The sequence below is a fragment of the Rhodococcus sp. 06-156-4 genome, from assembly GCF_002259345.1.
Lineage (GTDB): Bacteria > Actinomycetota > Actinomycetes > Mycobacteriales > Mycobacteriaceae > Rhodococcoides > Rhodococcoides fascians_E.
This window is the reverse complement of sequence record NZ_NPGB01000015.1, coordinates 171,876-287,218: the sequence shown is the minus strand read 5'-3', so window position 1 is coordinate 287,218 and position 115,343 is coordinate 171,876. Positions and strand designations below refer to the sequence as shown.

General features: G+C 62.6%; 104 protein-coding genes and 1 pseudogene (2 of these 105 cut by a window edge). 59 read left to right on the top strand and 46 right to left on the bottom strand.

Going from position 1 to position 115,343, the window contains the following annotated elements; all coding sequences use genetic code 11:
- Positions 1–443: the 5' portion of a helix-turn-helix domain-containing protein gene (locus tag CH290_RS10720; protein ID WP_230620875.1), read on the bottom strand. Its footprint begins 166 nt before the window's first position; the window shows 443 of its 609 coding nt (coding positions 1–443); its start codon is at positions 441–443; its stop codon lies beyond the left edge, outside the window.
- A gap of 164 nt (positions 444–607) precedes the next feature.
- On the opposite strand from CH290_RS10720, the gene CH290_RS10715 reads away from it, so the two are divergent.
- The 8 genes from CH290_RS10715 to CH290_RS10675 all read left to right on the top strand — a co-directional run bounded on the left by CH290_RS10715 (position 608) and on the right by CH290_RS10675 (position 6,763).
- Complete coding sequence (locus CH290_RS10715) at positions 608–805, top strand: excisionase family DNA-binding protein (protein WP_019664588.1); 198 nt, start codon at positions 608–610, stop codon at positions 803–805.
- Positions 806–1,999: 1,194 nt separating this feature from the next.
- Positions 2,000–2,788 (top strand): ParA family protein, encoded by a 789-nt coding sequence (locus CH290_RS10710; protein WP_033188374.1) that lies wholly within the window; start codon positions 2,000–2,002, stop codon positions 2,786–2,788.
- A 346-nt stretch (positions 2,789–3,134) separates the two neighbouring features.
- The gene (locus tag CH290_RS10700) at positions 3,135–3,995 is read left to right on the top strand and encodes a DUF2637 domain-containing protein (RefSeq protein WP_033188375.1); all 861 of its coding nucleotides are present in this window, start codon (positions 3,135–3,137) and stop codon (positions 3,993–3,995) included.
- A 437-nt stretch (positions 3,996–4,432) separates the two neighbouring features.
- Positions 4,433–4,999 (top strand): hypothetical protein, encoded by a 567-nt coding sequence (locus tag CH290_RS10695; RefSeq protein WP_033188376.1) that lies wholly within the window; start codon positions 4,433–4,435, stop codon positions 4,997–4,999.
- A 184-nt stretch (positions 5,000–5,183) separates the two neighbouring features.
- Positions 5,184–5,489, top strand: coding sequence for a hypothetical protein (locus tag CH290_RS10690; protein ID WP_033188377.1), 306 nt, complete (start codon positions 5,184–5,186; stop codon positions 5,487–5,489).
- Positions 5,490–5,577: 88 nt separating this feature from the next.
- On the top strand, positions 5,578–6,117 hold the full coding sequence (locus CH290_RS10685) for a DnaB-like helicase N-terminal domain-containing protein (protein ID WP_033188378.1): 540 nt from the start codon (positions 5,578–5,580) through the stop codon (positions 6,115–6,117).
- Entirely contained in the window at positions 6,114–6,386 is a 273-nt protein-coding gene (locus CH290_RS10680; protein WP_033188379.1) for a hypothetical protein, read from the top strand. The genes CH290_RS10685 and CH290_RS10680 overlap by 4 nt, the downstream gene beginning before the upstream one ends.
- 41 nt (positions 6,387–6,427) lie before the next feature.
- Entirely contained in the window at positions 6,428–6,763 is a 336-nt protein-coding gene (locus tag CH290_RS10675) for a hypothetical protein (RefSeq protein ID WP_033188380.1), read from the top strand.
- 161 nt (positions 6,764–6,924) lie between these two features.
- On the opposite strand, the gene CH290_RS10670 is transcribed toward CH290_RS10675, so the two are convergent.
- Entirely contained in the window at positions 6,925–7,128 is a 204-nt protein-coding gene (locus tag CH290_RS10670; protein WP_033188381.1) for a hypothetical protein, read from the bottom strand.
- Positions 7,129–7,396: 268 nt separating this feature from the next.
- Positions 7,397–7,783, bottom strand: coding sequence for a hypothetical protein (locus tag CH290_RS10665; protein ID WP_230620876.1), 387 nt, complete (start codon positions 7,781–7,783; stop codon positions 7,397–7,399).
- Positions 7,784–8,091: 308 nt separating this feature from the next.
- Here CH290_RS10665 and mobF point away from each other — a divergent pair, with 308 nt between their 5' ends.
- Positions 8,092–12,132 carry a MobF family relaxase gene (gene mobF, locus CH290_RS10660; protein WP_033188383.1) on the top strand — a complete coding sequence of 1,347 codons (4,041 nt, stop codon included), beginning with the start codon at positions 8,092–8,094 and terminating at the stop codon, positions 12,130–12,132.
- Between the two features lie 169 nt (positions 12,133–12,301).
- Positions 12,302–13,387: a hypothetical protein gene (locus CH290_RS10655; RefSeq protein ID WP_094620669.1), complete on the top strand. Its 1,086-nt coding sequence runs from the start codon at positions 12,302–12,304 to the stop codon at positions 13,385–13,387.
- Positions 13,388–13,634: 247 nt separating this feature from the next.
- Here the strand turns inward: CH290_RS10655 and CH290_RS10650 are convergent, their stop codons facing one another.
- From CH290_RS10650 to CH290_RS10570, 16 genes are all read right to left on the bottom strand, one after another.
- Positions 13,635–14,807 (bottom strand): hypothetical protein, encoded by a 1,173-nt coding sequence (locus CH290_RS10650; RefSeq protein WP_141216136.1) that lies wholly within the window; start codon positions 14,805–14,807, stop codon positions 13,635–13,637.
- Positions 14,808–16,330: 1,523 nt separating this feature from the next.
- On the bottom strand, positions 16,331–16,984 hold the full coding sequence (locus CH290_RS10635) for a hypothetical protein (protein WP_033188388.1): 654 nt from the start codon (positions 16,982–16,984) through the stop codon (positions 16,331–16,333).
- Complete coding sequence (locus tag CH290_RS10630; RefSeq protein ID WP_033188389.1) at positions 16,981–18,825, bottom strand: type IV secretory system conjugative DNA transfer family protein; 1,845 nt, start codon at positions 18,823–18,825, stop codon at positions 16,981–16,983. Before CH290_RS10630 ends, CH290_RS10635 begins: the two co-directional genes overlap by 4 nt.
- Positions 18,822–19,001: a hypothetical protein gene (locus tag CH290_RS29965; RefSeq protein ID WP_141216137.1), complete on the bottom strand. Its 180-nt coding sequence runs from the start codon at positions 18,999–19,001 to the stop codon at positions 18,822–18,824. Before CH290_RS29965 ends, CH290_RS10630 begins: the two co-directional genes overlap by 4 nt.
- Positions 18,998–20,494, bottom strand: a complete 1,497-nt coding sequence (locus tag CH290_RS10625) for a putative type IV secretion/conjugal transfer ATPase (RefSeq protein WP_033188390.1) — start codon at positions 20,492–20,494, stop codon at positions 18,998–19,000. The genes CH290_RS29965 and CH290_RS10625 overlap by 4 nt, the downstream gene beginning before the upstream one ends.
- A gap of 12 nt (positions 20,495–20,506) precedes the next feature.
- On the bottom strand, positions 20,507–22,090 hold the full coding sequence (locus CH290_RS10620) for an SCO6880 family protein (protein WP_033188391.1): 1,584 nt from the start codon (positions 22,088–22,090) through the stop codon (positions 20,507–20,509).
- 8 nt (positions 22,091–22,098) lie between these two features.
- Positions 22,099–24,282, bottom strand: coding sequence for a hypothetical protein (locus CH290_RS10615; protein ID WP_033188392.1), 2,184 nt, complete (start codon positions 24,280–24,282; stop codon positions 22,099–22,101).
- Between the two features lie 8 nt (positions 24,283–24,290).
- The gene (locus tag CH290_RS10610; RefSeq protein ID WP_033188393.1) at positions 24,291–25,040 is read right to left on the bottom strand and encodes a DUF8175 domain-containg protein; all 750 of its coding nucleotides are present in this window, start codon (positions 25,038–25,040) and stop codon (positions 24,291–24,293) included.
- A gap of 74 nt (positions 25,041–25,114) precedes the next feature.
- Positions 25,115–25,543 (bottom strand): hypothetical protein, encoded by a 429-nt coding sequence (locus CH290_RS10605; RefSeq protein WP_052083047.1) that lies wholly within the window; start codon positions 25,541–25,543, stop codon positions 25,115–25,117.
- A gap of 66 nt (positions 25,544–25,609) precedes the next feature.
- Entirely contained in the window at positions 25,610–26,212 is a 603-nt protein-coding gene (locus CH290_RS10600) for a hypothetical protein (RefSeq protein WP_230620877.1), read from the bottom strand.
- Complete coding sequence (locus CH290_RS10595) at positions 26,209–27,951, bottom strand: peptidoglycan DD-metalloendopeptidase family protein (RefSeq protein WP_230620878.1); 1,743 nt, start codon at positions 27,949–27,951, stop codon at positions 26,209–26,211. Before CH290_RS10595 ends, CH290_RS10600 begins: the two co-directional genes overlap by 4 nt.
- An 86-nt stretch (positions 27,952–28,037) precedes the next feature.
- Positions 28,038–30,107, bottom strand: coding sequence for a cutinase family protein (locus tag CH290_RS10590; RefSeq protein WP_033188395.1), 2,070 nt, complete (start codon positions 30,105–30,107; stop codon positions 28,038–28,040).
- Positions 30,108–30,153: 46 nt separating this feature from the next.
- A complete protein-coding gene (locus CH290_RS10585; RefSeq protein ID WP_033188396.1) occupies positions 30,154–31,476 on the bottom strand; it encodes a MinD/ParA family ATP-binding protein in 1,323 nt (440 codons plus the stop codon).
- Positions 31,473–32,138: a hypothetical protein gene (locus tag CH290_RS10580; protein ID WP_033188397.1), complete on the bottom strand. Its 666-nt coding sequence runs from the start codon at positions 32,136–32,138 to the stop codon at positions 31,473–31,475. Before CH290_RS10580 ends, CH290_RS10585 begins: the two co-directional genes overlap by 4 nt.
- A gap of 22 nt (positions 32,139–32,160) precedes the next feature.
- Complete coding sequence (locus tag CH290_RS10575; protein WP_230620879.1) at positions 32,161–32,778, bottom strand: DUF8176 domain-containing protein; 618 nt, start codon at positions 32,776–32,778, stop codon at positions 32,161–32,163.
- Between the two features lie 47 nt (positions 32,779–32,825).
- The gene (locus CH290_RS10570; protein WP_230620880.1) at positions 32,826–34,097 is read right to left on the bottom strand and encodes a hypothetical protein; all 1,272 of its coding nucleotides are present in this window, start codon (positions 34,095–34,097) and stop codon (positions 32,826–32,828) included.
- Positions 34,098–34,758: 661 nt separating this feature from the next.
- Between CH290_RS10570 and CH290_RS10565 the strand changes: the two genes are divergently transcribed.
- Positions 34,759–35,418, top strand: a complete 660-nt coding sequence (locus CH290_RS10565) for a helix-turn-helix domain-containing protein (protein ID WP_052083048.1) — start codon at positions 34,759–34,761, stop codon at positions 35,416–35,418.
- A gap of 409 nt (positions 35,419–35,827) precedes the next feature.
- On the opposite strand, the gene CH290_RS10560 is transcribed toward CH290_RS10565, so the two are convergent.
- The 3 genes from CH290_RS10560 to CH290_RS10550 all read right to left on the bottom strand — a co-directional run bounded on the left by CH290_RS10560 (position 35,828) and on the right by CH290_RS10550 (position 38,897).
- The gene (locus CH290_RS10560; RefSeq protein WP_052083049.1) at positions 35,828–37,237 is read right to left on the bottom strand and encodes a cytochrome P450; all 1,410 of its coding nucleotides are present in this window, start codon (positions 37,235–37,237) and stop codon (positions 35,828–35,830) included.
- Positions 37,234–38,340 (bottom strand): DUF6545 domain-containing protein, encoded by a 1,107-nt coding sequence (locus CH290_RS10555; RefSeq protein WP_212555949.1) that lies wholly within the window; start codon positions 38,338–38,340, stop codon positions 37,234–37,236. The genes CH290_RS10560 and CH290_RS10555 overlap by 4 nt, the downstream gene beginning before the upstream one ends.
- 68 nt (positions 38,341–38,408) lie before the next feature.
- Entirely contained in the window at positions 38,409–38,897 is a 489-nt protein-coding gene (locus CH290_RS10550) for a hypothetical protein (RefSeq protein ID WP_230620882.1), read from the bottom strand.
- Between the two features lie 413 nt (positions 38,898–39,310).
- On the opposite strand from CH290_RS10550, the pseudogene CH290_RS30535 reads away from it, so the two are divergent.
- Positions 39,311–40,427 (top strand): annotated as a pseudogene (locus CH290_RS30535) (site-specific integrase).
- Between the two features lie 655 nt (positions 40,428–41,082).
- The gene (locus tag CH290_RS10535; RefSeq protein ID WP_052083050.1) at positions 41,083–41,949 is read left to right on the top strand and encodes a pentapeptide repeat-containing protein; all 867 of its coding nucleotides are present in this window, start codon (positions 41,083–41,085) and stop codon (positions 41,947–41,949) included.
- 204 nt (positions 41,950–42,153) lie between these two features.
- On the opposite strand, the gene CH290_RS10530 is transcribed toward CH290_RS10535, so the two are convergent.
- The 3 genes from CH290_RS10530 to CH290_RS10520 all read right to left on the bottom strand — a co-directional run bounded on the left by CH290_RS10530 (position 42,154) and on the right by CH290_RS10520 (position 44,002).
- Complete coding sequence (locus CH290_RS10530; RefSeq protein WP_033188405.1) at positions 42,154–42,399, bottom strand: hypothetical protein; 246 nt, start codon at positions 42,397–42,399, stop codon at positions 42,154–42,156.
- A gap of 4 nt (positions 42,400–42,403) precedes the next feature.
- Positions 42,404–42,769, bottom strand: a complete 366-nt coding sequence (locus CH290_RS10525; protein ID WP_033188406.1) for a DUF2255 family protein — start codon at positions 42,767–42,769, stop codon at positions 42,404–42,406.
- Positions 42,770–42,964: 195 nt separating this feature from the next.
- On the bottom strand, positions 42,965–44,002 hold the full coding sequence (locus CH290_RS10520) for an alcohol dehydrogenase catalytic domain-containing protein (protein ID WP_170947634.1): 1,038 nt from the start codon (positions 44,000–44,002) through the stop codon (positions 42,965–42,967).
- Between the two features lie 263 nt (positions 44,003–44,265).
- On the opposite strand from CH290_RS10520, the gene CH290_RS10515 reads away from it, so the two are divergent.
- Positions 44,266–45,282 carry an aldo/keto reductase gene (locus CH290_RS10515; RefSeq protein WP_033188408.1) on the top strand — a complete coding sequence of 339 codons (1,017 nt, stop codon included), beginning with the start codon at positions 44,266–44,268 and terminating at the stop codon, positions 45,280–45,282.
- 46 nt (positions 45,283–45,328) lie between these two features.
- The gene (locus CH290_RS10510; protein ID WP_033188409.1) at positions 45,329–46,915 is read left to right on the top strand and encodes a Na+/H+ antiporter; all 1,587 of its coding nucleotides are present in this window, start codon (positions 45,329–45,331) and stop codon (positions 46,913–46,915) included.
- Between the two features lie 2 nt (positions 46,916–46,917).
- On the opposite strand, the gene CH290_RS10505 is transcribed toward CH290_RS10510, so the two are convergent.
- From CH290_RS10505 to CH290_RS10495, 3 genes are all read right to left on the bottom strand, one after another.
- The gene (locus tag CH290_RS10505) at positions 46,918–47,892 is read right to left on the bottom strand and encodes a quinone oxidoreductase family protein (protein WP_033188410.1); all 975 of its coding nucleotides are present in this window, start codon (positions 47,890–47,892) and stop codon (positions 46,918–46,920) included.
- Positions 47,893–47,972: 80 nt separating this feature from the next.
- Entirely contained in the window at positions 47,973–48,731 is a 759-nt protein-coding gene (locus tag CH290_RS10500; RefSeq protein ID WP_033188411.1) for a carboxymuconolactone decarboxylase family protein, read from the bottom strand.
- A gap of 233 nt (positions 48,732–48,964) precedes the next feature.
- Positions 48,965–49,864, bottom strand: a complete 900-nt coding sequence (locus tag CH290_RS10495; RefSeq protein ID WP_033188412.1) for a helix-turn-helix transcriptional regulator — start codon at positions 49,862–49,864, stop codon at positions 48,965–48,967.
- 129 nt (positions 49,865–49,993) lie between these two features.
- On the opposite strand from CH290_RS10495, the gene CH290_RS10490 reads away from it, so the two are divergent.
- The 4 genes from CH290_RS10490 (at position 49,994) to CH290_RS10475 (ending at position 53,489) form a co-directional block, all read left to right on the top strand.
- On the top strand, positions 49,994–51,418 hold the full coding sequence (locus CH290_RS10490) for an MFS transporter (RefSeq protein ID WP_033188413.1): 1,425 nt from the start codon (positions 49,994–49,996) through the stop codon (positions 51,416–51,418).
- A gap of 17 nt (positions 51,419–51,435) precedes the next feature.
- Positions 51,436–52,122 (top strand): flavodoxin, encoded by a 687-nt coding sequence (locus tag CH290_RS10485; RefSeq protein ID WP_212555948.1) that lies wholly within the window; start codon positions 51,436–51,438, stop codon positions 52,120–52,122.
- A gap of 67 nt (positions 52,123–52,189) precedes the next feature.
- Positions 52,190–53,074, top strand: a complete 885-nt coding sequence (locus tag CH290_RS10480; RefSeq protein ID WP_033188414.1) for an aldo/keto reductase — start codon at positions 52,190–52,192, stop codon at positions 53,072–53,074.
- Positions 53,075–53,084: 10 nt separating this feature from the next.
- Positions 53,085–53,489, top strand: coding sequence for a (R)-mandelonitrile lyase (locus CH290_RS10475; protein WP_033188415.1), 405 nt, complete (start codon positions 53,085–53,087; stop codon positions 53,487–53,489).
- Positions 53,490–53,634: 145 nt separating this feature from the next.
- On the opposite strand, the gene CH290_RS10470 is transcribed toward CH290_RS10475, so the two are convergent.
- The 4 genes from CH290_RS10470 to CH290_RS10455 form a co-directional block, all read right to left on the bottom strand.
- Entirely contained in the window at positions 53,635–54,297 is a 663-nt protein-coding gene (locus CH290_RS10470; protein ID WP_033188416.1) for an enoyl-CoA hydratase/isomerase family protein, read from the bottom strand.
- Positions 54,298–54,458: 161 nt separating this feature from the next.
- On the bottom strand, positions 54,459–55,484 hold the full coding sequence (locus CH290_RS10465) for a PDR/VanB family oxidoreductase (protein WP_033188486.1): 1,026 nt from the start codon (positions 55,482–55,484) through the stop codon (positions 54,459–54,461).
- A gap of 65 nt (positions 55,485–55,549) precedes the next feature.
- Complete coding sequence (locus CH290_RS10460; protein ID WP_033188417.1) at positions 55,550–56,437, bottom strand: metal-dependent hydrolase; 888 nt, start codon at positions 56,435–56,437, stop codon at positions 55,550–55,552.
- Entirely contained in the window at positions 56,434–57,333 is a 900-nt protein-coding gene (locus CH290_RS10455; protein WP_052083078.1) for an alpha/beta fold hydrolase, read from the bottom strand. The genes CH290_RS10460 and CH290_RS10455 overlap by 4 nt, the downstream gene beginning before the upstream one ends.
- 387 nt (positions 57,334–57,720) lie before the next feature.
- Here CH290_RS10455 and CH290_RS10450 point away from each other — a divergent pair, with 387 nt between their 5' ends.
- A complete protein-coding gene (locus tag CH290_RS10450) occupies positions 57,721–58,506 on the top strand; it encodes a crotonase/enoyl-CoA hydratase family protein (RefSeq protein ID WP_033188418.1) in 786 nt (261 codons plus the stop codon).
- A 165-nt stretch (positions 58,507–58,671) separates the two neighbouring features.
- Here the strand turns inward: CH290_RS10450 and CH290_RS10445 are convergent, their stop codons facing one another.
- The gene (locus CH290_RS10445; protein WP_230620884.1) at positions 58,672–59,274 is read right to left on the bottom strand and encodes a TetR/AcrR family transcriptional regulator; all 603 of its coding nucleotides are present in this window, start codon (positions 59,272–59,274) and stop codon (positions 58,672–58,674) included.
- Between the two features lie 192 nt (positions 59,275–59,466).
- Here CH290_RS10445 and CH290_RS10440 point away from each other — a divergent pair, with 192 nt between their 5' ends.
- The 4 genes from CH290_RS10440 (at position 59,467) to CH290_RS10425 (ending at position 64,307) form a co-directional block, all read left to right on the top strand.
- A complete protein-coding gene (locus tag CH290_RS10440; protein ID WP_052083053.1) occupies positions 59,467–60,216 on the top strand; it encodes an EAL domain-containing protein in 750 nt (249 codons plus the stop codon).
- 107 nt (positions 60,217–60,323) lie between these two features.
- Positions 60,324–62,417: a phytoene desaturase family protein gene (locus tag CH290_RS10435; protein ID WP_141216139.1), complete on the top strand. Its 2,094-nt coding sequence runs from the start codon at positions 60,324–60,326 to the stop codon at positions 62,415–62,417.
- Between the two features lie 474 nt (positions 62,418–62,891).
- Positions 62,892–63,722, top strand: a complete 831-nt coding sequence (locus CH290_RS30220; protein WP_155295515.1) for a GNAT family N-acetyltransferase — start codon at positions 62,892–62,894, stop codon at positions 63,720–63,722.
- 45 nt (positions 63,723–63,767) lie between these two features.
- Positions 63,768–64,307, top strand: a complete 540-nt coding sequence (locus CH290_RS10425) for a hotdog fold domain-containing protein (RefSeq protein ID WP_080748640.1) — start codon at positions 63,768–63,770, stop codon at positions 64,305–64,307.
- Between the two features lie 333 nt (positions 64,308–64,640).
- On the opposite strand, the gene CH290_RS10420 is transcribed toward CH290_RS10425, so the two are convergent.
- Positions 64,641–66,080: an MFS transporter gene (locus CH290_RS10420; RefSeq protein ID WP_033188421.1), complete on the bottom strand. Its 1,440-nt coding sequence runs from the start codon at positions 66,078–66,080 to the stop codon at positions 64,641–64,643.
- The gene (locus CH290_RS10415) at positions 66,077–66,514 is read right to left on the bottom strand and encodes a MarR family winged helix-turn-helix transcriptional regulator (RefSeq protein ID WP_033188422.1); all 438 of its coding nucleotides are present in this window, start codon (positions 66,512–66,514) and stop codon (positions 66,077–66,079) included. Before CH290_RS10415 ends, CH290_RS10420 begins: the two co-directional genes overlap by 4 nt.
- Positions 66,515–66,835: 321 nt before the next feature.
- Here CH290_RS10415 and CH290_RS10410 point away from each other — a divergent pair, with 321 nt between their 5' ends.
- Positions 66,836–68,077, top strand: a complete 1,242-nt coding sequence (locus CH290_RS10410) for an MFS transporter (protein ID WP_170947635.1) — start codon at positions 66,836–66,838, stop codon at positions 68,075–68,077.
- A gap of 19 nt (positions 68,078–68,096) precedes the next feature.
- Positions 68,097–69,260: a serine hydrolase domain-containing protein gene (locus CH290_RS10405; protein WP_033188423.1), complete on the top strand. Its 1,164-nt coding sequence runs from the start codon at positions 68,097–68,099 to the stop codon at positions 69,258–69,260.
- Between the two features lie 259 nt (positions 69,261–69,519).
- Here the strand turns inward: CH290_RS10405 and CH290_RS10400 are convergent, their stop codons facing one another.
- Positions 69,520–69,774: a hypothetical protein gene (locus CH290_RS10400; RefSeq protein ID WP_141216140.1), complete on the bottom strand. Its 255-nt coding sequence runs from the start codon at positions 69,772–69,774 to the stop codon at positions 69,520–69,522.
- A gap of 223 nt (positions 69,775–69,997) precedes the next feature.
- Positions 69,998–71,371, bottom strand: coding sequence for an MFS transporter (locus CH290_RS10395; protein WP_033188425.1), 1,374 nt, complete (start codon positions 71,369–71,371; stop codon positions 69,998–70,000).
- 333 nt (positions 71,372–71,704) lie between these two features.
- On the opposite strand from CH290_RS10395, the gene CH290_RS10390 reads away from it, so the two are divergent.
- Together CH290_RS10390 and CH290_RS10385 are read left to right on the top strand one after the other, a co-directional pair.
- Positions 71,705–72,661, top strand: a complete 957-nt coding sequence (locus CH290_RS10390; protein WP_170947636.1) for an NAD(P)-dependent oxidoreductase — start codon at positions 71,705–71,707, stop codon at positions 72,659–72,661.
- Complete coding sequence (locus CH290_RS10385; protein WP_052083055.1) at positions 72,658–73,569, top strand: isocitrate lyase/PEP mutase family protein; 912 nt, start codon at positions 72,658–72,660, stop codon at positions 73,567–73,569. The genes CH290_RS10390 and CH290_RS10385 overlap by 4 nt, the downstream gene beginning before the upstream one ends.
- Positions 73,570–73,616: 47 nt before the next feature.
- On the opposite strand, the gene CH290_RS10380 is transcribed toward CH290_RS10385, so the two are convergent.
- Together CH290_RS10380 and CH290_RS10375 are read right to left on the bottom strand one after the other, a co-directional pair.
- A complete protein-coding gene (locus CH290_RS10380) occupies positions 73,617–74,645 on the bottom strand; it encodes an alpha/beta fold hydrolase (protein WP_033188426.1) in 1,029 nt (342 codons plus the stop codon).
- Between the two features lie 36 nt (positions 74,646–74,681).
- Complete coding sequence (locus CH290_RS10375) at positions 74,682–75,083, bottom strand: (R)-mandelonitrile lyase (protein WP_033188427.1); 402 nt, start codon at positions 75,081–75,083, stop codon at positions 74,682–74,684.
- A 264-nt stretch (positions 75,084–75,347) separates the two neighbouring features.
- Between CH290_RS10375 and CH290_RS10370 the strand changes: the two genes are divergently transcribed.
- The 8 genes from CH290_RS10370 to CH290_RS10335 all read left to right on the top strand — a co-directional run bounded on the left by CH290_RS10370 (position 75,348) and on the right by CH290_RS10335 (position 85,879).
- Positions 75,348–76,157, top strand: coding sequence for an SDR family NAD(P)-dependent oxidoreductase (locus tag CH290_RS10370; protein WP_033188428.1), 810 nt, complete (start codon positions 75,348–75,350; stop codon positions 76,155–76,157).
- Between the two features lie 179 nt (positions 76,158–76,336).
- Positions 76,337–77,227 carry an N-acyl homoserine lactonase family protein gene (locus CH290_RS10365; protein WP_052083057.1) on the top strand — a complete coding sequence of 297 codons (891 nt, stop codon included), beginning with the start codon at positions 76,337–76,339 and terminating at the stop codon, positions 77,225–77,227.
- A 241-nt stretch (positions 77,228–77,468) separates the two neighbouring features.
- Positions 77,469–78,539, top strand: coding sequence for an ABC transporter permease (locus tag CH290_RS10360; RefSeq protein ID WP_170947637.1), 1,071 nt, complete (start codon positions 77,469–77,471; stop codon positions 78,537–78,539).
- 80 nt (positions 78,540–78,619) lie between these two features.
- A complete protein-coding gene (locus CH290_RS10355; protein WP_033188430.1) occupies positions 78,620–79,900 on the top strand; it encodes a substrate-binding domain-containing protein in 1,281 nt (426 codons plus the stop codon).
- A gap of 58 nt (positions 79,901–79,958) precedes the next feature.
- Positions 79,959–82,460 (top strand): ATP-binding cassette domain-containing protein, encoded by a 2,502-nt coding sequence (locus CH290_RS10350; RefSeq protein ID WP_052083058.1) that lies wholly within the window; start codon positions 79,959–79,961, stop codon positions 82,458–82,460.
- Between the two features lie 197 nt (positions 82,461–82,657).
- On the top strand, positions 82,658–83,998 hold the full coding sequence (locus tag CH290_RS10345; RefSeq protein WP_080748655.1) for an MFS transporter: 1,341 nt from the start codon (positions 82,658–82,660) through the stop codon (positions 83,996–83,998).
- A 109-nt stretch (positions 83,999–84,107) separates the two neighbouring features.
- Positions 84,108–84,626: a cupin domain-containing protein gene (locus tag CH290_RS10340; protein WP_033188431.1), complete on the top strand. Its 519-nt coding sequence runs from the start codon at positions 84,108–84,110 to the stop codon at positions 84,624–84,626.
- Between the two features lie 275 nt (positions 84,627–84,901).
- Positions 84,902–85,879, top strand: coding sequence for an acrylyl-CoA reductase family protein (locus CH290_RS10335; RefSeq protein WP_052083082.1), 978 nt, complete (start codon positions 84,902–84,904; stop codon positions 85,877–85,879).
- A 75-nt stretch (positions 85,880–85,954) separates the two neighbouring features.
- Here CH290_RS10335 and CH290_RS10330 read toward each other — a convergent pair whose 3' ends face one another.
- Together CH290_RS10330 and CH290_RS10325 are read right to left on the bottom strand one after the other, a co-directional pair.
- On the bottom strand, positions 85,955–86,701 hold the full coding sequence (locus CH290_RS10330; protein WP_033188432.1) for an SDR family NAD(P)-dependent oxidoreductase: 747 nt from the start codon (positions 86,699–86,701) through the stop codon (positions 85,955–85,957).
- A gap of 4 nt (positions 86,702–86,705) precedes the next feature.
- The gene (locus CH290_RS10325; protein WP_052083059.1) at positions 86,706–87,584 is read right to left on the bottom strand and encodes an enoyl-CoA hydratase/isomerase family protein; all 879 of its coding nucleotides are present in this window, start codon (positions 87,582–87,584) and stop codon (positions 86,706–86,708) included.
- A gap of 312 nt (positions 87,585–87,896) precedes the next feature.
- On the opposite strand from CH290_RS10325, the gene CH290_RS10320 reads away from it, so the two are divergent.
- The 13 genes from CH290_RS10320 (at position 87,897) to CH290_RS10260 (ending at position 100,957) form a co-directional block, all read left to right on the top strand.
- Positions 87,897–88,691 carry an N-acyl homoserine lactonase family protein gene (locus tag CH290_RS10320; RefSeq protein WP_052083060.1) on the top strand — a complete coding sequence of 265 codons (795 nt, stop codon included), beginning with the start codon at positions 87,897–87,899 and terminating at the stop codon, positions 88,689–88,691.
- Positions 88,692–88,827: 136 nt separating this feature from the next.
- On the top strand, positions 88,828–89,346 hold the full coding sequence (locus CH290_RS10315; protein WP_052083061.1) for a MarR family winged helix-turn-helix transcriptional regulator: 519 nt from the start codon (positions 88,828–88,830) through the stop codon (positions 89,344–89,346).
- A 64-nt stretch (positions 89,347–89,410) separates the two neighbouring features.
- Positions 89,411–90,610, top strand: coding sequence for an acyl-CoA dehydrogenase family protein (locus CH290_RS10310; RefSeq protein ID WP_033188433.1), 1,200 nt, complete (start codon positions 89,411–89,413; stop codon positions 90,608–90,610).
- Positions 90,607–91,383 carry an enoyl-CoA hydratase/isomerase family protein gene (locus tag CH290_RS10305; RefSeq protein WP_033188434.1) on the top strand — a complete coding sequence of 259 codons (777 nt, stop codon included), beginning with the start codon at positions 90,607–90,609 and terminating at the stop codon, positions 91,381–91,383. Before CH290_RS10310 ends, CH290_RS10305 begins: the two co-directional genes overlap by 4 nt.
- 1 nt (position 91,384) lies before the next feature.
- Positions 91,385–92,587 (top strand): CaiB/BaiF CoA transferase family protein, encoded by a 1,203-nt coding sequence (locus tag CH290_RS10300; RefSeq protein WP_094620664.1) that lies wholly within the window; start codon positions 91,385–91,387, stop codon positions 92,585–92,587.
- Positions 92,587–93,711 carry a thiolase family protein gene (locus tag CH290_RS10295; RefSeq protein ID WP_033188435.1) on the top strand — a complete coding sequence of 375 codons (1,125 nt, stop codon included), beginning with the start codon at positions 92,587–92,589 and terminating at the stop codon, positions 93,709–93,711. The genes CH290_RS10300 and CH290_RS10295 overlap by 1 nt, the downstream gene beginning before the upstream one ends.
- Positions 93,708–94,169, top strand: a complete 462-nt coding sequence (locus CH290_RS10290) for a Zn-ribbon domain-containing OB-fold protein (RefSeq protein WP_052083062.1) — start codon at positions 93,708–93,710, stop codon at positions 94,167–94,169. The genes CH290_RS10295 and CH290_RS10290 overlap by 4 nt, the downstream gene beginning before the upstream one ends.
- Positions 94,166–96,148, top strand: coding sequence for an acetoacetate--CoA ligase (locus tag CH290_RS10285; RefSeq protein WP_033188436.1), 1,983 nt, complete (start codon positions 94,166–94,168; stop codon positions 96,146–96,148). Before CH290_RS10290 ends, CH290_RS10285 begins: the two co-directional genes overlap by 4 nt.
- On the top strand, positions 96,145–96,894 hold the full coding sequence (locus tag CH290_RS10280; protein WP_033188437.1) for an enoyl-CoA hydratase-related protein: 750 nt from the start codon (positions 96,145–96,147) through the stop codon (positions 96,892–96,894). Before CH290_RS10285 ends, CH290_RS10280 begins: the two co-directional genes overlap by 4 nt.
- A gap of 52 nt (positions 96,895–96,946) precedes the next feature.
- Positions 96,947–98,125, top strand: a complete 1,179-nt coding sequence (locus CH290_RS10275) for a thiolase family protein (protein WP_033188438.1) — start codon at positions 96,947–96,949, stop codon at positions 98,123–98,125.
- A 250-nt stretch (positions 98,126–98,375) separates the two neighbouring features.
- Positions 98,376–98,921: a MarR family winged helix-turn-helix transcriptional regulator gene (locus tag CH290_RS10270; protein ID WP_141216141.1), complete on the top strand. Its 546-nt coding sequence runs from the start codon at positions 98,376–98,378 to the stop codon at positions 98,919–98,921.
- 156 nt (positions 98,922–99,077) lie between these two features.
- The gene (locus tag CH290_RS10265; RefSeq protein WP_033188503.1) at positions 99,078–100,127 is read left to right on the top strand and encodes an NAD(P)-dependent alcohol dehydrogenase; all 1,050 of its coding nucleotides are present in this window, start codon (positions 99,078–99,080) and stop codon (positions 100,125–100,127) included.
- A 53-nt stretch (positions 100,128–100,180) separates the two neighbouring features.
- Entirely contained in the window at positions 100,181–100,957 is a 777-nt protein-coding gene (locus tag CH290_RS10260) for an SDR family NAD(P)-dependent oxidoreductase (protein WP_033188504.1), read from the top strand.
- Between the two features lie 126 nt (positions 100,958–101,083).
- On the opposite strand, the gene CH290_RS10255 is transcribed toward CH290_RS10260, so the two are convergent.
- Together CH290_RS10255 and CH290_RS10250 are read right to left on the bottom strand one after the other, a co-directional pair.
- Positions 101,084–102,169, bottom strand: a complete 1,086-nt coding sequence (locus CH290_RS10255; protein ID WP_033188440.1) for a zinc-binding dehydrogenase — start codon at positions 102,167–102,169, stop codon at positions 101,084–101,086.
- Between the two features lie 54 nt (positions 102,170–102,223).
- The gene (locus CH290_RS10250) at positions 102,224–103,528 is read right to left on the bottom strand and encodes an MFS transporter (protein ID WP_080748645.1); all 1,305 of its coding nucleotides are present in this window, start codon (positions 103,526–103,528) and stop codon (positions 102,224–102,226) included.
- A 411-nt stretch (positions 103,529–103,939) separates the two neighbouring features.
- Between CH290_RS10250 and CH290_RS10245 the strand changes: the two genes are divergently transcribed.
- From CH290_RS10245 to CH290_RS10225, 5 genes are read left to right on the top strand one after another with little or no spacing between them, the layout of a single operon-like run.
- Positions 103,940–104,887 carry an NAD-dependent epimerase/dehydratase family protein gene (locus CH290_RS10245; RefSeq protein WP_033188441.1) on the top strand — a complete coding sequence of 316 codons (948 nt, stop codon included), beginning with the start codon at positions 103,940–103,942 and terminating at the stop codon, positions 104,885–104,887.
- A gap of 1 nt (position 104,888) precedes the next feature.
- A complete protein-coding gene (locus tag CH290_RS10240) occupies positions 104,889–105,764 on the top strand; it encodes an N-acyl homoserine lactonase family protein (RefSeq protein ID WP_052083063.1) in 876 nt (291 codons plus the stop codon).
- Complete coding sequence (locus CH290_RS10235; RefSeq protein WP_033188442.1) at positions 105,761–106,087, top strand: carboxymuconolactone decarboxylase family protein; 327 nt, start codon at positions 105,761–105,763, stop codon at positions 106,085–106,087. Before CH290_RS10240 ends, CH290_RS10235 begins: the two co-directional genes overlap by 4 nt.
- 50 nt (positions 106,088–106,137) lie before the next feature.
- Entirely contained in the window at positions 106,138–107,334 is a 1,197-nt protein-coding gene (locus CH290_RS10230) for an acetyl-CoA C-acetyltransferase (protein WP_033188443.1), read from the top strand.
- A complete protein-coding gene (locus CH290_RS10225) occupies positions 107,331–108,122 on the top strand; it encodes an enoyl-CoA hydratase/isomerase family protein (protein ID WP_033188444.1) in 792 nt (263 codons plus the stop codon). The genes CH290_RS10230 and CH290_RS10225 overlap by 4 nt, the downstream gene beginning before the upstream one ends.
- Before the next feature lie 32 nt (positions 108,123–108,154).
- Here CH290_RS10225 and CH290_RS10220 read toward each other — a convergent pair whose 3' ends face one another.
- The gene (locus CH290_RS10220; RefSeq protein ID WP_212555947.1) at positions 108,155–109,525 is read right to left on the bottom strand and encodes an MFS transporter; all 1,371 of its coding nucleotides are present in this window, start codon (positions 109,523–109,525) and stop codon (positions 108,155–108,157) included.
- 167 nt (positions 109,526–109,692) lie between these two features.
- Here CH290_RS10220 and CH290_RS10215 point away from each other — a divergent pair, with 167 nt between their 5' ends.
- On the top strand, positions 109,693–110,454 hold the full coding sequence (locus CH290_RS10215) for an SDR family NAD(P)-dependent oxidoreductase (RefSeq protein WP_033188446.1): 762 nt from the start codon (positions 109,693–109,695) through the stop codon (positions 110,452–110,454).
- A 94-nt stretch (positions 110,455–110,548) separates the two neighbouring features.
- On the opposite strand, the gene CH290_RS30530 is transcribed toward CH290_RS10215, so the two are convergent.
- Together CH290_RS30530 and CH290_RS10205 are read right to left on the bottom strand one after the other, a co-directional pair.
- Complete coding sequence (locus tag CH290_RS30530; protein ID WP_141216142.1) at positions 110,549–111,025, bottom strand: cupin domain-containing protein; 477 nt, start codon at positions 111,023–111,025, stop codon at positions 110,549–110,551.
- Positions 111,026–111,061: 36 nt separating this feature from the next.
- Positions 111,062–112,423: an MFS transporter gene (locus CH290_RS10205; protein WP_033188448.1), complete on the bottom strand. Its 1,362-nt coding sequence runs from the start codon at positions 112,421–112,423 to the stop codon at positions 111,062–111,064.
- A 508-nt stretch (positions 112,424–112,931) separates the two neighbouring features.
- On the opposite strand from CH290_RS10205, the gene CH290_RS10195 reads away from it, so the two are divergent.
- The 4 genes from CH290_RS10195 to CH290_RS10180 all read left to right on the top strand — a co-directional run.
- Positions 112,932–113,225, top strand: a complete 294-nt coding sequence (locus CH290_RS10195) for a hypothetical protein (protein ID WP_052083065.1) — start codon at positions 112,932–112,934, stop codon at positions 113,223–113,225.
- 267 nt (positions 113,226–113,492) lie between these two features.
- Complete coding sequence (locus tag CH290_RS10190) at positions 113,493–114,371, top strand: SMP-30/gluconolactonase/LRE family protein (protein ID WP_052083066.1); 879 nt, start codon at positions 113,493–113,495, stop codon at positions 114,369–114,371.
- Between the two features lie 87 nt (positions 114,372–114,458).
- Positions 114,459–115,238 (top strand): enoyl-CoA hydratase/isomerase family protein, encoded by a 780-nt coding sequence (locus CH290_RS10185; protein WP_033188449.1) that lies wholly within the window; start codon positions 114,459–114,461, stop codon positions 115,236–115,238.
- A 10-nt stretch (positions 115,239–115,248) separates the two neighbouring features.
- Positions 115,249–115,343, top strand: partial view of a 2,3-bisphosphoglycerate-dependent phosphoglycerate mutase gene (locus CH290_RS10180; protein WP_033188508.1) — the start only. The gene runs 598 nt beyond the window's last position; the window shows 95 of its 693 coding nt (coding positions 1–95); it begins with the start codon at positions 115,249–115,251; the stop codon falls past the right edge of the window.

Sequence of the window (115,343 nt, the reverse complement as noted above, 5' to 3'; positions counted from 1 at the left end):
CGCATCGCCTGTAGCGCCTGTAACCACTCCCGTGCGATGCCCACCCGATCGTTCCTCGGATCGAACTGCTCGCGGACCCACACCTCCGTGGGTTGATCGGCCTCGGGTTCCGACCAGTCCTCAGAAGGCTTCATCAACCCGGCCTCGCCGCTGAACCATCGCAGGGCATCATGCGACTCCTGATCCAGACCTGGTAACACCTCGACTTTGCCTCGAGGAAGATCAGGGAAGACTAGCTGGGCCGGCGAGACGCCCAGGGCTGCAGCAAGAACGAGAAGCTCGGGGACATCGATGCTCTTCTTGCGGCCTGTCTCCAAGTCGGCAACCACTGAACGAGAGATGCCGAAACCGATATCGAAGGTCCGGTCGGCCAGCTTGGCTGCTGAGAGCGCGGAGTGGTCCTTGCCTCGAAGTCGTCGAACTTCGCCGGCGACGCGGGCCACGATTTGCTCTGCCCAGGACTGTGTCATAAGAACGCACTCTAGCTGACTTCTCGAAGATGTTGTGGCAACGCTACTGAATTGCTACCTTGTGGTGGAACCACATGGACTAGACGCATTGGCGTTCTAGATGTGGTGAAAATACACAATCGCGGAGAGGAAACTCGATGTCTCGACAGCTTTATTCGGTCCAGGAAGCGATGGCCCGCACGGGCCTCGGACGCTCCAACCTGTTCAACAAGCTCGCCGCCGGTGAAATCCGCAGCGTCAAGGTCGGTAAGCGGCGACTGATCCCCGACACGGCCATCGACGAGTACATCGTTGGACTCGAGGAAGCGGCACGCGCCAGCTCGGGCGTTGCCTGACATGCCGCTCACGCCAGACCCCTATGAACTAGAGACGCCCCCGGCGAATCTCGGTGTAACCAGCACCGAGGCCGAGGGCGTCGTCGAAACCTCTACCTTGCAGGAAGGAGTTTCAACCACGAATTCTAATCGGTCTTGATCCGCCTCACAAGGCGTTTTGCCGCACTCATCCGCTGATGCCGTCGAGAACCATGTAGACGCAGAGCGGGACGAGTGCAGGTTGTATTCACCCATATATCGGTGAATCCACCTGCGTACAAACTGCTTACACGCACGTCGCTATCACGCAAACCCTACGCGGGTCCCGCGTGCCGTCGACAGCTGTCGATAAGAGCTTGTCGCAGCGTCGTTTTCTGGCAGAGCCCGACGAACAACCAGCCTGCCGCCGGCCTGTGCACCCTTTGTAAATCCTCGGAGACCGGCCCCGGGGCACCGCCTGTTCGACTGATCATCGTCTGGGTGGCGATACCGATTAGCCGCGCGCCCACCACGGCGCGGGGCTATCGGGCGTGGAGCGGACAACGTGGGTGCGGAAATTGGCTCAGGGCCATGGGGGGTCCGAGAGGAACGAACGAAGTCCCTTGTCGTTCCTACGTCACCATCACGGGAGGTACCAGTTGAGCTCTCCACGAACCAGCCGCAACGCACGGTCCGACTCGTCATACCACCATCCACACAGGAGCCAGCAAGCAACCGTTGTTCCGTTCTTCGTATCGGTCACCGGTATCGATCTGCCGAGGACGCAACCAAGACAACACATTCGGCCTCATGTGCATTCGAATAACCCTGTCCGGTGTTCGTTCATGGGGAGCGACCTGCGCAGTGGGCGAGAACCGGAGCCTCCCTGCGATGAGCGTCGCGCACATCTTGTCCCCGCCGTACCTGAATTACCCGCAAGGAGTGCCACAGACGACTCGCTGGCGTCGGCCGTAAAAGGTCCAGTGGAGGTAGTACTCCCGTTTGCCGTCCTGGGTGAGATTCGCGCACGGGAAGTATTGGTAGCGAGCGCTTCCTATGCCCGTGCGGCGCGTACTTCATCTATTGCACGTGACGCGCGCATAGCGTCCGTTACCCGTAATTCATCCAGTGCGTGCATGGGCGGCTCTTCATCCCTTGGTTCCGCGGAGCGCATGACATCCCATTCTCGCATCACCCCCAATTCGCCCGACTCATCCATTGGAAGTGAGACCCACCATGCCCGCTGAGATCTTCGCGTTCTGCAATCAAAAAGGTGGAGTCGGCAAAACCACCACCGTCTTTCACCTCGCTTACGCCGCAGCCCAGGCTGGTCGGCGCGCGCTCGTCGTCGACATAGATCCCCAGGGCAACGTCAGTACAGTTCTCGCCAAGCTGCAGCTCGAGCGCGATGACATCGGCGTTGCCGATGTTCTCTCGGAGTCGTCGAAAGCGACGATCGCCGACGCCGTCGTCCCCACCGTCTGGCCCGGTGTCGACCTTGTGCCCACCGTCCCGGGGAACGAGTCTTTGGCCTATGTCCGTGATCAACTGGTCATCGCCGGCGCCGGCCGTGAACGGCGGCTGCGCGACGCACTCGATCTAGTCCGAGGCGTCTACGATGTTGTCCTCATCGATTGCCCGCCGAGCCTGGATCTGCTGACAATCAACGCGCTCGTTGCGGCACGCATAGCCGTCGTCGTGACTCAGTCTGCGTTGTTCTCTGCCAACGGATTGGCGCGATTGCGACGCACCATCGATGCAGTCAAACGTAGCTACAACCCGGACCTAGACATGTTCGGTGCAATCGTCAACCTCCACGAGATCGGGACGATCAGCGGTCGAGAACAACTTGTCGAGATCGCCTCCAGCATCAATGTACTCGGCGACACTGTTCCCAAGCGGGTAGTCATCAAAGACTCGATGGAGGCGCAGACAAGTCTTGTCGACTGGGGGACCACCCAGTCACGCAGCCTGTCGACGATCTACCGCGACACTCTCGCGCTGCTCGTGAACGGGCAGCTGTGATGGCCCGCCCCGAACGAATGAAGAGCGCACTCGCCGGTTCGAGCCCAGTTGACTTGCCGGAGGACACGCAACGGTCACCTGGCGCCGTCGCCTCGACTGAGGCCGTTGCGCAACAGTCAGCTGACACTGCGAAGCGGAAGCGCTCGTACTACTTGTACGAGTCCACTGTGGAGGATCTCCTCAATGCAGCCGAAGCGTTGTCTGCAACACCTGGTGCACCGCGTGGCCCGTCGGACCTCGTGAACGCGGCAGTCGAGGAGTACTTGGAGTTGTTGCGCAACAACTTCAACGATGGCCAGCCGTTCCCGCAACGAACAGGTCCACTCGCTCGAGGACCGAGAATCCGATGAGCCGGAGGCATCATGCCAATCCGCCGTCCACGCTCAGCAACTCCGACGGCGTTGCGATACATCCGGGCATTCTGCAGTGGGCGCTTGCGACGGCCGTTGCACTCACGGTCGGCATTGCGGGCGCATCGTTCTGGCTCAGTTTCGCTGTGTTGCGAGACCTTGCGGTCATGGCCGGAATTGGCGAATACGAGGCGTGGGTGATCCCAGTCGTATTGGACGGTGCAATCGTCTCGACGACAGTGACCGCAATTGCCTTGTCGAACCACACCGATGAAGGCACGGTCAGGGGCAGGCGTTTCGTTGTGTCGATCATGCGTGTCGCCGCAACAGCGTCCATTGCAGGCAACTCGTACCACGCGGTGTTGAGTTCGACATTGCTTCCAGCCGTGGTGTCGGCGGGTATTGCCACCATTGCGCCCATTGCACTCCTTGCAATGACCGAGGTGCTCGCTGTGATCCTTCGAGCACCGCGCGGGGTTGCAAAGCCAGAGGCCGCTCCGAGTGCACTGTCAGATGAATCCGATTGGACACGGCTCGAGGCCGGCCAGCACGGGGAGAGACTGGACGACGAGCCTCAGGCGGAACATGTCGTCGGTCAGTCAGCGGAGTCGCCTTCCGGGCACACGGACGCCTTGGCACCAGAGGTTGCGGAGACAGTACGGCTCAGGCACGCACACCGAGAATGGTCGTGGGCACGAATCGGCAAAGAGACGGATGGTTCCGTTGCGTCGACTGCGATGCGTCGATATCGAAAGTGGGAAGAGACAAACGCAGGGGGCGCAAACGCCTCTGGGTATGGGCAATTCGAGTTCGATGACGAGCCGAGCACGGAGCCTAATCGAATCTTGGTGGAATAGGAGTGCTGCCGCGGCATCGAGCCACCATGCTTTCGTCGCTCCCGCACAATCGCCCTGGGCTGTTGCTGGCTGTGAGGTGGTCGCCCGCGACGGTCCGTTGCGTATCGAACCGGTACTGCCTTGGGGCCACCTTCGGTGGCCTCCGAATTGAACTCCGCTGCGCTCCGCACTGAAGAAGAGCAATTTTCTTCGCACATCTGGCTCCGGTCGAGCATGCGGCACCCTAGCCCGTCTTACCCAGCCCTGACTCCGCTTCGCTCCGGCCCGATGGGCTCCTGAAACTTTTCAAAGCGCCTACGGCTGAAAACTTTCCGGATCAGGCCTAGGACGCCGGTCCAGTGCGCCGCCTTCTCTCCTTCGAGCCAGATGACGGCGAAAGAAATTGGCAGAGCGAAAGGGCCGGGGGAGCCGGTCCCGCAACAGAAAGTGAGCCCGACATGCCGCAGAACATCTCCCGCACAGGACGCAAGACCACCGCCGCGCACATCGCCCGGACCACCGGAATCGTCACTCACACCACAGTCCTGGTCGCGGGACCCCAGGAGGCTACCGTCACCGTCACCGCTGCGGCCACAGACGAAGCGCAGATGATCGTCGCTCTCGGTCACGTCATGATGACCTTTCGCAGTGCCGAAACTGTGTCCGCAGTGATTACCGGTTTTGCCACCGTTCGCGCCGCACTCGGCGGAGCCGACGGACAAACCCCAGACCCGGCCCAACCAGGAGCAGAGTTCGGTGCTGCTGCTGTCTCCGTGCTTTGGCTCGGCAGCCCCGAACATACGGCGGTGCCGCACCACCGCTACAGCCCTGAACAACGCCGAACCATCCACTGGGTAGACCTGCACATGGGACCCGTTACCTGGCGCATCACCGACCGCGTCGGATACGACACCCTCATGGCCGAACTTCGGCGCGTGCACCGCGCCGCGGTTGGAGTGTTTCTAGACGGTGGCCGCTACCGCCGCGACCCGGCGAAACTGCTCGATGTTTTCGACGAAGTCTGAGATCTGATACCACAAGTTCGGCCCCGTGCCCCGGGGCCGAACAGGTTTCATCCACAGGCTGATCCGACACGGCAGTTATCCACACGGCGCGGAAATGATCTTTGCCTCGGACGAGTTGCCGATTTGCCCGTGCGACGCTCGAATGCAAGAAGCTAGCTGGCTTGAGCGGAAGGAACAACCGACGATGATCACCTGGACCGTCACCACTCACCCCGAGGACAATCCCGAAATCCTCACCGCCACGGGAGCAGAACCCAATCTTGCGGTTGCCAAGCGCGCAGCCGCCGATGCAGTCCGATACGCACTCCTCGACGCCCGCGAGCACGCATCACCCGACAACGGCAGCCCGCCGTCCTACCTCGTCACACTCGACGGAACCTGCGCCCTCATCGTCGGACTCGGTCGCTACAGGCCAGAAAACTACAACGCCGTCCTCGACAGCCTCGAAAAATTCGACGGCACCGCACCACCGAACCTCCTCTACATCTGACCCCACCCCACCGCGAGCCGAAACCGCATTCGACATCTCGAATCCAGCACATCCGCACGTATCCGCGACGAAGAAATGAGGCGAACAGATGACCGCGTTGAGGGCAGTCGAACCCACCGGCGATGGCGAGGACGATACGGATCTCACCGACCGTCCGGAGACGGCACCGGAAGCGCTAGCGATCTGCGCTTTGATGTGGTTGCAGGACAGCGACGAATGCACGCGTATCGCAGGTGCACTGCAAGCTGACGATTTTCACGATCCCGCGTATCGGGAGCTGTACGGCGTCGTGCAAGAACTGGTCGTTGGCAGTCGTCCGCACGATCCTGCAAGCGTCCTCGCTGTCCTCACCCGGGCCGGTGCCAGTGGACACCGTGGTGCGCGGCTGCGGAGAGCGTTGACCGATGCCACCACAGCGAACGCATGCGGTGCATCGGCCACTGACTATGCAGGCATGGTGCTATCGGAAAGCTATCGGCGCAGCTTCTTCGGCGCGGGGATCAAAATTCAGCAGCTAGCGGAGGAAGCGCCGGAGGAGTACCTGTTCGACCAGCTCGTCGGCATCGGCAGAGCGCAACGTGCAGCGACGAACCGCCTGAATGCTTTCCGCAGCGGCGGCGCCGTATGAACGCGCGAGGGGAGCTAGAGGACGAGCGGCGCCGCGCTGCGATCACGCAGAGCCGATTCACCACCGCCGACGTTGACCAACTTGACCTGGAAGGCCTAGAGGATCTCGCTGCTGGCCGCGAGATCGACGACGCGATGGCCACCGGCGAAACGCTCGGCGACATCGCACGGTCTATCGGCCACACCGACTCAGTCGCAGCGGACCTTCTGAGCAAATTCCGGGCGTTTCGTGACGGGCTCGCCAACCGCGGCCAAATCGCCCTGTTCTGATCACACTTCTTCGCAGCGCGGACAATTGAAGGGCTCACACCGTGAATTTCATTCGCATCGACACCGATCGAGGTGCCCTGTACGGGCCGACGTTCGCCGAGACATTGACGTACTTCTTCGGGCAGAACCAGCACGTCGAATGGGACTGCCACGAGCTCACCGCTGGATACTCCGGTGGCCGGCGCGCCGTGTCGACCGCGATACGAATACAACATCGAGGACAGTGGATCGCCGCGGCCAGATCTTTCGGGTCACGCACAGTCGACAAGATCCCCGAAGATGCAGTTCGCAGCGGATCGGACTTCGCGACCGCAGCGTTCGAAGCACCTGCGTTGCCGCGCTGGGTGTACGAGCGGGCGTACGAAGTACTGATCTGAGACGCGCGCTGTAGGCTCGACAGTCTGTCAGCGATGCGTGTTCCACCTACACGCCAAGGACTTTGAACGTGGAAGCAGTATCGAAGCGTGTACGCATCCGGCAACATCCGCCCCGACCGCTGCTACAAGTTCACCCCGATCATCAAAATTGGAGTTAGGTGTCAGAAGGTGCTGCGCAACGCGCCGCCGATGGCAGCCGCAACGAACGCCAACGCGATCGTCACTACGAACACGACGACGCGAAACACACCCTCGGCGATGAGCCCGGTTGCGCGCAGAGGTGCGAAACGCCACCCAGACTCGGTCTCGCCCGCGCGCCACAGCGCTGCGATAACGATGACGGCAATGACAACGATTGAGATCATGATTTTTTCACCTCCTCCCGCACAGGTCGGATTCAACACGACACCACCGACACAAGATGAGCCCACGGCCACGGCCACGTGCGCGCTCGTGTCCGTTCTTGCACTGCAAGTGTGTTGCATCGAATCAAGAACGTTCGACGCGTGCGGGAGAAGTGACTGCCACACCTCGAGCGCTCGTTGCCAGGCCGTGCTGCGCCGGTCCGCTCTAACGCGCCGGTCCGCTCTATCGCGCCCGTCCGCTCTATCTCATCCAGGCAGCTTCATCCACTTAGACAACTGCTTTGGGATCGCGATTGCCGGTGCGATCTGCGTCCTCGTTGCCCGAGGCACCTGGGCCGTCTGCCGACTCGCCGGGCACATCGATCCTGCCGGTTGCCTTCGCGGCCATCGTCGATTTGATCAGCCGCGTCGCTTCCGGAACTGAAAGGTCAACCAAAGTTGCAATGCTGGAATATGTTTCACCTCGCTTCTTGAGTGCGGCGAGTGCTTCGGCGCGTCGGTGATACGCGGAGTCGAGTTTGGACTGAGCATCTCGTCGTAACCGCGCGATTCTTTGTGTCACATCGTCCGTAATCCGTCGCTCGTCGCGGGTGGCGTCGAAATAAGCAATCAGATCCTGCTCTTGATTCTTCAGTCGCAATTGCGCATCCGCCAACCGCTGCGCATTCGCCCGCCGAGCACGTTCCCGAGCGCTGACGGGTCCACCGTTTGAGGGAGTCATATCGGCCAGGCTACCGCCGAAACGCCGACCGGTGAAGGCATGCGACGCTACAAGTCAATCGTTGAATGCTTTGTCCAACTGCCATTTTCGTCCTCATCAGTCCATTTCAGTCCGTGCTCGTTCGAAATTCCGATATCGTCTACTCCAGATTCTTTTGAATCACCGCCGAAAATTCACAACAAACGTCACACACCTCTTGCACTACTAGTGACTGTGGGGCGCCGACCGCTTATGGTGGCGTCATGATGACCGTCCATCCACTGCACGCGGGTGACGGATATACCTACCTGACACGCGAAGTCGCGGTGGGTGACATCACCGCGAAGAAAGGTCAGAACCTCACCGACTACTACACCGCCGAAGGCACACCGCCCGGCTTGTGGGGAGGCCGCACGGCCGCCGATCTCGGCGTCGAAGGGGAGGTCCGCGAGGACCAGATGAGAGCATTGTTCGGGGAAGGCTTACATCCCGAAGCTGAAGCGCTGACGAGTGAACTCATCGCCCAAGGCGCCGCCGCGGACGAAGCCGTGGACAGTGTCAGGCTGGGTCGAAGATATGCTGTATACCGCAACGAAGTCACGTTGATGAAACGTATTCGCACCGAGATGGACAGGGATCACAAGAGTCTCGGACGAGTCTTGTCGGCGGACGAATGCCAGCAGCTCCGATACCGCCTCGGAGCCGACGAGTTCCACCGCGAGATAGGACGCTCACCGGCCACCGAAGCCGAACTGACCCGCTACATCGCCTCGCAGAAACGACGCGAACGCCAACCCGTCGCCGGCTACGACTGCGTGTTCACACCCGTCAAATCGGTGTCGGTGCTCTGGGGGCTCGGCGACGAAGAGGTCCGCGCCGGTATCGAACGCGCCCACTCCGCCGCGGTCACCGACGCAGTGGCGTGGGTGGAGGACAACGCCTCCTACACCCGGGTCGGCAGAGCCGGTGTCGGACAGATCGAATCGACCGGCCTGATGTACACCCGGTTCGATCACCGCGACAACCGCAACGGCGACCCGAACCTGCACACCCACGTCGCGATCTCCACCAAAGTCATAGGAGTCGACGGTAAATGGCGCAGCCTCGACGGGCGCGTGTTGCACAAGCTCGCTGTGTCCGCCTCCGAGCGGTACAACACCCTCATCGAGGAGTACGTGAGCCGCGAGGTCGGAGCGAGGTTCTTCGACCGCCCCGGTGTCGGCGCCAACAAAAGGCCGGTACGAGAAATCGACGGTGTCCCGCCTGAACTGCTACGTGAATTCTCCCGCCGGGACGCGATCGAACGACGGCTCGAACAACTCGTCGGCGACTACCGCAAGACACACGGCAAAGACCCCTCGAAGGCGATGCAGATGCGTCTTGCGGACCAAGCGACCCTGGACACCCGTGAGCAGAAACCACCCGCGAAATCTCTGGCTGCTCAACGCGAGGAGTGGCATGCCCGCGCCGTCGAGCGCATCGGTAAACGGCGACTGTCGAAGTCCCTCCGAGGCAGCGTCGGGCACATCACCAACGAGAGCGGCGCAGCCGATATCGATACCGGCCAGATCGCCGAAACAGTGGTTGCCCGCATCTCGCGGCAACGCGCATCGTGGAATCTGTGGCACGTCGAGGCCGAGGTGCAACGACAGCTCCGCGGGGTCGTCTTCGACAGCACCGCCACCCGCGAGCGCATCACCGAGCGCATCACCGAATCGGCGCTCGGCGCGCACTCGATCCGCCTCACCCGCCAAGTCGACGCCACACCGAAAGCGCTGCAACGCAGCGACGGCGCTTCGATCCTGACGGTGCACGGCAACCAGACCTACACCAGCCGCGGTGTCCTGGACGCCGAGCAGCGACTCGTCGGCGCCGCACACACACCGACCGCCGTCATGTCGACCACCGAGTCCTTGCACGCCGCGCTCGCCGCGCACGAGCACCGCAAAGGATGGGCGCTCGGCGCGGACCAGCGGGCACTGGTCGAGCATTTTCTGTTCTCCGGCACTCTTCTCGCCGCCGGTGTCGGACCGGCCGGCACCGGCAAGACCACGGCCATGCGCGTCGCCGTCGATGCGTGGTGCGGAACCGGGTACGAGGTGCGGGCATTGGCCCCCTCTGCGATCGCGGCCGACGTCCTGAGCACCGAACTCGGCGTCACCGGCGGCACCATCGACGACGTCCTCACCCGCCACGAGCACGGCCTCGATCACGGTATCCGGCCCGGGGTCATGCTTCTCGTCGACGAAGCCGGCATGGCATCGACGCACAACCTGGACAAGCTGACCCGCATCGCCGCCGAACACGGTGCAGTGGTCCGGCTTCTCGGTGACCCGCAACAGCTCGCCGCCGTCGAGGGCGGCGGCGCACTACGGCTGATTGCACGCGAGAGCGCCGCCCCCGAGCTGGTCGACGTGCACCGATTCCACGACAAAGAAGAAGCGGAGATTTCGCTTCGGCTCCGAGACGGTGATACTTCCGTTGCCGCCTGGTATGCCGCGAAAGACCGCGTGCAACACGGCATGGCCGACGACCTCGCCGAGAAAGTGTTTACCGCATGGTCCGCCCGCAGTGACGATTCGACCTCTCTGATGATCGCCAGCAGCAACAACACTGTCCGTGACCTCAACGATCGCGCCCGCACGGACCGCATCGCGCGCGGATTGTCCGCGCGCGGTGGCAACGAACTCGCCGACGGCCTGCGGGCCGGCAAAGGCGACAGCATTGTCACCCGCCTCAACGACAAGGACCTGCGTGTCACCGGTACCCGCGGTGAACGCGTCCGCAACGGCGATCTGTGGACTGTGAAAACCGCGCACCGCGACGGCTCCCTGACCGTCAAACACCTCGACCACCGCGGGCAAGTCCGCCTGCCCGCCGAGTACGTGCGTGCAAACTGCGAACTCGGCTACGCCAGCACCATTCACCGCTCGCAGGGCATGACCGTCGACGAGGTGCACGTGCTCGTCGACGACACCATGAACCGGCAAGCGCTCTACGTCGCGCTCAGCCGAGGCCGCAGCGACAACAACCTGTACGTGCCGATCGACCGCATCGTCGACCCACACCTGATCCACGTCCACCCCGACAAGAAGATCGCCGACGAAGTCGTCCGCACTGTCATCGGCCGCGACGGCTCCGATGTCTCAGCCACCGAACAGCAACGCGACGCGCTCGTTGCGCACCGCAAGCTCGACTACAACGTCGGCGGCTACGAGTACGCCGGCGAGCTCATCGACGCCGATCGCATCGCGGCGATCGTCCGCACACAGATGGGACCCGAACTCGCGGCCACGATGACCTCCGAAGCCGAATGGGACTCGTTCGTTCGCCAGTACCGCCGCACCGAACAGCTCGGCCTCGACGCGGGACCGACTCTCGCTGCCGCGCGCTCACAGCGGGAACTCCGTAGCGCGGACTCGGTATCGGCGGTGATGCATTGGCGTCTGGAGGAGTACATCGAAACCGGTGCCGACGAAATGACCGCCTGGGCGAAAACCATCGAACCGACGATGCGGACCCAGTTCGGGGCGCAGGCCGAGTCGATCCTCGACGACGCCGGTTGCTGGCCCGAACTCGCAGCGCACCTACGCAACGCCGAATGCGCAGGCAAAGACCCGCACGCCGCGATCGTCGAACTACGCCGCGGCGTCACCCACCCCGACCCGAGCGCAGCGGAGCTACTCGACGACGCCGAACGACGCTGGCCCCTCGGCCGCGAGGCCCGAAACCACAGCGCACCGACATGGGTTCTGCCGCCGATGCAGGACCGCGACGGCGTCGACCCGGAACTGGTCGACTGGACACGCCGCCGCTACAGCGAAATCGCCCAACGCACCAGCGAACTCGGACAACGCGCCGTCGACGAGCACCCCACCTGGACACGACACCTGGGCGATCTACCCGACTCCGTCGCCGACCGCCTCAAATGGCAGCTCACCGCCGCGCAGGTCGGTGCCTATCGCGAGCAATTCGGCATCGACTCGGGCCGCACCCTCATCGGTGATCGCCCCGACCACGGCGACGCCGCCCGCGCATGGGATCAGGTCAACGCCCGCATCAAAACACTGCCCGTCCGGCACCCGGTGGCTGCGCGCACCGGCAGTGACTCCGTGCCAGCAGGCACACCGATACCGCCGGATCCGGATCAGATCGTGGTCACCGACCGCGCTCGCCGCGAGGCAGTAGAACAGCGTGCCGCCGAACAGCAACGCGCCGCCGAGGAACGCAAAAACAAACGCCGCGAACAACTCCGCCAACAACAGGCCCGGCGATCGGGACCGACCCGCGGCCCACGCATCTGAACTCACCGGCCCACCAAGACCCCCTCCCACGCCAGAAGCACCATCACGCCAGAAGCACCCTCGTCACCAGAAGCGTCACCTTGCCAGCAGCCACACCGCGCCAGGAGGTCGACAAACCATGCGCGGGCCGATGCAGGGTCGCGCGTCATCCGTGAACTAGGAGCTGAGCATGGCCGGACATAGTGGCAACAACGATCCTTACCAACTGTCTCTACTGTGGTACCGCAACGACGGCCTCGGCGCCCTGGAAACCGATATGCCCTACCGCGCATCTCCGCTACCCGACGGCCGCGTCCTGACTGCGTGGACGAGCAGGACACAGTTGAGCGAAGAGCTCTACGACTACGTTGAGCACACAGTGCAACTCAGCAGAAACAGTCCCGACTTCCCGCAACCAGGTGAGCTCTGCCAACCGGCTTACCACGGGTACGTCGAATGGCCGAACCTCACACCCACTGATCAGCTGTGGCAGTTCGCTTCGAGCCCGGAGGAACTCGCCGCCGAACTTCGCCAAGAGCACGGAGCAATCATGCCGGCGACAATGCGACACGACCTCTACGCCGATTCCACCCTCGCCCACTACGGCGATCTCCATGTCGATCACGTCGCAGCAGTGATTCAGATGGACGCCGTCCGGCGAGACATCGCAGCCCTGCGGCTCGCCGACACACCGACCGCCACGATGGCGGCACGCAGTCACCTGGCGGTTCTGGAAGACCACCAACGAGTGCTGATAGCCGATCTGAATGCCCGGCGCGAAAACACTATTCGACGACTGTGCCCGACCAGTGAACTCATCGGAGCGCAGACAGCGGAATGGACCCAGGACGCCAGGGTCCACGAGCTGCGCACCTGGCCCGGCGGAGCGCACACTCAACGCGCGATCGCCGAACTCGATCAGGCAACCACCGCCATGAAGACCAGTCCCGCCATCGACGCTTGGGACACCTTCGACACGTTCTTCGATCTGCACCAGAACTTCTCGACCACGATGTCGCAAGCACGGATCCAAGAATGGGGTGACCCGTCGACGAGCAGACCGTCAGTGATGTCGAACACCCCTCTGCCCGCGATGACGCTCACCGAAGCCGACCTCCGTCAGCGAGCACACCAGCGATCGAATCCGGTCGATCGCGGAATCCGACGCGAACCGAAACAACCAGCGCCGCGTGCAACCGACACCGCGGAACACCAGCGTCACCAGAACCGGATAGAAATAGCACACCAGATAGAACATCGACGGCCATCGATGTGAGGGACTTCGGTACTTCGTAGACAAATGCACCAGCACCTAATCAGGGTGCTGGTGCATCGCCGTTGAGCGACCGCAGATCGCGGGTCACTACATGGGACGGAACTTTGAGGAGTTGTCTGGCGCCAAAGTAGCGCGCCTCTAGTCCGGACATCGACCAAATGTGCTTGCATCTAGAGGCCGAAACTGCCAGGAAGCATGGTGGAAGATGCTGTGCTTAACGAGCGCAGCCGATCTGCGCTGCTCGGCCCTAGGTGAAGTGTTCACCGCGGCTTAAAGCTTCGATACGTTTGGTCCAGCGCTGTACGCGAGCCGGCCACCCCTCGTCCTGGGCCAGCTTAATTGCGAACTCTGCCACAGCGAGTCGCGTGTCGTCGACCCATACCAGAACCCATTGGTCTCCCCGCCGTTGCCACAGGGTTGCGCCTTGTGGTTCGTCGTCGAATTCTTCTGACCAATAGAAATCTGCTACTTGGCGTGCGTCGAGGCTATTTCCTAAGATGACGTGACAGCACATCTTGTTATACGCGCTTACCGACGGCACGTCGTACCCGCGATCGACCCCTGCTTCGATATAGTGGAGTGCCCGTCTCGGCGACTCTGGAATCAGGCAGAAGCCTTGGTTATTGAGGCAATTGGCGTCCGGCTCGTCGAACTGACCACCCATAAACTCAAAAAGCGCTGCGGCATCGGTGTATCGCTGGTCCCGTAAGAATGCTTCGGCATGGACTTGAGCTTGGACTCTCAACTGGTGACGCTGAACTAGGCCTTCCATGTCTCCGCGCATCAGGTTTCGCTCTGTGTATTCGATCGCTATTTCATCGATCGAAATGGAGCGTTCCGTCATCAATTCGATCGGGCACGGGTTGACGGCGACCTCACGGAGCCACCGAAACTCGTACTCAATAGACTTAGGATACCAAGCAGCGAGGCGCGGCTCGGTCCACCGATCAACCAGCCACATGTACTGCTCCACCACGTTAACATCGGGTTCAGTTGACGAAGACAGGTCCTCTATCTGCTCCGTTGACGGTGGTGTCAAGCTCAATATGTCTGTGATCGGCGCCCAGTGAACCCATCTCAGTAAGGTTGGGATCACCTTCCCGACAAGTCGCCCAATCTCATGGTTTGGGGCCGGTCGTGAACCAGCTGTACCTGCAGTGAGGACCGTATCCAGATTCAAGACGCTCCGCCAGCGTTTGGTGTCTGGGACAGAGCCCATTCCCTCCCCAAATATCTGCTCGACCGCCAGGCTGACCGCGACGGGCGCAACGACGTTGAAGCCCAGGCCGTAGCGGACCAGGGATTCGCCATCAACTCCACGGTCTGAGAGCGCGTTGACGCATCCAAGTACATCAACGTCGGTGTCTTTCGCGGGGCTCAGCATCGGGCCATTTTGGAAGGCGTCAATCAGATCCATCATCAAGCACACAGTGCTTCGGCGATGGAAACCATCCAGGGTGCCGTCGGCTTCCTGGATGAGCCGTGGGTCAAACGTGGTGCTTACCTTGTCGACTGGTCTGGCCTCTCTAAAAGGGGTAGCTTGACGGTTACAATCGTAGGTAGGATCATACGTACTATGCAAGTTATAATCCTGAGCAATGTGAGCTACCGTCATGTCTGATCGAATTTTTCAAGCCAGCGATTTAGCAGGGAGTAAGCGAGTCGAGTTCCTCGATGCCGCTAGATCAGGAAGCGCCAGGCTACGAGATCGAGATGGAACGAGCCTGGTGATGCTGCCTGAGCAGCGCCTCGACTACCTTCAAGCGCTTGCAACATGGTCAGCTCATCACTTGAGGCTCCAAGAGCTGATTGGACGGGACTCGACACCGTCCCTTAGCGATTTGGGAGTGTTGGCCTGGTTGCGAGTATTTGACTCATCAGATCTTCGCGAGTTCGTCAGCGAAGTTCACGACGCATTGATTGCCTCCACTGCTGACCAAAGTGCGAGAGCTTTAGAAGAAACGGTCGAGGCGTGGAGAGTCACAGCGAGCGAACTTGAGGATCCGCTGAGGCGGAGTGTGCTCATGCGCCCAGTGTTGTACGCCGATCTTGTCGATGCGGAACGACCGGATGAGCCCTAGCGCGTACAGACCGTTTGAGCCGGCGCGACGTCCCAGCCACCGACCGTCCGTAGCGCCCGCCTACAGGGTCCTGGTTCATCGCCAGTACAAATCGCAATATGATCGGTTGGTGGAGCGCGTCGGAGCGCAATCCGCACAAGCTATGTGGGATTTCTTGTCTCAAACGCCCTATGAGCCCCCGCCGACTGCTGGTTCCTGCATCCTCCGCGGAACAGCAGGCCGCCCCAAGGGGCCAGGGTGGTCGCGGACAGTTCATTATGAACTTTCGTCGATGGCAAGGGTTAATTACCAGTTTCACAATGAATATGTGACTGGCAAGAGTGGCGACGCTCATCGCATTGTGGCAATCCTTACGATCAATCTGTCAAGCCATTAGCTGGCTGACATTGTGGTGGGACTCATCGGTCTAGTCGCAACCCAATCTTCTGGATGAAGCTGCCATTACTCGTCCGACCGAAACAGAACCAGCTTTGCGATCTTGTGGGTAGCCCGGAGGGCGAGCTAAACGCTGAACATGGGGCGCAAACCCTCCAGGGTCTGAATCTCAGTTAATTACGACCCAGGCAACGGGATTTGTGCGTTCGGGGGCGCCGCAGGGTGGGCGGCACAGGCGATACCCATCGGCAAAGACCTGCTGCTATCGACTAGACGACTTCATAACCACCATTCGCTGTGCCGGTGCATTTGCCGTCGAGCGGCCGCCGATCGAACGGACGCAGTCCGGGCGGGTGGACACGATGTCCGGTCGATCGGAGGCCAGCGGTGCAACACCCGCGGCTGGTGATGCCTGACGTGCACGTGATGTATCCGGGCGGGATGTACATCAGCGTGAGGCACACCTGGGGTGTCGAACCGCAGCTTTTCAGATCGGGGGAGCGGGAATCCATGCGCCGAGTCGGCCGTTGAAGGTCCACACGATGTCTTCGAACGTCACATTGCTGTCGGGATCGGCGGGATCGACCGGTTCGGCGAGACCGGAGTCGATCGCCATCTCCATGTCGTCGGCGGGGATGCTGCGGACCTCCTGCGCGGCACTGATGTCGGCCACCGGTTGCAGCGGGCGAGTCGGGGCCGCTGCAGGTTTCGGCGCGGGACGGGCGTCGACGTCGGCGGCAACGAACTCGTCGAGGCCGGCGAGGGTGGATGGCTGCACGGGTCGGTGTCCGCAGCGGCTGTGGGTGCACGTCTCGAAGTCGCTGATAGTGCGGATGCGGTGCACGACCGGCCAGAACCACTGTGTGTGCCAGGCGGCGAGATCGTCGCGGTATTCATCGCCCCGGTAGTAGGCGTCGGTCCAGGCCACCATCAACGCCGAGAGTTCTTCAACTACAGGGGAGTGTCGGTACCAGCACGGCGGTATTTTGGTGTCGAGTTCGTAGCGCTTCCGAATCCAGGCCGTCCAGTCGATCAACTCGTCCCACAGTTGCCGGGCCTGCTCGGTGTCGAGGTAGCGCCAGGTGAAACGGGACGGTTCGAGCTCCTCGGTTTCCTCCTCGGTTTCCTCGGCGTCGGTCACGAGACCTGCGTCCCGTCGCTGACCTTGTAGAGAACTACGGCATGGGATCGATCCGTGTGATGGACCGGTTCGCGTCCAGAGGCGATGTCGTCGAACACATCTTGCGAATGCAGGACCGCGGCTCGGGTGTCCTTGTCGTCCCACACCGACCGCAGAGACACCAAGATCGGCGGCGCGGTGCGGTAGATCAGGAGCCCGGTGTCGGGCTCCATGGTGCGGATCTCGGCGGGGGTCATGATTGGGACTTCCCGCAGCGTCGGCCCGCTCTGCTTGTTGCCGGAGGGCTGCCACTCGAATCGGTCACCAAGCATTCGCGAGATCGCTTGCAATTCCTCGCCTTTGAGACCGGGGAGGATGAGGCGGGCGGGGGAGTTGTCGGCGAACATCCTGCCTGCGACCGGGCCCCACCGCAGCTTGTTCTGTTCCTCGTTGTGGGCGTAGGCGTGGATGGTTATTCCGCGGCCGCCGGAGTCCGACATCAGATCCGGTAGGCCCGGGATTGGTGCGACGTTGTTGACTTCGTCGAGCTCGAACCGGATCGGCGGATCGTATCGGCCGCCCGGAAGAGACTGCGAGTATCGATCGGCGAGGTAGTGGACTTCGGTGGCCAGCGCGGCGACGAACGGTGCGGCCGAGTTGTCCTTGCCTTTGGAGACCAGATACAGCGTGTCGGCTCCGGATCGGATGAAGGCCTCGATGTCGAACGACTGGTGGATCGGGACGTCGATCGCTTCCATCAGCGCCGGCGAGGCGAGCGGTGCGAGCAGTCTGCTGGCGGCGCCGATCATGTCGTCGGCGGAGTCCGATCCGGAGTCGAGGATCTGGGCGAGTTCGCTCTCCCATTCCGGCATCGACCGGGCGAGGATCTCGCGTGGCTCACGGCCTTTGCGGGAGTTCACCCACACCCGCAGAGTTCCGAGGCTCGCGCCGCTGACCGCCGCGGCATGGAAGTAGCAGCGCAGCAGCACTACGGCCTTGTCTTCCCAGTAACCGCCGTTCTTCGTGTCTCCCATCGGCATCGCCCCGACCAGTGCTTGGGCACGGCGGATCGCGACGTCGGGGTCCTGGCACCCGGAGAGGATGGACCAGCGCAGCCTGGTCGGCCAGCCGGTGATGTTGTCCGGATCGAAGATCGCGATCTCGCCGAGCGCGGATCGGTGCTCGTAGGTCGCGGAGATCAGATCGACCTTGGTCGTGGTGACCAGTAGCGGACCGGGTGCGTCCATGCAGCGTTGATACGCAAGCCGCCAGGTCTTTCCGGATCCGGTGACACCTTCGACGAGCATGCAGTCGTTCTGCTTGAGATACACCGCGCAGTCGGGGTCCATCACGTTGTAGCCCAACACGATCGCCACCTCGGCCGGATCGAGGCGAGACGGTCGGACGTCCTTGAGCGATGCTCGGGTTTGGGTCGCGGCCTTGCGTACGCCTTTGTCGTCGATGCCGGCGCGGGCGAGGTCCTTGCGGGTGGCGAAGCCGCGATCGGCTTGCCGGCGTCGGTAGTTGAAGTCATCGATCTCGGAGGAGATCCACAGAGCGACCGCCGTATACGCGGCGCCGAGAACGATGATGCAGGTCCAAGTGATCCACGCCGGACCGGGCTGAGCGCCGTCGGGCCACCCCGCCGCGGGGTCGCCGGGATGGGTGATCAGGCCGACAAAGATCTCGGCGATCTCAGCGCCGCTGCCCGGCATCGCGACCACAGTGCCGGCGGCGACGGAGGAGACCAGTCCTCCGCCGAGCACGGCGAACAGCAGCCCGCCGACGAGAGCGCCTATCGTCCACGCTTCCGGCGGAACGATCGGTTCACGTGGCCGCGGCGGCGGAGTCCTCTGGTTCATCGAAATTGGCCTTTCGTGGGAGCGGTTCGGAAATCGATACCGGGAATGTCGCTTCGTGCCTCGGAATAGAGGTCGACGAGGCCATCGAGGACAGCGGCTTTGGCGATCAGTGCCGTCCAGTGCAGCAATGCGTCCGCCGTCGCAGTTTCTTCGGTCACGCCTGGTGGTGGATTCATGCGGCTCTCGTTCCTTTGACGGCGGTGTCGGTGTCGGTGAGGGCGATCTCTTCGGGGGAGCGGACGTGCTGCATCAGGATGGGGTCGGCGGAGCCGATCTTGACCAGGCACTCGCCTTGCCCGAGGCCCATGATGATGTCGACCGATCCCGGTGGGAGGTGGTACATCTCGGCGGTTTCACGGGCGTCGTCGTAGCGTTCCTGAGCGAAGAGGAACACGATGCCCGCTTCCTGCATCAGCGCCCTGGCGGGGGAGTCCTTGGACATGTCCGAGGGGTGGTGGAACGCGGAGGTGGTCGATAGTCCCAGTCCGCGTGAGAGTTTCATGTTGGAGCGGAATACGTTGCCGGTGGAGCCTTCGGCGACGTGCCAGCCTTCCTCGACGATGAGGATGGTCTGCTTCGATATCGACGAGCGGGCCGCGAGCAGGTTCGCGAGCCAGGTGTTGATGACGGTCATCACCACCCGCAGCGCCGGGCCTTCGGTGGGGAGGGCGGAGACGTCGAAGTGCGCGAACGGGTGCTCGAGCGCAGCGCGTACCTCCGGGGACGTCGGTGCGTCGACGAGGCCTTTGAGGTCGCGGTCGACCAGGCGCAGCAGTGCCAGACCCGGTTCGTATCCCCATTCGAGGGATCGCTGCGACCAGCGGTCACCGAAGTAGTCGCCGTCGTTCGCGCGTGGCTCGATCAGACGACGGGCGAGATCCTCGAGGACCGGTTCGCGGCCGGTCGCCAGGGCTTCCTGGTTGACCAGCTCGAGTGCGCGGCCGACGGCGCTTTTCTCCGAGGTGGTCAGCGGGCGTTCCATCGTGTCCGCCAAGACAGCAAGCACGAGGGCTTCCTGACCGGCCGGGGTGACACCGTCGAGGCCTCCGGCGTGTTCACCGCCGGTGGTGATGGCCCGGTCGAGCAGGTTCAGCCGTGCGCCGCCGCCACCGGTTTTGAAGCGCACCGATTCCACGCCCAGGGTGCGCGCAAAGATCGAGTACTCGCCTTCGCTGCCCTGGCGTTTCTTGTCGATGACCACGACCTGGCGGCCGAGAATGAGCTGTCGCCAGCACGAGGCGGTCTTGATCAGTGAGGACTTGCCCTTGCCGATGTCACCGACGACGCAGACGTTGATATTGGAGATGTCGGTGCCGTAGAGCTCGAACGGGTCGGTGATCACCAGATCCTGGGAGATCAGGTTCAGCCCGGTCACCGGGCCTTCGTGGCGCACGCTGCGGCGGCTGATCGCCAGGTTCAGTGCTTCGGCCTGCCTGGTGGTGCTCCACGCCCCTTCCGGGCGGGGTTCGTACCATCCGAACCGGTCGAGCAGTTTACTACGTTTGGGGTGGCGTTTGCGTGCGATTTTCTTGGGGGCGATCGTCTCTGCTGCATCGAGTACGTGCTGACCGTCGCCGAGGTGCTGCTGCGGGCCTGTCGCGAACAGGCGGCTGCGGTGGCGCGGGGAGGTGCGGGGACGATCAGGTGCGGTGGGGGTGCGTGCGGGCATCGGCGGGTGTCCTTACTTGGTGTGGCGGGTGACGGCCAGGCCCCGGCCGAGGGGCAGGACGGCGAACAGGGCGGGGTCGTGGTTGTCGGTCTGCCAGTCGATGGTCTTGATCGCGGACTCGTCGGCGGATTCGCTCACGCGCATGCACGCTCGTTCGAGGTCGTCCTCGTCGCGGCCGGTGACCGCGATGGCCATGGAGTAGATGACCCCGTGATGTCCGGATCCGGGCATGAGGTCGATACGGCGGCGTCCCGACGCGGTGGCCATCACTTCGCTCGATCCGTCACCGATCTTGCCTTTGCGGCGTTGGGTTTCCTGTGCGGCTTGGTCCTGGGTGAAGTCGTGCGATGCGCTCTCGCGTGCATCCTTGTCGCGCACGAAATCCATTCGGACACTGATCGTTCGGATCGTCGGTGACGGGGCCGTCTCGTCGTCGCCTGGGTCGGGAGAGACGCCGGTGAGCAACGGTGCGAGCCAGAGCGGTCCGAGTTCGACCGGCTCGATGCTCGCCGGCGGGATGATCCCCACGCGGGTGTGCCAGCGCCCGGAGATCACCACCGAGTTTTCCCCTCCGATGTAGGAGGGCCAGCAGTTGCTCCAGCGTGCCCCCTGGTGGCGATCGAGGCGGTAGGTGGGGTCGATGAACGCCCGAATCACCGCGCAGGTGCGCTGCTCGCCCAACACTTCGACTCGCCCGAATCCCGCGGAGGACAGTTTCGAGACCGCGCGCATCGTCTCGTCGCGGATCACCTGGGCCATCCCGCCTTGGAAACGTGCGTTCTTCCCCCCGGCCGCCCGCTGCGCCGCGGCGTCGAACGCATCGGTCTCGGGGAACTTGAGCACGATGTAGGCGCGGTGTTCTTCGCTGTGCGGGCGGATGGTGTCGAGGAGGTTGCCGTAGGAGGCGACCGGGGAGGACAGTCGCAGGTCGCCGAGTGCTTCGACGCGGTGCTCGATCCAGTCCTCGTGCATCGTCAGATCCGCCGGGATGGAGCGGTGCAGCAGTTGCACCCCGCGGATCAGCGACGTTGCTTTGGCCAGGGAGGCACCGAAGCGCCCGAACTTCTCCGACGTGCTCGCCCACGCCGCGTCGGTGCGTAGTCCTCCGGCGAGGCCTTGGACGGCGAGAACGACGGTGCAGTAGGTGCGCTCGCCGGGGTTGGAGGTGCGGACGATGAACATCTCGTCCAAACCGGTGCCGGCGACGTCGAGTGGTTCGGTGCGCCCCAAGGGCACCGGGTATTCCCACCCCGGGTCCAGCTCCGGATCCCCGTACGCCGGATCGGTGTGGCTGCGGAAGATGTGTTCGCCGCGGCGCTGCCGTGACCAGTTCCGGAGGTGATGGAGCTTTTCTGCGGCGAAGGACTGGTCACCGAATTCGAAGGTGGCCGCGCCGACGACGGCCCATAGCGCGGCGACCAGCGCGACGGCGAACGTGCCGCCGCCGAGGACGAAGTAGGTCACGATGCCGATCACGATCGCGGCCGACCAGGTGATCAGTACCGGCGCGGCGATCCCGGTCAACCCTCGCCGTGCGATCTCCCCGCCCAGGATGGAGGTGCGTGCGTGGGCCTGTTCGGTGGTGTCGGTGCTCATCGCTGGGTTTACCTGCCTTCTGCTTCCGACGCCGACGATTCGGCACTGGACTTGGCTTTGTTCATGGCCGCGGCCGCCGATTGCGCTGCGATCGGGACCGCCGCTGCGCCAGCAGTGGCGACGGTTGCCGCCGAGCCGGTGACGAGCTTGCCGCCGAGACGGCCCGCCATGCCCAGTCCTGTGCGTCCGCCGCCGCCTGCTGGACTGTGGCCGCCGGTAGGACTGTGCGCCGTCGACGGCGCCGCGCCGCCGTGCGGCTGCGACTGCGTCGGTGTGTGCGGGACACGTGCGGATGCCGCGACGCCGCTCCCCGAGGGGGTCGAGCGCGGGCTCATCCCCGAACCACCGAGCCCACTACCGCCGCCGCTGCGGCTGCGGAACAGTGCCGAGCTGCCCAGGCCGCCGATCACCCCACCCGCGACCGAGCCGCCGCCCCCGCCGAAGCCTTCGGAATCGGACTTGGTGGGCAGAATCGGTGCCCATTTCAGCAGCGCCCACGGAGCGAGGCCGACGACCACCATCGACGTGCCGACCAGGGCGAGGGATCCGAGCGAGCGCAGTTCACCGTCCCCGCCACCGCCGTTGAGCAGGCCGTTGTTCGCCGTGGCGAGCACGATGGAGATCAGTAGGAACAGCATCGGTTTGCTCAGCACCAGTCCGACGAACGTCAGGACCGGGCGCAGGGCTTTCACTCGCCAGGTGGGGTGCACCCACATGCCGTACCCGATGCCGGCGACACACGCGGCCAGTGGGAGCCCGATCTGGTGCATCAACAACCCGAGGTAGACCGACAGTGCTCCGAGGAGCAGCAGCCCGAAGAACAGGAACCCGACGATGGTGCCGCCGACGACGTTCTCGCTGTTCATCGCCGACATCGAGTTGTAGATGTTCTCGATCATTTCGGTGACGGTCGAACCGGACAGCGATGTGATGCCCTCGGTGATAGTTTGGGCGAGCTCGATCAAAATCTGCGCGGCGCCGAGGGAGAACAACATCATCACCAGGCCGGCGGGCAGATAACCGAAGAGGTTGGTCACCAGCTCGGCCGGTGAGCCCTTGTGTCTCGATCGTGCGATGGCCAGCAGGACCGCAAGCGAGAGCACCATCATGCCCAGACCGGTCGAGGCGGCGTACCACGTCAGAAACCACGGCTGGGTCGGATCGAAATCCCCGGTAGTGGTCAACCCGCGCAGGACGGCATCGGTGAGCGCCAGTGCCCCGGACTTGGTGGAGTTGGCCCAATCGTCGATAGCGGTGGTGGGATCGGCGACGAACTGAGCAACATCTTGGGTGACGCCGACCACCCAGGAGAACGCCGAAAGGTAGGCCTTGCCCGACTGATAGACCGGGGTGCTCTTGATCAGATCACCGAGGGTGCTGGTCACTCGATCGATCACTCCGGTGTTCTGATCGATCCAGTTCGCGGTACCCGAGAACAACCGGCCGATCGAAAGATTCCAGTCCTGGCATTGACGGACATCGCGTTCCGAACTCGCCTGGGCGCAATCGACAAAGAATGCATGCATGCAGTACTGATCACCCGAGCCTTCCGAGCACGGGTCCGACCACGCGGCGCCGGGAACCTTGTCTGCCCCGGCCAGTTCCTTGATCGCGGTCAGCGAATCGGCGTCCGGGGACTTCGCCCACGCGAATCCCCAGGTGCTCCATTCCTTGGTGCCCCACCGCGCCAGGTCACCCGCGCAGGTCCCGGTGGGAGGATGAAAGCTGCTGTCTCCGGCCGGGAAGACCGAGGGGAGTGCACCGTCGGGCGGCTCGACGCCGTCGGCGACGGCCTTCTTTGCGGCATCGACGGTGGCGACTGCCTCGCTTTCGCTGCCGGCCGACAGAGTTGCCTCGCCGAACATGTCGATCTTGTCTCCCTCCGACGCTGTCCAGTACAGGAGACGGTTTTCGTTGGTGAGAGCGTCGGAGATGTAGAGACCGAGGTCGCCGCCCTGCTCCTTGCATTTACCGGTGAACCACGGCCCGTTCCTGAATTCCTCTGTGCCGCCGATGAACTTCTTCAGATCATCGGGAAAGTGCGCTGGAAGCTTGGATGCGGCTTGCTGCCCGGTGACGGCACCGGGTTCGGGTGCGGGCACCGCAGCCGGTTGCGCGGATGCGACCGCCGACGGCCCGAGCAGAGCTGCCAGAGCGACGGCGACGAGTGCGAGAACGAGACGGCGAATCATGTTCTCTCCTAGTCGATGTAGAAGGTGTAGTACCCGGCGGTCAGCTGACCACCGAGCGCAGAATCAGCGGCCGGATACGACGCGTCTTCGGGACGCGGGCCCTGACGGAACGACCAGTCCTGGGCCTTCCAGTCCCCGTCCTGCCAGACCAACGTCAGATCGGTCGTCGAATACGTGGTGGAGACTGCGACTTTCCCGGTGTCGTTGATCTCGGATTGTCCGACACCGATCGTCCACACGGACACTTCTACGGCGTCCTGGGTGAACGAGGTGACGGTGACAGCGCCGGGGAGCAGGGACAGCACGTCCTCGTCTTCGTCGCGGTTGCTTTCGATGTCGAGAGCGGAAGCGAGCTTCTCGCCGGGATCGGTGACGATCATCGTCGAGCGAACATCGTTCATCCCGATACGGCCCTGTCCCGCTTGGGCGATCGCCTGAATGGTGTTCACCGCTGCAGTGGACGCACCCTGTTCGTCGCGGGTGTAGCCGCTGGGGACACCGTTGTTGACGGTGGTCGGGCCGTGAACGGCGCGGATGGCATCGGAACCGCCGCTGCCGTCTCCTCCTCCGGATCGGCCGGACAGGGAGACGACGAGAACGAGCGAGAGCACCACCACGACGAGTCCGGCTGCTGCGGCCAGCACATAGCCGCGGCGCCACCACGAAACAGCAGTTGTTTCCTGGCCGGCGGTCGCGGTGGAGCGGGAAGGGGTGGCACCGGAACTCTCGGGGGTGATGTTGCGGTAGTCGGTTCCCATGACGGGTCTCTCTTTTCTGCGGCGGGGGCCGCATCGGTTGGGGTCGATCGACGACGAGGTGTGGTCGACGGGGGTCAGGCAGCGGCTGGTTGGACCAGGAGCAGCGCCGCCCCGATGATCAGGGAGACGACAGCGGTGCCGCCGAGGGCAAGCAGTGCCCAGCGCAGATCGTCGGTGGCGTCGGACAGATCACTCGGCATGTTGCGGCCGCGTGCTTTTCGGAACTTCAGGAACGAGGTCAGCACGTTGAAGCTGGTCAGGGCGAAGCATCCACCCCACGCCGCGCCCAGTACTCGCTTCCAGGTTGCGTTCAGCGCCGGTCCGAGCAGGCCGAGGTCCGGGGTGACATCGTTGAACGGGTTGGTCGATTGGGCTGCGGCGATGCCGCCGGTGAACAGGATCAGGCTTGCGGTGATCGCGAGGACGCCGGCGATACGCCGGACCCGCTGCCGCAGAAGGGAGCGGGTGTCGGTCCGGTCTCGGTTGGTCGGTGGGGTGCTCATCGGTGGTGTTCCTTTCGCGCTTGTTCTGTCGGGCGCGTGATGGGTGGGTCGACGATCAGGGGCGGGCTATTTGCGTTGAATGCGGCCCACCTCCCAGCCGCTCGTGCCGCGCCGTAGGACGACTGCGACGATCGATTCGCCTACCGACTGGCCATCCGCGTTCTGGGTGACGCGGTACGCCCGGTAGGCGAGCCTGTCGGTCTGCGGCGGGGTCAGTTCGTCGTCGACGACCAACGTCGGAGTCAGGACCGCGCCGCGCGCAGCCCAGGACAGCCACTGCGCACCGGGGCTCGATTGCGCTGTGGTCGAGGTGATTTCGCGTGCGTAGTCGGCGGTGAGCAGCGGCGCTGTGCGCGCTGCGGCGTCATTCGGGCCGGCGTCGACGCCGGTGTTCCAGGTGAACCAGATCGTCACCGCCGCGGCCGCGACGGAGTCCGGATCCTCCCGGTCGACGGACGGTGCGGTGTCCGGCAAGGCGGTCGCAGCGGCGGGGGGAGTACGAGTGGGGTCGGCGGCGCCGGGATCGGGTGCGCCGGGTGTCCACTGCTGCGCCGGAATACTCGGTGTGGTCGAGGGCGAGCCACTGTCCGAGCCGCGGGTGTCCGAGCAGCCGGTCAGAATTGCCCCGGTCAGCAGTAGCGCTGTCAGGGATGTGCGGGTGCGGTTCATCCGAATCTCCGTGCAGTCAGCCCGCTCGACGGCGGGGTCCAATCCGATACCTTCACCACGTCGCCGGACTGGGGTGCCTCGACGACCTGGTTGTTGCCGATCCAGATGAAGATGTGACCGGAGTGGGGTTGGATGATGTCACCAGGTGCGAGCTCGGCGGCGGTGGCCACGACGCGGCCACGGGAGTCGGCGATCTGCGCCGAGTCCTCGTGCGGGAGAACGATTGCGCCGCGGGAGGCTTGCGCGACGGCGTAGAGCACCAGTCCGGAGCAGTCGAAGCCGACCTTGTCGAAGTCACCGATCATGTCCGCGACTCCGCCGCCGTCGCTGACGCCCTTGGTCGGGCCGCTCGCATTTCCTCCGCCCCAGGCGTAGGTGGTGCCGAGCCATGCCATGGCGGCGGCGACGACGTTGCTGCCGAACGGCCCACCGGGCATCAGCGCGGGGCCGGCGCCGCCCGGGACGGTGACGGAGAACTTCTCGGCCGCGGCGCGGGGGATCTTCGCGACGTAGTCGAGGGTTTCGGTGTTCTGGCAGACCCGGCCCTGCGAGAGGGTGGCGCCAGGGCCGCAGTTGTACATCGACAGATACAGCTCGGTCAGATCGCCGGTGAGCTTTCCGGACGCGAGAGAATCCTTGGTGATCCCGGCGAGCTCGCAGTCGTAGGCAGCTTGGGTCATCACCGCATCGGGGATGCTGCGGGTGCTCGTGCTGCCGTCGCCGTCGCCGTCGACGGCTTTCGCAGCCCAGGTCTCAGGCATGAACTGTGCTGGCCCATCCGCCCCGGACGAAGTGTTGTGCGCCTCGACGCCGAAGCCGCCCTCCTGTTCGAGCTGGGCTGCGACGATCGGGGAGGTGACCTCGGCACACACGGTGCCTGCCTTGACGATCCACGGCTCGAAGTCGGCGGGGACCGATCCGGGCTTGAGCCCGGTAGCCCCGGCGGGCTGTCCGCAACCGGGCTTGCTCGATGCAGCGAGCTGCACGTCCCGGCTCGATTTCCGTGTCGGTGCGACAGTCGCAGCGCTCGTGCCTGCGGCCAGGACATCGGCGTTGTCGGCCGGCGCGGCAGCACCGGACGCGGCGAGCCAGGCCACCGGGTCGACCGCGCTGGTGCCGCCGGCGAGGCGGGTTCCGGGCCAGACCTCGAAGTGCAGGTGTGGACCGGTGGACTCGCCGGCGTTGCCGACTTTCCCGATCGGGTCACCGGCGGTGACCTTTTGACCCTCGGTGACGCCGACCCCGTCGTCGTTCATGTGTCCGTAGACGGTGGAGAGCGATTGTCCGTCGACGGTGGTGTCGATGATGATCCAGTTGCCGAATCCGCTCGCGTGTCCGGCTTTGGCGACGGTGCCGTCGGTGGCGGCGTAGATCGGTGTGCCGATCGGGGCGGAATAGTCCTGGCCTTGGTGGCCTTCCTGTGCGCCGGTGACCGGGTTGGTGCGCGGCCCGAACGGGCTCGTGGGCTGATAGGTGCCCTCACGCAGCGGCATGACGACGGTGCCCGAATGCGGCACCGTCGCGGCGCCGGCGGGCAGGCACGTGCCTTCGTCGGCCTGCGGTTTCCGGTCTCCGGACAGGACACCGACGAACGCGCCGACGGCGATGACAACGATCAGCAGCGCGCTCAGTGCGCCTGCTGCCGTGCCCTGACCGCCCTGCGATCCTGCCATCGGTGCATGCCCTTCTCGGCCGTCGAACTGATCGATGCCCGCCCGGACACCGTTTGTGCTGCACACGATTTCCCGTCCGTGTTGCGCCGTTGCGTGGTTCGCTTCGCCCGCCCGGCTACCGATCACGCAGGTGCGTCAGGTGTGCATCGCGCTCAACCCCCCAATTTCTGGGTGAAGAAGTCGATCAGCCACTGCAACGCACTGCGGCCGGTGGAGTCGACGGTGAAATCGGCGTAGGACTGGTGTGCTCCGGAGGCGAAGAACGTCGCAGCGTCGATGCCTGCCCCGACGAGCTCGGTCAGATCACCCGCACCCGGAGAGGACGCGAGAGAGACGAGCGAGCCTGCGAGACCGGCGAAGTCACCGCTCGATGCCTGCTGGCCGATCGCTGCGGACTGTCCGGTGACCTGTGTCTGTACGCCGAGCTGCTCGGGGCTGGTCTTCGATCCGGATCCGGAGATGACGCCGATGGCGACGGAGGCGAGATCGAGCCCGATCGGCAGCAGTTCCGCGGCCGCGGCGAGGTTGCCGGTTTCGAGGATCTTCCAGCCGGTCTCCTGGATCGCCCCGACGTCGTTGGCCAATCGGATGACATCGACATTGCTGAGCAATCCCAGGACCAGGGAGGCGATCTGTGCGGATCCGGACGGGTCCGGGATCATCGCCACCAACGCCGAGAGGGTGTGCAGGTCCACTCCGGCGGCCATCTTTACGATCGGTTCGAACTGGTTGTTCAGCTCCCCGGCGATGCGGTGCGCCTCACGGACGTCGAGAGCGGCAACCCTCTGCGGCAACGCGATCAGATTGTTCACGATGCCCTGGTAGTCCATCGAGGAGAATCCGGTCGCGACGTTGACGATCTGGTTCACCACGGTTTTCGGCTTGAGCAGTGACAGCACCTGGGTGGCCGAGGCCAGCGCATCCGGGGCCACCGACTGCAGCGGTGCGATCTGACCGCTCAAGGCCTGCGCGGAGTTCGTCAGGCCGGTGGTGGTGCCGGTGCCGCCGAGCACCGAGGAGGCTGTGTCCGCGATCGAGGTGGCCGTGTCGATCGCTGCGGGAATGTCGATCTCGTCGAGTGCGTCGAGGACACCGGCGGTCTGCTTTTCCGGGGTGCCGTCGGCTGCGGTATCGAGCGAGGACCGGATACCGGGGTCGGCGGCGATCACCGACTGGATGTCGGCGACCGGGGACAAGGTGTTCGCGAGTGAGGTGGCCGAGGCTTCGACACCGGCAACCTGGGACTGCGACCGGTTCGCGCTCACGGTCTCCGGGAGCGATCCGATGCGATCGGAGAGCCCGGCGACCGTGCTCGCTGCGCCGGAGAGGTCGACGCGAGAGAAGTCCGAGACCAGCGACGAGGCGAAATCGTTGGTGCTGGCTCCGGGTGCCGCGGTGGTGGTTCCGGCTTGGGCTGCCGACGCCGAGGGCGATGTACCGCCGGTGACCCCGCCCTGAGTGGACGCACCGACCGTCAGCGACGCCGACGGCCCTGCGGTAGCGGCCTGCTCGCTGTCGGTGGGGTTGGCGAGGACCTTGCCGAGACCGACGATCAGACCGTCGGTACCGGCGTTGGTGGAGCAGTACAGGTCCGTGGGTGCGCAGAGCTGGCGGACCAGCGGGGCGAGGGAGCCGAACCCTTCGGGCCGGACCCCGCCGATGCCCTGTCCGTCGACTTTCGGGCCGACGAGTGTGCCGCCGGCGGTGCCCTGGTGTGGATCGGCGACCAATCCGACACCGAGTACCCGGGCGGCCGGGATGACGCCGCGGCCGTTGCCGATGTCCGCTGCGATGTCGCCCGCGATGTCAGCGCCCTGGGAGTAGCCGGCGAGGAGGAACTTCGCGGTCGCGCACGCCGAGGTGAGGATGTTGTTGACCGAGTCCTCGCCGGTCTGCTTGCTGCCTGCGTAGGTGCGGCCCTGATCGAACGCCGACGCCGAATAGGCAGGGTAGAGGACGTCGATCTGGTTGCCGTACTTGGCTTTCAGTGCCTCCCCGACCGTCTCGAGCATTCCCACCGGAACGCTCGGGTTGGCGGCCGCGGTGGTCTCCCAGGTGCCCGGAGTCATGACCGCGACGTACTTCGCGCACGAGGTGGCCGCGGACTGCGCCGGTACGGCACCCGACGGCGTAGCCGCCGAGACGATCAGCGCGAGCACAGCGAGCACAACCGAAGCGATCACGGCGAGGCGGTGGCCTACGCGAGTGGACCAGCGTGTCATGGCTTTAACTCCTGAAGAGAGGTGAGGACGGCAAACGAGGAAATCGTCAGGCTCCGCGGCGAGGTCGTCGCCGTTCCCACTGCGCGAGCTGCGAGAGGTTTTCCTGCGGGAGTTGGCGGTAGAGCGATTCGGGGGCGTACGGGTCGGAGTACTCGAATGCGGCTTTGCGGCGCGCATCGCCGAGGGTGTCGGCGACCAGGGCGGTGACGTTGGTGTAGCCCTCGATGGTCGCGGTCGGCAGATCCTTGTACGAGATCCGCCCACCGCGCGCCAACGCCGGTTCGTACGGTGCTTCGACGAAGTTGTGTGCAGCGATACCGAGGTCGGAGAGGTCGTCGAAGATCACCTGCGAAAGCTCCGGGGAGGAGTCCGGGGTCGTGCAGGTCACGATCACGGTCTGCACCAACAGATGTCCGTACCCGCGGGCTGCGATGCCGTCGAGCATGAGATAGACCTGCTTGGCGATGTCCATACGCAGCGGAAGGGGCACGACGAGAACATCGGAATGCTGCATCGCCCACTGCCAGTTGTCGGCGAGTGGGTTGTTGCCGGTGTCGACGACGATCAGATCCCGGTGCCGACGCAGCACCGCCATGATCGCCGCGCACTCGTCCCACCCGATGCTGCGGGACTGGGTCGTCGAATTGTCGGCAGCGAGAACATCGTCCATCGTCGGTTGACGACGCAGGAACGAGTTCAACGATCCCGACACCGCCGACGTGGAGGCGAGCTCGCCGGCATGAGCGAGTAGGTCCCACACCGTCAATTCCGGATCGGTGGTCCGGGCCGCGCGATCACCGAGGCTGCCGGTCGATTCGCTGGCATCCCACACCGCCACGCCCTGGCCGCGGTGTTTGCCGAACGTCGCTGCGAGCATCAGAGCGGTCGGGGTCTTGCCTGCGCCGCCCTTCGGATTCATCACCGACACCACCGAGCAGCCCGGAAGTGGTTGCTGGACAGTGTGAACGGATCGGCGGAACCGGACCTCCGGGGTATCGGCTTTGGGGCGCATGTGCATGCCGAGGGCTGCGTTGACGCGTCCGCGCAGTCCCCAGGTCGCGGGTTCGACGGTCAGATCCTCGTCCTGTCGGTCGAACATCCTCGCCCGGTATAGGGTGTCGGGGTCCACATCGGGGGCCTCGATCGCTGCGAGGGCGTCCTGGCCGACACCGTACGGGTCCGGTACCTGGTCCGATTCGGCTGCCGCACTGTCGTTATCGGGTGCATCGTGTTCCGGCTCCGGACGGTGCAGACGTTGATTGCGGAGGTTGACCGCCGATTCGGCTTGATAGTCCGATAACGGGTTGTCCTCGGTGTCGGTGTCGGTGTCGGTGTCGGAGTTCGGGGGGAGGGGGTCGCGGGTGGTCACCGGCTGACCTCCTCTCCTTCTTCGTCTTCGACGAGTAGGTCGCTGAGGCGAATCGCCTGCCAGGCGCGGTGGCCAGGAACCTCGCGCCACACCGCAGCGGGGTTGTCGTCGTCGATGTCCAGGCGCTCGAGGTGGACGCCGTGCTTGGCTGCGATCGCAGCCAGGCGAGTGCCGTCGACGTTGGGATTGGAGATGTGCAGGATCAGCCGGATCGCGGGAACGCCAAGTTCGTCGCGGAGCTTGCCGGCGAGAAACGCTGCTTTCCCTGCTGCGGAGTCGTCGGCGGAGTCCTGATTGCCGTGGCGAAAGACAGCGTCTTTGGTGTGGAAGGTGCCGTACCAGGCGGTATCCTCACTGTTGCCGACGACGGCGAAGCTGCCGCGTTCGTCACCAGCGGCGTAGAGCTCGACCAGTGGTGCCGCGACAGCGGCCTCGGCGACCTCTTCGGTCACCTGCTCGCCCTCCTGAGCACGAAGGGTGTCGTAGTCAACATCGAGCTGCTTGTAGAGCTCGCGCTTGATCTTCGGCCACATCGACCGGCTGAACAGTCCTTCCGTTTCCGCCCAGGCCCGCAGTCCTGCGGTGTCGGCGGTCCGCAGGTCCTGCGATGCGTCGCGGACGGCGGCCGCGGCCTGATCCCATTCGCTGGCTGCACTGGTCATGTCAAGTGGTCCTCTCGTGGGGTCAGGCTTGGTCGATCGAGGCGATGACGTAGCGGCCCGCGACCTCGGTGGTGGTGATGCGCTGGCGGTACTGCACCCCAGGCGTGCCGTCCGGCCCGGATTCGGTCAGGGTGAGGGTGAACACCCCAGGGCGCAGCGGATCGATGTCGAGGCAGTACGTCGTGCCTTCCGCGACAGTGGCGATCCCGGCGTCGAGGTTCGCGACGACGGTGAACGGCGCGGAGGACGGCGCATCAGGGGAGACCAGCGCGTGGGCAGCCTGACCGGATCGCTGTACGTAGTAGGCGTGCTCGAACGCGGCGATGACACCGTCGCCACTGCTCTGATCCCCTGCGGGCATCGAGCAGTCAGGGCCGGCCGCTGCGGTCGTCGACGCGGCGGTGCTGGTGGTCGGCGGCGGGACAGGCGCGGCGGCGGTCTCGGGGTCGTCACCGCCGGTGAACGCGGCGATCAGCGCTCCGGAGATCAGAGCGAGGACAGCGAGGTAGGCCAACAACAATCGTCGTCGTCGACGGGAGCGGGAGTTGGTGGCGCGGGGTGATGGCCCACCCGATGGCATCCCCGACCGGGCAGGGCCGGTGGCACTGGGGATCGGGGATGCCATGGAGCGTCGAGACATCTGGCGTAGTCCTTCCTGGCGTGAATAATCTGGGACGAAGAAGCAGGTCAGGCAGGTAGCAGACCGGCGAGGGTGGCGTTTACCTGATCGAGGACCGGACCCGCCGCGGCAGCGGCATCGGCAACGGTGGGTTGCTGGAGCACTGTCGTCGTGAAGCCCTCTACCGCAGTGGCGGCCGGTTCGATCCAGGTGTTCGCGTCGCTGACGGCGCGCTCGACGACCGGTGCAGCGTTCTGGATGGCGGTGTTGGCCTGCGCGAGCAGATCCGGGCCCGGTTCGGTGGTCAGAGGTGCTGGGATCACCGGGAGCTGATCGGCGGACGGACCGGTCGGGGCGGCCTCGATGGCAGGCACAGGTGCCAGTGCTGGCTCTTCGGTAATCGTTGCTTCGCCGCCCGCGGCCGCGCCGCCGAGTAAGCCGCCGGTGACCGCCCCGATGGCGGTTGTGGTCGCAACGATCGGCGCCGAAATAAGCGCTCCCGCACCAGCGCCCACGGCGGCACCAAGCCCGGGAACGAAAATGAAAAGACCGGGCCCAACCGCTACGACGGCGGGAGACAGGATCGGCGTTGCGGCCACTCCGAGCCCAACTCCGATTGCCGTACCGCCGGCAGTGATGGCAGTGCCGGGAACGAGACCCGCACCGAGTCCGACCAGCCCACCTGTGACGGCCCCTCCTACAGTGCCGGCGGCGATACGGTCCGCGCGCGGTGCATCCGCCAAACCGTTGTCGACGAGCAGGTTTCCACCGTCCGCCTGGATCGCCTGGAACGTGTTCGAGAGCTGGCGAGCGAACGTCGGGTCGACGATTGCGGGATCGAAAGGAACGGGGTTCGCCCCGACCAGGACTGTGTTCTCCGGTGTCTCGATCGGCACGATTTTGGTGCGTTCGATCGTGGGCACGGGTGCGGTTTCCGGCACCGGGGCGGGGGCTGCAATCTCGGGATCAGTGGTGACGGCGGGGCCCTGGATCGGGACCGGAGTGTTGTCGTAGATCGCGGGGGCTGTGTCGTAGGATGGCTGTTGACGGCCGGCGTTGTAGTCATCGACCGTGCGGGTCTCGCCGGAGTAGTCGTACAGCGGTGTGTAACCGGGCAGGTAGGTGTCTTCGGCGGGAGCTGCAGGAGCTGGGCGAGGTGTGGTGGTCACCCCTGGTTGTGAGCCCTGGGGGCTGGTGACGCCAGGCTGCGAGGGCGCCGCGTTGGCGGGCGTCGCTACCAGCCCCGCGATGGCCACCGCAGCGACAGCGGGCAACGCCTTGATCACCCGCCCCCGTGCCGGCTGTGCGCGGTGCTGCGCTACTCCTGCATTCGCTGTCATTGCGATCAGTCCCTTTCTACTGCGACCCGCGGTGTGCAGGCCGTTGTCGTGAATTCAGATGGTGTGCAGCCATTTCCGTCTTTCGTTGGTTCGGGCGCGCAGCGGCGCGCAACAGGCTCTGCTTGGCGCAACGGCCGGGTGGGGCTCGGGGGCGCCCCACCCGGCATCAGGCCGTCCAAGGGTCGACATAGGCGCGGGGGTTGTCGCGGCCTGTGTCCCTGGACGGAGCTTGTGATCGGCTGGGCCCCGTCGCCGGTGTCAATCCCGATGAGAAGGTCGGCGCGACGTCCACTGCGCGAGCACCGATCCGTCGTCGCCGATGAACTGATGCATTCCATCGTGGCCACGTTCACGCGAACATGCTTGTAGCTCAGCAGTCTTTCTGTTCTGTGTGAGCGCTGGGCACCATTCGAGCGACGCGACAGTTCCGTGGTGATGCTCGGATGCACCCGTCATCGTTCCGCCTCCGGGTGGCGATGTGCAGTCCTGGGAACGGTCCCGGTCCCCGTGATCGGCTTCATATCTGTGACCAATGCGTTCCTTCCCCCGAAGGTTGAGCCAATGTGGCATGCAAACCAAAATATAACAAAAACAAGACGTAAATACAGCATAAAAATGTGTTCTTGTTGTCACTATGTTTGGTTTTGCTTACGATCCGTCCATGCAAGACCACCGTCGTTTCGCGCAGGCAGTTCGCGAACGGCGTCAGCAGTTGGGGCTGAGTCGGGTTCAGGTACGTGACCGTGGAGGCCCATCGGAGCCAACGTTGACCCGGATCGAGCGCGCCGAGATCACCGATCCGTCGCCGGCAACACTGGCCAAACTCGACTCCGGTCTCGCGTGGACTGCTGGCAGCGCAGCACGACTGCTGAGCGGCGGTAGTCCCCGCAGCAGCGATGCACCAGCTACCGCAGGCCAGGTGGCTTTCCCGGATGTGGACCGTATCGCGCTCGATATCGCAACGGTCACGGACCTGATCAGCGTATCGACGCGACTAGCCGAGCACGCTGAACAGCGGGCCGAGGACACCGACCTCCGGTCTATCGCGGACGATCTGAGTAGCGCGCTTCATCCCGTCTACGGGACGTATGTGACCCAGTTGTTCGAAGCTAACCGGCGCGAGCACGGCACGTTGTCACCGATCTTCGCGGCGTTCTCGCATCTACTCGACGAACCAAACAATGCCGTCGATCCGGACGAATTCGAGGAGCGGCAATATCGCAGGTGGCTGGCGGGCAGAACGAGCGGAATCGACACGGCGACCGACGAGCGTTTTACCCGGCGACTCCAGGCAAGTCATGAAAACAGGGGAGGGCAGTAAATTGACAGAGAGTGTCGAACTACCGGTGTCGTTGGCCGAGCGAGTCAACACGCTCTTCCGGTTGTGGAGAGCGGAGAACGGAGCGGAGCAGTCGAACGCGGAGGTAGCAGCCGCAGTCGCAGGTTCGGGCGGCCAGCTCACTCCAGAAGCGCTCGCAGCCATTCGACATGGAGACCTCACCGCGGTCTCCCATGTCGAGTTATCGCTTCTTGCAGATCATTTTACGGTCGATGCTCGGTACTTGACATCGCAGAGCGGCGCCGGACTTCATGAGCAGCTGGTGTTTCTGTGTGAGTTGGCAGGTTCCGGTTTGAAGGGGATCTACTTGCGCGGAGGGGCTGCACCGTCTGACCTCCGCTCGATATCGGAGATTGTGCGGAGTAGCCGTCGGGGGTGCGTTGCGCGCACGTCAGCGAATGTGGGCACGTAGCCGAAGGCCGTCCGGCTTGAGGGTGATCATCTCTTTGACGCGTAGCTCGTAGGAGGGGTCAGCCTCGAGTTCGAAGTTCCGGAGCAGGGCGGCCAAGGTCAACAAAATCTCATGCTGTGCGAACTGTCGGCCGATGCACGCTCGCATCCCAGACCCGAACGGCTTGTAGAGGTCGGGACGGCGAGCACGGATCTTCTCGGGTAGGAAGCGGTCGGGGTCGAACTTCTCGGGGTCGGCGCCCCACTCGGAATCTCGATGTAGCTGGAGTAGAACCACGAACACCCATTCTCCCTTCTCGAAAGGGTACTGACCGCCAAGCAAGGTGTCCGCGTTTGCTTTTCGGAAGTAGCCAGGTGCTACCGGCCACAGTCGGAGCGTCTCGTCCAGAACTCGACGGAGGTATCTGAACTTGGAAACTTGCTCGAACGAGATCTGATCGACGTCGCCTGGCCATATCGTATCCACCTCCGCGCGAGCGCGGGTGGCGATTTCCGGGTTGGTGGCCAAGAAGTGGAGAGCGAACGCAAGCGCCCCAGCTGACGTCTCATGGCCCGCCACCAAGAACGTGATGATCTGATTCCGAATGTTTTCGGCACTGAGGCGATCGCCTGTGTCCGGGTCTGGCGTGTTCAGCATGCGATCCAGCAAGTCACTCTCGAATGGGCGTTCGCCATCCGAGATTCGCTTGGCTACGACGTCGTCGACAAGTTCACGAATCGACGCTACGTCCCGAGCGTGTTGGGCCTGCTCCTTGCGGAACCATGTCCGTTCGATCAGTGGATGAGAGTAGGCCGAGCGGTTGACATAGGTGAGGGAACGCGACATCTGTTCGACGAACGGATGAGGGTACGGACGGGTGAACGACTCGAAGTCATAGCCGAATCCGGTGCGTCCGATGATTTCCAGAGTGGTCTTGTTCATGTCGTTCGGAACATCCAGCCACGTCTCTGATCCGCGCGCAGACCACGAATCAACTAACTGGTTCACGACGTCACCCATCACATCGTGGTACTGGCGCATGGATTTCTGGGTGAAAGCCTGCCCAAGGATGGCGTGTGCTTTGGCCCAGTTCGGCTCGGAGTTGTGGGCTGTGAACAGTCCGTCGTTCGCAATCGACCGTAGGTTGCGAATCGGGACGCCGAGGAACTTCGACCACTTCGTATCGTCGTTTATCTCCTCGACGAGCTCTGGACCGGATACATATGTCACTCTCGCACCCAGGATGCGGCGCTCGTAGATCGGTCCGTACAGCTGCGCTCCGCGCATGCCCCATTGGCTGGAATCTGTCACGTGGAGATCGAGAACGTCTCCGAGTAACGGTAGACGGTGGGGTGGGTGCGGGAGAACACGATCGGAACTGAGAATTCGGTCGACCGGAGTCGTCGTCATGCTGGACCCTTCACTCTGCTCGCAGGATTGATCTCAGGTTCGGTCACGGAATAGGTATGGAAATGACTCGCTGCTCTTTTCCACTGTGAAGCAATAGCTTTGAGTGCTCTTGTTTCGCTACCCGACGCCGGCGTGAGTCTCACGGCCGCGGACGGAAGTCCAGGAGCGTTGTTTGCAGACTTCGAGGCAGCAGCATCTCGGAGCGCAATCGCAGTCTGAAGTGCTGTGTCGTCGACGGAAGGCTGAATGGACGTGAAGTGCTTGAGTATCAATATCGAATCCCGGATCTCAATCGTCATGCGATGGAGCCGACGACCTGCGGAAACTGACTCCTGGTCTTGATCGGGGACGTAACGCACTTCTGGGCAGGAGCTGGTGAGATCGAACCAGAGTTCTTGGAGTGCTCTGACGTCGCGTGTCGTTCGGTCGATGCCGAAGCGCTCAAGAACAACGGAACATGCAGGGAGCGCAGCACATACAGCACCGAGTCCGACCATCAGGACAAAATTGTTCTCGTTCATCGCGAACCGAAGTTGAACGAACTCCTTTTCAACTCCCTGCGAGGCGAACAGTGCACTCGTCATGATTGAGGTGGCTTCCTCGGCAGCCCAGAGTCCAATCGCCCCGATCACGAGGTAGGACAGAACGTGTCGGGGCGCGAGGGCGCCCCGGTGAAGTTCGGACACACAAGCTTTCAATAGAACGAACGCCATTCCACCAACCCATATAGCGAACATCGCGAAGTACGCGATAGTTCTCCATCCCTCAGCTTTGTCTATGTACTGACCCGACTTCCGGGCGCCGGCCCCGACCAGGAGCATCAACGGAACGAAGCTCGCCGCGGTCGCGTAGACCGCGGAGCTCAACCACGATGGTTCGCGGTCCTGCAGGGTCCAGGACAAAACGACCATGAAGAACGGCGCCATCGCAAGCACAATGACGGTCGTGCTCAGCTGCCTGGTGAGCCCGACTGACAGATACTCGGGCGAGATGGATGCCAACGTCTCCTGCACAACGCTTTCCCGGAACACACATCCGGTCGCCGCCAGAGCAAGAACCGCCGTTATACGCCGCTCGCCAGCGCTCGCGTCGAACCAGGTCAAGCGAATCCCTACTACTACATATGCAATAACGATGGTCGGCCACGCGATTGCAGGAATAACCGACGACGTCACGCGCGACTGCCCCACAAGGAAGTCATGGGCGCCGAGCGTCGATAGGGGGAGTAGCTTCCCGCCATCAGGAGGTCTGCGAACATCTCTGCTTCGCTCTCCTGCTGGTCGTCGAAATGAGACCGGCCCAAAACCTTTTCGATTCTGGCAGTGTCGATGTCGGGAAGTAGTCGCTGGATTGTGACGAGTCCTGACTCGCGGTCCTCACACCTATGATCGAGAACCATGTGGCCGACCTCGTGAAGAATCGTGTGGTCGACATGGTAATCGGATGTATCACTGTCATAGACGATCTCGTCGTGATCGGCGTAGGCAAGCCACAGTCCGCATGGTGTGCCTCGCTGTGCCGTCTCGACCGCCATCAATGACACAGGCCGTCCGCGGTGTTCACCAAGGTTCGCCAGGAAAGTCTCCCGGTTCCACGGCCTGGGCACCAAACGCTCGAAATCCCGGCGAGCGCGCATTACTCTGGTTGCAGATTCATTCACTGGGTCCCCCTCCCGGAGTACACCATACAAATGACACCGGTCTCGGTCTACACCTCGTCGTTCATCGGTGGTCTGCTGACTGTGCGGCCAGCAAGCTCGGCACGCAGTGAAGTGAGTATCACGTAGTTGCGGTTTGCCCAAACAACCGCAACTATGCCGTCCGCGGTACCGAACCGTCGTCAGACAGAGGCGAGGTCCGATGCGGAAGGGTGTCGCTTGTATTGTCTGCAGAAGTGCCCTGAAGAGGCAATCGGACGTTGCACCGGTAAGTTGCATTTTCCGCACCGTCTCTGGGAAAACGCTAGTTCAGCACAGTTCTTGCTAGGCAGACTGTCGGTGACCTGCGCCAGGCTGCCCGCATGGACTTCCGGCCGGGCCGATCACATGAGGTGAGCACTTCGGACCGCACAGCCATGCTTGCGTCAACCGCCGTGGAGCCTGAGATCCCACCGGCCGTGGCGAAACGGATCGCGAAAGCCGTCGAAGCCTCCCGCTCCGACGGCACTCGCCGCACCTACGCCGCCGGATGGCGACGCTTCGCCGGTTGGTGCGAGCGGGAAGTGCACGTCGCGTAGCCTGCGCACCCGGTATCTGTCGCCGCCCACCTCGTCGACGCCGCCGACACCCGCACCGAAACGGGCGAGCGGGCCTACGCTGTCGCCACTTTCGGCACCTGGATCGCGGCGATCAACAATCGGCACCGCACCACGGGGCATCTGTCTCCATCCGCACACGAACTGGTCACCGCCACGCTGTCGGGGATCCGGCGGGAGTATGCCTCAACGGGGGACCGCCCCCGCGCACCTCGAGACCCATTGCTGGTCAACGACATCAAGATTCTTGTCGCGACGGCTCGGGAACGGTGCCAGGGCTGGGCCGACGAGGTGCTCAAACGTCGAGATTCTGCGATCCTGCTGCTCGGGTTCGCCGGCGCATTTCGACGCAGCGAACTATCCGACCTGGTGTGCGGAGACGTCACCGTGCACGGGCACGACGGCCTCCACATCCGGCTACGAAATCGAAGACCGACCAAGAAGGCAGGGGAGAGGTCAAAGCGTTACCGTACACAGAGTCCCACGAGACCTGCCCACCCTGCGCGTACGTCCGCTGGGCACAGGTCGTCGCCGCGTTCGATGCCGGTGACAGGCCCTCGGTCATCCGACTCCTCCGCAACAAGGAACCGTTCGACGCGCATGTGTGCCGTGGGGGAGTGCCCCGCACCGCCGCCCGCGCACCGCTACTGCGGACAGTCGCGACGAACGGCAATCTTGGCAACACCGCACTATCCGGGTCTGCGATTCATCAGACCATCCGCCGCCACGCCGAACACGCCGACTACGCCCCCACCGCCCTCGCAAAACTCGGTGGGCACTCGCTCCGCGCCGGTTCGTCACCCAAAGCACCCGCAACGGCGCCAACGGACCCGCCATCGCCCGACAGACCGGACACGCCAGCCTCGACTCCGTCGAGGTGTACTGCCGCGAACACGCCCCACTCCTCGGAGACGCCGTTAACGATATTGGGCTTTAGCGCACAAACCACACAGACGTACAGCGGCATATGCGCGTCGATCTCGTCGGCACGTGCCTGCAATAGTTCGTACTCAGCCACGACGCGGAATGAAGCAACCTGTTCTTCAAGGCTCCTCACGCGGACGGTGGTCGCGGCTAGTTGACCTCTTAATTCCGAGACAGTTCCGATCACGAGTCCGAACGCCGGGTCTTTCGTCGCGGCTTTAAGCTTTCGTCGGAGAGACTCACGGCTTGCGAGTTGCTGATAGCCAGCGGCCAGCCGCCAGTCCAGACTGAGGAGATAGGCGGCGTTCGTAGTCGCTTCTACAACAGACTGCGCGCAGGTCGCAGGCGAAGAAGACATGCAATACATCGTCACGATGAACAGCGACGACCTATCAAAAGCCCAGCAGTACGACACCGCACTGGCCGACGACGTGATCGCCCCCCCGTCACACTGATGCCTACGAACACGGCGGACTGTTCGGTTATCACTTCGAATGATCAAACTGACCGGGCCAATGCCGTAACTCGATCGTCCTGGGCAGGAACGTTGCGAAGTCACCCCTTGTAAACTTGATAGGCACCTCCACGTCGGCTGGGGCCGGACCACGTAACAGTCCAAACGCAAGCCACCCGCGCGAGGGGGTGTTATCGCTTGGAATAATAGCTAAGTGGCCAACTCAAGATCCTATCCGTCCAAGTGGAAGTCCTTCTGGTTTTGGACTTCATTACTCGCAGTCATCCTCGCCCTGGGCGCGCTGGTCGCTTTGATATGGGTTGGGTCAGCGAAAGAGTGGTTCGCTGAACGCTTCTCCGGCGTGTACACCCCAGCGGGTGCTGTACTCGTAGCAGCACTGGCGTCGCTCGGTGCTGCCCTGAACTACTACCACCAGGCTAAAGACAGGCACGATCGAGAAACCGAAGAAGCCAACCACAAACGCGAAGCAGCACTTTGGGAGCGCTTTCACAAAGCCGCGGAAGCCTTCGGCACAAAAGAGCGGGATCTCGTCGGTATTCGTCAGGCCGGTGTGTATGCGCTCTGCGGCGTTGGCGACGACTGGGTCCGATACCGACGTGGATTAGGGGATGAGGAACAAGCCCTTAAGAACGAGGTGGAAACGATTGCTGATCTCCTGTGCGCTCAACTCCGGCGCAAAGCACACATCCCTGCATGTGGGATCGTCCGCGGTCCGTCCCACGAGAACGAATCGCAGGTCAACGACGCAATAATCAGCCAGTTGGCCGTTCGACTCAACGAACAACACGGAACATGGAAGGGGCTGGGCTTGATTCTTGATCTGCACGGCGCAGATCTGACTAAATCGTTGTGGGCCAACCTCGACCTTCGACAAGCCGTCTTGGTCGACGCAGACATGCGAGACATCGATCTGCGAAAGTCGTCACTCGCGGGGGCTGATCTGACTAGGGCCCAGATCGAGAAGGCGGACATAACCGGAAGCGACCTCACCTCAAGTCAGCTAGCGAAGGCTGACCAGGGACCGCACGGTTTCGTCGACAACACTCCGCCGTCGAACTAGCGTTCGCGCGCATCCACCAGGTCGTGCCCCAGCCGGCGCAGCCGTCAAGAAATCTTGACGGTGCGGTAACCGTCGCTCACGCAGCGTGCGCTTCACGGAGACTGTCGTCTGTTCGAATGACTCCGACACACCGCCTGTATACCGTTTGAATGAATGACCGGCGGCCGAGCTCGTTCACGCCTCCTCAAACCCGGCCGACCGCACTCAGAGAGACGGTGAGACGGGAAGAACGGTGATGCCGGTGTCGCGTTGCAGCGCGTCGATCAGGTCCGGCCGCTCGGTGAGTGCGTCGGTCTCGGTGACCACATAGCTGCCCGGAGTGTCGCTCGACAACGTTTTGGCGCCAGCGGCACCGAAGAGAGCCAGGCGTGCATGGGTGTGCGCCGAGATGATCGGTGTACCGTCCCGGTTTTCGGGCGATATGCGCTCGGCAGGTCGGAGTGGTCTCACACTGTTACTTCGGGTCGACGCGAAGCGTCGTATGTGTGGCCAGGTCACTCGTGATGCGTTCTACCGCTGAACCGGAGCCGTACTTGTGCCGGTAAGCGGCGTCTACTTCTTTGTCCGCTGAATCGTCGCGCGTGAACGTCACGTCCTTGATGACGCCGCCCGCTTCGATCCTTCCTTCACCCGCAGTCCGCGTCCCGCGGAACCATGCCGCTTCCGGGCCGTTCACCGATCGGACGTAGAGCGCATCCTTCACGCGTACTGCCCAGATGATGGTGAGCTTGCGCAGCGTGCCGTCTTTTCGGCGGCCGGCGATACGCAATTCGCCCGCTCGTCCGACGGCGTCCAGTTCGGCGGAATTCCATTCGGTCATTGTGTCTACACCTCTCAGATCCCCTGTGAATCAAGGTAAGTCAGAATAATCAACAGCACGATCACTGCCGTGAACAGTAGGGCCGTCGCGCGTCCGGGCCCTGGTTCCGGTTCGTCATCGCGTCCGGAGCGAGGGTCGGGATTCTTCATGGATCCCGCCACCGGCGGTAGGGCTGATTCGTAGACATCGAGTCGGTCACGGTCGGAGGAGCACCTTGAGTGCTTCGCGGCTGTCCATCGCCCGGTACCCCTCGGCCGTATCATCGAGTGACACGGTCCGGTCGAAGACCTTACCGGGCTCGATCTTGCCGTCTAGGACGTCGGGGAGGAGCTCTTCGATGTAGGCGCGCACGGGTGCCGGTCCACCGGTCAACGTGATGTTAGGCCCGAACAGGCTGCCGAATCCGACACCTGCCTCCTCGTACTGGGGCACGCCCACGCGGCTGATGACACCGCCTGGGCGGACGACACGCACAGCCTGCTCGTACGCTGGCATGTGGCCCACGGCCTCGAGGACTGTGTGCGTGCCATTGCCGCCGGTGAGCTCGAGGACTTTGGCGATGCCCTCGTCGCCGCGCTCGGCGACGACGTCTGTTGCGCCGAACTCGATGCCGAGATCGGTCCGTGCCTTGTGGCGTCCCATGAGAATGATCTGCTGTGCACCGAGGCGCTTGGCAGAAAGTACCGCGGACAAGCCAACTGCGCCGTCCCCGACGACGGTCACGGTGGTGTCTGCATTCACCTTCGCCTTGACGGCGGCGTGGTAGCCGGTGCCGAAGACGTCGGACAGGGTCAGTAGTGAGGCGAGAAGAGCGGAATCCTCACCCGCCGGAGCCTTGACGAGTGTGCCGTCGGCGAAGGGAACGCGAACTGCCTCGGCCTGGCCGCCGCCGATGCCGCCGGCTGCCCAGAATCCACCGTGCTCGCATGACGTTTGTAGGCCTTCGCGGCAGAACTGGCACGTGCCGTCCGACCACGCGAAGGGTGCGATGACGAAGTCACCCCTCGCGAGCGTGCCGACGTCCTTGCCGATGTCCTCGACTACACCGATGAATTCGTGACCCATCGGTGTTCCCTCGGGCGTAGCTGCCATGTTGTGGTACGGGTGTAGGTCCGACCCGCAGACGCATGCACGAACTACGCGAACGAGCGCGTCGGTGGTCGACTGGAGTATCGGGTCTGGCACGTTTTCGACACGGACGTCTCCTGCGCCGTACATGAACGTAGCTCGCATAGCGGTGGTTGCCTTTCGAAAAGAGTGTTTCGGCGCGGCTTGAATCGAACAGTCACTTACCGCGTGCCGAGCAGAATCCATTCAACGTTCTTATCGGCGCTTCTGGGAGTGACTGCTCATCCAGGTAATAGCAGTACCCCCTTGGGCACCGGGAAGACAGTGTTCGATACCCGATGTGTCCGGGGTACCGACAGGTCCTCCCTTCCGCGGCGGATCGCCCCTAGCCTCGATTCCGTCAATGCCTGAACAGAACGGAGACAACTATGGACTACCGCCTCTTGGGCCGGACGGGTGTGGAAGTAAGCCCTCTGTGCCTCGGCACGATGATGTTCGGTGAGTGGGGAAACAAGGATGTGGACGATTCGATACGAGTCATCCATCACGCGCTGGACGCAGGCATCAACTTCGTCGATTCGGCAGATGTGTACTCCGACGGCGGATCCGAGGAGATCGTCGGGAAGGCTCTGAAAGGCCGGCGCGACGACGTCGTGCTCGCGACGAAATTCTTCATGCCGATGGGCAAGGGCCCGAACCGCAGTGGAGGATCACGAAAATGGATTGTCCAGGAAGTCGAAAACTCGCTTCGGCGACTCGGAACGGACTACATCGACCTATATCAGGTCCACCGTCCCAGTGCAGTGATGGACGTGGAAGAAACACTCGGCGCTCTCACTGATCTGGTGCGCCAGGGAAAGATTCGCTACATCGGCTCGTCGTCGTATGCGCCGAGCCAGATCGTCGAAGCCCAATTCGCTTCTCGTGAAGCCAATCTCGCACGATTCGTCACCGAGCAGCCTCCGTACTCGATCCTGGTGCGCGGCATCGAACAAGACGTCCTGCCGACCACACTTCGCCACGGAATGGGAACGCTGACCTACAGCCCGCTTGCCGGCGGATGGCTGTCCGGCAAGTGGCGCAAGGATGCACCACCGGTGCCAACCTCGGCGGCTCGACCGAGTCCTCGCTTCGATATGTCGAGCGCGGCCAACCAGCAGAAGCTCGACATCGTCGACGCGCTCGCCACTGTGGCTGAGGAGGCAGGAATCAGCGTAATCGAACTCGCGATCGCGTTCGTGATCAACCACCCTGGTGTCACGTCGGCGATCATCGGTCCGCGCACGATGGAACAGCTCGTGTCCCAGTTGCCCGCAGCCGAGGTCACGCTGTCGACCGAGGTATTGGACAGAATCGATGAATTGGTGGCCCCGGGCGTTACCGTCAACCCCGATGACAATAGTTACGGCGCAACGGAACTGACAGTCGAGGCGCGTCGTCGCTGATCGTTTTGATTCGTTGGTGCCACCACCTGAGAGATGAGATACGTACATGGAGTCGCTCGAAACTATCGTGTTGGTCGGTGTACTGATAATCATGGCGTCGGTGGTGGCACCGCGACTGCGTGTACCGGTTCCTCTGGTTCTGCTGATTTCCGGCGTCCTCGTGGGCTTCGTCCCGCAGGTACGTGAGATCCATCTGCCCTCCGAAGCGGTGCTGGTGTTGTTCCTGCCCGCACTGCTGTTCTGGGAGAGCTTGACCACTTCTCTGCGGGAGATACGACGCGACCTGCGTGGCATTCTGCTACTCAGCACGGTTCTCGTGGTCGTGACCGCGTTGGGAATAGCAGGACTCGGAACTGCTCTCGGAATGACCTGGGGGGCCGCACTGATCTTGGGTGCCGCGCTTGCGCCAACCGACGCAACAGCCGTCTCATCGATGGCGAAGTCACTGCCGCATCGCAACATGACGCTGCTACGCGCAGAAAGCCTGATCAACGACGGTACGGCTTTGGTCCTGTTCACCATCGCGGTGGGCGTGGCGGTCGGGGGCATCGAGTACAGCGCCTCATCGATCGCCTGGCTGCTCGTCGTTTCCTACGTAGGCGGTGCGGTCATAGGCCTGGTTTCGGCGTGGCTCGGTACTTACGTGCTGCGCCGACTGTCGGACCCCCTCGTCATCAGTACCGTGCTGGTGGTTCTGCCGTTCGCCGCGTTTCTACTCGCCGAGCTGGTTCATGCGTCGGGCGTCATAGCGGTCGTGGTGGCAGGCTTGTTCATCACCCAGTCCGGTCCTCGGGTGAGTACGCCTCGGTCGCGTCAACAGACGTTCGGGTTCTGGACGTTGGCCACATCACTTCTCAACGGAGCGCTGTTCGCGCTGATCGGCATCGAGGCGCAATCGGCCGTGCGGGCAGTTGCTGTATCGGAAATTGGACCGCTGATCGCACTGACGCTCGCTGCATGGATCGGCTTGCTGATCATCAGATTCGTGTTCCAAGTCGCCGTCGTTGCGTTGATTCGTCTCATCGACCGACGGTCGTCGCAATACGCACGACGGATGCCGAACAGAGCCAGAGTTGTCAGCACCGTTGCAGGTTTTCGAGGAGCCGTGTCGTTGGCGGTAGCACTCGCTGTACCGGTGACGTTCTCGACGGGCGAGGCGTTTCCCGGACGTGACCAGGTCATCTTCGTCGCTGCCGGCGTCGTTCTGCTCACGCTCGTGGTGCAGGGGGTGCTGCTGCCTCCCGTTTTGCGGTGGGCTGACCTTCCATCGGACACCACGAGGGACGACGAGCTCGAATTGGCCGAACATCGGATGGTCGAGGAGGCCGTGCGCGCTCTACCAGACGTGGCTCGATCCCTGGGTGTAGACGAGGCGGTCACGGCCAGGCTCCAAACCGAGTACGAGGAACACCGCGCACTCCTCTCATTCGACCCCGATAGTGAGGACTACACCGGTTCGGCGCGAAGGCACCGCGAAATGACCCAATTGAGGCTGGCAATGATCGCGCCCAAACAGGCCGCGATCTTGGAGCTCAGAGACGCACGCATCATCGGAGACACGACCCTAGTGACGATCCAGGCCCGCCTCGACCGTGAAGCTCTGAGGTTGGTGCAGCCTGAAGTGCTCGAGTGAGGCTATTCGACAGTCATTACCACTTTGCCGTGTGATCGGCCTTGGCCGACGAGAGCAAAGGCGTGCGACGCAGAATCGAATGTGTGAACTGAATCGATGGTTGCGCGCACACGTCCGTCCGCGATCGCTGGTAACAGATCCGAGGCGACGCCTTTCAGGATGTCACCGATCTGGTCGGGGTCACCGAAACCGAACGACACGCCGTATGCACTCAACAGGCGATACGACAGTGCGTCGAGGTCAATTGTAGTGCGGGTGCCACCGAGACGACCGATGTTGACTATCGATCCGCCCTTACGGATTCCGGGGAGGGCAGCACCGAACATCGAACCTCCGACGTGATCGAGCACTATGTCGACCCCCTTGCCCTCGGTCGCGACGAGCAGTGCTGACGTCAGGTCCTGTTCCGAAGTAGCCACGACTACGTCCGCACCCGCATCGTGAAGAGACGTGGACCGATTCGAAGTACGGCTTGTCGCTATCACGAGCCCCGCGCCCAGAGCCCTTGCTATCCGGATGCCGATGAGCCCGATGGCTGAGGTTGCACCCGTGATCGTCACAGTGTCGCCCGCCGAGAATCCGCCGCGTCGTAGCGCACCGTACTCGGTCAGTAGACCGGTTGTAAGGGGTGCTGCGTCGACGTAATCGATCGAGTCGGGCATGGGCAGCAGATGCCGGTAGTCGCACGTCACGTACTGCGCAAAGCTGTGCGGAGTCGACCCCATGACGCGTCTACCGGCCTCCAGTCCGGACACACCGTCACCCAATTCGACTATGTCGCCGGCGAATTCGAACCCAGCTACGTATTCGTCCGACAGCGCATCGGCCGCCATTTCGGGATCAGCGTTGTTGAGTGCTACTGCGCGCACGCGCACCAGCACCTCGGTGGAACCGATGGTAGGCAACGGTATTCGATGCTGCGTCAGTTCCGTGCCTCCCCCGCCGATCAGTGCGATCATGCTGTCGGTAGAACTCATCGCACGTGTCCAATCCGTCGTTCATTTGCAGGTCGGGGGCGTGCGACCAGTGGCCGGCTTCCGACGAGTCGAGGTTCCCATCAGCTTCGGAGCGTGACCTCGTCGACTGCTCGGAGAGCGTTGAGGGTGCGGGGATATCCGATGAAGGGGAGCAGTGATGTCACGACGGAGATCAGGAGCTCTCTTTCGTTTCCGACGTTGATATTGGCTGCTACGTGACCCCTCACCTGCGGATCGCACCCGCCGAGGGCCGAGAGCATCGAAAGGGTGAGTAGTTCCCGGATCGGGACATCCAGTCCTGTGCGCGTGTAGTGGTCTCCGAAGCAGTTGGCCGAGAGGAATCGCTGGATGTGCTGCTCGTCCTGCGGTGCGGACTCGTACATTCTGTCGACCGCTGAATCGCCGACGATGCGTTTCTGAATTGCGAGTCCGTCGAGGGCGCGCGTCTGCGGTGTGGTGGTGGACTGGCCCGGCAGAGGCAGTTCGACCCCACGTTCGGTCAAGACGTCGTTGGTCGCGTGGACGAAGTCCATAGATTTGGCAATACCGATGTAGGGGACAGCCTGGTAGACGATTTCCTTGGCTTCGACCGGGCTGACACCGATGGTCAGTGCGCCGCCGAGCATCACGCGGTATTCGGTCAGCCCGCCGCAGGCGATTATCGCGGCAAGCTGCACCATCAGTCGAATGTGTTCATCGAGGTCGGTCTCTGCAATGACGTCGCCGAAGGCGAAGGTCTCGAAGTATTCGACGAGTTCTGGGTCGGTCGCCGCGAGTGTCGACGTTGCATTCGGAAACAGTAGGTCGAGGTAATTGCGGGCTGTTTCCTTCGGAGGCACGCTGAGTGCACCGTCCTCTCAGATGTCAGTCGGGCTGGAGTGATCACGGCACGATGTCGTCGTTCAAAGTGCCCAGCGCACGGGCGTTGAGATCCTCCCGGTCGGTGAAACGGCCGAAGCGAGTCTTGACCTTCGACATCAAGCTGGGTTCCTCGTTTTCCTGTTGTTCACATCGAGTTGTCACGTTGTTGCTTTCCCATTGTGTTGTGCGCATATCTTCCGGTCGGAGACCGTCAGCGGGGCTCGCTCGCGGGTTCTTGCTCGGACGGAAGTATCTCTTGACTTGCCGCCCACGAGGCGAGCATCTTGATTGCGTCCGCTGTGGGCGTTCCGGCAGCGGCGGTGTAGATGTTCAGTTGCAAACCTGGCTCGGACGGCAGTTCCATCGCTTCGAAGTCGAGGTCGAGTTGCCCAACGACAGGATGCCGCAGGCGTTTACGTCCACTGCGGTGGAAGCGGACGTCTTGTGAAGCCCAGTGCTTACGAAACAGCTCGCTCTGCGTCGATAGTTCGCCGACGAGTTCGATGAGGGCTTTGTCGTGTGGGTTCTTGCCGGCTTCCAGGCGCAGCATTGCTGCCGCGTCTCGGGTGATCTGGTCGTAGTCGACGAAGAACTCCTGGGCCGCTTCGGGTTCGAGGTAGACGAACCGTGTCGTGTTGGCCGGTCGCCTGGGGTCGGACAGAACAGGGGAGTACAAGGCTCGCGCCAGCGGGTTCATGGCCAGTATGTCGTGACGTCCGTTGCGGATCCATGCAGGCGCGTCGGCGACCGCCTCGAGCACTTGCAGCAGGACTGGGCGCACGGTCGTCGTCGTCGACTTCTTGCGTCGGGTGGACGTGGCGTGCGAGCGGTGCGCTAGCGCGAAGAGGTGATCGCGTTCGGCATCGTCGAGTTTGAGTGCACCGGCCAGGGAGTCGAGAACGCTGTCCGAGGCGCCGGTGAGGCTGCCACGCTCCATCCGGATGTAATAGTCGACGGAAACACCCGCGAGCATGGCGACTTCCTCGCGACGAAGTCCCTTGACGCGCCTGTTCCCGCCGTACGCGGGCAAACCGGCTTCCTCAGGGGTGATACGCGCTCGTCTGGAGCTGAGAAAGTCGCGGATTTCCGCGCGAAGGTCGCTGCTGCTCATAGCTCCACGATAGGAGCGCATACGTGATCGGGGGAGGCACTGACAGTACCTGGAACGACAGTGACTCCCCGGGACCGAGGGATCGAGGTCGACTGTGTTCATACATTCGATTCGAAGGTTCGAGGGGTCATGACAACAACCACCGCACGTCCGGCAACCACGAAGCCGGTTGCAATCTTGGCGATCGTGTTGATCAGTTACTTCATGGTATTGATGGACAACTCCGTGATCTTTACCGGATTACCCAGCATCAGGGCGGGTCTCGATCTGTCGCCCACGGCTCTGTCCTGGGTGCAGGACGCGTACACGCTGGTCTTCGGTGGTCTACTTTTGCTCGCGGCCCGAGTGGGTGACATCGTCGGACGTCGCCGGCTCTTCATCGTCGGTCTGACGATCTTCGGGTCGGCGTCGCTGCTCATCGGTCTTGCGCCATCGGGGCCGTGGATGATCGCGGGCCGCGCAGTTCAGGGAATCGGGGCTGCCATTGTCGCACCGACGTCGCTGGCTCTGATCACCACGTACTTCGAGGGAGAAGCGCGCAAGCGTGCGGTGGCCTGGTACGCAGCCTCTGCCGGTGTCGGTGCGAGCCTCGGTCTGTTGGTCGGTGGCGCACTCACCGAGTGGGTGTCTTGGCGAGCCGGGTTCCTGGTCAATGTCCCCATTGCGATCGCGATGATCATTGCTGCACGCTCGGTGCTGGACCACACGCATGGACAGAAAGGACGTTTCGACGTCGTCGGCGCCCTCGCAGCGACTTTCGGTGTCGGTGCTCTGGTGTTCGGCATCATCGAGTCGGGTGAAACCGGTTGGGGTAGCACGCGAGTAATCGTCTCGCTGTTGCTCGGGTTTGGTTTGTTGGCAGGGTTGGTTCTCAACGAGTCGCGTGTGGAACAGCCGATCATGCCACTGAGACTCTTCGCCAGCCGGATTCGCAGTGGAGCCTACGGAACTCGCCTCTTGTTCTTGGGCGCGATGATTGGATTCTTTTTCTTCACCACGCAATACATGCAGGATGTTCTCGGGTTCACCCCGTTCGAAGCCGGTCTTGGATTTCTGCCGATGACTGTCGTCAATTTCATTGTCGCGATGGCTATCCCGAGGTTGAACGCACGGTTGTCCAACGCGGTCCTGTTGACGACCGGCGTCGTCATTGCACTGGTCGGCATGGTGTGGCTCAGTGCCATCGGCATCGGAGACAGCTACCTCACCGCTGTTGCGCTCCCGATGATGCTGATCGGTGCAGGCCAAGGGTTTGCCTTTGGGCCGCTCACCAACGCTGGTATCGCAGATGTCGAACCCTCAGACGCGGGCGCGGCGTCGGGATTACTGAACACTGCCCACCAACTCGGTATGGCTCTCGGGTTGGGAATTCTGGTGGCTGTCTCAGCGAATGCCGGTGCCGAGAGCTTCGGTGCAGAGGCTGCAGCCGAGCGCGCTAGCGCCGCGTTGACCGGCGGGAGTGTCATTCTCGTTCTTGCCCTGATCGTGGTTCTCGCCGTCATCGTTCCCGCAGAGCGCGCGACACGCGGCGCCGTACCGGTGGCCGCGCGATGATGCGGCAGGTGCCCCGAGTGGCATCGAGACGATGGGTACTTCGCGGCGCCTTGGCCCTCGGAGCCACCGGAGTGACCTCCGCCTTGGCGGGATGTTCGAACACGGAAATCGAGGCGCCCGATACTGAGCCGCAGGAGACCGACTCGCAGCCCACCTCGGCCGTCACACCGCGGCAAGGCAGTGGCAGCCGCATACTGGTTGCGTTCTTCTCTCGGCCGGGAGAGAACTACTACTACGGTGATCGCACCGTGCTCGATGTCGGCAACACCGAGGTGTTGGTGGGCATGATCACCGAACGCATCGAATGCGACGTCCATCGGATCGAGCCATCTGAGCCCTACCCGTTCGACTACGAACCGACCGTGGAACGCAATCGAGTCGAGCAGCGCGGAAATGTGCGCCCCGCGCTCGTCGGCCCGATCGAGTCGTTGGACGATTACGACACCATCATCCTTGCCTGCCCGGTCTGGAACAGTTCGGCCCCGATGGTGATGTGGACGTTCACCGAGCGATTGAACTTCGATGGGAAGATGCTCTATCCGGTAACCACTCATGCTGTCAGTGGTCTGAGTGGTGTGCCCGACGTTTATCGACAGAGTTGCCCCGGCGCCACCATCGGAGAGGGTCTCGCGGTACAGGGTGAAGAAGTGCGCGACGCACAGGACGATGTGACGTCCTGGCTGCAGAGGGCGGGGATTCGGTGAGGGGTACCACCAGTACCTGGCATTGCAGACCCTCCCGCCCAGCTGCCACCGTGCTTACGGTGAATGTATGAGCATTCCCGAATTGACACTGAACAACGGCATTCGTATCCCAGCACTGGGATACGGCGTTTTCCAAACACCACCGGAGGAGACGTCTACTGCCGTCGACACAGCATTGCGGGTCGGCTATCGCCACATCGACACCGCCGCGGCCTACGGGAACGAACGGGGTGTGGGCGAAGCGATCGCGCGATCCGGAATCGACCGGTCGGACGTCTTCATCGAGACCAAAATCTGGATCAGCGACTACGGCTACGACGAGACCATCCACTCGTTCGACAAGAGCGCCGGAAAGCTGGGCGTGGAGCAGATAGACCTTCTGATCCTGCACCAAGCGTTGCCCGGTGAGTTCCAGCTGACGATCGATGCGTACCGCGCACTCGAGACCCTCCTGGCCGACGGCAAGGTCCGGGCCATCGGGGTCAGCAACTTCATGCCCGATCATCTCGCCCGGCTGGCCGACGCCTCATCGATTGTGCCAGCGGTGAACCAGATCGAGGTCCATCCCTACTTCCAGCAAAAGGAACTCCTCACAGCCAACACCGAACGCGGAATCGTCTCGCAGGCCTGGTCTCCGATCGGCGGAATCACCTTCTACCGGGACGGCTCGAAGGGTTCGACGCTCCAGGACTCCGTGATTATCGATATCGCCGAGGCGCACGGCAAGACTCCAGCACAGGTCATGCTGCGGTGGCACCTGCAGGAGGGACGCCAGGTCATCCCCAAGTCCGTGACGCCGTCGCGAATCGAAGAAAACTTCGATGTGTTCGATTTCGAGCTGACCGCCGACCAGGTGACCGCGATCGACGGTCTCGACACCGGTGTTCGCGGCGGACCCGATCCCGAGGACGTCACCCGTGAAAACTTCGGTCGGGACATCCCAGAAGCCTGAGAGGATCGACATGCATCTTGAATCGAGCAAGCCGACTACCAAGAATCCACCTGAGCAGTTCGCCGGGGACGTTTGGTTGGACTCTATCGCGTCTCCGCGGACCGCCGGTCAGACCATGATCGTCGCCAAGGTGCGCTTCGCGCCAGGCTCGCGGACAGCCTGGCATTCGCATGCGCTCGGCCAGACGTTGCACATCACCCAGGGTATTGCCTGGATCGGTACCCGATCCGGTGACAGGATCGAGGCAACAGCCGGGCAGACGGTGTATTGCCCACCGAACGAAGAACATTGGCACGGTGCCTCGCCGGATTCGTTCATGGAGCATTTGGCAATGTTGGACAACGCGGAGGATCCTGCTACGACCACGACATGGCTCGAGCACATAAGCGACGCCGAATACTTTGCACAGCCCTAACCAACAGCAAAGGAACCTCGAACCGGATGGATCCGGTTCGAGGTTTCGGCCTCACGGCGTGGATTGCGCGGACACGTAAGAACCGGGTCCGTGTAGGGCGAGGAAAGTTCGAAAGCGGTGGCTGGAGGTTTGCTCGTCGACCCGGTCAAGTGTCTTTGTCGGTTAGCGCTTCGAGGACGTCGGCAAACATAGTCTTCTTGATGGCTCTCATGGTTGCCGGAGTCTTGCCCATTACAGCCTCGACTTTTCGAACGGCGGCGTCTGTGGTTGTACCCTCGGCAGCGAGGGCGTCAGCCAATCCTGCACTGAGTGCTTGGGGCCCGCCGTATCGATGACCGGTCGTCATCGCCTCGATCGCAGTCCTACTCGAAAGTTTGGACTGAATCAGCGCGGACATCCCAGGAGTGAACGGGACGTCGATATCGATCTCGGGAAAACAGAAGTAACCCCGGTCTTCTCGCATTATTCGGTAGTCGTGAGCAATGGCGAACATCGCCCCGGCGCCGAAGGCGTGTCCGTTCACCGACGCTGCAGTAGGTACGGGCGCTGTCAGGATTCGGGCGAATATTGCATGCACTCGATCGATATACCATTCCGCTTTGTCTGGATGTGCGAGGACCCATTCCAGATCCAACCCGTTGGAATAGAATTTTCCTGTACCGGTTGTGACGAGTGCTTGGGCATCTCCCGCATCGATCCGGTCGAGCGAATCGTTCACGTATTCGATCCAGGATACAGAAAAGCGATTTTCGTCGTCTCCGAGGTTGAGGATCGCGATTCCGTCTACGAAATCTGTATGTACGGTCATGGATTATCCTTTCCTTTGTAGAACCGTTCGAGTGTTCAGGTCCGTCGCCAATGCGATCGAAAAATGCGAGCCGTAGGCAGACCAAAGATCTTGCGAAACAGTGTCATTCCAACGAGAACTGGGATCGATACGGACATGCCGATGTCTGGTTCGGCGAGTTGTCACAAGTCGATGGTGAGGGCGTCGTCAGCGGCGCGGTCGACGCATAACAGCATGGTGTCGGGCTCGGCCAGGAATGACGAGTGTCCGCGCTGTTCGATGCGCCCCTTGCTGACATGGACCCTGCACGATCCGCAGAACCCTTGCCTGCAGGCGTAGGGGGTCGCGGGGTTCGTCTCCAATGCCACAGCGAGCGCTGAACGGTCGGCGGGGATGGTCAGCGTTCGTCCGGAACGGGAGAGGTGAAGATCGAACGGTGACCCGGACACTACTACCGGTGTGTCGAATCGTTCGAAATGGAATCCGCCCGCTCCCGCCTCGACGGTGGCCGCGCGTAGGGCACCCAGCAGTGCCGATGGCCCGCAGTAGTACACCGAGCAGCCAGGTTGGACCTGGGACGTCAACTGACGTGCGGTGGGGCGACCGTGTACTTCGGTTGTCAGGACCGTGACGCGAGGCGATGACGAGGGACTTAGGTCCGTCAGGAATGGCATTGATTCTTCGTTGCGCCCGAAGTAGGTCAGTTGCCACGGCACACCGGTGGCGACGGCTTCTTCGATCATCGGTTTGAGGGCGGTGATTCCGATTCCGCCGGCGATGAAGACCACCGAGTGGGTTCTGGTCGTGCCCAACATCGGGTTCGCGAACGGAAAGTTGTTCCGAGGATGGGAAATCTGCAACTGTGTTCCCGGTTGTACATCGAGATCGATCTCTCGGGTCGCCGCACTGTCGGGTCGGATTCGCACGGTGATGCTGTACGAGTATCGATCCGAGGTCAGCCCGCAGAGTGAGTAGTTCCGGACCCGACCGGACGGCAGTGTCACACGTATGTGCGCACCCGGAGTCCACAGCGGCAGCGGCCCATCGTGATTCGATCTGAGAACGAGCGTGACTGCGTCCGTCGCAGCTCGTCGAGATCTCGATGCGACGACGAGTTCGAGCGTTGTCGAGCGGGGAATGGGCGTTCGCACACGGTACCGACTGACCCGTCCGACGAAGAAGCTCAGTAGGCTACGAAAGATCGTCATCGTCGGATCCGGCCGAGCATCACCCCGGTACGACAACGGCACTGATGAGAGGTAGTGATCAGACGTCATCGGCCGGTCCTGTCGATAGCCTCGAGTGCAGCAGGTGACGACGCCAGGTAGGCCACTGCCTGACTGGTCGATCCGTATTGGCTGGGGTGGTAGCTGGGACGGAAATAGTCGATCGCCATGCGGAAGACATCTTTCGGTCCGAGAATCAAACCGTCTTTGATGGCTCGGCGGAGTCCGCGGAGCCGTGCGATGCGCCCGGATGGCGAATGTGGATCGGCATCGGCGAGATAGCGCACGGCGCGCAACACCAGAAGTATGAAAGTGGGGTAGGCGACTATATGCGCTCTGATTCGTCGAAGATAGGATCCGTCGAGATGGGTGAACAAATCGAAGGCGACGTGCCGATGTTCGACTTCTTCGGCCAGATGCCATCGAAAGAGATCGAGCATGCGAGGGTCCATCTCTGTGTCCCAGCTGTGCGCGTTCAAGCCCCAATTGCCGATGTAAGAGGTGACATGTTCCAGCGCAGCAACAATCGCGATGCGCTCGATCAACCACGAGTGCTTCTTGGCACCGTCGAGGTCCCGGTCTCCGAGTAATCCCCGGAAGAACCAGCGAACCTGATCGACGTATGGGGCGGTGTCGAATCCTTGGGACGCGAAGTGTTCGAGGACGGATTGGTGTGCCGTCGAATGGACTGCTTCTTGTCCGATGAACCCGATGACGTCGTCGCGCACCTGCTCGTCGATGATGTGCGCCAGTGCCTGCTGGAACGTTTGCACGAAGAACACCTCGCCTTCGGGCAGCAGCATGTTGAAGGCATTGGCGAAATGCGTTGCCATCGGCTGATTCCCGAGGTAGTGGATCGGCAGGTCGGACCAGTCCCACCGCACGTCGCGTGGAACGAGAGAAACCCTGGGGGGATCGACCGGTCGGGTGCTCATCGGATGACCTCTTTCGGTTGTGGGCCTCGGGCTTCGACGGAGCCGACGTGATCGGCGATGGATTCGGCTATCGGAAGTGGGTTGAAGGCTGCCGCCCAGTGTCCGCCGTCTACTTCGTGGACGGTGAAATCGTCCGACCATTCCTTACCCAGGGTGCTGGTGTGGGGGGTGATGAAGAAGTCCGACGTCGGAGCGATCACTCGAGTCGGTATCGCGTTTCGACGTGGTGTGGGTCTCGCCAGTTTCGGAAACAGGTTTGCGGTGTAGATCTTCGACGACGCGTGGTTCCGCCGCGCGCGGTGCGAGCCGAGATGGTCCGGGCGCCTACCCACCTCGAATCTGTGGGCCCATTCGATGGTCAGATCCGTCAGCCCGGCCCGGCAAGCCAACCTTGCTAGGAGCGGCGCGGCCAGAAATCCCATGTAGAACGGGGACTTCCACATGCTCAAGACCGCACGTCGACCATCCCGGCCACTTCGGAGGCGTGTCCCGACCCATGTCGGAACGTGATCGAGCGACCCTCCTGAAATGGAGGTCAGAGAAGCGAACAATGCGTCGGCACCGGCTTGGGTTGCGCTGTGCCAGGCCTGTACAGAGCCCCAGTCGTGTCCGACCAGATGCACTCTCCGGTGTGGCGAGAGCGCACGAGCGACAGCCTTGAGGTCACCGTCGAGGTACGTCAGCGCGTACTCGCGGACCCGCCTCGGCCGCGAGGATCGGCCTGCCCCTCTGACGTCGAAAGCGACGATGTGAAATCTGTCGGACAGCAGGTCGGCGATACTGTTCCACACCGAATGGTCATCTGGAAAGCCGTGCACCAATACGATTGTCGGATCACTACGCGATCCCCACTCTGTGACGTCGAGAATCACTCCGCCCACTCCGGTCACCTTCATCGTGCACAACCTTTCCGTCATTACTGATCGCACCCGATTGTGTGTCGAGTCGACCGAAATATACCCTACTACATAGTAAGTTACCGAAAAGATTTAGAAACTTGGCAAGCGTGCTACGAGGAGGACGTCCCAATCCAGACCGCCATGTGCTGTTCGCATCGCAAGATACTTTGGGCGTGAGGTGAATTCGACCTTGTTCGGGAGCGTGAGGCGACGCAGGTCGGCGGTCGGTGCCGCCGATGGCCGTCCAGATTTGTATGTCACCCAGCATAGGTGTACGAAGGGGCGGCATACTTGCAGCGCCCGAGCCGTCTCGCTGTCACACCCTCCAGCCTCCACCGGTCGGGATTCAGGCATACAGGGCTGGGCCGAACGAAAGGACCTGCGTTGACTTCCTCTGCTGTCACCGTCGATCGCGACGGCCACATACTGCTCATCGGACTGAACCGCCCCGACAAACGCAATGCATTCACCACCGAGCTGATCACCGAGCTCTCACGCGCGTTCGCGACTCTCGAACAGGACCGTGAACTGCGCGCGGGTGTGCTCTTCGCCCACGGTGATCACTTCACCGCAGGACTGGACATGGTCGATGTGGCGGGATGTCTGGTAGACGGAAACAGCCCCATACCCGAGGACGGCATGGATCCGTGGCGGCTGGACTACCGCTGGAAGAAACCGATTGTTGCCGCGGCACATGGATGGTGCATGACATTGGGTATAGAACTCCTCCTCGCCGCTGACATTCGCATCGCTGCTGCTGGCACTCGCTTCAGCCAGCTCGAAGTCAAACGCGGCATATACCCGTTCGGCGGGGCGACTCTACGCTTCTGGCGCGAGGCGGGATGGGGCAACGCAATGCGGTGGTTGTTGACAGGAGACGAATTCGGCGCGGACGAAGCGCTGAGGATTGGACTCGTGCAGGAGATATGCGATGACGCCGAGTCTGCACGTGAGCGTGCGATCGAATTGGCCAAGCGTATTGCCGAGCACTCGGCCCCATTGGGTGTCGCCGCCACACTCGCATCGGCGCATCGTAGCCGCGACGAGGGCAACCCCGCAGCAGCACAATCTCTGACGAGCGAGGTGAGTGCATTGTTCGCCACAGCCGACGCCGCCGAAGGTTTCAGGTCGTTCGTCGAACGCAGAGACGCGAAATTCACGGGGCACTGAGCGCGCTGACAAATCCATCGTGGTGACCGAAGGCGAGTCATCGCCATCCGAACTATGCTGAAACGTATAGTTCACGAGCTACTGTTGTGGGGCCTGTTGAGATCGGGCAACGCCGTTGTCGGTGGGGATTCGTCGATCGAGGCTCGAGTTCGTCAGTCTGCACAACTAGCTCTGCAACGTACCTCGACGTCCAGGGGTGCCGATTGCATCGGCGAACACACTCGACAGTTCGGCTTCGACTCGATCCAACGCTCGTGTGCTGCCCTGGGCCTTCGAGAGCAGAAGTGCGCCCTCGATCGAGGATATGGCGAGTGTGGACAATCGATGCGATCGTTCTGACGCTAGGCCCTGCTGCCATAGAGAGGCCGCGATCGTGTCCTCCCAGGAGGAGAACGACTCGCCGGCGGCAGCGGAGGCGGCCGGCGAGTTGATCCCCTCGAGAGCTGCCGGCGCGACGGGGCAGCCCGCACGAAAATCGGTGGCGATCAATTGCTGACGGAAGGCGGCGACGATGGCGCTGATGGTTGCGGCAGGACCGTGCGCGGCAAGTCCCGCGGATATCATCGACCCCATCGTCGCCCCCGCTGCCCTCGTGGCCTCCTCGGCCAGTTGCGGCTTTCCCTCCGGAAAATGGTGATACACCGACCCACGCGGAGCGCCTGCGTGAGCGATCACTTCAGCTATCGAGGTAGCCTCGACGCCCTTTTCGCGGAAGAGTGACGCGGCACTCCTCAGCATATCCGTCCGGGCGGTGGATTTTCGTGACATTCGATACTCCCTATCCACTATGCTCCAATGTATAGTATCCCATTACACCCGCGATTCGAGTGGAACGGCACGCTTGTGCGCGTCCTACCGCGCAAGCCGGAAGGACATTCATTGCCGGACCGTCCGTCGAGCGACGCAACGACCTCCACGAGAGCGTCTTCATCGTTTCATCGAACTCTCTGACGGCAGCCAGTGACGACACACGCCGCGGTGCGCAAGGCGGTCGACGCCCTGGTCGCCGACTCGGCCGTTGTCGAATCGGTGTATCAGCCCATAGTGGATCTCGTATCCGGTACCTGCATAGGATTCGAAGCACTGGCCCGGTGGCCCAGCATTGGACCAGTCGATGTCGATGCCGTTTTCGTCGACGCTCGTTCACGGGGACTACTTTCGCACGTCGAATCCGCTTGTAGAACCGCCGCATTGAACGGAGCGCTCGACGCACATCTTGCCACCGACCTCACGTTGTTCGTGAACTTCGAACCTGATCTTGGAGTGCAGGAGTGGCTGTCGCGCGGTGATAACGAAGCGACGACCCGGAGGGTCGCCTCGCGCCTTCGAATGGTCGTGGAGCTCACCGAATCCGCCTTACTGGCGGACCCGAGTGCTTTGATGGCGACGGTTGCTTGGGCTCGCGCTAGCGGATTCGGTGTCGCGCTCGACGATGTCGGAGCCAATCCGCAGACGTTGGCGATGTTGCCCGTCGTTGCGCCCGATGTAGTGAAACTGGATGCATCACTGGTTCGTTCGGCCCAATCGCCGACGGGGTCTCGTGTGATGGCAGCCATAAATGAGTACGTCCGGAGCAGCGGGGCGATCATGGTGGCCGAGGGTATCGAGACCGAAGACGATAGACGTCGCGCGGTCTCGCTCGGAGCCACGCTCGGGCAGGGTTGGTTCTACGGCAAACCGGGTTCGTTACCTTGCCGCACCGCGCCGTAGGTTAGGTGCGGACAGGCCGACGTTTGGTGTCATCGAAGCTCGTTGGTTCTCGAAAACCGCGATCAGGTGCATTGCGCCGCTGTCCCCGGTGTGCTCGGCACCGGATCGTGGGCGAGGATCATCGGCAGTGCCACGCTCCGCTCACAGCCGTTGATTATGTTGCCGTACTTATTTTTGGACTGAAGATCTATCCGTTTACCCTCAAATTCGCGGCTGATGGGCGTCCCGACGGTTCACCCGCAGTGCATTCTCCAAACCTCGCTTGCCGTCAAAGTCGTTGTTGCACAATCGAAACTACATTGACAGTGGGGATGGTCGACAGTTCCCAGGTTCACGACTTTGCCGCGAATCCTTGGCAAAGTAATATGCTTCGTGACATAGTTGCATGGAATGGCGAAGCGTTGCCGGGGCGATGGGATCTGGTGGCTGAGCCGAAACCGAGTCGAGTCGTGCAGCCTGTGCACGGAGGGTGGGACATGAAGACATACGATGTAGTAGTCGTAGGTGGGGGACTGGCAGGGTTGACCAGCGCCGCTGCACTTTCGTCTGCCGGCAAGAAAGTCGTTGTACTCGAGCAGTACTCGGTGGTCGGGGGTAGCACGCACGTATTTCGGCGTAAAGGAAAGTGGGAATGGCAGGTCGGCGTTCACCACCTCGCCGACTGCGGGCCGAACGGGGACATGCCGACTGTATTCCGCGGTTTGGGCCTCGAGGAGTCCATCACGTACCTACCGATGGATCGGACTGGCCACGAGCGTTACGTTTTCCCGGATCTAGAGTTCGACGCACCAGCCGACTGGGACGAGTTCATCGTTCGCATCTCGAATTTGTTTCCCGAGGAACGGCGTACGATCGCGAAGTTCATCAAGGTGCTGCGAAAAACGGCGGCCTCGGTCGATCGTGCGACTTCGACTGCGAGCATCGGCGGAATGGCGAAGGCAGGACTGAAACTAGGACTGCACGCGCCACTGGCAACGATGTCGGCGTCGGCCGTCATGGATCGCTACCAGCTCAGCGCGCGTCTACAGACCTTGCTCACGATTTCACCGTGCGGCAGCCTGAACTGCCCGCCGGACCGTTTTCCCTTCGTCGCTCTCGCCACGTTCTGGAATCTCTTCGTCACCGGTGGGGCCTGGTTCCCCAGCGGCGGTGGCCAGGTGTTCTCTGCCAACCTACTCAGAGTGATCGAACAGTACGGAGGCGAGGTCGTCACAGGTGCGTTTGCCGAGGAAATTCTGGTCGAGAACGGAAAAGCTGCCGGTGTGCGCCTACGAGGTGGAGCCACATACCGCGCAGCAGCAGTGATCTCCACTGCCGACATCAAGAAGACGTACAACAACTTGATTCCTGCAGATGCCATGACTTCCAAACACTCCAAGCGCGTGAACGACTATCGAATGGCGACGCCATTCTTCAATGCGTTCCTCGGAGTAGACATCGATCTGGCGACGCTGTACCCGAATCGCGACCACTTCTCGATGCCGACCTGGACGAGCTACGGTGATATCGAGCGGCTGTGCAAGTTTCGCGCCGGTGATACTGCGGAGAGTTGGATGGAGCGGGTGCAGCCAGTGATCGGCGCGTATGTGCATTGCTCGAACATGAAGGATCCCGTGCCGGGAAGGTACGCGCCTGAAGGCTCGAGTTCTCTCGAGGTGATGTTCCCGATTCGAATGGACTATCGGATGTGGGGTGCAGAACCGGTCGATGTTCGGGAGCACGAGTACAAGCGAAGCGAGACATATTCGACCATCAAAGAGTTTCTCACCGATGTGATGATCGATCGCGCGACCGATGTTCTGCCCGAAATAGACGGGCACATCGTGCATCGCGAAGCTGCTACACCGATCACACAGGAGCGGTACACCCAGTCTACGGGTGGATCGTCGTATGGCATCGAGTGGAACACCCATCAAAGCGCTCTTCTGCGACCAGGCGCGAAGACCCACATCGAAGGGCTCTACCTCGCGGGTGCGAGCTGTCGTCCAGGCCCGGCCACGGAGGGCGTACTTCTCTCGGGAATCATTACTGCTGGAACGATTCTCGGACGCGACCTCCTCGCTGAGTTCCGTGCGGGCAAGCCGCTCGTTCCGGCTGGAACCATTCCCGCGACACCGCAGGAATGGGATCCCCTTTCGGCAGCCAAGCCTCGCCGAGCAAAAGTCGCGAAGGAGTCCGGAGCATTGACTGCCAAGGGTTGATCCTGAAGCGGAGACTCCGTGATTCGGTAGCACTCGGTGCGATCTTAAATGGGGAGCCGGTTACCGGCTACCTCACGAAACCGCCGCCAGCCATCGGTCGAGATCGACGGTGTCCGTCGAACACACTGTTACTCGACCGCTGACTCGGAGTGCAGGCGAGACGGATGCACCGAGCTGACCACCAAGACCGACCCAGACAGGCATGTCGCCCTACCTTCGAGGACTCTTCGAAGGGATGGGATGAAAGTACTGAGATGCAGACGCAGACAACGGTATTGGTCGTCTCGGACCACGTCAGTCGAGCTCCCGCGAATCCACGGGTCCACAACCTCGCCCGCGGGTAGCGCTCACCGCGGCCGGGAGAAGCAACAACTCTGTTCCGGAGGGTCACATTCACATCATGACTTATGGCGACGAGGTACAGATATGGAACGATACCTGGACTGCCGGGCAACCGGAGAGGATGACCGCACAGTGATCAACGCGCTCGACGCTTTGACAGGAGCACATAAGTTCAGGGTCCGTGCGGGATTCGTGGGACTGCGATGGTCCGACGTATCGTCCAGCCTCTCATCGGCTGGCCGCCAATTTCTGCGAAGGGAGTTCGTGCCGGTCGCGCTCGAAACATTCACCGGCACAACACCCGATTTCTGGGCCGAGTGGCTATCCGACGACAGTCTCGATGATCTGCATGGCCTAGTCCTCGTGCTCGATGGGGACAGTCGACCGGCGGCCTGGGTAGCGAGCAACGTCCGGATGTTCGGCGGGCGGCGTTGTTTCTACGCCAACTCGGCAGGCGTACACCCAAAGTATCAGGGTTCAGGACTGTCCAGCGCGATCTGGCGAGAACTACTCCGAAGGGCGATACTCGAATCGGCGCCCCGAGAGCTCCATGCAGTCATGAGAACAGCGAATCCCTTGGTCTACGGTGCGTGGTCGGCTGCGGCAGGCGGTGACGAACGAACCTTTCCCTCGCCAAACGGGACGTCGATACCTACGAAGATTCAAGATATTGCGGCAGACGCTGCGAGAGAACTGAACCAGCACGAACGCTTCGATCCGGAGACTTTAGTCATCCGGGATGCGTATGAGCGCACAGCCAACGGTCTGTGGGCGGAACGTCCCACATCCGACCAGGATGCTATCGACCTATGGATGGGGACGATCTTGGGTCCGAAAGACGCGATCCTCCTTGTCGTCGTTTTTCAACCGCTTTCCATGATCGTCGGTGAAGTAACCAGAACCATCCGTCGACGTCTTGGCATCGCTACCGGCAGAACCTCGTCGAGTCGACAGCAGCGTTGACAAAGATTGCCACGTAAAGAGCCCAGCCACCAAGAGAGAATTGAAATGTCGCAGACCTCGCACGCCGCCGTGAGTACAAACCTTCGTATTTGGAATGTGCTACATCGAGTCCGCGTTCCGTTCGATCTCGGTGGCTGGCTTTTCAGCCGTGCAGTTCAGTTCAGGGCCCCGTACTTCCGGACGATCAAACCCAGAGTCGTTTCCCTTCGACCCGGATACTGTGAAGTGGCCGCCGCGAACAAGCGGCGCGTTCACAACCACCTTGGGACGTTCCATGCGATCGCCGCGTGCAATATGGCCGAACTTGCCGCGGGACTGATGACCGACGCAACCGTGCCCTCGACGCATCGGTGGATCCCCGCCGGGATGACTGTTCGGTACCTGGCCAAAGCAACCACAGACCTTCGGGCGTATGCAGAGATACCTACGACTCCGCTGTTCACCAATGCCGCACAGACCCTCGAGGTCCCGGTCAAGATCTTCGACGGCAACCAGATAGAAGTCGTCGCGGCTGACATCACCATGCACATCTCCCCGAAACGACGCACCGGAAACATTGATCAATCGAATCATGCACGAGGATAACCGATAACCGACAACCGATAACCGATAACAGATGACGATCGCGGACACGGACCGCCGTATCCGTTCTGGTGGGGGTGCTCCACTGATGCTCGATGAGTATCAGATATCCAAGCGCGCGAACGTACTTCGCGTGCAAGCCGAAGCCGTTCGTCGGGGCAGCGTGGTGCCCGAGTGGATACCATCAGTCGAGCAGGTGTTCGAGGGTAGGGGCGAGACGTCACCGACACCACCTGGGAGTCGATGACGACGGTTGGTGTCGGGCACTGGCAGTAACGGTCGCAGGGCTGCGTCTTGGCACCCGAAGCAGTTGCAGCGCCGACGATGTCACCGCGATCAGGAAGCGCCTGCACTCGAATCGAGCCGCGACGCGACGTGGTCGGCACGCTTCTTCCGCGTGACCGAGGCGATGCGGTTAGCGAGCAATGCGACGAACACGATGCAGCACCCGATCGCTCCGATGGCGAAGGCGAGGTTGATCCCGGCACCGCTCGGTCGAGAATCACTCGCAAGATGCGCTGCAAGCACCGCCCCGGAAAGCGCACTCCCGAACGATCCGCCCACGGTTCGCAATACCTGGTTGAAACTGACCGCGCTGCCAAGCTGGGCATCGGCGACCTGCCGCGCAATGAGAGCGGGCATGGCGGCGTAAGTCATTCCGATTCCGGTGCCGAACCCGAACATGCCGATCATGATTTCCCACAACGCGTCATGGGCGAGCCAGAGCAACACACTGGATCCAGTGACCAGTCCGGCGCCGGTGAGAAGGAGGGTTCTAATCGGAATCCGGTGCGAGATCCTGCGCACCAGCCGGTTTGCGCCGAAGCTTCCTGCCGAGAGCGGCAGCATGACGAACCCGGCCCAGAAGAGCGGTAGGGCTATTCCGTACCCGGTGGACGTCGGTGACTGCGCAACGAGACTGCCGATCGAGAGTCCGATGTACATCGCCGCTCCGAGACCGATGGCGGTACTGTTGGCGACCAGCACGTCCGAGTTGCGTAGCACGCGTAGATCGATCAAGGGGTTTCGACTGTGCAGTTCCACTACGGCCCACAGCGACATGGCCAGGAATGCAGCGGCGAAAAACCCGATGGTGGGGGTCGAGCCCCAGCCCCAACGCGAGCCTTCACTAACGGCCGTCAGGAGCAAGGCGAGTCCGCTACCTATCAAGGCTGCCCCGACGTAGTCGAAGGGTACGCGCGGCGCTCGGTCGTCAGGGCCGTTCGGGACCATGAACCAGACCGCGACGACGGTGGTGGCGAGAAAGAGCGCGGCGAACCAGAATGCCAGCCGGAAATCGAATGTCGCCGCGAGAATGCCGGTCAAGGGATACCCGACGCCCAGGCCGGTAGCGACCGTGACGGATAGACTCGAGATACCCTGTCTGGCTTTGGTTTCGGTGAGGTATCGCCGCGCCAGCGTGATGGTCACGGGGACGATTCCGTAGCTGAGACCCTGCAGTCCGCGACCGATTAGAAACACTCCGAAGTTCGTGGCTGTGGCGGCAACCACGGATCCGAAGAAAATCACCGTCAACGACGTGAGGAGTAGGCGCTTCCGGTGCGGACCGTCGCTGAGTCGGCCCATGATAGGTGTCGCAACGGCTCCGACGAGCAGATTGATCGTGAGCATCCATTGGCCGGTACTCACCTCGACGCCCAGTTCATCGGAGATGGTCGGTACCAACAGCATTCCGAGCGAACTCACGATGGAACTGGTCAGCGCGGTGTAGACCAAGACCGGCAGAAACTTGCGGTGTGCGGTTGTCTTGTTCATTTGTCGACCCGGTCGGAGGCTATGTCTTCGATCAGCTTGCGAAGTATCGGAATGGTCGCGGCGAGGATCTGCTGCTCCTCCGGCGTGAGGCGTGAGTCGATTGCTTCTTCGAGCCATCCGAGGCCGCGAGATCGTTCACTGGCCAGGGTTTGTGCTCCGGCCTCGGTGATCGCGATCCAGGTGCGTCTGCGGTCTTCGAGATCCGGTGTTTTCTCGACCAAACCGGCATCGCGTAGTTCACGCACGGCGGTTGCGATGGCCTGCGGGGTCACGTTCTCGGCATAGGCCAGCGTGGACGCCGCGGCGGGTCCGTGCGCGGCCAGGTGAGCGAGTATTCCCAGCTTGCCCACCGACATGGTGCGTCCTGCGGTCAGTCGCCGCCACATCAGACGAACGGTGTCGCGCACCTCTTCTGCAACCGTTCTGGTGTCCATTGGAAAAAAACTACAGCCAAATTGATCAATCTAGTTGCCTTTATGGTCGATGTCACGATGGTTCTGGCGACGTATGCCGGGCCACAATCTGTCTGGCTATTGTCTGTACGGTCATTGACAACAGTCTGTTTCGTCCATACGATTTGTTGCGCAGATCACAATCACTTCGAATGGTGACCGGATCTCGCCGGCACGCACTCGTCGACTCGAACCGTGACAGCGGCCGAAACTTCGACTCTGTGAGGGACCATGTCACACAACATCTCGGCTGAAGTGGGTGCCGCTCCTACGACGACCAGGGGTGAGCGACGCAGAATCGTAGTGTCCTCGCTGCTTGGCAATACCATCGAGTGGTACGACTTCTACATTTACGGCATCTCGGCCGCGCTGTTCTTTCCGGCGATCTACTTTCCCAGTGATTCGGCGTTGATCGGAACTCTGGCCTCGTTCGGGACTCTGGCCGGGGGGTTCTTGATCCGGCCAGTAGGCGGGTTGATCGGCGGCCATATCGGTGATCGGTATGGCCGCAAGAAAGTATTGGTCGGCAGCATGCTTCTGATGGGCGGGAGCACCGTGGTGGTCGGCATCCTGCCCGGATTCGAGACGTTGGGTGTGTGGGCCCCCGTTCTGTTGATCATTGCCAGGTTGTTGCAGGGCGTCGGAGCGGGAGCGGAGTATGGCGGAAGCGTGTTGATGATCACGGAACACTTCGACAGCCGTCGCCGAGGGTTCTGGGCAAGTCTCGGCAACACCGGTGTGTTCGCCGGCGGTGTGTTCGCCACGTTGACCTTTGCCGTCATCACTCGCTTCTCGGAAGATCAGCAGGACTATTTGTGGCGGGTGCCGTTCATTGCGTCGGCTGTTCTTGTCGCAGTGGGCCTTTGGATTCGCCTCGGTGTGTCGGAAACTCCCGCTTTCAAGGCTTCCCTGGCAAAGCGAACAGAGTCGGTCGCGCCGTTCGTGGACTTGATCCGTCGCTACCGGGCAACCTTGGTCGTGGTGGTGGTGGTCGCAACCGCCGCCAGCCTCCCGTACCAGATCTACGTGACCTTCGGGACTGCATACACCCGCACAGTCGAGGGCAACGTGGGTCACCTGCTGAATTCACAGACCATCATCGGGTTTCTGGCTCTCGCAATGACACCGTTGTTCGGTTACGTCTCCGACCGGGTCGGGCGAAAGCCGTTAATGGTAGCGGGCATTCTGGTAATGATTCCCGCGGTCTACTTCCTGTTCTCTCAGATCAACGGTCAGAACCAAGGCATGATCTTGTTCGCTCTGGTCATTTGCGAAATCGGGCACTGCATGGCGTACGGTCCGTTGGCGGCCTTCCTCGCAGAACATTTCGACACCCGCACCCGGTACACCGGCACGTCGATGGGTTACCAGATCTGCGGTGCAATCTCCGGGTTGGCACCGCTCGGTGCAACAGCGATCCTCAAAGCGTCGGGCGGCGCACCGAACGTGGGGTGGGTTCCCATCATCCTCGTCGTCACCGGCGTTCTCGGCGTGGTCGCGCTGTTCTTTGCAAAAGAACTGGCAGGAAAGCCGCTGCCCGACTGACCGTTCGGCCGTGGGAGCGATGGTGGAGACTGTGGGCGAACTCGACCGCGTGATGTCGGATGCGGTGGCGCGTGGGGATGCCCCGTTTCTCGTCGCCGCGGTGTGCAATCGGGATGAAATTCTGTGGCAGGGGAGTGCCGGGCGCGACCGCGGTCCGCGCTTGGCCGGACAGCACACCGTTTTTCGAATCTTCTCCATGACCAAAGCGGTCGGCAGCCTGGCCGCGGTGATGTTGGTCGATCGAGGAGTTGTGTCGATGGACACGCCGGTCGCCTCGATGGTCCCCGAGTTCGGCACGCTAGGAGTACTCGAACGTATCGGCGCGCACGGCTCGGTACTGAGAGCGCCGCGGAGCCCGGTGACGCTCGGTCACTTGCTGACTCATACCTCTGGCTTGGCCTACGGCACGTACAACTCGAAGCAGAAGCTGTACCAAGAAGTCAGCGGCCTGCCGCCCGCCCTGTCGGGACGATTCGAGTCACTGCGCAGTCCGCTCGTGTTCGATCCCGGTGATGGGTTCGCCTACGGAATAGGACTGGATTGGGTCGGTAGGGTGATCGAGGCGGTCGACGGGCGTTCGGTCGACGCGTTTTGCCGGGAGGAGATATTCGAGCCACTGGGTATGTCAGCTACGTACTTCGAACCCGATTCCCACGACGTCGAGATATCCGAACTGTGGAACCGAGTCGGACAGACAGAATTCGAGCGATACGAGATGAACCCTGCCGTCCGGCCGGAGTTCTACGGCCTGGGCGGATCGCTCTACAGCACCGCGGCCGACTATCTCCGATTCCTGCGACTGATCATCAACGACGGTGTGCTGGCGGGACACCGGATCGTCGGTCCCGGTGCGATGCGGCTGTTGCGTGAAAACCAACTCGGCAAAATCGACGTCGTTCCGCAGGTATCGACCGTGGCTCGATCGGCGGACATCGATCCGTTCCCAGGTGTTGAAAAAACACACACCGCGGGGTTCATGCGGCTCGACGGCGACGTTCCGGGAATGCGTCGACCGGGGTCGTTGTTCTGGGCCGGAACAGCGAACACCCACTACTGGGTGGACCCAGGTTCAGGCCTTGCGGCAGTGTTCATGACGCAGTTGGTGCCATTCGGTGACGGGCCTTTCATGACGGCTTATGCCGAATTCGAACGTGCCGTGTACGACGCGTTCGGCTCGGCCTAGCCCGTAGCTGGAGGGTTGCCTACCCGTCAACTCATTGACCATCGATGACCGCGCTCGTTGGCGGACTCGAGATCGCGTGTCGGGCTGCGCCGACCTCCTGCAGGGAGTATTCGGTTCCTCATGCATCGACGATGGTTATGTTCCGACCCGAGGCTTTGACTGTATCGACGACGCTGTGAGAGATCTGTGGCGAGTACTCCGACACGATGATCGTTGGTCGTGGTGTCCGGGTGCCCCCGCAAGTAGTTCTGCACCTCGTTCAGGTGGTCTGCGTGGTCCAGTCGGTGTGAATCACGTTGTTTCCGTGATGGTCGGCGCTCTCCTCGACCACGCGCGTGTAGATCATTCCGAGCTGGTCGATGTCGTGTCCGGTAACCACGGCGGCCTTCTGTGAGCCTGGGTTCAGTTCGGCAGGTTTGTCGGTCGAAGCTCGAACGTAGGTGATCGAGGTGACGAAGAATCCGATGTCGAGTGGGCGTGGCGCGAGCTCGACCGTCGCGTTTCCCATATTCACGTCGACGGTTTCACCGTCGCCGCCTTGTGCCGGCGCGCTGGAGGCCAGCTGCCGCTGCCGGTCAAGGCGACGGCCATCGCTGCGTCCAGCACTTTCGCCTCGGTCGGCCCTCAGCGGAATGTGCGTTGCGGTAGAGCTGCGGTTTGTCGTACTCGAGGCATGAACAGGGCCCGCCAAGCGTTCGTTGCGGGCCCTGTTCGTCTGCGAGAGTTCGGTGATACCGCTAGACGCGGTCCATCTCCAGGTCTTTCGTCTCCTTCAGGGCTACTGCGCTCAGCAGGCTGACCACGGCGAGTGCGGCGAGGAGAAGTCCGAAGACGAATCCGCCGAACGCCGCGATGATGGACGCGGCGAGTAACGGCACTGTGGCGCCGCCGATGATCTGAGCGACGTTGTAGCTGAAACCTGCTGCGGTATAACGGTATCGAGTCTCGAACAACTCGGACATGAAGGCGCTCATCGGGCCCAGGGCGACGCCGCCGATTGCCATGGTGACGACCATGCCGATTGCGAACGTCCAGTTGGCCGCGATATCGAGAATGGGGAACAGGACCAGCGCCCACACGACGGCGACCGACGCTGCGCCGATGATCACTCGTCGACGTCCAATCCTGTCGGAATACGTTCCGCCGAAGAAGATTCCGGAGGTCAGAGCCGCGCCTCCGAGTGCGCCGAGACCAAGCACCGCGTTACGGCTCAGGTCCAAGGTGTTGGCTCCGTAGTTGACGAGGTAGGACGCACCGAGGTAGCCGAACGACGGCGGAATGATCATGGTGAGGCTTGCCAGGATGATTTCCTTGGGTTGGCTCCTGAACGCCTCGAAGAAGGGGGCCTTTATGACCTTGACCGTTTGGGGCGACGACGTGCGACGTACTTCGGCCTTGCGCAATTCTTCCGCCTTGAAGACCGGCGTCTCCTCCATGCGCAACCGGATGTACATTCCGACAGCGATCAGGACGGTGCTGGCGATGAACGGGATACGCCAACCGAAGCTGAGGAACTGCTCATCGGTGAGGAACAATCCGGTCAGCAGGAACGTAGCCGGTGCGAGGGTGAGTGCGAAACCGCCTCCGAGAGAGGCGAACATCGCCCAGAACCCACGTTTCCCCTTTGGCGCGTTCTCGGTGACGAACAACGCAGCGCCGGCCCATTCGCCGCCTGCAGCTAGGCCCTGGATGATTCGAAGTACAACGAGCATGATCGGAGCAGCAATGCCGATCTGATCTGCGGTAGGCATCAGCCCAACGGCCACCGTTGCGAATCCCATCATCATCAGCGTGATCACCAGGGTGCGCTTGCGGCCCAGTTTGTCGCCGAAGTGACCGAACAGGATGCTGCCGACCGGACGGGCAACGAACGCAACGCCGAGTGTGGCGAAGGCAGCGACCGTTGCAGCAGCGGGTCCCAACGCAGGGAAGAAGATTTCACCGAATACCAGGGCCGCGGCAACACCGTAGATATTGAAATCGTAGAACTCGATCAGGCTGCCGACGAAGCTCGCCGAGGCGACCCGGGGCATGCTGTTCTGGTTTGCTTCGGACGCATCGGTGGTGGTCCCCGCTGAGGTCGTGGCAGCGGGTTCGGTCTTAGGGGCCATACGAGCGCATCCTCGGTCTCTGGCCGGATCGTCCGGCGAATTTGTTGTGAACTTGGTTGTGCGGCAGATATCGTGCGTCGCCGCTGCCGACAAATCGCAACGCAGAATCGAATCGCTTCGATCCTGCTGCCGGTGTGACGCGTACCGGAACAGCAGCGTATGAGCTGCATCACATTGCTGTCAAGGACCAGACAGCCCTTTCCTTGACTAAATGATGCTCGGGGTCTAGAAACGAACTACGTGATGGCGGTCACCCGGTGTGCATTCCTGCTCGCCCAAGTCAGGACCTCCAGTAGATCCACGGGGTTCGGTGATCCAAACAAGGAGCAGCACGTGCAGCACGAGATGGAGTCGGTGGCAGTTCTAGGGGTCGGTGCCATGGGTGCGCCGATGGCTCGGCGACTCGCGTCCGCCGGATACGCGGTGACGGTCTGCGACCGCAACGTGGATGCTCTGGACTCCTTCGCCGGGGTCGCGACCACGGTTTCCACCGACCCGCGATCGTGCGCGTCGGCCGACGCGGTGTTGGTGCTCGTCGCGACGGCCGCGCAGGTGGCGGAGGTCCTTGTCGGCGACCACGGCGTTTTCGCAGGAGATGTCGGGGAACGCCCGCCGGTCGTCGTGGTCATGAGTACCGTAGGACCGGAGCACATCCGCGAACTTCGACAGGGCGTCGCGCGCTACGGGGCCGGCGTGGTGGATGCCCCCGTGAGCGGCGGTGTGAACGGCGCCGAGAACGGCACTCTGTCCGTCTTTCTCGGCGGTGATCCAGCAACTGTCGACTCGATCGAGCCGGTCTTGAAACATTTGGGTGACAGGCTGTTCCGATGCGGTGGCGTCGGCGACGCGCAGACCGTCAAGATGGTGAACAACGCAATCGCGGTGGTCAATGCACACGTGGGCGCCGAAGCGTTTCGTTTCGCAGTGGAGCGCGGACTCCTTCCTGCGGCCGTCGCTCCAGTACTCGAAGCCAGCAGTGGGCGAAATCTTCTCACCGTCGATTCTCGCGACGTGGCAACGATGTTCGCCGAATGGACAGCTTCGCGGCCGGATTTCGACGCGTTGACCTCCATCATGGCGAAGGATCTCAGGCTCGTCGCGGAGTTGACCGAGCCGAACCGTCTTCATTATCCGGTTCTCGGCCGATTACCGGACCTCGTCGGTGCGATCGGTGACGACACATTCGACACCTGGCGGAAGGTCGCCGCGGGAGCGTCCTCGACACAACCCGACCCGATCCCAAGGACGATCTCGGCGCACACGCGTCGACCGAACAAGGAGAACAGATGATCAGTGCCGGTGCACGATTGCGCAAGCTCATGGAACGTGATGTGGCAGTGGTAGTTCCGCTTGCCCTGGATCCTATCAGTGCCAAGATTGCAGAGTCGGAGGGATTCGAGGCCTTCTATCTGGGCGGGGGCACGCTCGGGTACCTGAAGACCGGCACGGAAGCCAACCTGTCTTTGACGTCGATGGTGCAGGCGGGCATCGAGATACGCGCAGCCTCGGATGTTCCGATTATTTTCGACGGTACCTGCGGGTGGGGCGATCCGATGCACATGCACCACACGATGGGGATGGCCGAGGCCGCGGGATTCGGCGCGATCGAGATCGAAGATCAACTCGTGCCGCGACGGGCCCATCATCACATCGACATCGAGCATTTGATTCCGATGGAGCTCATGGTCCAGAAGATCGAAGAGGCGGTGGCCGCGAGACGCGATCCCGATTTCCTCATCATCGCTCGCACCAATGCGTGTCGAACCGACGACATCGACGAGGCTGTCCGGCGAATGGAGGCATACCGGCGCGCAGGTGCCGACGTCATGTACGTCTTGCACAAGCACCCCGAAGAGGCGTACGAAATCGGCACCAGGGTCGACGGTCCGAAGGTCTACGCGATGCTGGCCGGAGTCGATTCCATCGGGATGTCCCTGGCCGAGCTCGGCGCACTGGGATACAAGTTCGCCATCGACGGATTCACGCCGTTCCTCGCGGCGCAGAAGGCAATACGAGCATCGTACAGGGCGTTGGCGAGGCTCGAGATCGACCCGATCATCGGTACCGATTACTACGATGAGCGTGAATTGGTCCATCAGAGCATCGGCCTGCAAACGTTGCTAGACGTGGAACTGCGCACCGTGGAACCGGCCCGGCCTGCCGATGCCCCCGCCTACAGCATGCTTCAGCGGTCCTGACCCCATCGGGCGCGGCTCGGGGGTGTCCGCCCGGCCGCGCCCGACTCTCACTCGATTCCGAGGTTGCGCAGCGCGGCGACGCCATCGCCCCAGGAATGCAGACGCGTCCACAGGCGCGTCCGGGTGTGCGCGAAGTTGTGCATGTGCGACATACGCGGAGTGATCGCCACGGTGACGTCCGGGGACGCCGGGTAGCACTTCGGTTCCCCGAGTGGGTCGGCGCAGGCGTCGCGTTCGCCGAGCCCCAGAAAGACAGGAACGTCGATCGAGGCTGCCTCCGGGGCCACCGCGCCGGGAGACATCATGGTCATCGAGCACGGCGGAATCGTCGCGCTGGCCCATTCGGGCAGTTCGCCGCGCCGCGCCGGGAAGTCGATCATGTCGAGCGCAACCACGTCCGCCGGCTCGTCGTCGTAGTGGAATCCCGGGGTACACAGCGGGAATCCGTCAGGGCCCAACGCCATCTCGGGCATCGCAGCGATGTGTACCTCGTGACTGAGCGCGGCCACGTCGGTTCCGCGCGGGATGTACGGCCGCGGCACGTACGGGCTTTCCGGCGGCATCCACACCGACGAATGTTTTCCGGACCAGCCGAGCACGCCCACGCCATCGAATGTCTTGCGCTGGCCCTGGTGCAACACCAGCACCGAGCCGCCGAGTGATTGGCCCACCCCGATGGTGCAGGGGTCCGACACCGACCCGAAGTCCGGCGTCAGCGTACCCGCCGCCAGTTGGGCCGAAATATTTTCGACCGTAGCCTGATTGGCAGCGACGAGGTCTTCGTAGGTCACCTTCTCGGGTGCTCGCGGTTGACTGCTCTCGCCGACGGCAAGGTGGTCCACCGCTACGAAAACCCATCCACGTCGGACATGCCATCCGGCCTGACCGTCACCGCCGACATCGCCTGGCATGTCGAAGGTGTAGTACCTGCGTCCGTAACCACCTCCGGGCCATGCAAAACAGACGGTGTCCACGGCGGACGAGTCGTCCGGAAGACATACTGTTGCGACCGTTTCGAGTTTCTCGACCGTTCCGAGGGCTTCGGATACGTTCGTCCGCACCGTTATCTGTTGCATTGTCGATCTCCGTCGTCGAACGAAAGGGCTGCTCTGTCAGAGAGCGTTGTATTCGGCATCGGTCACCGGGTCGCCCCAGGTGGTGTCGGGACCGGACTGATCGTTCGGGAAGTCCTTGATGGCAAGGTGGGACATGAAGTGATCCGGTGCGGCTCCATGCCAATGCCATTCTCCCGGCGGGGTGTAGATCGTGTCGCCCGGTCGGATTTCGAGCAGTTCACCGCCGCGTGCCTGGACGCGTCCGATTCCCTCGGTGACGTAGAGGGTCTGGCCGTGTGCGTGACAGTGCCAATTGGTGCGCGCGCACGGCGAGAAGCGGACTGTGGACACACGGAGCTCTGTAGGGGAGTCGCCGTGCGCGACGTTGTCCACGTAGACATTGCCGGTGAAGTTGGACTCGGGCGCCTTCGCTGTCGGTTGCCGCGCAGTCAGTTTCAAGTGTCCTGCCTTTCGAAAGGGTCGACTGGGCGAGGATCGGTTCGTCGCGGTTGTCGGTTGCCGCGCGCCCGACGTCGACCGGCATCGGACAGAACAAACGGACAGTATTGCTCTGGCGCGAGGATTGTCAATGCTGATACAACAGAGAGGGATGGTCGACCTCTCTCGACCGATCGGCGAAATCCGTTGATTCGCCCGGTAACTGCGCCGCGGACCGGGTTCGAACAGTTGGCCGGCACGGAAAGATCACGAAGGGAACTCATCATGGCGGGCAGCGAAACACAGGGCTGGTTGGATCTGGCGGGCCGAACTGCTGTGGTCACCGGGGCCGGGGGCGGAATCGGTCACGGCGCGGCTTTGGAACTGGCGCGTGCCGGCGTTCGCACGTTCGTGATCGACCTCGACGCGGACTCGGCCGCGTCGAGTGCGGCCGCAATTCAGGACGCCACGGGCGTCGAATCTGTCTCGTTCGCATGCGATACCCGGGACGAAACGAAGTTGGCCGAGGCCGGGCGGGCGCTGACCGAGCAGTTCGGTGACGCCGACATCCTGGTCAACAACGCCGGAGTGGTCGGACGGGGGTCACTTCTCGACGTCGACATGAACGACTGGCAGCGGGTACTCGACGTCAACTTGAGTGGGTACCTGCTCTGCGTCCGAGAGTTCGGACGATCGATGGTTCGCCGCGGATCGGGTTCGATTGTGCACGTGTCCTCGATCTGCGGGATCAACCCGGCCAAGGGGATGGGAGCCTACTCGGCAAGCAAGGCGGCTGTGGCGATGCTGAATCGGCAACTGGCCCTCGAACTTGCGCCCTCCGGTGTGCGCAGCAATGCAGTCGCGCCGGGGTTGATTCGAACTCCGCTCAGCGAAGCCACGTATCGCGACGACGCGGCCAGATCGGCGCGCGAACGTTCGGTACCGCTCGCGCGGATCGGCACCCCGCAGGACATCGCGAACACTGTGGTGTGGCTGTCTAGCCCTCGGTCGAGTTATGTGACCGGTCAGGAGATCCTGGTCGACGGGGGTGTGGACCAGACGCTCATGAGCACTGTGCGCAGCTCCGATCGGTAGTCCACGCGGGACGCCGTGGATACCGACAAGTCCAAGTCTGTCTGGGTGTTGACAATGATGTAATGTAGGTCATAGTCTTCCGAATGCGTGATGGTAGTCACTGGACCGCCTCGGGTAGTTTTCGGGTCGCCGACTACTCCACCGCACGCATATGCCGAGCTTGTGGAAGGACAGTTCCGTTGTCTGATTACTCAATCTGGTCGCTCGAGTTCGCGCGGATCGACTCGTACCCGGACAATCTCCTGGTCTACGGAAAGGCAGAAGGCTCACGCGTTCTGCCGTTCAACTTCGTCGTGCTGAAGAACCAAGACCGCGTCATCATGATGGATGCAGGGTTCTACGCGAACGAATACGCGCAGACCATGATCGAACGGTTCGATATCAAGGGTCTGCAGACCCCGGACGAGGTCCTCGGCCGAATCGGCATCTCGCCCGCCGACGTCGACACGATCGTTCTCACGCACCACCATTTCGACCATGCGACGGGTTTGGATCTGTTCCCGAATGCGCAGGTCTACGTGCAGGGCCGAGAGATCGAAAACTTTAGCGCGAAGATGAACACGTCGGAGCGCATGCAATGGCTCGTCAACGGCTTGGATCCCGATACGGCGAACATCTTCGACCGAATCGACCGTGACGGCCGCCTTCGCGTTCTCGACGGTGGCGCCGAGGTGGCGCCGGGTATCGAAGTTCGAATCGCCTACGACACGCATACCGCGGGGTCCCAGTACGCGGTTCTCACGAACTCGGACGGTTCCAAGTGGCTCTTCCCCGGCGATGTCGTCTACGTCTACGACAATCTCACCGGACCGGAGAACGACGGAATGCTCACCCCGATCGGCTTGGGGCAGGGCAACCAGGAATGCTGCATTCGCTCCACGGACGAGATGCTGACCATCGTGGGCGACGAGGTGGATCGCATCATCCCATGGCACGACGTCAGGGTGTTCGACAAGTTCCCGACCTACGTGCACCAGGACAGCCTGCGCATCGCCGAAATCCAGCTTGCCGCAGGTGAGTCGAGCAAGGTGTCGGCAGGCCGAGCCGATTCGGTGGGCGCGAGCAGCTGACCGACTGCTCTCCCGAGAGGGACAGGGCTGCAGAATAATTGGATAGGTTCGTGGTCGGCCCGTACGCGGCCTCGTCGGCGTGTACGGGCCGACCACGCCGCGTGCATGTCGATATCGACATGCACTTCTCATGGGCATCGAAGTCGACCCGCACTGTTTCGTCGAGGAACCTCCGAACAGTCGGCGTGGTGATCGATTGCCGAACAAGCGTGAACATTCCCCGATACGAATGAGGTCGACAGTGCTCACGAACGACACCGGTCGCGTGACCGACTCGCAGCGTGGTTCCCTACTCTCGGACATCAAGTACCGATGGCCTACCAAGTACCTGGCCAGCTGGATCGCCCTGGGAGTACTGGTCGTTGGAGTCGCAATTGCCGCTCCGACGGCCTTCGGTGGACCGTCCATCCGATTGGTGACCGCACTCGCCGGCATATTGCTCCTGGCCTCCCTCGGTCAACTCCTGATCGTCATGGTCGGAGCGATCGACCTGTCGGTGCCTTCGATCGTCGCGGTGGGTGCTGGTGTGGTGGTGCACTACGCATCTCCGGGAACTGGCAGCATGATCGTGACAATTGTTGCAGCACTTGTGATCACAGTTGCGATCAGCCTGGCCAATGGATTTCTCATTTCGGTCCTCGGCTTGAATGCGCTGATCGTGACCATTGCGACGAACGGCATCATCGCCGGTGGTATCGGTCTGTGGACCGGGGTGTCCTTCTCCGTCTCCGGCGCGGCGCCCGAGAGCCTGCAGCGTTTCGCAGACCGTGCCCCACTTGGCATCAGTGCATGCCTGATCTTCGCAGTGGTGCTGGCTGTCGTGCTGTCGGCAGTTCTCCGAAAGACGCGAGCGGGACGGCAGGTAGTCTCGGTCGGCACCAACCGCAGGGCTGCCAAGATGCTCGGAATCAAAACTCACGCCGTAGATTTGACGACGTTCGCTGCTGCCGGGTTGTTCTACGGCGCGGCTGGTGTCATGCTCGCCGGGTTCGTCGGTACTCCCGATGCGACCATCGGCAGCCCTTACCAGCTCACAACCATCATTGCGCTCGCCATCGCTGGTGCCACCTTCGCCGGGGGCCCGGCGAGCGTGGCCAGTCTGGTCGCCGCGGCCGGGTTTCTGGAGCTGTTGGATCAGGCACTCGCGATCAGGGGGTTGTCGGCCGGGTGGCGCGACGTCGTCCAAGGATCTGCACTGGTGATCGCGGTGTCCGCCTTGACCATTGCCAGGTTGTCGGCCAGCGGCACTTCGCGAGGCCTGCGGTTCGTCCGCCGACCGGGTGCCCGTGCCGGCGCCGCTGCTCATCTCTGACATTGCTACTCGAATCGACTCGACCCGGCCCGTCACCTCACCGGTCCGGTCACCTCAATCACTCCAGGAGAACGATCACTGTGACGACATTCCCGCGCCAGACGTTTCGCCCCGGTCGCAGAGCCGCCGCCATCCTCGCGATGGCAGTGGCATGTGGCTCCCTCGTGGCATGTTCGAGTACCACCGGTGGGGGAGCGTCCGGCAGCGCAGCCGACGCGAGTGCCGCCGACGGCCCTGCGGAGGCCGCAACGGCCGATCAGGTGGCCGCAACCATTCGAAACGCATTTCTCGCCGACGTCGATCCGGAGTCTCTGGATCCCACGGTTCGCGAAACGCTGAAGGTGGCAGCTGTTCCGCTGACCCCGGAACAACAGGAACTGCTGACCACGTGCCTCGCGCAGACCACATGTGAGACCGGACGAGGCACGTTGACAGTTGCGTTCGCCAACGACACGACCAACGCGTACCGCAACATCTACCGCGCCGAGTTCACCGCGCAGGCGATTGCGTACCCATCGGTGAAGACGATCATCTACAGCAACGCGAACAACAGTGTGAGTGCCGTCAATGCGAACCTTCGCAGCCTCATCGCGCAGAGGGTCGACGCCATCGTCATCAACTCCAACTACGCGGCGTCGATCGTGCCCGCACTCCAGCAGGCGCAGCAGGCCGGCATCGCGGTGATCGAGGCCGGAAATCCGGTGCCGGAGAACGTTTCGGAACTCGTCACGTCCGTTTTCGAGCCCGACCTCTGCGGAGCGTGGGCCGACGCGGGAAATCAACTGGCGGACAACGTGACCGATGGAGGCAGCTACGCGATGTACACCGGAATCGCCGGCAACCCCAACGCCGCTGTCTGGCAGCCGTGCTTGGATACCGCGATGACCGGTCGCGGGTGGACGCAGGCGGAAAGCGGACTGACCGAATGGACGCCTCAGGGCACGGCTCAGGCCGCGAGCGCGCTCATCGCCTCGGGTCGTAATCCGGCCGCCATTGCATACGACTACTCGCCCGAGGATTTCGTCAAGCCGTACATCGACCAGAACATCACCCCGCCCGCAGTGCTCAGCGGTGGAGCAGTCAACTACTCCTGGCTCAACACGTTCGAAGAGGCACAGGCCGCGAACTTGAATCCTCGGGGCTACTTGGTCAACAGTCAGGTCTGGTACGGACGCATCGGAGTCACCGCGGCACTGAAATCGCTTGCCGGTGAGGATGTCGCCGCAGCCGTGACGGTGGCGCAACCGGTCGTGCCCGTGGACAGTGTGCTTCCGCTCAACGTCGAGGGGACGCCTGCGAGTGCACCCGTCGGCGGGTTGCTGACGGTCCCGCAGATGACCACTGCATTGGCCGCAGGCTGATGCGTCGCCTGGTTTCCTCGGTACCGAGGGACCGATCTCGGGACCGAAGGAGTCGAACGTGAGCGCGACAGCAAGAGAAGACGCCGTAGCGTCGGTGTCGGTCGCAGATGCGGCTGTTGTTCTGCACAACGTCACCAAGACGTTTCCCGGCGTACGGGCGCTCGGCGACGTCCATTTCGACACTCGACCAGGCGAGGTGCACGCGCTCGTCGGCGAAAACGGCTCGGGTAAGTCGACACTGATCAAGGTTGCGTCGGGTGTGCTCGTTCCGGATGCGGGCACCGTGACCATCGGCGGGGCAGAGCTGCTCGGTGGTGGCACCGGGAAAGCGCGGCGGCTCGGGTTGATGACGGCGTACCAGGACACGTCGTTGGTCACCGAATTGTCGGTTGCGGACAACGTCGCACTGTCGTTCACCGCGCTCGGCCTCCCACGCCCCGACGACGTCGTGGCACTGTTGTCCGGTTTCGATCTGCCCTTCGGTCCGACGGACAAGGTCCAAGCGCTGGGTCCGGGTGCGCGTCAGCTGCTCGAGGTGGCCAGAGCGATGTGCCACACGCCCGCGGTGCTGATGCTCGACGAACCCACCGCGGCGTTGGACATGCGATTCGCATCCAAACTCGAGGACCTCATCAAACGCACCCGCGACGAGGGGGTGGCCATCGTCTACGTGAGCCACCGACTCGAGGAAGTAAGGCGGTTGGCCGACCGACTCACGGTCATCCGTGACGGAGAGATTCAGGGAACGCACGAGACCGCGGACTGGGACGTCGATCGCATCGTCGAGCTCATGGTCGGTGCGCCGACCGATTTGGAGTTTCCAACGCGAGCACACGTGTCGGGCGGGCCGGTGTCGCTGAAGGTGGACGAACTCGCCGGTGACGGCTTCGGACCGGTCTCGATTTCCGTTGCCGCCGGTGAGATCGTCGGCGTCGCGGGAGCCGAAGGAAACGGCCAGCGCGCCTTCCTTCGAGGTCTCATCGGCGTCGGGCGTCGAAGTGGAACCGTCGAGATCGACGGCGCCGTGGTCAAGACCGACAATCCCTCGAGTGCGTTGCACTCGGGAATCAGCTTCCAATCCGGAGACCGTGCGGGGGAGTCGATGTTCGGCGCACTTTCGGTCATGGACAACAGCACCGCGCAGTACGGGGCCGAGTCCGGACCGGCCGGTCTCGCCACCGCGAAGCGATTGCAGGCAGCGTTCGCGCGCGTGTCCACCAGCTTGGGAATAGTTGCTGCGTCCCCACATCAGCCCATCGGTGCGCTGTCCGGGGGCAATCAGCAGAAAGCAATTCTCGCCCGCCCCGCGCTGCGGCGTCCCAAGGTTCTGGTGGTCGACGAACCCACGCAGGGCGTCGACGCACGAGCACGCATGGACATCTACGACATGCTCAGCGAGGCCGCGGAAAGCGGGATCGGCGTGTTGGTCAATTCTTCGGATTCGGCCGAATTGGCGGGACTGTGCGATCGCGTCTATGTGATGTCTCGGGGAGCAATCGTCGAGGAACTGGCCGGCTCGATGTCCGAGACCGACATAGTCCGCGGGTTCGTGGGTGCGGTGGATGTCGACAAGGAACACGACGCAGGCCCCGAGGCGGCGTCCCTGTTCGCGCGCCTGCGAGCCCGATCGACGTCGAACGTGTCCATCGTTGCGCTGCTGTTCTTCATCGCGGTGGTCGCGCTGTATGCGGGGTTCCAGTCTCCGTTCTTCTGGACAGGTGAAAATCTGTCCAACCTACTGCTGCTCTGCCTACCTCTGACGTGCGTTGCACTAGGGCAGCAATTCGCGCTGCTCCCTGGAGGTTTCGATATATCGGTAGGGTCCACGATGAGTCTCACGGTCGTGGTCGCATCGATGACGTTGACGCAGTTCGGTCCGAGCTCTCTGCTTCTGAGCCTGCTGACCTTCGTTCTGATCGCCGCGATTGTCGGCGGTTTCAATGCGATCGTCATCGGCGTGTTGAAAGTCAACGCGATCGTGGCGACCATCGCGACGCTGGGCATTGTGCAGGGAATAGCGGTCGTACTGCGACCGGAGCCGGCCGGACTCATCGCGCCCGAACTCGCGGAGATCTTCAGCCTGGGACTGGGTTTTGTTCCCACGGCATTCGTCGCGGTCGTGGTGGTCGCCGTACTGCTCGAACTGTGGTTGCATCGTTCGGCCTCCGGGCTTGCGCTGCGTGCGGTGGGTTTCGATGCCGAGTCGAGTGCACGCGTCGGTGTTCGGGTCTCGACGATCAAGGCCCGGGCGCTGATGTTCTGCGCCGCCGGTGCAGTGGTGGGTGGGATATTCCTGGCCTCGCAAGCGGGCGTGGGCTCGAATGCCGTCGGTGCCAGCTTCGCGCTTCCGTGCTTCGCCGCCTGCTTCTTGGGTGGTGCAGTGCTCAGTGGTGGCCGCGGCTCGTTCGTCGGCGCACTGCTCGGCGCGTTCCTGCTGTCGCTGCTGGACAACATCGCGCCGCTGCTGGGTATCCCCGACCCCGCACGCCAGATCATCTACGGGGTGATCATGTTGGTTGCGGTGGCCGCGTACGCAACAACACAGCGAAAAAACAGGTAATCAGCGCGTAAAAGGCGCAGGTCAGGGGTTTCGTGGCATCTGTCAACGTATTGCTTGTCAAGAACTTGACAGCATGGTGATCTGGGTCATACTGTAATCGCACGCACATCGACCGGCTCATGCGAGGCGCGTCACGTGACGGCCCGAATCAGTGCGTCGACAACCCCCGGTTGCCGCACACACCACAGGAGATCGACATGGCAAGTTCCAACGAAAACGTGATCGACGAGGCCCCGTCCGGGGGTGGAGGGGTCGCCGTCGCTCATGCAGATCCGGCAGCGATGCGCAAGATCTCGATCGCGAGCGTCGCAGGCACCACAATCGAGTTCTACGACTTCTTCATCTACGGCACGGCGGCAGCGCTGGTATTCCCGCAGGTCTTCTTTCCGGCTCTCGGTGCGGCAGCGGGAACCGTTGCCTCCTTTGCGACGCTCGGCGTTGCATTCTTCTTCCGACCCCTGGGCGCGGTTCTGTTCGGACACTTCGGCGACAAGCTGGGCCGTAAGAAGACCCTCATCACCACGCTGCTCGTCATGGGCATCGCGACGGTTCTCGTGGGCTTGATGCCCACGGCAGCGACCATCGGAGTGGCTGCGCCGATTCTGTTGGTGCTCATGCGAATTCTTCAGGGCTTGGCCGCCGGTGGTGAATGGGCGGGAGCGGCGTTGTTCACGTCCGAAAATGCCCCGGTAGGCAAACGTGGATTCTGGAGTATGGCGCCGTCCCTCGGCGGTGGGATCGCTCTGACACTGGGCAACCTGACGTTCCTCGTCACCGGACTGTCCATGAGCGAAGAGCAGTTCGTCAGTTACGGCTGGCGCATCCCGTTCATCGGAAGTCTTCTGCTCGTCGCACTCGGACTGTTCATCCGTCTGAAGATCGAAGAGACCCCCGTGTTTCGCAGCCAGGTCAAGACCAACGGCGTAACACGTCTTCCGTTCGTCGAGGCACTCAAGAGCCAGCCGCGCGAGCTTGTTCTCGCAGCCGGAATGGTCATCTGCGTTCCGTCCTTCACCTACATCGGTTCGTCGTACCTGATGAACTACGGCCGTAGGGAACTGGATCTGCAGACCAACTTCGTTCTCGCCATGGGATGCATCGCCGGTGCGGCGATCACCGCAGGAATCGTGCTCGCTGCCATCTGGTCGGACCGCATCGGTCGTCGCCCGGTCATCATCGTGGGTGCGTCTCTCGCCGTGGCTTGGTCGCTGCTCCTGTTCCCGATTCTCGACCTGGGTGGCCGCACCGCATTCGGTATCGGCGTCTTCGTCACCATGTTCATCTCGGGTGTCGCCTGTGGCCCACTCGGTGCTTATATGTCCGAGCTGTTCCAGACCCGATACCGCTACACCGCAGCAGGTTTGAGCTACAACCTCGGCAACATGATCGGTGGCGCCATCCCGCCGCTGATCGCCGCCGCCGTCACCGCGGCCTACGGTGGCTTCGTCTTCGGCGTGGTTCTCGCGGGCTTCTGCCTCGTGAGTTTGGTGTGCATCCTGCTCCTGAAGGAGACTCGGGGCAACGACCTCACGGTCTGACCCGACGAGCGTGTTCTTGAACGATCGACGAAGGGCGCCGGGGGGATTCGCTCGAATCTCGCGGCGTCCTTTCCTCGGTCGACTGTTGTCGAGAAAGAGGTGTTGATCGATGAATGATCGGAAGACGTCCGCAGGTGTGCGCCGGGTGATTCTGGGCGACGACGCGAGCGGCCGTTCGGCGGTTCTGTCCGACGAGCACCTGGGGTCGCGTTCGGTGCGCCCGAACGGCGCGGTGATCGAGGAGATCTGGCGTCAGGAAGTGGTGCCCGCAGAGATCGGTGACGACGGTCGGCGTGTGGGTGGGGTGGATCTGGATCTTCCGCCGGCCGGGTTGTCGGTCCGAAAGTTCTCGATACCGGCCGACACGACAGAAACGGATTTGGTTCTCAACGCGTCCGATTCGGTGTTCGTGGCGACGGTCGTCGCCGGCACGGCCCATCTCGTTCTCGAAACGGGCGAGGTGGAGTTGGCCCGAGGCGACTGCTTCGTGCTGCCCGGTAGCAAGCACGCGTGGCGAAATCCCCACAGAGAGGTCGCGGAAATCGTGACGACGGTGTTTGCGCGGAAGCCGGCGATATGGTCTGTCCAACGCCACCCTGCAGCGCATCCTAGACTGTCAAGTGCTTGACAAAGTGTCGCAGAACACGTTATACATCAAGGGCAGCGGTTGTTCTACGGAGCGCCACCGGCTGCGAAAGAATCGGGTCGGTGGCCCAGCTCCCGTGCAGGGTAGGACGATCGAATCGGACGACCCGTACGCGGGCCTGAAATCGAACACCCGCTGGCATCGGAAGGCGTGTGGGCACGCTGTACGGCCGAGGCCGAAAGCGCCCGGCCCCGAGATGCCGGTATCAACAATCGACGAAGGGAACCACAGTGGCGAATGAGGGACAGGGACGCTCGTTGCGTTCATTGGGCGAGGACAAGGAAACCGGCGCCGATGTCCAGTGGGTCGACGGTCCACTGGAAGACGAGAGTTCGCCCGGCGACGTCCTGATCAAGGTCGAGTACTCCGGCCTGAACTACAAGGACGCACTCGCCGCGACCGGGGTGGGCCGCGTCGTTCGTCGCTTCCCGTTGACGCTGGGCATCGACGCAGCCGGCGTAGTCGTCGAATCTGCGGATCCGCGCCACAAGCCCGGCGACCGAGTCGTGGTCACGGGGTACGGATTGTCGGAGCAGCACGACGGCGGCTGGGCCGACTACCTCCGGGTTCCCGGAGACTGGCCGATCCACCTCGACGACTCGCTGTCGACCGAGGAAGCGATGGCATTCGGTACAGCAGGGCTCACCGCAGCCATTGCGGTCCACCGCCTCGAGCAGAGTGGCTTGGCCCCGGGCCAGGGCCCGGTTGCCGTCACCGGAGCCAGTGGCGGTTCGGGTCTGCTCGCCGTCGCCATGCTGGCGGGGCTCGGCCACGAGGTCGTCGCGATCTCGGGAAGTCCCGAGACCCATGACATCCTGAAGAAGATGGGCGCGTCGTCCGTCGAGGATCGTCCCGACACCACGAAGATCCGCCCCTTGGAGACTGCGCGGTGGGCGGGCGCCGTCGACGCTGTCGGCGGACAGCCTCTCGCATGGTTGATGGCCACCACCAAGCCGGGCGGCAGCATTGCCTCGTTCGGTAACGCGGCCGGAAACACGTTGTCCACGACCGTCATTCCGTTCATCCTGCGCGGGGTCAACATTCTCGGCGTCACCAGTGCTCACTTCGACGACGCGCTTCGTCTGCGTGTGTGGGAGAGGATGGCCACCGATCTGCGTCCCGCGGACCTCTCGGCCATCTACCGCACCCGGCCGCTCACCGAGGTACACGACGCGGTCAAGGACCTGCTGGCGAACGATGTCACCGGTCGGATCGTGCTCAAGGTCGGCGACTGATCTTTCTCGGTACGCAAAAGGAACTGCCGCAGGCACCGTTCGGAGCCTGCGGCAGTTCCTTTTTCGTACCGGCGGTCAGTGGATCGTGACTCCGCTGTCCACCGAGATGACCTGGCCGGTGGTCACACGGGACTCGTCCGACGCGAGGTACACGGCCATGTATGCGATGTCGAGTGGCGTTGCCGGACCGAGAAGGTGGCGATCGGACAATGCCTGCACCTTCGGCTCGCGTGCGCGGCCCTGAACGCGTGCCGTCAGCGTCATGCCGGGCGCAATGGCGTTGACTCGAATGCCGTGCTCGCCGTACCCGGCTGCCATCGACCGTGTCAGGGCGGCGACGCCTCCCTTGGCCGAGGTGTAGCAGTCACGGTCCGGCAGGGCCATGAGCGCGCCCATCGACGTCATGTTGATGACCGAGCCGCCGCCGGCGGCGATGAGGTGCGGCAGCCCGTGTTTGCAGGAGACGAAAGGCCCGAACAAGTCCAGTCTGATGACCCGCCAGAACTCTTCCTCGGGTGCCTCGGTGACTCGCGCGTCGCGGTTGGACGAGCCGCCGGCGACGTTGCACAGCACGTTCAGCGAGCCGAAAGCCCGGACGGTGTCGGCAATTCGCTCGCGAACGTCGTCACTGTCACCGGCATCGCACTTCAGCGCAATGGCTTTGCCCTCGGCCGCGGTAGCGATCGATTCCTGGGCGGCAGCGAGGTCTATGTCCGTTGCAGCCACCGAAGCGCCCTCGGCGAGAAATTGCTCGCAGATCGCTCTACCGATTCCGCCGCCCGCGCCGGTGACGAACGCGATCTTGCCTTCCAATCTCGACATTCTTCTACCCCTTCACTACTGAATTCTTACTGTCTCGGGCGAGTACGTCGCCGAGAAGCGCCTCCATTCGAGTCTCTCCTTCGCGGGTTTCGCCACCGACCTCAAGGAACGTGCTTATGGCCGTCAACGACTCCTCGGACGCCATCAGCAGACGGAATCGGTAGTTCTCCTCCCGCAGTCCCTGCTCGATGGGTCCGTCGGACATGCCGACCGCCTCTTTGGTCAACCGGACGGCGGCGGGCGGGCACGACGCGATACGTGCGGCCGTAGATGCAACGAACGCGTCGATGTCCTCCGGTGCGAGCGCGCGGTTGAGGTATCCCCAACGCTCTGCAGTTGCCGCGTCCAGATCGAGGCCGCCGAGGATCAGCTCCAGAGCGCGGGACCGGCCGATCACGCGGGGCATGTACTGCGACGCGCCGCCGCCGGGTACGGCTCCGAGGGGGACCGACATGGTGTTGAAAACGGCCTTGCCGAGCGCACCGAATTTCATGTCGCACGCCATCACCATCGCCGCACCTCCGCCTGCAGCCCGTCCCTCGACTTGTGCGATCGTCACCTTGTCCATCGTCCGCAGTCGCTCGCAGATGTGGTGCATCCGGTTGAGCTCGACCTCGTCGGCGGACTTCGGAAGTTCTTGGGGCTGAAGCTTGTACAGGTTCGCGAACTCGTTGTGGGTGATGAAGATGTCGGGATCGGCGCTCTTGATGACCACGACGACGGCGTCGGGATCCTCGGCGGCGTCTCGGGTGAATCGATCCAAATCGTCCAGCAATCCGAGGGTGATCATATTGAGCGGTGGGTTGGCGACCGTCGCGGTGACCACCCGTCCTTGGACGGCCACGTCGAGGGTGGTGAACGAGGTGTACCGCGGTTCGGTCATCGGCGTTTCCTTTTCTTCTACTGCGTCGGGCACATCGTCGTGCAGGGTGTGGCCAGTATCTGCCTTGGGCCGTGCGTGGCGGGCACCACATCCGAGTGGATGAACAGTAGGGCGACACGAAGTCCACTGTCAAGGACTGGACAGACAAGGTATTGACACGTTTTGTAACCTGGAGCACACTCGCACGGTGAGTATCTGTGATGTGGCTTCTATCTGGAGCGCGCCGGTCGCCGTGCATTCTCTACACGGGGAATTGCTATGACCTCGATCGATACCGATCCGAATCATGTCAGAAGGAGAGATTGGAACCTCATGTCCGTTCCGACGCAGTACGAGGCGTATGCACTGCGCTACGCATCCATCGAGACAAACAAGGCCGGGAAGTTTCACGACTTCGCCATTTTCGGTGAGCCCGACGAGCCGGTGCCGATGGACTTTTATTTCTGGTTGATTCGGAACGGCGACCGAGTCGTTCTCGTCGACTGTGGATACGACGCCGTCCGCACGCCGGTGCGTGGCTACCTCCAGGACCACACCCCGGTCGACCTGCTGGGGCGCTTCGGAGTGACACCCGAGGATGTGGACCACGTGATCATTTCGCACATGCACTTCGATCACATCGGAAACGTCGACCTCTTTCCCAATGCGACGTTCTACGTAGCCAGAGAAGAGTTCGATTTTTGGACCGGGCCGTTCGCGGATCGGATTCACCTCGCCCGGCATGCCGAGGGTGCAGAGGTGCAGATGGTGGTGGATCTGCACGCCCAGGGACGAGTGCATCTTGTGGACGGCCAGCAGGAAATACTTCCGGGCATCAGGGCCACGCCCATCCGTGGGCATACGGCCGGTTCGATGATCACGGAGGTGACGACGTCGACCGGAACCGTCGTTGTCGCGTCCGATGCGATCCATTTGTACGAGGAGCTGGAACGCGACCGGCCGTACTGGGTTTTCACCGATCTCGAGGGCATGTACAGGGGTTTCGCGTACCTCAATGAACTGGCAGCCGACCCCGATGTGTCCATCGTGGCCGGTCATGACCGTCAGGTGATGACCAGGTTCAAGGCCGTCGACGAGGATTGCGTGGACCTGACGGTGCGGGCTTGATCCTGACCGCTGGGCCAAGTCAACAACAAGACTGTCAAGGACTTGACACAATGGTATGGCGTGAGCCACAGTGGTAGCCGGAAGTGGCGAGGGTCGTGCCCGTACGCACGCCCTGTAGGTCGAACAAGGAGATGCGATGTCGACGAACGGCAGAGCCGCAGAGCGCAAGCCGGTCATAGTGCCCGGTGAGCTGGAAAGCCTGCTGGCGTCGGCCGTCATCGACAAGCAATCCGGTATCGACGAACTTGCACTGCGTGCGTCGATAAGCCTCAAGCGCGCTTCGGTCGTGCTCAACCAACGAGAAGGTCGGATCCTTCACTCGGTGACCGGACGAACGTCCGCATCGTTGCGTGTATTGACGATGGTGTGGGCATTCGGCCCGATCGAGGCGAAGGACCTGGCGCGGCTGTCCGGAGTGACCAGGCAGGCCGTATCAGGCTGTCTCGCAACGCTGGAACGCGATGCCCTCGTGCGGCGCGAGTACGAGACCGAGGGGGACAAGCGGTTGATGCCCATCACCGTCACTCCCGCCGGCAACGAATTCGTGGAGAAGTACTTGATGCCGCAGAACGACGTGCATCGAGGCTTCTTCCGGACTCTCGACGAAGACGAACTTCGGCAGCTCGTCGGGCTTCTCGCCCGACTGGTCGCCTGAAAATCACGCACTGACTACAGCCGTCGCGGACGGCCCGAAGAACGAAACGACAAGGAGTGAACAAGTGTCGACAGGAGTAACCCGATCCGACGCCGACTCGTTCGGCGCCTGGGAGCTGCCCGAGCCGCTACGTGACCTCAGGTCCGTGGTGGCGCAGTTCATGAAGAACGAAGTGCGTCCTGCCGAGGACAAGGTCGATACCGACGCGTACGAGCTGCTCCCCGAGGACCTCGAACGTCTTCAGAAGCGCGCGAAGCAAGCCGGGCTATGGTGCATCGAGTCCCCCACCGAGTACGGCGGCGCCGGCCTGAACCTGCTCTCCCAGGTTGTCGTGGCCGAGCAGGCGTCGCAGTGTCGTATGGGTGCCTACGTCCCGGCGGCCGGAACGTTCGGCTGGGACCCGCCCAACGTCATCTTCGACGGCAACGACGACCAGATCAAGCAGTGGGCACTGCCCACGATCGAAAAGGGTTCGCATACCTTCGTCGCGATCTCCGAGCCGTCGGGCGGCGCGGACCCGGCCCGCGCAATCCGCACCAGGGCCCGCCAGGACGGAAACGACTGGATCATCAACGGCGCCAAGACCTGGATCTCGAAGGCAGGCCAGTCCGACTGGGGCATCGTCTTCGCACGTACCAGTGACGAGAAGGGCAGCCGAGCGATCAGCTGCTTCATCGTGGAGTCGAACACCCCGGGTCTGACGATGAGCGAGATCCCGGTCATCCGCTCCTGGTCACCGTACGAGCTGAATTTCGAAGACGTTCGTGTGCCCGCCGAGAACATGCTCGGTGAGCCCGGCCGCGGCTTCGAACTCGCCCAGCGTTGGCTGGTCAACAACCGCGTCACGTATGCAGCGGCGGTCATCGGTGTCGCGCAGGCGGCACTGGACCTGGCCGTCGAGCACGCGAAGAACCGGGAGACCTTCGGCGGCCGACTCGCAGACAAGCAGGCTATCCAGTGGATGCTCGCAGACTCCGAGATCGAACTGCGCGCCTCGCGGATGCTGACCTACCAGGCAGCGTGGAAAGCGGACCTCGGCCAGGACTTCAAGATCGACGCGTCGATCGCCAAGGTCCACGCCACCGAGACCGCAGGCCGCGTCGTCGACCGCGCAGTGCAGATCCTGGGTGGCCTCGGTGTCGCCAAAGAGATGCCCACGGAGCGCTGGTACCGCGAGATGCGCATCAAGCGCATCGGTGAAGGGCCTTCCGAGGTGCACCGAATGGTCATCGCGCGCGATCTCATCGGACGGGAAAAGCGATGAGCATCGAATTCGACGTCGATTCCGAGGGTGTCGCAACGATCGTGATCAACCGTCCCGAGCGGATGAACGCGATGGACCAGGATGCATATGATGCACTGTCCGACGCATGGACACGCGTCCGCGACGACAAGAACGTCCGCGTTGCCATCGTCACCGGCGCAGGCGACAAGTCGTTCACCGTCGGAGCGGACATCAAGAGTTTTCTGCCCGCCGAGGACGAACCGTCCGAGTTCTGGCTGACGCAACAGTCGCAGTTGCTCAACCGTGGTCTCGAGGTCTGGAAGCCGGTCATCGCTGCAGTGAACGGATACTGCCTCGGTGGCGGCATGACGCTGCTCTTCGCGACCGACCTACGCGTAGCAAGCGAGCACGCCACGTTCGGCCTCACCGAGGTCAAGCGAGGGATTTTTGCCGGAAACGGCGGAACGCAGCGGGTGCTCGAGAACCTCCCCAAAGCTATCGCGATGGACATGTTGCTCACCGGGGATTCCATTACGGCAACCGAGGCAGAGCGTTGGGGCTTGGTCAACAAGGTCGTCTCCGCGGACAAGCTCATGGACGAAGCACGCGACTATGCCTCGCGCATCGCCAAGAATGCGCCGCTCGCAGTGCAGGCATCGAAAGAACTTGCACTTCGGTCTCGTGACATGGACCTGTCCACGGGTCTGCGCATGGAGCAGGCAATGACGAAGGTCCTCAAGACCACCTGGGATTCGAAAGAAGGCCCGTCCGCGTTCGCCGAGCGACGCCAACCGGCTTTCAGAGGAGAATGACATGACCGACATGGGTAGGCCGCTCGCCGGTTTGCGAGTTCTCGACCTCGGTCAGATCTACGCGGGGGGCTATGCAGGATTCCTGCTGGCCTCCGCAGGGGCCGACGTCGTGAAGGTGGAGCCTCCCGGAGGTGAAAACCTCCGCCGCCGTGGAGCGGTCGGCGGAGGCGCCTACCCGTTCGCGGTCCTCAACGCGAACAAGCGCGGGTTGAAACTCGACCTGAAGAGGGACGCGGGCCGCGATGCGTTTCTCGCCCTCGCGAAGAACTCCGACGTGGTCCTGGAGAACTACGCACCGGGAGTGATGGACCGACTCGGGCTGGGGGAGAAGCTACTTCGCGAGTTGAACCCGCGCCTGGTCTACGGTCGCGCATCCGGTTACGGCCAAGAAGGTCCGTATCGCAACCTTCCGGCAATGGACCTGACGGTTCAGGCCATGACGGGGGTGATGAGTACGACGGGGTTCCCCGACCGTCCGCCCGTCAAAGCAGGCCCCGCTATCGCCGACTTCATGGCCGGGGTTCACCTGTACGGCGCCATCGTGTCGGCTCTGTACCAGCGGTCGGTGACCGGAACCGGTGACGTCGTCGAGGTCACCATGCAGGAATCGACCTTCCCCTCGCTCATGTCCGCGCTGGGTCTGCTGTACAGCGGCGTCGAGAACCAGCAAACGTGGCGAACGGGTAACCGCCACTCCGGTAACGCGGAAGCTCCCTACAACACGTTCGAGGCGTTGGACGGATACATCGCGATCCTCTGCGTCACGGACGCCCACTGGAAGTCGTTGGCGACCATCATCGGTGGCGAGGAGTTGGCCGGCGATGGGCGGTTCACGACGCTCAAGGGCCGAGTCGACCTGATGGACGAGGTCGACAAGATCGTCGCGGATTGGAGCGCCACCCTGCACCGCGCGGACATCGAGAAGGTGCTCCTGGCGGCCCGGGTTCCGTGCTCGCCGGTGAAGGAACTTCCCGAAGTGGTGGCTGACCCCAATCTGTGGCACCGCGGGATGCTGCGCGAGATGGACCATCCGGAACTGGGTCCGATCACCGCGGTCAGCAACCCGATGCGCTTCGGATACGGCACGCCCGACGATCTGTCACCCAGTCCGATGCTGGGTCAGCACTCGCGGGAGGTGCTGAGCGAACTGCTCGGATACTCGGACGAATATTTGGATGAACTCGAAGTGGATGGAGCTATCTGATGCGCGGGAAGTCAGTGATCGCCGGTATCGGCAACACTGCGTTCGGTAAGTTGCCGGGCCGATCGACGGTATCGATGAACATCGAAGCATGTCGAAACGCGCTCGCGGACGCAGGCATCGAGAAGGACATGGTCGACGGTCTGTTCGTCAAATGTCCGACGTCGTTGATCGAATCGTTCTACGGCCAGAAGCTGGCCGAGGCGATGGGCATCATGCCCCGCGTCGGCGGCGTCTGGGATCAGGGCGGTGCAGCCAACGGCAGCATGATCGGCATGGCCGCCATGGCGATCGACGCCGGACAGTGCGATGTGGCCCTGGTCTGCTTCGCAGACAATCCGCGGTCCGGCACTCCCCAGGCGTACCGAAAGCCCAAGGGCATCAACGGACTCTACGGCTGGTTCGGTGTCCCGTCCGGTTACGCGATGATCGCCCAGCGGCACATGGCCGAGTACGGCACCACCAGTGAGCAACTCGGCGCCATCGCGGTCGCGATGCGCAAGCACGGTGCGGCCAATCCGCGTGCGCAGCTGCGCAAGCCCATCACCATCGACGACCACCAGGCAGCACGGTGGATCGTCGAACCGTTGCACCGCGACGACTGCTGCTTGATTTCCGACGGCGGGGCCGCGGTGGTGGTCATGAGCGCGGAGCGCGCCAAGTCGCTCGGCATCGACGACGCTGTCTCCATCCTCGGTTTCGGTCAAGGGCAGACGTCGTGGGAGGTCGAGCAGCGTCCGGTGCTGACGTCTACTGCGGCAAAGCAATCCGCGGAAACCGCCTTCGCGATGTCCGGGCTGAAACCATCCGACATCGACGTCGCGCAGCTGTACGACTGCTTCACGATCACCGTGCTGACCATGCTCGAGGATTACGGATTCTGCAAGCCCGGCGAAGGTGGAAAGTTCGTCGAGCAGGGCGCGCTCGAAGTCGGCGGTGTCCTACCCACCAACACGAGCGGCGGTTTGCTCTCCGAGACCGGCATGCCCGGCATGCAGTTGGTCCTCGAGGCGGTACGTCAGCTTCGAGGCGAGTCGACGTCGCAGGTGAACGGCGCCGAGAAAGCAATCGTCGGTACCCAGGGCGGAACCATGACCACACACTCGACGCTCATCCTCGGTCGATGAGCCAGCAGACGACGGAGGACGACGCGATGACTCAGGCCACGATTCCTGCTCCCGATCTCGACGATCTCGAGCAACATTTCTTCGACGCGTTGCGACGCGGTGAGCTCCTGTTCCAGAAGAGTGCAGTGAACGCATGGATGCCACCCCGGACCGAGGATCCTGTCTCGCTGTCGACGGAGTGGGAATGGGTGGCCGCGTCCGGTAGTGGACGCCTCGTCTCGTGGGTCACGTACCACATCGCGTACCACCCTTACTTCGAGGACAAGCTGCCTTACCGGGTAGCGGTGATCGAACTGGACGAGGGACCGCGCATGATCGCCCCGCTGGATCTTGGCACCACAACGCCGATCGTCGACACGCCCATGCAGCTGGACATCAGGGAAGCAGACGGCTGGCCGCTTCCGGTGTTCGTGCCCGTCGCCGACGACGCCGACCGTTCGACGAGGAGTGCCCGATGACACCACGCACTTTGTGGGAGCCTCCCGGAGATGTCTGGGATACAACGCAATTGGGGAAGTTCGCGTCCCTGGCTGCGGAGCGTACCGGCAGGACCTTTGCCGATTATTCGCAGCTGTGGGCGTGGTCGGTCGAGGACCTGGAGGGGTTCTGGTCCGCCCTGTGGGAATTCTACGACGTTCCGGCAACCGGTTCGCGTGAGCGCGTGCTCACCGACTCGTCGATGCCGTTCGCGACATGGTTTCCGGACGTGCATCTGAACTATGCGGAAGTGATGTTGCGACTGGCCGGGCGTGGCGACGACGACGTGGTCGTGCGCGCCCGGTCGCAATCGCGTGCAGACGTGACGACGACCGCCGCGCACCTGCGTGAGCAGGTCGCCAGTGCACGTGCCGGACTGATACGTCTCGGCGTGGTCAAGAACGACCGCGTCGCGGCCTATATCCCGAACATTCCCGAGGCCCTGGTCCTCATGCTCGCGTGCGCGAGCCTCGGGGCCGTCTACACCGCGTGCCCACCCGAATTCGGAGTCACCAACGTCATCGACCGGTGGTCTCAGATCGAGCCCAAGGTTCTGATCGCGGTCGACGGATACGTGTACGGCCAGCGCGACATCGACCGAACCGGACATGTCGACGAGATTTCTGAGGCGCTCGGTCTACAGGATCGCACGGTGATGTTGCCGTACCTGGTGCCGGAGCGTGAAGTCGCGTCCCCGATGATTGCCTGGAGTGACTTCCTTTCGGACACCACGACGCCGCTCGCGTTCGACCGGGTCGGGTTCGAACACCCCCTGTGGATTCTGTTCTCGTCGGGAACGACGGGACTTCCCAAGGCGATCGTGCACGGTCACGGCGGCGTGACACTCGAGCTGCTCAAGCTGCAGGGTCTTCAGCACGACCTCGGTCCCAAGGACACCTACTTCTGGTATTCCACCACCGGATGGGTGATGTGGAATCTCCAGGTCTCCGGCTTGCTTGTCGGGTCGACCATCGTGATGTACGACGGGAATCCCGGAAGCCGCGAGCTCGGCGAATTGTGGTACACCGCAATCGACTTCGGGGCGACATACTTCGGTGTGAGCGCGCCGTTCTTGATGCAGTGCCGCAAGGCCGGTATGGTTCCTCGGCAGCTGGGCGACCTGTCGAAAATACGCGAAATCGGTTCCACGGGTGCGCCTCTGCCCGAGGAAGGATTCGAATGGCTCTACGAGCAGCTGGGACCAAAAATCCGGGTGAATTCTACTTCGGGCGGCACCGACGTGTGCACCTCGTTCGTGGGCAGTGCTCCTGTCCTACCGGTCCGTTCGGGTCAGATCGCGTGTAGGCAACTGGCCGTCAAGGTCGAGTCCTGGTCGCCTGAGGGCACGCCGCTGACCGACGAGGTAGGCGAGATGGTCGTCACCGCACCGATGCCGTCGATGCCGGTGGGATTCTGGGGTGACGACACGGGGGAGAAGTACCGCGCCGCATACTTCGAGCACTGGGACGGTATCTGGCGCCACGGCGACTGGATCACGGTTGCCGCCGACGGTCACTGCGTCATCAGTGGCCGTAGCGACGCCACCCTGAACCGTGGAGGCGTTCGTTTCGGTACGTCCGAGTTCTACCGAGTCGTCGAGGAATTGGACGATGTCGCGGACAGTCTGATAGTTCACCTGGACTCCACCGGCGGCGACGTCGGCGAGCTCATCCTGTTCGTGGTCCCCGCGACGGGAAGAACATTGGACGACGACCTCCGGCGTCAGATCAGCACGGCGCTGAGGTCGAAGCTGTCTCCCCGGCACGTCCCGGACGTGATTCACCAAATCGATGGCGTCCCACGCACGTTGTCCGGAAAGAAGCTCGAGGTGCCTGTCAAACGTATCCTTGCTGGTGCTGCGGCCACCGACGTCGCGGATCCGGCTGCTGTGTCGAACCCGTCCGCCCTCACGTTCTTCGCGGAACTTGCCCAGGAGCGCAAGGGACAGGTCACCGTATGACTGTCAGGGTGGAACGGCGGGGCCCGATATCGATCTTCACGATCGACCGGCCCGCCAAACGCAACGCATTCGACGCCGTCACCACGGAAGCGCTGGACGCGGCTCTGAACGAATTCGAGGACGACGACTCCGCGCTGGTCGGCATCTTGACCGGTGGCCCGAAATTCTTCTGTGCGGGTACCGATATCGTCGCCACGGCAGGTACGCCGACCGAGCGTGGTGGTCCGTACGGCATCGCGGGCAGAAATTTCACCAAGCCGGTCATCGCTGCCGTCGAAGGTGTCGCAGCCGGTGGAGGATTCGAGATCGCGTTGTCGGCGACCATGGTGGTTGCCTCGTCCACGGCCACATTCTCGTTTCCCGAGGTGGGGTTGGGATTGGTGGCGGAATGTGGCGGCCTGTTCCGAGGCCCGCGTGCCCTGCCCCTCAACATCGCTCGCGAAATGTTGCTCACGGGTGCGCGGCTCGATGCTCAGCGCGCCTACGAGCTCGGGCTGGTCAACAAGGTGTCCGAACCCGAACACGCGCTGGACGAGGCACTTCGACTCGCCGAGCTCATCGTGGCTCAGGCGCCGATCGCCATCCGCGAGACGTTGCATGCCGTCGAGTCGCTGTACTCCCGATCCGACAACGACAACTGGGCCGTTACCGCCGAAGCCAAGACCGTCGTCCGGTCCTCGTCCGACTCGGTCGAGGGAGTAACTGCATTCACCGAGAAGCGCGCTCCGCGCTGGGCCGGTCGATAGATCGGTCGCCCACACGTCATACATCAATCGAGCCCGAACCAAGGAACTGATCATGGAAAACGAAAAAGTTGTAGTCATCGACGGCGCTCGTACGGCCATCGGTAAATTCTCGGGCGTGTTCAAGGACGTCCCCGCGCACGAACTGGGCGGGCGCGTCGTGACCGAGGCGCTACAGCGCTCCGGTGTCGACGCGACCGCTGTGGACGAGGTCATCATGGGCCAGGTCGGTGGCGTCGGCGAGGATGCGTTCAACGCCCGCCGCGTGGCTCTCGCAGCAGGATTGCCGAAGTCCACGCCGGCGTTCAACGTCAACCGTCTCTGCGGAAGCGGACTGCAGGCGATCTGGTCTGCGGCTCAGCAGATCCGCTGGGGGAGCGGTGATGTCATCGTCGCCGGCGGCGACGAGTCGATGACGCGGATGCCGTTCTACGACTACAGCGATCGCTCGCGTCGCCGGCTGGGCGACGTGGCGCTCCAGGACGGAACGCTGATGATGCTCACCGATCCGTGGAGCCACGTGCACATGGGCATCACCGCGGAGAACGTCGCGAGCAAGTACGGCGTTACCCGCCAAGAGCAGGACGAATTCGCACTGCGTTCGCAGCAGAATGCAGCAAGCGCGGCTGCCAAGGCCGCGTTCACCGAAGAGATCGTTCCCTTCGAGATCGGCGGCCGACGACCCAAGACGATCAGCGAGGACGAGCACCCGCGCGCGGATACGACGCTCGAGATGCTTGCCGGATTGCCGACGGTCTTCAAGGATTCGGGAACCGTCACCCCCGGCAACTCGTCGGGTATCAACGACGGCGCCGCCGCAGTGGTCGTCACCGGCGAGTCCTACGCCCGCGAACACGGGCTGAGCCCACTGGTCACACTCGAAGCCGTCACCACGGCCGCGATGGAACCAGATCTCATGGGGTACACCCCGGTACTCGCTTTGCAGGCCTTGTTCGCAAAAACGGGACTGTCGCCCTCCGACATCGATATCTTCGAGGTCAACGAAGCGTTCGCCGCACAGGCATTCGCGATCGTTCGTGACGCGAAACTCGACCCGGAAAAGGTCAACCCGTACGGTGGAGCGATTGCACTCGGTCACCCGGTCGGCGCAACTGGCGCCAACCTCACCCTGCGCGTTGCGAAGCATTTGAAGCGGACCGACGGCGAATACGGCATCGTGACGATGTGCATCGGGGGCGGCCAGGCGTTGGCTGCGCTCTTCCGCCGCGTCTGACCTGTTGTACCAGCTATGACTGGGGTCCATCGCCGCAATCCGGTTCGGGATGACGGCGATGGACCCTCTTGTGTCCTGGCCGGACACAGCCGACTCACCCTGTCGTCCCACCACGGGTGGATGCCGCGACCGATCGAATCCGAGGCGTTCCGCGCGCTGATGAGAGCACTTCCTGTGATCTGTCCTACACTTGACTGTCTAGAGCAAGCTGAGGCCCGCTCGCGGGGTGGGGCAGAAATGGAGTGGGGACTTGACTCGTCAACGGCACCAGGCCCGAAACGTGCATTCACGGGATCTCGAGGATGTAATCGCATCCGTGGTGACCGACCATTATCCGCATCTCGACGAGTCTGCGCTCAGGCTCGCAACCAACCTCAAACGTGCTGCCAACGTGCTGGTTCAACGCGAAGAGTCGGAAATTTTCAACGCGACGAATCGCTCGTCTGCGGCGGTTCGGGCGCTGACGATGATCTGGATCTTCGACCCCATCGAAGCGCGGGACATCTCGCGTCTGTCCGGTTTCAGCAGACAAGCGGTCTCGGGGGTGTTGACCACTCTCGAACGTGATGGGCTCATCTCCCGAGAGCGGGGTTCGAGTTACGACCGACGTCTTGCGCCGGTCTCCATCACCGACGAAGGCCGCGAATTCGTGGAGCAGATGATCCCGGCTCAGAACGGCACCGAGGCCGGTTACTTCTCGGCCCTGAGCGATCGGGAAAGAGTGCAGCTGACTCGGCTACTGGCCAAATTGATCGTGGGATCGGGCGCCCATCAGAGCGGCGCGTCGACCGAGTAGACCGTGTCAGATTGTCATGCCATTGACAATCAACCCCCTTCTGGCTAGTGTGGTGTGGCACACAGTTCTGGGCGAATGTGTCCACGCACGTGGCACATCGATCGCCCGACGAACTGGTCACTGCCTGCGATTTGCGGCCGTTTGCCGGAGGGAAACATGATCACTGTCAATGCGCGCGCCACTTACGGTGCCCACGAACCGTTCAAAGCCACCACCATCGAGCGCCGAGATGTAGGTGCACGCGATGTACTCATCGACATCGTGCACTCGGGTATCTGCCATTCGGACATTCACCACGCCCACGACGACTACGGGCGGACGCATTTCCCGCTGGTACCCGGTCACGAGATCGCCGGACTCGTAGCGGAAGTGGGACCCGACGTCACCGAATACGCAGTCGGCGACCGAGTCGGAGTGGGCTGCATGATCGGTTCGTGCGGCAAGTGCGCGCACTGCCTCAGCGGGCAAGAACAGCACTGCGTCGAGGGCGATATCAAGACTGCCAACGGGTTGGACCGCGAAGGCAATCCGACCCGCGGTGGCTACACCGACCGCATCGTCGTCGATGCTGATTTCGTCGTCCGAATCCCGGACGCTCTTGCGCTGGACAAGGCGGCGCCGCTGCTGTGCGCCGGAGTCACCGTCTACACGCCGATGCGCCGGTACGGAGTCAAGGCGGGCTCACGCGTCGCCATCGTCGGCTTCGGAGGACTCGGGCACATCGCGGTGCAGATGTCGAAGGCGTTCGGTGCACGCACCACCGTGTTGGACATCTCGCTGGACAAGCGCGAGGACGGACTGCAGTTGGGTGCAGACGAATATGTCGCTACTTCGGACGAGGCGCAATTCGCAACTCTGGCATCGTCGTTCGATCTGATCATCTGCACGGTCCCGGTCAATCTGGACTACGACGCGTACCTCGGCCTGCTCGATGTGGGCGGGACGCTCGTCATCATCGGCCCACCCACGAAGCCGTTGACGCTCAATGCCTTTTCGTTGATCTCCAAGCAACGGTCCATCGCGGGATCTTTGATCGGCGGTATCGCGCAGACGCAGGAAATGCTGGACTTCTGCGGCAGCAACGCAATTGCAGCCGAAATCGAGACCGTGAGCGCGGACGAGATCGACATGGCTTACGAGCGCGTTCTGTCGGGCGATGTTCGGTACCGATTCGTCATCGACGCGAAGACCTTCGCGCCGAAGTGAACGCCGAGGGGCAGACGGCAGCAGAGACTCAGACACTTGGGGAGGGTTCGACAATGCGGTTCGACGGTAAGACTGCTGTGGTCACGGGCGCAGCAGGTGGAATCGGCTTCGCGGTAGCAGAGCGGCTGGCAACCGAGGGCGCCCACGTCGTGGTGGTGGACATCGACGAGGTGGCAGGTGCTGCTGCGGCAAAATCACTGCAGGACAAGGGTTTGGCCGCAAGCTTCAGAAGGGTCGACGTGTCGCGCCAGGCCGAGGTCGAGGCTGCGGTGAGCGCTGTCGTGGATGAGCGGGGGCCGATTCACGTTCTGGTCAACAACGCCGCCGTCATCAAACCCACCACGTTGGAGGAGAGCGACGACGACGCGTTCGACGCGATCTTCTCGGTCAACGTGCGAGGTATGGTGGCGTTCACTCGGTTCGTCTCACGCGTGATGATCGACACGAACGTCGCGGGTTCCATCGTGAACATGTCCTCGATCACGGCGGCTCAGGGTGCTCCGAATCTCGTGCTGTACTCCGCGTCGAAAGGCGCGATCTCTGCGCTCACCCGTTCGGTGTCGATTGCGTTGGCAGAGTATGGGATCCGGGTCAATGCGGTTGCTCCCGGCACGATCGGTACCGAGACGGCCAACGCCATCCACCGTGAGCAGCCCGAGGTCCGCCGCCAGGTGTTGGCGCGGACGCCGCTGCGGCGTGTGGGCGAGCCGTCCGAGGTTGCCTCGGTGGTGGCCTTCCTCGCCAGCGACGACGGTTCGTACATGACCGGTCAGGTGATCTACCCGGACGGTGGCCGGCTGGCGCTGAGTTACACGGTTCCGGCTCACTAGAAGTACCGTCGCCCACGTGGTTCACGACGAGGCCGCCGCACCGATACCCGGTGCGGCGGCCTCGTCATTGTCGTTTGGACCCGGTTGTCGTTCGGACCCCGTAGGCGTTGAGCCCAATGCCTTCGATCAGAGGACCAGGATTCCGCGGCCGACGATCTTGCCTTCACGTAGATCGTTCACGGCCTCGTTGATCCGGTCGAGGCTGTACCTGGCCGTGACGAGGGTGTCGAGGTTCAACGTACCGTTCCGGTGCCAGCCGACGAGACGGTCGAAGTCCACCTCGGGCACTGTGTTTCCGCCCTTGCACCCGATCAACCGTTTTTCGTTCGCGACGAGGTCCAAGCCTTCGAGCCCGACTTCCTGAGTGGGGACGCCGACCAGTACGACACTTCCGCCCGGAGTGCGAGTGACATGCGACGAACGCACCGAGGCAAGGCCGGATCGAATGGTCTCCGGTTTCGCTATGCAGTCGAACACGTAGTCCGCGCCGCTGGTGTACTGCGTTGTGGTGAGTTCATGAATGCGTGCCACGGGGTCTTCGCTGCGCACGTTCACGGTGTGCGTCGCTCCGAACTGGCGAGCTTGGGCAAGTTTCGCGTCGTCCACGTCGACCGCGATGACCGGTTCGGCACCCGAAATGCTGGCAGCGGCGATGGCCGACAGTCCGACCCCGCCGCAGCCCCACACGACGACGCTGTCGCCCGCGGCAACCTTCGCGGTGTTGGTGACTGCGCCTGCGCCGGTCATCACTGCACATCCGACGACCGCGCCGACGTCGTCGGGTGTTCCCTCGGGGGCGCGGCATACGTAGAGTTCGTCGACGACGGTGTGTGTTCCCCAGGCGAAGACGTTGTGCGTCACGGCAACATCACCGTTGAGCAGTGGCACCTCGGATGGAACCGGCAACCGGTCCAGCGTTCGGGTGCGCGGTACCCAGGTGACGAGTACTCGCTCACCGATCTCGAACTCGGTGACCTCGGTGCCGACGTCGACGATGGTCCCCACCGATTCGTGGCCCATGATCACCGGGCGGGAGGCAGCAGGTGCACCGAACCTGGAAGGGTTCTCGATCTGATCGAGCTGGCTGTGGCACACACCCGACGCAGTCTGCTCCACGACGACCTCGTGTGGCCGCGGCTTCAGAAGTGCGTCTTCCAGTGTGAGAGTTCGGCTTCCGAGCGGAAGTACTGCGAGTGTTGCACGGGTGGACATGGGTCGGTCCTTTCCTTCGGCCGCAGGCGCGGCAGCACAGAAATACGGTGTGGGTCAGACGGGCAGTTCCTTGCCCTTGCCTTCCCTGGCCGCGAGCGCGGCAATGATCCCCAGAACGCTGGTGGTGAGGACGATGACCGGGACGTAGACGACGCGGCTCGCGTCGCCCGCCAGCATGAAGGTGGCGGCCATGGGTGCCAGGCCGCTGATCGCTCCACCGATCTGATATCCCATGGACGCCCCCGTGTACCTGGTGCGCGTGGTGAACAGTTCGGCGAGCAGTGCACTGAATGCGCCGTACATCATCGAGTGTCCACACATCGACAGGATGAGGAACAGGAAGATCATGGGCATGTTGCCCTGCTGCATGAAGTGAAAGAGGAAGTACACCGAGGGCACCACCCAGATGGCGCCCGCGATCATGAGCGGACGTCGACCGATGTAGTCCGAGAAGAACCCGAACATCGGAACCAGGAAGAAACCTATCGCCCCCATGACGAATTCGTAGTCCAGAAGGGTATCGACCTGTACGTCGACGAGCTTTGCGTAGCCGTTCGAGAACGTGACGAAGATCTGGTACGCCACGGTGTGGGATGCGCCGAGGCAGATCGCGATGAGCAGGCTCTTACCGTGGTTTCTTACCACCTCGACGAGCGGTAGCTTGGTGGGCTTCGCGGGCGCATGTTCGAGTGCCTGCTTGAAGGCGGGCGTTTCCGAAACTCCGACGCGAATCCACAGCCCGACCAGTACGAGAAGCATCGAGGCCAAGAATGGTACGCGCCACAGCCACTCCTGCTGCTCGTCTGACGCGCGGGTGACGAGCGCGAACACGGCGGTGGCGAGGACTCCGCCGGCGGAGACGCCCATGACTCCGACGCTGCCCCAGAAACCTCTTCGCTTCTTTCCGAACGTTTCGACGAGCATCAACATCCCGCCACCCCATTCGGCGCCGGCACCGAGGCCTTGGATCACTCGAACCACGACGAGGATCAACGGTGCCCAGAATCCGATGCTCGCATAGCTGGGCAGCACGCCGACGACCGCAGTCGCCAGGCCCATCGTCATCATGCTGACGATGAGTACTTTCTTGCGTCCGTACTTGTCTCCGAAGTGCCCGCCGATGATGCCACCGATCGGCCGTGCGAGAAATCCGCCGGCGAGCGTGCCGAACGAGGCAACCGTCGCCATGGCCGGCGACATGTTCGCGAAGAAAACGGACGGAAAATACAAAGCGGCGGCGATACCGTAGATGTAGAAGTCGAACCACTCGGTGACGGTTCCGATGAACGTGGAACTGACGACCCGGGCTCGTTCCGAGGACGAAATCTGTGGTTTCGCTTCCACCGTGGGCATAGTCATAGATCGGCCTTCTCCGTAGATTGTGCGGGCGACGAGATTCGAAGGCCTGAAAGATTCCAGGGCGCAGGGTGTTCGGTGGCATGCATGTATGCGATGACCCGAAGTGCGCAGTTCTGGCCGAATCGACTGGTGCGCCGGGGTTACGGTCGACTGTGTCACGCGACACAATAGAAGTCAATGCCCGTACATTCTTGGTTCGGCCCGCATTGCGGTTTCGGGATAGCTGTCAGGAGCTTGACAATCAAGTGATGGACGTCATAGTGTGCTGGAGGATGTAGCGCTGGGGTCGCCGGTGTGGCCGGCCGCCTCGCGTGACGGGCGGCGGCAGACGGCGCTGCCGCCCGGCATGAAAACGGACAGCGAACGAAGTGCGGCAGGACAATTCACGGCCGCCAATCGGAAGGATCGAATGTGACGACGCTCATTCTCGGCAGCAACGGGTTCATCGGACGTCGGTTGACGAGCCTGTTGGCAAGTCAGGGCGAAGAGGTCGTCGGAATGGACATTGCACCGCCACCGGCCGGATTCGAAGACCTGGCGCCACAAGTGCGTTTCATTCGCGGCGATCTGCGTCGGTTCGACGATGTCGTCGCGAGCATGTTGTCGGTGCGGCCCACCCGTGTCGTCAACCTCGCGTACATGCTCGGTAGCGATCACCCGCCGCACGTGGCGCAGCAACTGAACATCGTCGGCATGGATAATTGTTTCGAGGCCTCGCGCTTGGCCGACGTCGAGCACGTCGTCTTCGGAAGCTCGCTCGCCGTGAACGGCAAGCAGACCTATTTCGGGGACCGGTTCGTCACCGAGGACGACCACCTGTACGGCATCGGATATCAGTACGCCACCCACAAAATCTTCAACGAGTGGCAAGCCAAGGACTACCGCGAAAAGCACGGTATGAACATCACTGCGGTGCGTCCGGCGAACGTGTCCGGCCACGACAAAGTGTTCGGCTCGGTCGATCACGTACAGGTCATTACCGGTCCGGCGTTGGGGCGTCCGGTTTCCTTCCCGTTCGCCGACGCAATGCGCTCACCCATTCACGTCGACGATGTGGCGGCGATTTTCGCGAAGATCACTCTCACAGCCGAGCCGAAGCACAACGTGTACAACACCGGCGGAACCGCGACGAGTCTCGGCGAATTGGCCGACCTGGTACGGGAGTTCATCCCCGAGGCGGACATCTCGTTCGACAAGGAGACCGGCGGTAAGGCCGACTGCACCAACTACCTCATCGACAACACCAGGCTCCGGGAGGAGTTCGGTTTCGAGTTCCCGACACTGCGTGAGCGCGTTCAGAAGATCATCACCGACGTGCGAGCAGAGCAGGGCACGGGCGCAGTGGCCGCGGGTGTCTGAGGTGACACCGTCCGTTTCGGCTTCGGTCGACCACCTCCCGGTCGATCACCACCCGGTCGACTACGAGGTGTACGCCCTCCGCTACGCAAGCCGCGGAGGAGACAAAGCGACGGAGTTCTTCCGATTCGACTCTTACGACGAGCCCAACGAAGACGTGCAGATCGACTACTTCTTCTGGCTGATTCGTTCGCCCGAGCGAATCATTCTGGTCGACTGCGGGTTCGACGAGGATGCCGGGATAGCCAAGGGCCGCAGGATGGATACCCATCCTCTTCGCTTGCTCGATTCTCTCGATATCGCCGCGGCCGACGTCGACGAGGTGATCGTGTCGCACATGCATTTCGACCACGTCGGTAATATGCTGCTCTTTCCCAACGCTCACTTCACGATGGGCCGGGCCGAGTACGACTTCTGGACCGGCCCCCGAGCCGAGCGCGCCCTCTTCGAGTGGACCCTGCCGCGGCCTGCACTGCGGGCTGTCGAACAGCTTCGAGGAGACGGCCGGCTGGCGCTGGTGGAGGGTGCGCACGAGGTGGCGACGGGAGTGACGGTGACGCCCATGGGTGGGCACACTCCCGGTCTGCTCGTGACTCGGGTGTCGACGGCGTCAGGTGAGGTGGTTCTCGCCTCGGATGCTGTTCACTCCTATGAAGAACTCGACCTGGACCGACCGTACAACCTCTTCACCGACCTGGAGCAGGTGTACGCGACCTATGACGCGCTCCGTGCACTCGACGCACGGGACGACGCATGGGTGGTTCCCGGACATGATCCGTTGGTGCGCAGGCATTTCGGTTCCGTCCACCACCCGGATTGCTTCGATCTGACTGCTCCACCGAACCGACCGACTGCACAACGGACAGGGACGACCTCATGAACGATCGACCAGAACCCACCATGGCTCAGAAGGCCTTGGGAACCTACGCCCCCGCATTGGCAAAGTTGACCGACGACGTCCTCTTCGGCGATGTGTGGTCCAGGCCCGAACTGTCGCGCCGTGATCGAAGCTTGATCACCGTCGTCGCGCTGGTGGCAGGGGGCAACACCGAACAATTGCGTGGGCACCTCGCGTTGGCGAAGACCAACGGGGTCACCGAGGCGGAGGTGGAGGAAGCATTCACACACCTCGCCTTCTATGCCGGTTGGCCGAGAGCCATGTCGGCCTGTGCTGTTGCTCGATCGGTGTACGGCGTCGACTGACACTAGTCGCACGTCTGCCGGGATTTCGTTTTGTCACCGAAAGGTTCTCTGTGAGTACAACTTCCGTCATCATCGCTGGTGCCCGCACCCCGATCGGCAAGCTTCAAGGCGGTCTTGCCGGCCTTTCCGGGGTCGAACTCGGCGCCGTTGCGATCGAAGCGGCTCTGGAGAAGGCCGGCATCGCACCCGATCGAGTGGACTACGTGATCATGGGGCAGGTTCTGACTGCGGGCGCAGGTCAGATGCCGGCGCGGCAGGCCGCAGCGCAGGCCGGAATCCCGATGTCCGTCCCGGCGTTGAACATCAACAAAGTGTGTCTGTCGGGCATCGAATCGATCATCTTGGCAGACCAGTTCATCAAGTCCGGTGCGTTCGACGTTGTGGTGGCCGGCGGTATGGAGTCCATGAGCCAAGCCCCTCATATGCTTCCTGGTTCGCGCAACGGCTACAAGTACGGCGATGTCACGCTGGTCGACCACATGGCGTTCGATGGGTTACACGACGCGTTCACCGATCAGCCGATGGGCCTGCTCACCGAGATCGGTAACGACCGCGACGTCATCTCGCGGGAGGACCAGGATGCATTCGCAGCCCGCTCGCACCGGCTGGCCGCGGCCGCCTGGGGCAACGGAGTCTTCGACGACGAAGTGGTCCCGGTGACGGTGGCTGGGCGGCGTGGGACGTCCACGACTGTCACGCGAGACGAAGGAATTCGCGCGGATACCACCGAGGCGAGCCTTGCGGGCCTGCGCGGAGCGTTCCGGACCGGTGGTTCCGTCACCGCGGGTAACGCGTCGAGCATCAACGACGGTGCGTGCGCGCTGATCGTGATGAGCAAGACGCTCGCGGAAGCGCAAGGCTTGACGTGGCTGGCCGAGATCGGCGAGCACGGCATGGTCTCCGGGCCCGACTCGGGTTTGCAACTCCAACCCTCCTCGGCGATCGAAAAGGCCTGCAAGAAAGCAGGAATTTCGACAGTCGATCTGGATCTCGTCGAGATCAACGAAGCGTTTGCCGCAGTGGGGATCGCATCGACGCGGGCGATGGGTATCGATCCTGCCGTCGTGAACGTCAACGGTGGGGCGATCGCTCTGGGGCACCCGATCGGCATGTCCGGTGCCCGTGTCGCGCTGCACCTCGCGCTCGAACTACGGCGTCGAGGCGGTGGAACGGGCGCGGCGGCGCTGTGCGGCGGCGGTGGCCAGGGAGATGCGTTGATACTTCGCGTTCCGTCCCGGTCCGCATGACGGCGACGGCATCTGGTTCGCACGTCACAATCGACGGAAGCGTTCTGCGAATTGTGATTTCGACAGCCGAGCGGGGGACGTCCCTGTCGCCCGACGGGATCCAAGAAGGCGCGGCGGCACTGAAGCGGCTCGATCCTGCGGTGCGAGCCGTTCTGCTCGTGGGCGACGGTGCGAACTTCTGTTCTGGTGGGGACGTGCGAGCGTTTGCCTCCGCGCCCGATCGCGGCGCCTTCGTGTCGGAGATGGCACGCGATCTCCACGCGTTCGTCCGAGCGGTCGTGGCGTCGCCCGTGCCGGTGGTAGCAGCCGTGCAGGGATGGGCTGCGGGTGCAGGGTTGTCTGTCGTGCTCCACGCGGACATCGCACTCGGTGACTCGTCTACGAAGCTGAGGCCCGCCTATCCAGGGATCGGTTTCACCCCCGACGGTGGTATGTCTTGGCTGTTGCCTCGCATCGTGGGCGTGGCGCGGGCTCGGGAGATATTGCTGACAGATTCTGTTCTGGCGGCGGACGAGGCGGTGAAGCTGGGGTTGCTCAGCCGACTCGTGCCGCTCGGCGAGGTGCGCGACGAGGCCGCGCGCGTAGCTGAATCCTTTGCAGGCGGGCCTGTTTCGACATATCGTCGGATTCGCCAACTGCTGGCTGGGTCGCCGGACCGATCGTTGACCGATCATCTCGACGCCGAAGCCGCGGCTATCAGTGCAGCGGCGGTGAGCCCGGCCGGAATCGAGGGGGTCGACGCGTTCGTTGCCAAACGGCCGGCAGCCTTCGGCGACCTTCGGGGCTAGTGCGTGAGTGGGCTGCCCGCTCGCGCACAGTGCTACTGCGCAAATGCGGTTGCTGATTGTCGTTTCCGCACACCGAGTGCAACCACTGTCGACACGACGAGCAGTACCGTCGCTACCGCCAAGCTTGTCTGCACGCCGGTGTCGAGGCCCTGATGCGCGACGAGTGAGCCGAATATGCCTATCGCAAGAGCGCCGCCGATCTGTCTGCTGGTGTTGAGGACGCCCCCGGCGGTTCCCGCGTGTTCGGCCGGCACCGAGTCGAACAGCATTGCTGTCACCGCGGGCATCGCAAGCGCCCCGCCGAGCCCCACCGGCACCATGAACAGCGCCAGAATCGGTACCGGTGCCCGAGATGCCCACAGCCACAACAACCCCAGCCCGAGCGCCATCATCGCCATGCCGAGTGTGACGGGTACCCGCGGGCCGTATCGTGCCGTGGCCCGTCCTGCGACCACATTCATGATGGACACCAGAAGCGTCATCGGCATGAACGCGAGACCGGTCTGCAGTACCGAGAGCCCACGCTCCTGTTGGTAATAGAGGCTGAACAGAAAGACCATCCCGTAGTAGCCGACCATGAACGCGAATCCGGTGAACACGGCAATCGTGACCGGCCGTGAGCTGAACAGATCCAGCGGGACCATGGGGTGGCGTCCGTACTTCTGGGCGCACAGGAAAATCACCGAACCCACGACTGCCGCCACAGCCGCGCCGACGATTCTGGGGTCGGCGATGCCTACGGCACCCACTTCGATGACACCGTAGGTCAGTGATGCCAAGGCTGTGAGAGCGCTGATCTGGCCAGCCCAGTCGAACGGCACGGTCCGGCGGGCGGATGTCGGAATACGCGCCAGCAGAACGAACATCACGAGCCCGACGGGGATGTTGACCAGAAATATGAGTCTCCAGCTCACCAGGCTCATGGAGCCGCCCAGCAGCGGCCCTGCTGCCGCTGCGACAGCGCCGCCGAGCGCCCAGATGCCGATGGCGCGCGCTCGCCGCGCGGAGTCGGGGAATGCCTCGCGCAGAAGCGCAAGCGAGCTCGGCGTGATGAGGGCAGCGCCGACGCCTTGTAGGAGCCTGCCGGCGATCAACGAGCCGAGACTGGGTGCGAACGCGCAGGCTGCCGACGCAAGCACGAATACGATCAGGCCCAGGCAGTACGTGCGGCGGGCGCCGATGCGATCGGATAGCGCACCCGCGAACAGCAGCAGCGCCGCGAACATGAGCGTGTACCCATCCACCACCCATTGCAGGCCGGTGATCCCGCCGCCGACATCACCGGCGATCTGGGGGAGAGCAACGATCACCACCAACGCATCGAGAGTGATGACGAAGAAGCCGAGCAATGCGACGACGAGTGATGCGGTGTCGGTCGCAGGTCGGGTCGATCCACTGGACACTTTTGTCATCCTGTCTGTCGCAATGAGGTTGCGACAAAAGTAGTTCGGCGCAATTTGCATTGTCAGGAACCAATCTGTCTGGTCATTGACATTAGCCGTCAGGGTGCTCGATAGTGAAGCCGGGCTGCGCCGGTCGGCGCGCACGCCATCGAATTTGAGGAGACCTCGTGAAAATCGAAGGAGCTGTCGCAGTCGTCACCGGCGGTGCGTCAGGACTCGGGTATGCAACCGCCGAAGCGCTCGTAGCGCGAGGGGCGTCGGTGGTACTGCTCGACTTGGCGTCGTCGAACGGTGAAGCGGCCGCGCAGGCGCTGGGCGAGCGAGCCCACTTCGTCGGCGCCGACGTCACCTCGCCCGAAGACGTGGCAGCAGCAGTGGATTTCGCCGATAGCCTCGGAGACGTAAGGATCGTGGTGAACTGCGCAGGTGTGGCAACACCGGGCAAAGTTCTCGGCCGATCCGGACCGCTCCCCCTCGACGATTTCGAGCGAGTGGTTCGGATCAACTTGATCGGCACCTTCAACGTTCTCCGGTTGGCTTCGGAGAAGATTGCGCGCACCGAGCCGATCGACGGTGAACGTGGTGTCGTGATCGATACTGCGTCGGTAGCCGCATTCGACGGTCAGATCGGGCAGGCAGCCTATGCGGCGTCCAAAGGCGGGGTTGCAGCCATGACGCTTCCCGTCGCACGAGAACTCGCTCGCAGTCTTGTCCGTGTGGTCGCGATCGCTCCGGGCATCTTCGAAACCCCGATGATGGCCGGACTACCCGAAGACGCTCAGAAGTCACTCGGTCAGCAGGTGCCGCATCCGTCGAGGCTCGGCAAGGCGTCCGAATACGCTGCGCTTGCGCTGCACATTATCGACAACCCCATGCTCAACGGGGAGACCATCCGGCTGGACGGCGCCATCCGTATGGGACCACGCTGAACACGTGTGAGGTACGCGGGCTGAACCGGCCGCCGAACGAGCGCTGACCCCCTCGAATCCGAGGGGGTCAGCGCTCGTTCAGGGGACGGCAGTGCTACTGCTGCAGATGAAATGCCGTGTACACCAGGGTGGCCGGTGCGTCGGACACGTTTCTCATGTCGTGCATACTGCCGGGCAACACGATGCTTTCGCCCATCTCCAGATCTGCTCCGCCGACCTCGAGATCGACGCGAATTCGCCCGGAGACCACAGTGATGACGAACAGTGAATCGCTGGTGTGCAGGCCTTGCGCGGAGCTCCCGCCGTCGACAGCCGACTCGGGCGGAAGCGTGTACGTTCGAACCACGGTCCCGTTTCCGGGGGCCACGACATCCATTTCGGAGTGGCTGTAGCCGTCGTCGCCGGCCGTCGCGGGGAAGTTCCTTTGGCGCCAAAGCTCATGCAGTGCAGCTCCATTGGGTCTGACAGTTGCTGGAGTGGCTGTGTCGTCGACAATTACCGCCGAACGACCCTCGTTGTCGGTGCCCACCACTACGCGTCGCGCTACGAGCATCTTCTCTCGACTGGTCACAGGGGTTACTCCTAGTTCGCTCGAGCGGGTCGTCTCTTACAGTGCTGCTTCGGTGGATCCGACTTCGCCGAGGTCGTCGTCCGCAGTCTCCTTCATCAGCCAGACACTGATCAGGCCGAGCAGGCACAGTGCGGTCACGAACAGTCCGAACACGAAAGACCCTGCGGCGGCTATGATTGCGGCTCCGACCAATGGCGGTATTGCGCCTCCGATAATCTGCGCGACGCTGTAGCTGAACCCGCTCGCGGTGTAGCGGTAGCGGGTGTGGAACAACTCGGAGAGTACTGCTCCCACCGGACCGAGTGCTGCGCCGGCGAGAATGAGGGTGATGCAGAGCCCTATGCCGAAGGCCAGGGCTGTTCCGATGTTGAGGAACGGGAACAGAATCAGTGCCCACACCACGGCCAGCGAGTTGGCCCACAGGAGCGTCTTACGTCGTCCGAGGCGATCGGCGAGAACGCCGCCCGCGAGGATCGACGCTGCGTACATGACACCGCCGACGATTCCGAGGGTGAGGACCAGCGTGCGATCGAGACCCAGCTGAGTCGTCGCATAGTTGGGAAGGTACGCGGCACCGAGGTAGGAGAAGGTGGGGACGGTGACCACGATGCCGATGCCCAGCAGAATCTGACGGGGCTGGTTCTTGAGCGCCTCGATGAAGGGTAGCTTCGATGATCCGCTCCGTGCTTGCTCAGCCTTGAAAACGGGGGTCTCGTCGATCTTCAGGCGCACGTACAGACCGACAGCAACTAGAAGCGCGCTGAGGAGGAAGGGGATTCGCCAACCGTAGGACAGGAATGCCTCGTCGCTCATGCTTGCACTGGTGATGGCAAACACGGCGGGTGCCAGCGCAAGTGAGCAGCCGCCACCGAACGGCGGGATCATTGTCCAGAATCCACGCTTGCCCGGTGGCGCGTACTCAGCGGCGAAGTTGACAGCACCAGCCCACTCGCCGCCCGCGGCCAGTCCCTGGAAGATGCGCAGGACGACGATGAGTAGGGGTGCCCAGATTCCGATCTGGTCGGCGGTCGGCATCAAGCCGACCAGAATGGTCGCACCGCCCATCATCATGAGGGTGGTGACAAGGGTCTTCTTGCGACCGAGCCGGTCGCCGAAGTGCCCGAAGATGATGCTGCCGAGTGGGCGCGCGACGAGTGCAACACCGAGCGTTGCGAAGGAGGCGACGGTACCTGCAGCCGTTCCGAGAGCGGGGAAGAACACGTCACTGAAGACGAGCGCAGCGGCGAACCCGTAGATCAGGAAGTCGTAGAACTCGATCAGGGTTCCAGTGAAACTGGCCAGGCCGACTCGGCGCATAGATTTGCGTGATGTCCTGTCGACCTCGGTGAGTTCGTTGGTGCCGGCCGGTGGGGCCACCTGACCCTGCGGTGTTGTCATCGCTCATCCTCGTTGCCGGTCGCCGACGGTCTCGACGCTGGGTGGTCACTCTCTGAATGCAGGAGCGCGCTGCGCGTATCACAGCCCGGCTTTTATATAACGCACGTCACAGTATTGTCAATAACCAGACTGACCGTTAGTTGACAAAAGTGAGCGTTCGGGCATCGGTTTCCGCGAGGAGCGTCTCGGTGGTGTGGACTCGACCCATGAGCGAGGGATCGGGCCGTGCGGGCTGTGGGGGTCCGCGGTAAACCCACCCAGGGCCTGTTCGGCGACGTCTGCCTGTTTGTAGTCGATGATGTCATTGGCGCCGTGCATCTTTGGCGGTTCGACTGTCTTCGGTCGTGAACCGACGGCGATGATGCTCACGGCTCCCCGAAACGCAGCGCCGGCCACTCCCATCACCCCGATAGGTCCGGTGCCGAGAACCACAACGGTGTAACCGAGTTCGATATTCATACAATCGACACCGGAAGCTGGTGGGCATCATGTCGGGAACCATCACCGCTTGGTCGTCGATGACGAAATCGGAAATGTGCGCGAGGTTCTGGTCGGCATCGAACGTTTTCACGAACGCGGAGAATGTTCCTGTGTCGTGCTCGTCCTCGGAGTAATACGGGCTGTTGGTCTGGTGATACTCGACTTCACCGCGCTGCGCCGCACGAAGACGCAAATCGGGAAGCCGGTGGGGATGATCACCGGATCGCCGGGTGCGAAGTCGGTGACCGATTCGCCGACGTGCTCGACCGCACCGCCCACGCACGGTGCCCTTCTCTTTCGGGATGACTTCTCGCACGGGTGAGAGCTCCTTGTCTGGAATGCAGGAGTGTTCATCCACGCGGCCGGTGACCGAAACACGTCCTGCGCAATCACTTTCGCACTGGATCGCCCGGCCGGCGCGTGTGAGGTACTGACGGTACGGGCCTCTGAAGCGCAATGTGTTGACGCTCAGTCCAGCGGCCCTTACTGTTGACGGGTAGTGGTGCACGTCACAAGTTTCTCCCACCCTGTCCAGTCCCTCGACATCGGGTGTGGACTCTATCTCTTCTCTCTCACGCAGGAGCCACACATGACATACGCCATCGATGCCCCATTCGATTTTCGCGACAGGCTGGGGGAGGGTCCGCACTGGGACGACAAGACCGGAACCCTGTTGCGGGTGGACGCATTCGGCGGCAAGATTCATCGCCTGGAACCGGATTCGGGCCGAAACGAAGAGCTGCTGTCCGTCTCGGGTGAGGTGGGATTCGTGGTGCCAACCACCGACGGGCGCACCGTCGCTGCTGTCGAGAACGAATTGGTCGAGCTCGGCGGCGAGGCACCGAAAATGATCGTGACGGTGGATGAGGGCAATCCCGATCTTCGGATCAACGACGGAAAATGCGACTCTCACGGTCGTGTCGTTTTCGGAACCATCTCTCGGTCCAGGCAACCGGTCGGGGCGCTGCACCGATTCGATTCGTCCGGTCGACACGACGTATTGGCTACGGGTATTTCGGTATCGAACGGGATGGGGTGGGACAATGATCTGGACCGTTTCTATTACATCGATTCGTGGGCGCAGCGCATCGACGTCTTCGACTACGACGTCGCGAGTGGGGATGTGGGCAGCCGGCGGCCGTTCGTCGAGATCCCACAGGAGGACGGACTGCCTGACGGCATGGCGATCGATAGCGAGGGTGGCGTCTGGGTCGCTCTTTTCGGTGCGGGGGAGGTCCGCCGTTACGCTCCCGATGGTTTGATCAGCGAAAAGGTTTCGATGCCCGCAACCTACGTTACTAGCATCGCATTCGGTGGCGCTGATCTGAAAACCGCATACGTGACATCGGGATACGACGAATTCGATGCGGCACAGCGAGTACGAGAACCACTTGCGGGCGCTCTGCTTACGTTCTCCGCAGGTGTGGCCGGGGCCCGCTGTGCCACGTTCGAGCCGCCGGTGGTCTGACAGGCCGACAGGTTTGCTCAACCTTTTGTAAAGGAGATGTCAGTCAGGCGGTTGACTAAAAATGAAGCTCGGAACTACTGTGCATGCATGACCGAATTCGTCACACTCGACGTTATCGATGGCGTCGGAACCATCCGACTGGCACGACCACCCATGAACGCGCTGAACCGGCAGGTTCAGACCGAGCTTCGGGCAGCCGTTGTCGAGGCAACGCAAAATTCGTCTGTGGCTGCAGTCGTCGTCCGGGGGAGCGACAAGGTCTTTGCCGCAGGCGCGGACGTGAAAGAGCTCGCGGATCTGAACTACGACGAGATCAGCCGCGTCGCAGCGGATCTGCAGTTCGATCTGGCGTCGATATCGCAGATTCCGAAACCGACTGTCGCCGCGATCAACGGTTACGCACTGGGAGGTGGCCTGGAGATTGCACTGTCGGCGGACTATCGAATTGCGGCCGTCGACGCCAAGCTCGGTGTGCCGGAGATTCTGCTCGGGGTCATTCCCGGTGGCGGCGGAACGCAGCGCCTCGCCAGGCTCATCGGACCGTCGAAGGCGAAGAACCTGATGTACACGGGCCGCTTCGTCGGCGCCGACGAAGCATTCCGAATTGGGTTGGTGGACGAGGTCGTGGCGTCGGCGGACGTATACGACACAGCACTGCGGTGGGCATCGCAGTTCGCCTCCGGGCCGGCGCAAGCTCTGGCTGCGGTCAAAGCTTCGGTGGACCGAGGGCTCGACACCGACTTGGATCAAGGCCTAGCCGTGGAGAGAGACCTCTTCTGTGGCCTCTTCGAGACCGAGGACCGCCGGATCGGTATGAGTTCGTTCATGGAGAACGGTCCGGGCAAGGCGACTTTCGTCGGGCGATAGGAAGCCGTCGGTGAGCGCGGGTACGCTCGTCCTTCTTCGTCACGCGCAGAGTGTCGGGAATGCGCGGAACCGTTTTGCCGGTTGGTCCGACATTGCATTGACCGA

Excerpts from the sequence above, each read along its gene's own strand:
- CH290_RS10715 (WP_019664588.1), top strand. The coding sequence starts at position 608 with ATGTCTCGACAGCTTTATTCGGTCCAGGAAGCGATGGCCCGCACGGGC.
- CH290_RS10710 (WP_033188374.1), top strand. The coding sequence starts at position 2,000 with ATGCCCGCTGAGATCTTCGCGTTCTGCAATCAAAAAGGTGGAGTCGGC.
- CH290_RS10700 (WP_033188375.1), top strand. The coding sequence starts at position 3,135 with ATGAGCCGGAGGCATCATGCCAATCCGCCGTCCACGCTCAGCAACTCC.
- CH290_RS10695 (WP_033188376.1), top strand. The coding sequence starts at position 4,433 with ATGCCGCAGAACATCTCCCGCACAGGACGCAAGACCACCGCCGCGCAC.
- CH290_RS10690 (WP_033188377.1), top strand. The coding sequence starts at position 5,184 with ATGATCACCTGGACCGTCACCACTCACCCCGAGGACAATCCCGAAATC.
- CH290_RS10685 (WP_033188378.1), top strand. The coding sequence starts at position 5,578 with ATGACCGCGTTGAGGGCAGTCGAACCCACCGGCGATGGCGAGGACGAT.
- CH290_RS10680 (WP_033188379.1), top strand. The coding sequence starts at position 6,114 with ATGAACGCGCGAGGGGAGCTAGAGGACGAGCGGCGCCGCGCTGCGATC.
- CH290_RS10670 (WP_033188381.1), bottom strand. The coding sequence starts at position 7,128 with ATGATCTCAATCGTTGTCATTGCCGTCATCGTTATCGCAGCGCTGTGG.
- mobF (WP_033188383.1), top strand. The coding sequence starts at position 8,092 with ATGATGACCGTCCATCCACTGCACGCGGGTGACGGATATACCTACCTG.
- CH290_RS10655 (WP_094620669.1), top strand. The coding sequence starts at position 12,302 with ATGGCCGGACATAGTGGCAACAACGATCCTTACCAACTGTCTCTACTG.
- CH290_RS10650 (WP_141216136.1), bottom strand. The coding sequence starts at position 14,807 with ATGATGGATCTGATTGACGCCTTCCAAAATGGCCCGATGCTGAGCCCC.
- CH290_RS10630 (WP_033188389.1), bottom strand. The coding sequence starts at position 18,825 with ATGAACCAGAGGACTCCGCCGCCGCGGCCACGTGAACCGATCGTTCCG.
- CH290_RS29965 (WP_141216137.1), bottom strand. The coding sequence starts at position 19,001 with ATGAATCCACCACCAGGCGTGACCGAAGAAACTGCGACGGCGGACGCA.
- CH290_RS10625 (WP_033188390.1), bottom strand. The coding sequence starts at position 20,494 with ATGCCCGCACGCACCCCCACCGCACCTGATCGTCCCCGCACCTCCCCG.
- CH290_RS10620 (WP_033188391.1), bottom strand. The coding sequence starts at position 22,090 with ATGAGCACCGACACCACCGAACAGGCCCACGCACGCACCTCCATCCTG.
- CH290_RS10615 (WP_033188392.1), bottom strand. The coding sequence starts at position 24,282 with ATGATTCGCCGTCTCGTTCTCGCACTCGTCGCCGTCGCTCTGGCAGCT.
- CH290_RS10610 (WP_033188393.1), bottom strand. The coding sequence starts at position 25,040 with ATGGGAACCGACTACCGCAACATCACCCCCGAGAGTTCCGGTGCCACC.
- CH290_RS10605 (WP_052083047.1), bottom strand. The coding sequence starts at position 25,543 with ATGAGCACCCCACCGACCAACCGAGACCGGACCGACACCCGCTCCCTT.
- CH290_RS10600 (WP_230620877.1), bottom strand. The coding sequence starts at position 26,212 with ATGAACCGCACCCGCACATCCCTGACAGCGCTACTGCTGACCGGGGCA.
- CH290_RS10590 (WP_033188395.1), bottom strand. The coding sequence starts at position 30,107 with ATGACACGCTGGTCCACTCGCGTAGGCCACCGCCTCGCCGTGATCGCT.
- CH290_RS10580 (WP_033188397.1), bottom strand. The coding sequence starts at position 32,138 with ATGACCAGTGCAGCCAGCGAATGGGATCAGGCCGCGGCCGCCGTCCGC.
- CH290_RS10575 (WP_230620879.1), bottom strand. The coding sequence starts at position 32,778 with ATGTCTCGACGCTCCATGGCATCCCCGATCCCCAGTGCCACCGGCCCT.
- CH290_RS10570 (WP_230620880.1), bottom strand. The coding sequence starts at position 34,097 with ATGACAGCGAATGCAGGAGTAGCGCAGCACCGCGCACAGCCGGCACGG.
- CH290_RS10565 (WP_052083048.1), top strand. The coding sequence starts at position 34,759 with ATGCAAGACCACCGTCGTTTCGCGCAGGCAGTTCGCGAACGGCGTCAG.
- CH290_RS10560 (WP_052083049.1), bottom strand. The coding sequence starts at position 37,237 with ATGACGACGACTCCGGTCGACCGAATTCTCAGTTCCGATCGTGTTCTC.
- CH290_RS10525 (WP_033188406.1), bottom strand. The coding sequence starts at position 42,769 with ATGACCGAATGGAATTCCGCCGAACTGGACGCCGTCGGACGAGCGGGC.
- CH290_RS10520 (WP_170947634.1), bottom strand. The coding sequence starts at position 44,002 with ATGCGAGCTACGTTCATGTACGGCGCAGGAGACGTCCGTGTCGAAAAC.
- CH290_RS10515 (WP_033188408.1), top strand. The coding sequence starts at position 44,266 with ATGGACTACCGCCTCTTGGGCCGGACGGGTGTGGAAGTAAGCCCTCTG.
- CH290_RS10510 (WP_033188409.1), top strand. The coding sequence starts at position 45,329 with ATGGAGTCGCTCGAAACTATCGTGTTGGTCGGTGTACTGATAATCATG.
- CH290_RS10505 (WP_033188410.1), bottom strand. The coding sequence starts at position 47,892 with ATGAGTTCTACCGACAGCATGATCGCACTGATCGGCGGGGGAGGCACG.
- CH290_RS10495 (WP_033188412.1), bottom strand. The coding sequence starts at position 49,864 with ATGAGCAGCAGCGACCTTCGCGCGGAAATCCGCGACTTTCTCAGCTCC.
- CH290_RS10490 (WP_033188413.1), top strand. The coding sequence starts at position 49,994 with ATGACAACAACCACCGCACGTCCGGCAACCACGAAGCCGGTTGCAATC.
- CH290_RS10480 (WP_033188414.1), top strand. The coding sequence starts at position 52,190 with ATGAGCATTCCCGAATTGACACTGAACAACGGCATTCGTATCCCAGCA.
- CH290_RS10475 (WP_033188415.1), top strand. The coding sequence starts at position 53,085 with ATGCATCTTGAATCGAGCAAGCCGACTACCAAGAATCCACCTGAGCAG.
- CH290_RS10470 (WP_033188416.1), bottom strand. The coding sequence starts at position 54,297 with ATGACCGTACATACAGATTTCGTAGACGGAATCGCGATCCTCAACCTC.
- CH290_RS10465 (WP_033188486.1), bottom strand. The coding sequence starts at position 55,484 with ATGACGATCTTTCGTAGCCTACTGAGCTTCTTCGTCGGACGGGTCAGT.
- CH290_RS10460 (WP_033188417.1), bottom strand. The coding sequence starts at position 56,437 with ATGAGCACCCGACCGGTCGATCCCCCCAGGGTTTCTCTCGTTCCACGC.
- CH290_RS10455 (WP_052083078.1), bottom strand. The coding sequence starts at position 57,333 with ATGAAGGTGACCGGAGTGGGCGGAGTGATTCTCGACGTCACAGAGTGG.
- CH290_RS10445 (WP_230620884.1), bottom strand. The coding sequence starts at position 59,274 with ATGTCACGAAAATCCACCGCCCGGACGGATATGCTGAGGAGTGCCGCG.
- CH290_RS10425 (WP_080748640.1), top strand. The coding sequence starts at position 63,768 with ATGTCGCAGACCTCGCACGCCGCCGTGAGTACAAACCTTCGTATTTGG.
- CH290_RS10420 (WP_033188421.1), bottom strand. The coding sequence starts at position 66,080 with ATGAACAAGACAACCGCACACCGCAAGTTTCTGCCGGTCTTGGTCTAC.
- CH290_RS10415 (WP_033188422.1), bottom strand. The coding sequence starts at position 66,514 with ATGGACACCAGAACGGTTGCAGAAGAGGTGCGCGACACCGTTCGTCTG.
- CH290_RS10405 (WP_033188423.1), top strand. The coding sequence starts at position 68,097 with ATGGTGGAGACTGTGGGCGAACTCGACCGCGTGATGTCGGATGCGGTG.
- CH290_RS10395 (WP_033188425.1), bottom strand. The coding sequence starts at position 71,371 with ATGGCCCCTAAGACCGAACCCGCTGCCACGACCTCAGCGGGGACCACC.
- CH290_RS10385 (WP_052083055.1), top strand. The coding sequence starts at position 72,658 with ATGATCAGTGCCGGTGCACGATTGCGCAAGCTCATGGAACGTGATGTG.
- CH290_RS10380 (WP_033188426.1), bottom strand. The coding sequence starts at position 74,645 with ATGCAACAGATAACGGTGCGGACGAACGTATCCGAAGCCCTCGGAACG.
- CH290_RS10370 (WP_033188428.1), top strand. The coding sequence starts at position 75,348 with ATGGCGGGCAGCGAAACACAGGGCTGGTTGGATCTGGCGGGCCGAACT.
- CH290_RS10345 (WP_080748655.1), top strand. The coding sequence starts at position 82,658 with ATGGCAAGTTCCAACGAAAACGTGATCGACGAGGCCCCGTCCGGGGGT.
- CH290_RS10340 (WP_033188431.1), top strand. The coding sequence starts at position 84,108 with ATGAATGATCGGAAGACGTCCGCAGGTGTGCGCCGGGTGATTCTGGGC.
- CH290_RS10330 (WP_033188432.1), bottom strand. The coding sequence starts at position 86,701 with ATGTCGAGATTGGAAGGCAAGATCGCGTTCGTCACCGGCGCGGGCGGC.
- CH290_RS10325 (WP_052083059.1), bottom strand. The coding sequence starts at position 87,584 with ATGACCGAACCGCGGTACACCTCGTTCACCACCCTCGACGTGGCCGTC.
- CH290_RS10320 (WP_052083060.1), top strand. The coding sequence starts at position 87,897 with ATGTCCGTTCCGACGCAGTACGAGGCGTATGCACTGCGCTACGCATCC.
- CH290_RS10315 (WP_052083061.1), top strand. The coding sequence starts at position 88,828 with ATGTCGACGAACGGCAGAGCCGCAGAGCGCAAGCCGGTCATAGTGCCC.
- CH290_RS10305 (WP_033188434.1), top strand. The coding sequence starts at position 90,607 with ATGAGCATCGAATTCGACGTCGATTCCGAGGGTGTCGCAACGATCGTG.
- CH290_RS10300 (WP_094620664.1), top strand. The coding sequence starts at position 91,385 with ATGACCGACATGGGTAGGCCGCTCGCCGGTTTGCGAGTTCTCGACCTC.
- CH290_RS10295 (WP_033188435.1), top strand. The coding sequence starts at position 92,587 with ATGCGCGGGAAGTCAGTGATCGCCGGTATCGGCAACACTGCGTTCGGT.
- CH290_RS10290 (WP_052083062.1), top strand. The coding sequence starts at position 93,708 with ATGAGCCAGCAGACGACGGAGGACGACGCGATGACTCAGGCCACGATT.
- CH290_RS10285 (WP_033188436.1), top strand. The coding sequence starts at position 94,166 with ATGACACCACGCACTTTGTGGGAGCCTCCCGGAGATGTCTGGGATACA.
- CH290_RS10280 (WP_033188437.1), top strand. The coding sequence starts at position 96,145 with ATGACTGTCAGGGTGGAACGGCGGGGCCCGATATCGATCTTCACGATC.
- CH290_RS10275 (WP_033188438.1), top strand. The coding sequence starts at position 96,947 with ATGGAAAACGAAAAAGTTGTAGTCATCGACGGCGCTCGTACGGCCATC.
- CH290_RS10265 (WP_033188503.1), top strand. The coding sequence starts at position 99,078 with ATGATCACTGTCAATGCGCGCGCCACTTACGGTGCCCACGAACCGTTC.
- CH290_RS10260 (WP_033188504.1), top strand. The coding sequence starts at position 100,181 with ATGCGGTTCGACGGTAAGACTGCTGTGGTCACGGGCGCAGCAGGTGGA.
- CH290_RS10255 (WP_033188440.1), bottom strand. The coding sequence starts at position 102,169 with ATGTCCACCCGTGCAACACTCGCAGTACTTCCGCTCGGAAGCCGAACT.
- CH290_RS10250 (WP_080748645.1), bottom strand. The coding sequence starts at position 103,528 with ATGACTATGCCCACGGTGGAAGCGAAACCACAGATTTCGTCCTCGGAA.
- CH290_RS10235 (WP_033188442.1), top strand. The coding sequence starts at position 105,761 with ATGAACGATCGACCAGAACCCACCATGGCTCAGAAGGCCTTGGGAACC.
- CH290_RS10225 (WP_033188444.1), top strand. The coding sequence starts at position 107,331 with ATGACGGCGACGGCATCTGGTTCGCACGTCACAATCGACGGAAGCGTT.
- CH290_RS10205 (WP_033188448.1), bottom strand. The coding sequence starts at position 112,423 with ATGACAACACCGCAGGGTCAGGTGGCCCCACCGGCCGGCACCAACGAA.
- CH290_RS10190 (WP_052083066.1), top strand. The coding sequence starts at position 113,493 with ATGACATACGCCATCGATGCCCCATTCGATTTTCGCGACAGGCTGGGG.
- CH290_RS10185 (WP_033188449.1), top strand. The coding sequence starts at position 114,459 with ATGACCGAATTCGTCACACTCGACGTTATCGATGGCGTCGGAACCATC.